This window comes from Salmonella sp. SJTUF14076, from assembly GCF_015534835.1.
Classification (GTDB): Bacteria; Pseudomonadota; Gammaproteobacteria; order Enterobacterales; family Enterobacteriaceae; genus Salmonella; species Salmonella enterica.
On sequence record NZ_CP064674.1, the window covers coordinates 2,010,819 to 2,126,161 of the forward strand.

The 115,343-nt window shown below is 51.7% G+C and carries 113 protein-coding genes, 10 pseudogenes and 1 riboswitch (1 of these 124 only partly in view); of the genes and pseudogenes, 69 read left to right on the forward strand and 54 right to left on the reverse strand.

All coding sequences use genetic code 11. The annotated features are described in order from the left end of the window. Positions 1-185: 185 nt before the first annotated feature. The 9 genes from tar to HU143_RS09800 all read left to right on the forward strand — a co-directional run bounded on the left by tar (position 186) and on the right by HU143_RS09800 (position 10,159). Positions 186-1,847 carry a methyl-accepting chemotaxis protein II gene (gene tar / locus HU143_RS09760; RefSeq protein WP_023200528.1) on the forward strand — a complete coding sequence of 554 codons (1,662 nt, stop codon included), beginning with the start codon at positions 186-188 and terminating at the stop codon, positions 1,845-1,847. Between the two features lie 153 nt (positions 1,848-2,000). Next, positions 2,001-2,867, forward strand: coding sequence for a protein-glutamate O-methyltransferase CheR (gene cheR, locus HU143_RS09765; protein ID WP_000204362.1), 867 nt, complete (start codon positions 2,001-2,003; stop codon positions 2,865-2,867). Further along, complete coding sequence (gene cheB / locus HU143_RS09770) at positions 2,864-3,913, forward strand: protein-glutamate methylesterase/protein glutamine deamidase (RefSeq protein WP_000036389.1); 1,050 nt, start codon at positions 2,864-2,866, stop codon at positions 3,911-3,913. The genes cheR and cheB overlap by 4 nt, the downstream gene beginning before the upstream one ends. A 17-nt stretch (positions 3,914-3,930) precedes the next feature. Continuing rightward, positions 3,931-4,320 (forward strand): chemotaxis response regulator CheY, encoded by a 390-nt coding sequence (gene cheY, locus HU143_RS09775; RefSeq protein ID WP_000763861.1) that lies wholly within the window; start codon positions 3,931-3,933, stop codon positions 4,318-4,320. A 10-nt stretch (positions 4,321-4,330) separates the two neighbouring features. Next, complete coding sequence (cheZ, locus tag HU143_RS09780; protein WP_000983585.1) at positions 4,331-4,975, forward strand: protein phosphatase CheZ; 645 nt, start codon at positions 4,331-4,333, stop codon at positions 4,973-4,975. Positions 4,976-5,168: 193 nt separating this feature from the next. Further along, on the forward strand, positions 5,169-6,320 hold the full coding sequence (flhB, locus tag HU143_RS09785) for a flagellar biosynthesis protein FlhB (protein WP_001748515.1): 1,152 nt from the start codon (positions 5,169-5,171) through the stop codon (positions 6,318-6,320). Further along, positions 6,313-8,391: a flagellar biosynthesis protein FlhA gene (gene flhA, locus HU143_RS09790; RefSeq protein WP_000002392.1), complete on the forward strand. Its 2,079-nt coding sequence runs from the start codon at positions 6,313-6,315 to the stop codon at positions 8,389-8,391. The genes flhB and flhA overlap by 8 nt, the downstream gene beginning before the upstream one ends. Continuing rightward, positions 8,391-8,783: a flagellar protein FlhE gene (gene flhE / locus HU143_RS09795; RefSeq protein ID WP_023227111.1), complete on the forward strand. Its 393-nt coding sequence runs from the start codon at positions 8,391-8,393 to the stop codon at positions 8,781-8,783. Before flhA ends, flhE begins: the two co-directional genes overlap by 1 nt. Positions 8,784-9,019: 236 nt before the next feature. Beyond that, positions 9,020-10,159, forward strand: coding sequence for a glycoside hydrolase family 88/105 protein (locus HU143_RS09800; RefSeq protein ID WP_000989896.1), 1,140 nt, complete (start codon positions 9,020-9,022; stop codon positions 10,157-10,159). A gap of 53 nt (positions 10,160-10,212) precedes the next feature. On the opposite strand, the gene mrdA is transcribed toward HU143_RS09800, so the two are convergent. Further along, a complete protein-coding gene (gene mrdA, locus HU143_RS09805; RefSeq protein ID WP_023227112.1) occupies positions 10,213-12,084 on the reverse strand; it encodes a penicillin-binding protein 2 in 1,872 nt (623 codons plus the stop codon). A 188-nt stretch (positions 12,085-12,272) separates the two neighbouring features. Then, a complete protein-coding gene (gene argS / locus HU143_RS09810; RefSeq protein ID WP_001025360.1) occupies positions 12,273-14,006 on the reverse strand; it encodes an arginine--tRNA ligase in 1,734 nt (577 codons plus the stop codon). A gap of 236 nt (positions 14,007-14,242) precedes the next feature. Here argS and HU143_RS09815 point away from each other — a divergent pair, with 236 nt between their 5' ends. Both HU143_RS09815 and cutC read left to right on the forward strand, forming a co-directional pair. After that, the gene (locus tag HU143_RS09815) at positions 14,243-14,812 is read left to right on the forward strand and encodes a VOC family protein (protein ID WP_000024796.1); all 570 of its coding nucleotides are present in this window, start codon (positions 14,243-14,245) and stop codon (positions 14,810-14,812) included. A gap of 19 nt (positions 14,813-14,831) precedes the next feature. Next, positions 14,832-15,578, forward strand: a complete 747-nt coding sequence (gene cutC / locus HU143_RS09820; RefSeq protein WP_001185770.1) for a copper homeostasis protein CutC — start codon at positions 14,832-14,834, stop codon at positions 15,576-15,578. A 235-nt stretch (positions 15,579-15,813) separates the two neighbouring features. Here cutC and cmoB read toward each other — a convergent pair whose 3' ends face one another. From cmoB to HU143_RS09845, 5 genes are read right to left on the reverse strand one after another with little or no spacing between them, the layout of a single operon-like run. Continuing rightward, entirely contained in the window at positions 15,814-16,785 is a 972-nt protein-coding gene (gene cmoB / locus HU143_RS09825; protein WP_000569026.1) for a tRNA 5-methoxyuridine(34)/uridine 5-oxyacetic acid(34) synthase CmoB, read from the reverse strand. Beyond that, the gene (gene cmoA / locus HU143_RS09830) at positions 16,782-17,525 is read right to left on the reverse strand and encodes a carboxy-S-adenosyl-L-methionine synthase CmoA (protein ID WP_000019609.1); all 744 of its coding nucleotides are present in this window, start codon (positions 17,523-17,525) and stop codon (positions 16,782-16,784) included. Before cmoA ends, cmoB begins: the two co-directional genes overlap by 4 nt. A 40-nt stretch (positions 17,526-17,565) precedes the next feature. Next, a complete protein-coding gene (locus HU143_RS09835) occupies positions 17,566-17,961 on the reverse strand; it encodes an MAPEG family protein (RefSeq protein ID WP_000252975.1) in 396 nt (131 codons plus the stop codon). 52 nt (positions 17,962-18,013) lie between these two features. Continuing rightward, entirely contained in the window at positions 18,014-18,832 is an 819-nt protein-coding gene (locus tag HU143_RS09840) for a DUF72 domain-containing protein (protein ID WP_023227113.1), read from the reverse strand. Next, entirely contained in the window at positions 18,829-19,395 is a 567-nt protein-coding gene (locus HU143_RS09845; protein WP_023227114.1) for a hydrolase, read from the reverse strand. Before HU143_RS09845 ends, HU143_RS09840 begins: the two co-directional genes overlap by 4 nt. Positions 19,396-19,719: 324 nt before the next feature. On the opposite strand from HU143_RS09845, the gene aspS reads away from it, so the two are divergent. From aspS to ruvC, 4 genes are all read left to right on the forward strand, one after another. After that, the gene (aspS, locus tag HU143_RS09850; RefSeq protein ID WP_001258633.1) at positions 19,720-21,492 is read left to right on the forward strand and encodes an aspartate--tRNA ligase; all 1,773 of its coding nucleotides are present in this window, start codon (positions 19,720-19,722) and stop codon (positions 21,490-21,492) included. A gap of 102 nt (positions 21,493-21,594) precedes the next feature. Next, positions 21,595-22,047, forward strand: coding sequence for a dihydroneopterin triphosphate diphosphatase (gene nudB, locus HU143_RS09855; RefSeq protein ID WP_000653694.1), 453 nt, complete (start codon positions 21,595-21,597; stop codon positions 22,045-22,047). A 29-nt stretch (positions 22,048-22,076) separates the two neighbouring features. Then, positions 22,077-22,817, forward strand: a complete 741-nt coding sequence (locus HU143_RS09860) for a YebC/PmpR family DNA-binding transcriptional regulator (protein ID WP_000907242.1) — start codon at positions 22,077-22,079, stop codon at positions 22,815-22,817. 36 nt (positions 22,818-22,853) lie between these two features. After that, the gene (ruvC, locus tag HU143_RS09865) at positions 22,854-23,375 is read left to right on the forward strand and encodes a crossover junction endodeoxyribonuclease RuvC (RefSeq protein WP_000022509.1); all 522 of its coding nucleotides are present in this window, start codon (positions 22,854-22,856) and stop codon (positions 23,373-23,375) included. 1 nt (position 23,376) lies between these two features. On the opposite strand, the gene HU143_RS09870 is transcribed toward ruvC, so the two are convergent. Beyond that, positions 23,377-23,976 carry a YebB family permuted papain-like enzyme gene (locus HU143_RS09870; RefSeq protein ID WP_023227115.1) on the reverse strand — a complete coding sequence of 200 codons (600 nt, stop codon included), beginning with the start codon at positions 23,974-23,976 and terminating at the stop codon, positions 23,377-23,379. Between the two features lie 625 nt (positions 23,977-24,601). Then, a complete protein-coding gene (locus HU143_RS09875; RefSeq protein WP_077909983.1) occupies positions 24,602-25,498 on the reverse strand; it encodes a DUF4034 domain-containing protein in 897 nt (298 codons plus the stop codon). Between the two features lie 419 nt (positions 25,499-25,917). Here HU143_RS09875 and ruvA point away from each other — a divergent pair, with 419 nt between their 5' ends. Next, positions 25,918-26,529 (forward strand): Holliday junction branch migration protein RuvA, encoded by a 612-nt coding sequence (gene ruvA, locus HU143_RS09880; RefSeq protein WP_000580335.1) that lies wholly within the window; start codon positions 25,918-25,920, stop codon positions 26,527-26,529. Positions 26,530-26,537: 8 nt separating this feature from the next. After that, positions 26,538-27,548, forward strand: a complete 1,011-nt coding sequence (ruvB, locus tag HU143_RS09885; protein ID WP_185191083.1) for a Holliday junction branch migration DNA helicase RuvB — start codon at positions 26,538-26,540, stop codon at positions 27,546-27,548. Between the two features lie 78 nt (positions 27,549-27,626). Here ruvB and znuB read toward each other — a convergent pair whose 3' ends face one another. Continuing rightward, entirely contained in the window at positions 27,627-28,412 is a 786-nt protein-coding gene (gene znuB, locus HU143_RS09890; protein ID WP_023227118.1) for a zinc ABC transporter permease subunit ZnuB, read from the reverse strand. Next, entirely contained in the window at positions 28,409-29,164 is a 756-nt protein-coding gene (gene znuC, locus HU143_RS09895; RefSeq protein WP_023227119.1) for a zinc ABC transporter ATP-binding protein ZnuC, read from the reverse strand. The genes znuB and znuC overlap by 4 nt, the downstream gene beginning before the upstream one ends. A gap of 78 nt (positions 29,165-29,242) precedes the next feature. On the opposite strand from znuC, the gene znuA reads away from it, so the two are divergent. From znuA to lpxM, 3 genes are all read left to right on the forward strand, one after another. After that, entirely contained in the window at positions 29,243-30,187 is a 945-nt protein-coding gene (gene znuA, locus HU143_RS09900; protein ID WP_000939597.1) for a zinc ABC transporter substrate-binding protein ZnuA, read from the forward strand. Positions 30,188-30,202: 15 nt separating this feature from the next. After that, positions 30,203-31,522, forward strand: a complete 1,320-nt coding sequence (gene mepM / locus HU143_RS09905) for a murein DD-endopeptidase MepM (RefSeq protein WP_001184028.1) — start codon at positions 30,203-30,205, stop codon at positions 31,520-31,522. Positions 31,523-31,638: 116 nt separating this feature from the next. Beyond that, positions 31,639-32,610, forward strand: coding sequence for a lauroyl-Kdo(2)-lipid IV(A) myristoyltransferase (lpxM, locus tag HU143_RS09910; RefSeq protein ID WP_000448401.1), 972 nt, complete (start codon positions 31,639-31,641; stop codon positions 32,608-32,610). Between the two features lie 72 nt (positions 32,611-32,682). Here the strand turns inward: lpxM and pyk are convergent, their stop codons facing one another. Both pyk and HU143_RS09920 read right to left on the reverse strand, forming a co-directional pair. After that, positions 32,683-34,125 (reverse strand): pyruvate kinase, encoded by a 1,443-nt coding sequence (pyk, locus tag HU143_RS09915; protein WP_000091156.1) that lies wholly within the window; start codon positions 34,123-34,125, stop codon positions 32,683-32,685. A gap of 123 nt (positions 34,126-34,248) precedes the next feature. Further along, entirely contained in the window at positions 34,249-35,118 is an 870-nt protein-coding gene (locus HU143_RS09920) for a MurR/RpiR family transcriptional regulator (RefSeq protein WP_020898861.1), read from the reverse strand. Positions 35,119-35,459: 341 nt separating this feature from the next. Between HU143_RS09920 and zwf the strand changes: the two genes are divergently transcribed. The 3 genes from zwf (at position 35,460) to kdgA (ending at position 39,660) form a co-directional block, all read left to right on the forward strand. After that, complete coding sequence (gene zwf / locus HU143_RS09925; RefSeq protein ID WP_000301711.1) at positions 35,460-36,935, forward strand: glucose-6-phosphate dehydrogenase; 1,476 nt, start codon at positions 35,460-35,462, stop codon at positions 36,933-36,935. 234 nt (positions 36,936-37,169) lie between these two features. After that, positions 37,170-38,981: a phosphogluconate dehydratase gene (edd, locus tag HU143_RS09930; RefSeq protein WP_001069113.1), complete on the forward strand. Its 1,812-nt coding sequence runs from the start codon at positions 37,170-37,172 to the stop codon at positions 38,979-38,981. Positions 38,982-39,018: 37 nt separating this feature from the next. Continuing rightward, positions 39,019-39,660, forward strand: a complete 642-nt coding sequence (kdgA, locus tag HU143_RS09935; RefSeq protein WP_000800497.1) for a bifunctional 4-hydroxy-2-oxoglutarate aldolase/2-dehydro-3-deoxy-phosphogluconate aldolase — start codon at positions 39,019-39,021, stop codon at positions 39,658-39,660. 99 nt (positions 39,661-39,759) lie between these two features. Here the strand turns inward: kdgA and purT are convergent, their stop codons facing one another. Beyond that, positions 39,760-40,938 carry a formate-dependent phosphoribosylglycinamide formyltransferase gene (gene purT / locus HU143_RS09940; protein ID WP_000173431.1) on the reverse strand — a complete coding sequence of 393 codons (1,179 nt, stop codon included), beginning with the start codon at positions 40,936-40,938 and terminating at the stop codon, positions 39,760-39,762. A gap of 130 nt (positions 40,939-41,068) precedes the next feature. Between purT and yebG the strand changes: the two genes are divergently transcribed. From yebG to ptrB, 4 genes are all read left to right on the forward strand, one after another. Next, positions 41,069-41,359 (forward strand): DNA damage-inducible protein YebG, encoded by a 291-nt coding sequence (gene yebG, locus HU143_RS09945; RefSeq protein WP_001579458.1) that lies wholly within the window; start codon positions 41,069-41,071, stop codon positions 41,357-41,359. Positions 41,360-41,426: 67 nt separating this feature from the next. Then, positions 41,427-41,780: a protein YebF gene (gene yebF, locus HU143_RS09950; RefSeq protein ID WP_001042123.1), complete on the forward strand. Its 354-nt coding sequence runs from the start codon at positions 41,427-41,429 to the stop codon at positions 41,778-41,780. A gap of 93 nt (positions 41,781-41,873) precedes the next feature. Next, the gene (locus HU143_RS09955; protein WP_000024709.1) at positions 41,874-42,533 is read left to right on the forward strand and encodes a tellurite resistance TerB family protein; all 660 of its coding nucleotides are present in this window, start codon (positions 41,874-41,876) and stop codon (positions 42,531-42,533) included. Between the two features lie 212 nt (positions 42,534-42,745). Beyond that, positions 42,746-44,797: an oligopeptidase B gene (gene ptrB, locus HU143_RS09960; RefSeq protein WP_000936990.1), complete on the forward strand. Its 2,052-nt coding sequence runs from the start codon at positions 42,746-42,748 to the stop codon at positions 44,795-44,797. A 34-nt stretch (positions 44,798-44,831) separates the two neighbouring features. On the opposite strand, the gene exoX is transcribed toward ptrB, so the two are convergent. From exoX to HU143_RS09975, 3 genes are all read right to left on the reverse strand, one after another. Continuing rightward, positions 44,832-45,530: an exodeoxyribonuclease X gene (gene exoX / locus HU143_RS09965; protein WP_000944282.1), complete on the reverse strand. Its 699-nt coding sequence runs from the start codon at positions 45,528-45,530 to the stop codon at positions 44,832-44,834. A 23-nt stretch (positions 45,531-45,553) separates the two neighbouring features. Then, the gene (locus tag HU143_RS09970) at positions 45,554-46,210 is read right to left on the reverse strand and encodes a carbon-nitrogen hydrolase family protein (protein WP_023227121.1); all 657 of its coding nucleotides are present in this window, start codon (positions 46,208-46,210) and stop codon (positions 45,554-45,556) included. Positions 46,211-46,317: 107 nt separating this feature from the next. Further along, on the reverse strand, positions 46,318-46,548 hold the full coding sequence (locus HU143_RS09975) for a DNA polymerase III subunit theta (RefSeq protein WP_000856224.1): 231 nt from the start codon (positions 46,546-46,548) through the stop codon (positions 46,318-46,320). 137 nt (positions 46,549-46,685) lie between these two features. Here HU143_RS09975 and yobA point away from each other — a divergent pair, with 137 nt between their 5' ends. Genes yobA through HU143_RS09990 form a run of 3 tightly spaced genes read left to right on the forward strand, consistent with a single transcriptional unit; the run spans position 46,686 to position 48,306 of the window. Further along, entirely contained in the window at positions 46,686-47,060 is a 375-nt protein-coding gene (yobA, locus tag HU143_RS09980; protein WP_000168393.1) for a CopC domain-containing protein YobA, read from the forward strand. Then, the gene (copD, locus tag HU143_RS09985) at positions 47,061-47,936 is read left to right on the forward strand and encodes a copper homeostasis membrane protein CopD (RefSeq protein WP_001579467.1); all 876 of its coding nucleotides are present in this window, start codon (positions 47,061-47,063) and stop codon (positions 47,934-47,936) included. It begins immediately after the preceding gene. Between the two features lie 16 nt (positions 47,937-47,952). After that, the gene (locus tag HU143_RS09990) at positions 47,953-48,306 is read left to right on the forward strand and encodes a YebY family protein (protein WP_000722368.1); all 354 of its coding nucleotides are present in this window, start codon (positions 47,953-47,955) and stop codon (positions 48,304-48,306) included. A gap of 363 nt (positions 48,307-48,669) precedes the next feature. On the opposite strand, the pseudogene HU143_RS09995 reads toward HU143_RS09990, so the two are convergent. Beyond that, positions 48,670-49,302: pseudogene (locus tag HU143_RS09995) on the reverse strand (tyrosine-type recombinase/integrase); the annotation flags it as partial. Between HU143_RS09995 and HU143_RS24755 the strand changes: the two are divergent. From HU143_RS24755 to HU143_RS10005, 5 pseudogenes are all read left to right on the forward strand, one after another. After that, a pseudogene (locus HU143_RS24755) lies at positions 49,301-49,588 on the forward strand (hypothetical protein); the annotation flags it as partial. The pseudogenes HU143_RS09995 and HU143_RS24755 sit on opposite strands and share 2 nt — an antisense overlap. Beyond that, positions 49,584-49,788: pseudogene (locus HU143_RS24505) on the forward strand (phage tail protein); the annotation flags it as partial. The pseudogenes HU143_RS24755 and HU143_RS24505, both read left to right, overlap by 5 nt. Before the next feature lie 92 nt (positions 49,789-49,880). Then, positions 49,881-50,123: pseudogene (locus HU143_RS24510) on the forward strand (DUF4376 domain-containing protein); the annotation flags it as partial. Positions 50,124-50,228: 105 nt separating this feature from the next. Then, positions 50,229-50,560 (forward strand): annotated as a pseudogene (locus HU143_RS24515) (DUF1353 domain-containing protein). Between the two features lie 48 nt (positions 50,561-50,608). Next, positions 50,609-50,718 (forward strand): annotated as a pseudogene (locus HU143_RS10005) (tail fiber assembly protein); the annotation flags it as partial. Between the two features lie 90 nt (positions 50,719-50,808). Here the strand turns inward: HU143_RS10005 and HU143_RS10010 are convergent. The 3 genes and pseudogenes from HU143_RS10010 to HU143_RS10015 all read right to left on the reverse strand — a co-directional run bounded on the left by HU143_RS10010 (position 50,809) and on the right by HU143_RS10015 (position 52,200). Continuing rightward, the gene (locus HU143_RS10010; protein WP_071787785.1) at positions 50,809-50,994 is read right to left on the reverse strand and encodes a PagK family vesicle-borne virulence factor; all 186 of its coding nucleotides are present in this window, start codon (positions 50,992-50,994) and stop codon (positions 50,809-50,811) included. 251 nt (positions 50,995-51,245) lie between these two features. Then, positions 51,246-51,413, reverse strand: a pseudogene (locus HU143_RS24520) (phage tail protein); the annotation flags it as partial. A gap of 16 nt (positions 51,414-51,429) precedes the next feature. Continuing rightward, positions 51,430-52,200: a transporter substrate-binding domain-containing protein gene (locus HU143_RS10015; protein WP_000758583.1), complete on the reverse strand. Its 771-nt coding sequence runs from the start codon at positions 52,198-52,200 to the stop codon at positions 51,430-51,432. A 475-nt stretch (positions 52,201-52,675) separates the two neighbouring features. On the opposite strand from HU143_RS10015, the pseudogene HU143_RS10020 reads away from it, so the two are divergent. Then, positions 52,676-52,818: pseudogene (locus HU143_RS10020) on the forward strand (helix-turn-helix domain-containing protein); the annotation flags it as partial. Between the two features lie 28 nt (positions 52,819-52,846). Here HU143_RS10020 and HU143_RS10025 read toward each other — a convergent pair. Further along, the gene (locus tag HU143_RS10025) at positions 52,847-53,647 is read right to left on the reverse strand and encodes a hypothetical protein (RefSeq protein WP_001536069.1); all 801 of its coding nucleotides are present in this window, start codon (positions 53,645-53,647) and stop codon (positions 52,847-52,849) included. A gap of 939 nt (positions 53,648-54,586) precedes the next feature. After that, positions 54,587-55,008 (reverse strand): annotated as a pseudogene (locus tag HU143_RS10030) (tyrosine-type recombinase/integrase); the annotation flags it as partial. A 69-nt stretch (positions 55,009-55,077) separates the two neighbouring features. Between HU143_RS10030 and HU143_RS10035 the strand changes: the two are divergent. Further along, positions 55,078-56,285: pseudogene (locus tag HU143_RS10035) on the forward strand (IS256 family transposase). A 145-nt stretch (positions 56,286-56,430) separates the two neighbouring features. Here the strand turns inward: HU143_RS10035 and HU143_RS10040 are convergent. Both HU143_RS10040 and HU143_RS10045 read right to left on the reverse strand, forming a co-directional pair. Then, the gene (locus tag HU143_RS10040; RefSeq protein ID WP_001576018.1) at positions 56,431-56,571 is read right to left on the reverse strand and encodes a hypothetical protein; all 141 of its coding nucleotides are present in this window, start codon (positions 56,569-56,571) and stop codon (positions 56,431-56,433) included. Between the two features lie 165 nt (positions 56,572-56,736). Next, the gene (locus HU143_RS10045; protein ID WP_077909973.1) at positions 56,737-57,006 is read right to left on the reverse strand and encodes a hypothetical protein; all 270 of its coding nucleotides are present in this window, start codon (positions 57,004-57,006) and stop codon (positions 56,737-56,739) included. Between the two features lie 369 nt (positions 57,007-57,375). On the opposite strand from HU143_RS10045, the gene HU143_RS10050 reads away from it, so the two are divergent. Next, positions 57,376-57,795 (forward strand): GNAT family N-acetyltransferase, encoded by a 420-nt coding sequence (locus HU143_RS10050; RefSeq protein ID WP_023226867.1) that lies wholly within the window; start codon positions 57,376-57,378, stop codon positions 57,793-57,795. A 386-nt stretch (positions 57,796-58,181) separates the two neighbouring features. On the opposite strand, the gene HU143_RS10055 is transcribed toward HU143_RS10050, so the two are convergent. After that, a complete protein-coding gene (locus HU143_RS10055) occupies positions 58,182-58,658 on the reverse strand; it encodes a hypothetical protein (RefSeq protein WP_023226866.1) in 477 nt (158 codons plus the stop codon). A gap of 327 nt (positions 58,659-58,985) precedes the next feature. Continuing rightward, a complete protein-coding gene (locus HU143_RS10060; protein ID WP_000422884.1) occupies positions 58,986-59,381 on the reverse strand; it encodes a DUF1398 domain-containing protein in 396 nt (131 codons plus the stop codon). Positions 59,382-60,064: 683 nt separating this feature from the next. Here HU143_RS10060 and sopE2 point away from each other — a divergent pair. From sopE2 to pphA, 3 genes are all read left to right on the forward strand, one after another. Beyond that, complete coding sequence (gene sopE2, locus HU143_RS10065; protein ID WP_023226865.1) at positions 60,065-60,787, forward strand: SPI-1 type III secretion system guanine nucleotide exchange factor SopE2; 723 nt, start codon at positions 60,065-60,067, stop codon at positions 60,785-60,787. Positions 60,788-61,071: 284 nt separating this feature from the next. Continuing rightward, entirely contained in the window at positions 61,072-61,236 is a 165-nt protein-coding gene (locus HU143_RS10070; protein ID WP_001134856.1) for a membrane protein, read from the forward strand. 222 nt (positions 61,237-61,458) lie between these two features. Then, complete coding sequence (pphA, locus tag HU143_RS10075; RefSeq protein ID WP_023226864.1) at positions 61,459-62,109, forward strand: protein-serine/threonine phosphatase; 651 nt, start codon at positions 61,459-61,461, stop codon at positions 62,107-62,109. Between the two features lie 18 nt (positions 62,110-62,127). Here pphA and HU143_RS10080 read toward each other — a convergent pair whose 3' ends face one another. From HU143_RS10080 to yebS, 5 genes are all read right to left on the reverse strand, one after another. Continuing rightward, positions 62,128-62,319, reverse strand: a complete 192-nt coding sequence (locus tag HU143_RS10080; protein WP_000457838.1) for a YebW family protein — start codon at positions 62,317-62,319, stop codon at positions 62,128-62,130. Between the two features lie 110 nt (positions 62,320-62,429). Next, complete coding sequence (locus HU143_RS10085) at positions 62,430-62,666, reverse strand: YebV family protein (RefSeq protein WP_024131108.1); 237 nt, start codon at positions 62,664-62,666, stop codon at positions 62,430-62,432. Positions 62,667-62,783: 117 nt separating this feature from the next. Further along, a complete protein-coding gene (gene rsmF, locus HU143_RS10090) occupies positions 62,784-64,223 on the reverse strand; it encodes a 16S rRNA (cytosine(1407)-C(5))-methyltransferase RsmF (RefSeq protein WP_051129280.1) in 1,440 nt (479 codons plus the stop codon). A 77-nt stretch (positions 64,224-64,300) separates the two neighbouring features. After that, positions 64,301-66,934, reverse strand: coding sequence for a PqiB family protein (locus HU143_RS10095; protein WP_001529852.1), 2,634 nt, complete (start codon positions 66,932-66,934; stop codon positions 64,301-64,303). Next, a complete protein-coding gene (gene yebS, locus HU143_RS10100; RefSeq protein WP_001207293.1) occupies positions 66,903-68,186 on the reverse strand; it encodes a membrane integrity lipid transport subunit YebS in 1,284 nt (427 codons plus the stop codon). The genes HU143_RS10095 and yebS overlap by 32 nt, the downstream gene beginning before the upstream one ends. Before the next feature lie 128 nt (positions 68,187-68,314). On the opposite strand from yebS, the gene HU143_RS10105 reads away from it, so the two are divergent. From HU143_RS10105 to htpX, 4 genes are all read left to right on the forward strand, one after another. Next, complete coding sequence (locus HU143_RS10105; protein WP_023226862.1) at positions 68,315-68,812, forward strand: GAF domain-containing protein; 498 nt, start codon at positions 68,315-68,317, stop codon at positions 68,810-68,812. 97 nt (positions 68,813-68,909) lie between these two features. After that, a complete protein-coding gene (gene proQ, locus HU143_RS10110) occupies positions 68,910-69,596 on the forward strand; it encodes an RNA chaperone ProQ (protein WP_000431401.1) in 687 nt (228 codons plus the stop codon). Positions 69,597-69,615: 19 nt separating this feature from the next. Beyond that, positions 69,616-71,664 carry a carboxy terminal-processing peptidase gene (gene prc / locus HU143_RS10115; protein ID WP_001091237.1) on the forward strand — a complete coding sequence of 683 codons (2,049 nt, stop codon included), beginning with the start codon at positions 69,616-69,618 and terminating at the stop codon, positions 71,662-71,664. Between the two features lie 193 nt (positions 71,665-71,857). Then, entirely contained in the window at positions 71,858-72,739 is an 882-nt protein-coding gene (gene htpX / locus HU143_RS10120) for a protease HtpX (RefSeq protein WP_000984498.1), read from the forward strand. A gap of 47 nt (positions 72,740-72,786) precedes the next feature. On the opposite strand, the gene HU143_RS10125 is transcribed toward htpX, so the two are convergent. Then, positions 72,787-74,160 (reverse strand): MFS transporter, encoded by a 1,374-nt coding sequence (locus HU143_RS10125; protein WP_000416139.1) that lies wholly within the window; start codon positions 74,158-74,160, stop codon positions 72,787-72,789. A gap of 175 nt (positions 74,161-74,335) precedes the next feature. Between HU143_RS10125 and kdgR the strand changes: the two genes are divergently transcribed. Next, positions 74,336-75,127: a DNA-binding transcriptional regulator KdgR gene (kdgR, locus tag HU143_RS10130; protein WP_001262195.1), complete on the forward strand. Its 792-nt coding sequence runs from the start codon at positions 74,336-74,338 to the stop codon at positions 75,125-75,127. A gap of 211 nt (positions 75,128-75,338) precedes the next feature. On the opposite strand, the gene yobH is transcribed toward kdgR, so the two are convergent. Further along, complete coding sequence (gene yobH / locus HU143_RS10135) at positions 75,339-75,578, reverse strand: invasion protein YobH (RefSeq protein ID WP_001236777.1); 240 nt, start codon at positions 75,576-75,578, stop codon at positions 75,339-75,341. 157 nt (positions 75,579-75,735) lie between these two features. On the opposite strand from yobH, the gene mgrB reads away from it, so the two are divergent. The 6 genes from mgrB to rlmA all read left to right on the forward strand — a co-directional run bounded on the left by mgrB (position 75,736) and on the right by rlmA (position 80,091). Next, entirely contained in the window at positions 75,736-75,879 is a 144-nt protein-coding gene (gene mgrB / locus HU143_RS10140; RefSeq protein WP_000714547.1) for a PhoP/PhoQ regulator MgrB, read from the forward strand. Positions 75,880-75,949: 70 nt separating this feature from the next. Further along, on the forward strand, positions 75,950-76,237 hold the full coding sequence (locus HU143_RS10145) for a YebO family protein (protein ID WP_001000660.1): 288 nt from the start codon (positions 75,950-75,952) through the stop codon (positions 76,235-76,237). A 648-nt stretch (positions 76,238-76,885) separates the two neighbouring features. Next, entirely contained in the window at positions 76,886-77,029 is a 144-nt protein-coding gene (locus HU143_RS10150; protein WP_001537930.1) for a DUF2627 domain-containing protein, read from the forward strand. Between the two features lie 12 nt (positions 77,030-77,041). Next, complete coding sequence (gene cspE / locus HU143_RS10155; RefSeq protein WP_001062678.1) at positions 77,042-77,251, forward strand: transcription antiterminator/RNA stability regulator CspE; 210 nt, start codon at positions 77,042-77,044, stop codon at positions 77,249-77,251. 219 nt (positions 77,252-77,470) lie between these two features. Next, complete coding sequence (gene ftsI / locus HU143_RS10160; RefSeq protein WP_000730322.1) at positions 77,471-79,216, forward strand: peptidoglycan glycosyltransferase FtsI; 1,746 nt, start codon at positions 77,471-77,473, stop codon at positions 79,214-79,216. 65 nt (positions 79,217-79,281) lie between these two features. Next, positions 79,282-80,091 carry a 23S rRNA (guanine(745)-N(1))-methyltransferase gene (rlmA, locus tag HU143_RS10165; RefSeq protein ID WP_000010923.1) on the forward strand — a complete coding sequence of 270 codons (810 nt, stop codon included), beginning with the start codon at positions 79,282-79,284 and terminating at the stop codon, positions 80,089-80,091. On the opposite strand, the gene mntP is transcribed toward rlmA, so the two are convergent. The 5 genes from mntP to manX all read right to left on the reverse strand — a co-directional run bounded on the left by mntP (position 80,088) and on the right by manX (position 84,266). Continuing rightward, on the reverse strand, positions 80,088-80,654 hold the full coding sequence (mntP, locus tag HU143_RS10170; RefSeq protein ID WP_001518359.1) for a manganese efflux pump MntP: 567 nt from the start codon (positions 80,652-80,654) through the stop codon (positions 80,088-80,090). The two genes, rlmA and mntP, sit on opposite strands and share 4 nt — an antisense overlap. Positions 80,655-80,765: 111 nt before the next feature. Further along, a riboswitch (yybP-ykoY riboswitch) is annotated at positions 80,766-80,867 on the reverse strand. Between the two features lie 196 nt (positions 80,868-81,063). Further along, positions 81,064-81,522: a DUF986 family protein gene (locus HU143_RS10175; RefSeq protein ID WP_000156280.1), complete on the reverse strand. Its 459-nt coding sequence runs from the start codon at positions 81,520-81,522 to the stop codon at positions 81,064-81,066. A gap of 58 nt (positions 81,523-81,580) precedes the next feature. Further along, positions 81,581-82,432 carry a PTS mannose transporter subunit IID gene (locus HU143_RS10180; RefSeq protein WP_001518647.1) on the reverse strand — a complete coding sequence of 284 codons (852 nt, stop codon included), beginning with the start codon at positions 82,430-82,432 and terminating at the stop codon, positions 81,581-81,583. Positions 82,433-82,444: 12 nt separating this feature from the next. Beyond that, positions 82,445-83,245 carry a PTS mannose transporter subunit IIC gene (gene manY, locus HU143_RS10185; protein WP_000406918.1) on the reverse strand — a complete coding sequence of 267 codons (801 nt, stop codon included), beginning with the start codon at positions 83,243-83,245 and terminating at the stop codon, positions 82,445-82,447. A gap of 52 nt (positions 83,246-83,297) precedes the next feature. Further along, complete coding sequence (manX, locus tag HU143_RS10190; protein ID WP_000150523.1) at positions 83,298-84,266, reverse strand: PTS mannose transporter subunit IIAB; 969 nt, start codon at positions 84,264-84,266, stop codon at positions 83,298-83,300. A 317-nt stretch (positions 84,267-84,583) separates the two neighbouring features. Here manX and HU143_RS24830 point away from each other — a divergent pair, with 317 nt between their 5' ends. Together HU143_RS24830 and yoaE are read left to right on the forward strand one after the other, a co-directional pair. Then, complete coding sequence (locus HU143_RS24830) at positions 84,584-84,751, forward strand: protein YoaL (RefSeq protein WP_370739650.1); 168 nt, start codon at positions 84,584-84,586, stop codon at positions 84,749-84,751. Next, on the forward strand, positions 84,739-86,298 hold the full coding sequence (gene yoaE, locus HU143_RS10195) for a CNNM family cation transport protein YoaE (protein WP_000421815.1): 1,560 nt from the start codon (positions 84,739-84,741) through the stop codon (positions 86,296-86,298). Before HU143_RS24830 ends, yoaE begins: the two co-directional genes overlap by 13 nt. Before the next feature lie 21 nt (positions 86,299-86,319). On the opposite strand, the gene HU143_RS10200 is transcribed toward yoaE, so the two are convergent. The 4 genes from HU143_RS10200 to pabB form a co-directional block, all read right to left on the reverse strand. Continuing rightward, positions 86,320-87,921: an EAL domain-containing protein gene (locus HU143_RS10200; RefSeq protein ID WP_023227142.1), complete on the reverse strand. Its 1,602-nt coding sequence runs from the start codon at positions 87,919-87,921 to the stop codon at positions 86,320-86,322. 137 nt (positions 87,922-88,058) lie between these two features. Then, complete coding sequence (gene sdaA, locus HU143_RS10205) at positions 88,059-89,423, reverse strand: L-serine ammonia-lyase (protein ID WP_000624276.1); 1,365 nt, start codon at positions 89,421-89,423, stop codon at positions 88,059-88,061. Positions 89,424-89,686: 263 nt separating this feature from the next. Beyond that, a complete protein-coding gene (locus tag HU143_RS10210; RefSeq protein ID WP_000381534.1) occupies positions 89,687-90,265 on the reverse strand; it encodes a CoA pyrophosphatase in 579 nt (192 codons plus the stop codon). Positions 90,266-90,268: 3 nt separating this feature from the next. Further along, positions 90,269-91,633 carry an aminodeoxychorismate synthase component 1 gene (gene pabB / locus HU143_RS10215; protein WP_072162124.1) on the reverse strand — a complete coding sequence of 455 codons (1,365 nt, stop codon included), beginning with the start codon at positions 91,631-91,633 and terminating at the stop codon, positions 90,269-90,271. A gap of 80 nt (positions 91,634-91,713) precedes the next feature. Here pabB and HU143_RS10220 point away from each other — a divergent pair, with 80 nt between their 5' ends. Next, on the forward strand, positions 91,714-91,893 hold the full coding sequence (locus HU143_RS10220) for a YoaH family protein (protein WP_000457328.1): 180 nt from the start codon (positions 91,714-91,716) through the stop codon (positions 91,891-91,893). Positions 91,894-91,898: 5 nt separating this feature from the next. Here HU143_RS10220 and HU143_RS10225 read toward each other — a convergent pair whose 3' ends face one another. Next, entirely contained in the window at positions 91,899-92,243 is a 345-nt protein-coding gene (locus tag HU143_RS10225) for a RidA family protein (protein WP_000029550.1), read from the reverse strand. 131 nt (positions 92,244-92,374) lie between these two features. Between HU143_RS10225 and HU143_RS10230 the strand changes: the two genes are divergently transcribed. The 5 genes from HU143_RS10230 to rnd all read left to right on the forward strand — a co-directional run bounded on the left by HU143_RS10230 (position 92,375) and on the right by rnd (position 98,781). After that, positions 92,375-94,285, forward strand: a complete 1,911-nt coding sequence (locus tag HU143_RS10230; protein ID WP_023227144.1) for an ATP-dependent DNA helicase — start codon at positions 92,375-92,377, stop codon at positions 94,283-94,285. Positions 94,286-94,342: 57 nt separating this feature from the next. Beyond that, positions 94,343-95,038 (forward strand): tRNA (adenosine(37)-N6)-threonylcarbamoyltransferase complex dimerization subunit type 1 TsaB, encoded by a 696-nt coding sequence (gene tsaB / locus HU143_RS10235; RefSeq protein WP_023227145.1) that lies wholly within the window; start codon positions 94,343-94,345, stop codon positions 95,036-95,038. Positions 95,039-95,109: 71 nt separating this feature from the next. Continuing rightward, entirely contained in the window at positions 95,110-95,691 is a 582-nt protein-coding gene (locus HU143_RS10240; RefSeq protein ID WP_000290594.1) for a Slp family lipoprotein, read from the forward strand. 204 nt (positions 95,692-95,895) lie between these two features. Further along, positions 95,896-97,581: a long-chain-fatty-acid--CoA ligase FadD gene (gene fadD / locus HU143_RS10245; protein WP_000758418.1), complete on the forward strand. Its 1,686-nt coding sequence runs from the start codon at positions 95,896-95,898 to the stop codon at positions 97,579-97,581. 72 nt (positions 97,582-97,653) lie between these two features. Next, on the forward strand, positions 97,654-98,781 hold the full coding sequence (rnd, locus tag HU143_RS10250; RefSeq protein ID WP_023227146.1) for a ribonuclease D: 1,128 nt from the start codon (positions 97,654-97,656) through the stop codon (positions 98,779-98,781). A gap of 120 nt (positions 98,782-98,901) precedes the next feature. On the opposite strand, the gene minE is transcribed toward rnd, so the two are convergent. From minE to minC, 3 genes are read right to left on the reverse strand one after another with little or no spacing between them, the layout of a single operon-like run. Continuing rightward, the gene (gene minE / locus HU143_RS10255; protein ID WP_001185666.1) at positions 98,902-99,168 is read right to left on the reverse strand and encodes a cell division topological specificity factor MinE; all 267 of its coding nucleotides are present in this window, start codon (positions 99,166-99,168) and stop codon (positions 98,902-98,904) included. A gap of 3 nt (positions 99,169-99,171) precedes the next feature. Continuing rightward, the gene (gene minD, locus HU143_RS10260; RefSeq protein ID WP_000101047.1) at positions 99,172-99,984 is read right to left on the reverse strand and encodes a septum site-determining protein MinD; all 813 of its coding nucleotides are present in this window, start codon (positions 99,982-99,984) and stop codon (positions 99,172-99,174) included. A 23-nt stretch (positions 99,985-100,007) separates the two neighbouring features. Continuing rightward, positions 100,008-100,715, reverse strand: a complete 708-nt coding sequence (gene minC, locus HU143_RS10265) for a septum site-determining protein MinC (protein ID WP_001579595.1) — start codon at positions 100,713-100,715, stop codon at positions 100,008-100,010. A 125-nt stretch (positions 100,716-100,840) separates the two neighbouring features. Here minC and HU143_RS10270 point away from each other — a divergent pair, with 125 nt between their 5' ends. The 5 genes from HU143_RS10270 to HU143_RS10290 all read left to right on the forward strand — a co-directional run bounded on the left by HU143_RS10270 (position 100,841) and on the right by HU143_RS10290 (position 103,236). Beyond that, on the forward strand, positions 100,841-101,134 hold the full coding sequence (locus HU143_RS10270; RefSeq protein ID WP_001525604.1) for a YcgL domain-containing protein: 294 nt from the start codon (positions 100,841-100,843) through the stop codon (positions 101,132-101,134). 49 nt (positions 101,135-101,183) lie between these two features. Continuing rightward, positions 101,184-101,843 carry a fumarylacetoacetate hydrolase family protein gene (locus HU143_RS10275; RefSeq protein WP_001519895.1) on the forward strand — a complete coding sequence of 220 codons (660 nt, stop codon included), beginning with the start codon at positions 101,184-101,186 and terminating at the stop codon, positions 101,841-101,843. A gap of 92 nt (positions 101,844-101,935) precedes the next feature. Beyond that, positions 101,936-102,382, forward strand: a complete 447-nt coding sequence (locus HU143_RS10280) for a YcgN family cysteine cluster protein (protein ID WP_001285703.1) — start codon at positions 101,936-101,938, stop codon at positions 102,380-102,382. Between the two features lie 351 nt (positions 102,383-102,733). Beyond that, positions 102,734-102,871, forward strand: coding sequence for a hypothetical protein (locus tag HU143_RS10285; RefSeq protein WP_001519337.1), 138 nt, complete (start codon positions 102,734-102,736; stop codon positions 102,869-102,871). 191 nt (positions 102,872-103,062) lie between these two features. Then, positions 103,063-103,236 carry a GnsA/GnsB family addiction module toxin gene (locus HU143_RS10290; protein WP_001083582.1) on the forward strand — a complete coding sequence of 58 codons (174 nt, stop codon included), beginning with the start codon at positions 103,063-103,065 and terminating at the stop codon, positions 103,234-103,236. 71 nt (positions 103,237-103,307) lie between these two features. Here HU143_RS10290 and HU143_RS10295 read toward each other — a convergent pair whose 3' ends face one another. The 3 genes from HU143_RS10295 to nhaB all read right to left on the reverse strand — a co-directional run bounded on the left by HU143_RS10295 (position 103,308) and on the right by nhaB (position 105,974). Then, the gene (locus HU143_RS10295; protein WP_000018967.1) at positions 103,308-103,649 is read right to left on the reverse strand and encodes a DUF1971 domain-containing protein; all 342 of its coding nucleotides are present in this window, start codon (positions 103,647-103,649) and stop codon (positions 103,308-103,310) included. A gap of 108 nt (positions 103,650-103,757) precedes the next feature. Continuing rightward, positions 103,758-104,288 (reverse strand): disulfide bond formation protein DsbB, encoded by a 531-nt coding sequence (gene dsbB, locus HU143_RS10300; RefSeq protein WP_000943475.1) that lies wholly within the window; start codon positions 104,286-104,288, stop codon positions 103,758-103,760. Between the two features lie 141 nt (positions 104,289-104,429). Continuing rightward, the gene (nhaB, locus tag HU143_RS10305; RefSeq protein ID WP_000406438.1) at positions 104,430-105,974 is read right to left on the reverse strand and encodes a Na(+)/H(+) antiporter NhaB; all 1,545 of its coding nucleotides are present in this window, start codon (positions 105,972-105,974) and stop codon (positions 104,430-104,432) included. A gap of 219 nt (positions 105,975-106,193) precedes the next feature. Here nhaB and fadR point away from each other — a divergent pair, with 219 nt between their 5' ends. Then, positions 106,194-106,913 (forward strand): fatty acid metabolism transcriptional regulator FadR, encoded by a 720-nt coding sequence (fadR, locus tag HU143_RS10310; protein ID WP_000234826.1) that lies wholly within the window; start codon positions 106,194-106,196, stop codon positions 106,911-106,913. Positions 106,914-106,959: 46 nt separating this feature from the next. On the opposite strand, the gene HU143_RS10315 is transcribed toward fadR, so the two are convergent. Beyond that, entirely contained in the window at positions 106,960-108,492 is a 1,533-nt protein-coding gene (locus HU143_RS10315; RefSeq protein ID WP_001240763.1) for a SpoVR family protein, read from the reverse strand. 322 nt (positions 108,493-108,814) lie between these two features. On the opposite strand from HU143_RS10315, the gene HU143_RS10320 reads away from it, so the two are divergent. Together HU143_RS10320 and dadX are read left to right on the forward strand one after the other, a co-directional pair. Beyond that, positions 108,815-110,113: a D-amino acid dehydrogenase gene (locus HU143_RS10320; RefSeq protein WP_001266935.1), complete on the forward strand. Its 1,299-nt coding sequence runs from the start codon at positions 108,815-108,817 to the stop codon at positions 110,111-110,113. A gap of 13 nt (positions 110,114-110,126) precedes the next feature. After that, positions 110,127-111,197 (forward strand): catabolic alanine racemase DadX, encoded by a 1,071-nt coding sequence (gene dadX / locus HU143_RS10325; RefSeq protein WP_000197909.1) that lies wholly within the window; start codon positions 110,127-110,129, stop codon positions 111,195-111,197. Positions 111,198-111,259: 62 nt separating this feature from the next. Here dadX and HU143_RS10330 read toward each other — a convergent pair whose 3' ends face one another. Together HU143_RS10330 and ldcA are read right to left on the reverse strand one after the other, a co-directional pair. Next, positions 111,260-112,993, reverse strand: coding sequence for a potassium/proton antiporter (locus HU143_RS10330; RefSeq protein WP_000338376.1), 1,734 nt, complete (start codon positions 112,991-112,993; stop codon positions 111,260-111,262). 96 nt (positions 112,994-113,089) lie between these two features. Further along, positions 113,090-114,004, reverse strand: coding sequence for a muramoyltetrapeptide carboxypeptidase (ldcA, locus tag HU143_RS10335; protein ID WP_023227608.1), 915 nt, complete (start codon positions 114,002-114,004; stop codon positions 113,090-113,092). A 170-nt stretch (positions 114,005-114,174) separates the two neighbouring features. Between ldcA and emtA the strand changes: the two genes are divergently transcribed. After that, the gene (emtA, locus tag HU143_RS10340) at positions 114,175-114,786 is read left to right on the forward strand and encodes a membrane-bound lytic murein transglycosylase EmtA (RefSeq protein ID WP_000776974.1); all 612 of its coding nucleotides are present in this window, start codon (positions 114,175-114,177) and stop codon (positions 114,784-114,786) included. A gap of 13 nt (positions 114,787-114,799) precedes the next feature. Here the strand turns inward: emtA and ycgR are convergent, their stop codons facing one another. Further along, positions 114,800-115,343: the 3' portion of a flagellar brake protein YcgR gene (gene ycgR / locus HU143_RS10345; protein ID WP_023227609.1), read on the reverse strand. 191 nt of this gene lie beyond the right edge of the window; only the last 544 of its 735 coding nucleotides appear in the window; its start codon lies off the right edge, out of view — the gene reads right to left on this strand; it ends in the stop codon at positions 114,800-114,802.

Here is a 115,343-nt window from a genome sequence, read left to right on the forward strand (position 1 = left end):
CCGCCAGCGGTGAGAGTGCCTGTTCATCGCCCGCGCCCAGCCCCTGCATTTTGCGCCGGCATCGCCGCTGCGACACTGTCATTGGCAATGTCGTCTTCCGGAACAGCGTATTTCCTTTTTGCAAAAGTAAAGTTATCACCGCAGGTGCCGATAACGTTGATAACTCGTTATCAGGAAGGTGCCTTATGTTTAACCGTATCCGCGTTGTCACAATGCTGATGATGGTGCTGGGGGTTTTCGCACTGCTACAGCTTGTTTCCGGTGGTTTGCTGTTTTCTTCATTACAGCATAACCAGCAAGGTTTTGTTATTTCTAACGAATTACGCCAGCAACAAAGCGAACTCACGTCGACATGGGACTTAATGCTGCAAACGCGCATTAACCTGAGCCGTTCCGCCGCACGCATGATGATGGACGCTTCTAACCAGCAGAGCAGCGCCAAAACGGATTTACTCCAGAATGCAAAAACGACCCTCGCACAGGCGGCGGCGCATTACGCCAATTTCAAAAACATGACGCCATTGCCAGCGATGGCGGAGGCCAGCGCGAACGTCGATGAAAAATATCAGCGCTATCAGGCCGCATTAGCCGAACTTATTCAGTTTCTGGACAATGGCAATATGGATGCCTACTTCGCCCAGCCAACCCAGGGAATGCAAAACGCGTTGGGCGAGGCGCTGGGCAATTACGCCCGGGTGAGCGAAAACCTGTACCGCCAGACATTTGATCAAAGCGCTCATGACTACCGTTTTGCGCAATGGCAACTGGGGGTTCTTGCGGTCGTGCTGGTGCTGATTTTGATGGTGGTTTGGTTCGGCATTCGTCATGCCCTGCTTAACCCATTAGCGCGAGTGATTACTCATATCCGTGAAATTGCCAGCGGCGATCTGACGAAAACGCTCACCGTCTCAGGACGTAATGAAATTGGCGAACTGGCGGGAACGGTTGAACATATGCAACGCTCGCTGATTGACACCGTGACGCAGGTTCGTGAAGGTTCGGATGCGATTTATTCCGGCACCAGTGAAATTGCCGCCGGTAATACCGACCTCTCTTCCCGTACCGAACAACAAGCCTCCGCTCTGGAGGAGACGGCGGCCAGCATGGAACAACTGACGGCCACCGTGAAGCAAAACGCCGATAACGCCCGTCAGGCTTCGCAACTGGCGCAAAGCGCCTCCGAGACCGCGCGTCATGGCGGCAAAGTGGTCGACGGCGTGGTAAACACCATGCACGAAATTGCCGACAGTTCGAAAAAAATCGCTGACATTATCAGCGTTATCGACGGTATTGCCTTCCAGACTAACATTCTGGCGCTGAACGCGGCGGTAGAAGCGGCGCGCGCGGGAGAGCAGGGACGCGGTTTTGCGGTCGTGGCAGGCGAGGTGCGTAATCTGGCCAGCCGCAGCGCCCAGGCGGCGAAAGAAATAAAAGCGTTGATTGAAGATTCCGTCTCGCGTGTCGATACCGGTTCTGTGCTGGTGGAAAGCGCCGGGGAAACCATGACTGACATCGTCAATGCCGTTACGCGCGTCACGGATATCATGGGCGAAATCGCCTCCGCCTCGGATGAGCAAAGCCGGGGTATCGATCAGGTCGCTTTGGCCGTTTCCGAAATGGACCGCGTAACGCAACAGAACGCTTCGCTGGTTCAGGAATCCGCAGCGGCCGCCGCCGCGCTGGAAGAGCAGGCCAGCCGTCTGACCCAGGCGGTATCGGCTTTCCGCTTGGCATCGCGACCGCTGGCGGTAAATAAGCCTGAGATGCGTTTATCAGTGGACGCTCAGTCCGGCAATACGCCGCGGCCCTTAGCCGCCGGGGATGATGCGAACTGGGAAACCTTCTGATCGACGTGCTCTGTCGGTTCTCGATTAATTTGCGAACCCGCCGATACCTTTCGTCTGGTTCGCATAGATAAAAGCAAAAAATGTGTAATACGGGAAGCATGGCGCTGCCGCAGGGCGCGCCCGTTGTACTTTGAATGTGATTAAGAAGGCGCTATGACATCATCTCTGCCCTCCGGGCAAACGTCAGTATTGTTACAGATGACACAGCGCCTCGCGCTGTCCGACGCGCATTTTCGTCGGATATGTCAATTAATCTACCAGCGCGCAGGGATCGTGCTGGCCGACCATAAGCGGGATATGGTTTATAACCGCCTGGTCCGTCGGCTGCGTGCCCTGGGACTGGATGATTTTGGCCGTTATCTCAGTATGCTGGAGGCTAATCAAAACAGCGCTGAGTGGCAGGCTTTTATCAACGCTCTGACTACCAACCTGACCGCTTTTTTTCGCGAGGCGCACCATTTTCCCATCCTTGCGGAACATGCGCGTCGCCGCCACGGCGAGTACCGCGTCTGGAGTGCGGCGGCATCGACAGGAGAAGAACCTTACAGTATCGCCATTACGCTGGCGGATGCGTTGGGGATGGCCCCCGGTCGCTGGAAAGTATTCGCCAGCGATATTGATACTGAAGTGCTGGAAAAAGCGAGAAGCGGTATTTATCGCCTCAGCGAACTGAAAACGTTATCGCCGCAGCAGCTACAACGTTACTTCATGCGCGGTACGGGGCCGCATGAAGGACTGGTGCGCGTGCGTCAGGAACTGGCCAATTATGTTGAATTTTCCTCCGTTAATTTGTTGGAAAAGCAGTACAACGTACCCGGTCCCTTTGACGCGATTTTTTGCCGTAACGTCATGATCTATTTTGATAAAACGACTCAGGAGGACATTCTGCGCCGTTTTGTTCCACTCCTTAAGCCTGACGGACTGTTGTTTGCCGGTCACTCAGAAAACTTTAGCAACCTCGTGCGCGAGTTTAGCCTGCGCGGACAGACGGTGTATGCGCTAAGTAAGGATAAAGCATGAGTAAAATCAGGGTATTGTCAGTTGATGATTCCGCGCTAATGCGCCAAATCATGACTGAAATTATTAATAGCCATAGCGATATGGAGATGGTGGCGACTGCGCCGGACCCGTTGGTCGCCAGGGATCTCATCAAAAAATTTAATCCGGACGTATTGACCCTGGACGTTGAGATGCCGCGTATGGACGGCCTCGATTTTCTGGAAAAACTGATGCGCCTGCGACCGATGCCGGTGGTGATGGTCTCTTCGCTGACCGGGAAAGGTTCTGAAGTGACGCTACGGGCGCTGGAGTTGGGGGCCATCGATTTTGTCACCAAACCGCAGCTTGGCATTCGTGAAGGTATGCTGGCGTATAGCGAGATGATCGCCGAAAAAGTGCGTACCGCCGCGCGGGCCCGCATCGCCGCACATAAACCGATGGCGGCCCCGGCAACCTTAAAAGCCGGTCCGCTGCTCAGTTCGGAAAAACTGATTGCTATCGGCGCTTCAACGGGCGGTACTGAAGCTATCCGACATGTGCTGCAACCGCTGCCGCTTTCCAGTCCGGCAGTGATTATTACGCAGCATATGCCGCCTGGCTTTACCCGCTCGTTTGCCGAGCGTCTGAATAAACTCTGTCAAATCAGCGTGAAGGAGGCGGAGGACGGCGAACGCGTATTGCCAGGTCATGCCTACATTGCGCCCGGCGACAAGCATATGGAGCTGGCGCGTAGTGGGGCGAATTATCAAATCAAAATTCATGATGGCCCGCCGGTAAACCGGCATCGGCCTTCCGTGGATGTGCTGTTTCATTCGGTGGCGAAACACGCGGGGCGCAACGCCGTAGGCGTCATTCTTACGGGGATGGGCAACGATGGCGCCGCTGGAATGTTAGCGATGTACCAGGCTGGCGCCTGGACCATTGCGCAAAACGAAGCAAGTTGTGTGGTGTTCGGCATGCCGCGCGAGGCCATCAATATGGGTGGCGTAAGCGAAGTGGTCGATCTTAGCCAGGTAAGCCAGCAGATGCTGGCGAAAATCAGTGCCGGACAGGCGATACGTATTTGAACCAGGAGTAGTATTTTATGGCGGATAAAGAGCTTAAATTTTTGGTTGTGGATGACTTTTCGACCATGCGTCGTATCGTGCGCAACCTCTTAAAAGAGCTTGGATTTAACAATGTGGAAGAGGCCGAAGACGGCGTCGATGCGCTGAACAAGCTCCAGGCGGGCGGCTTTGGTTTTATTATCTCCGACTGGAACATGCCGAATATGGATGGCCTGGAGCTGCTGAAAACCATTCGCGCCGATAGCGCCATGTCGGCGTTACCCGTGTTGATGGTCACGGCGGAAGCCAAAAAAGAGAATATTATCGCCGCCGCACAGGCTGGCGCCAGCGGTTATGTCGTAAAACCGTTCACCGCAGCGACTCTGGAAGAGAAGCTCAACAAAATCTTTGAGAAACTGGGCATGTGAGGATGCGATGATGATGCAACCATCTATCAAGCCTGCTGATGAAGGCTCAGCAGGAGACATCATTGCGCGCATCGGTAGTCTGACCCGAATGCTGCGCGACAGCCTGCGTGAACTGGGGCTGGACCAGGCGATTGCCGAAGCGGCGGAGGCGATCCCTGATGCGCGCGACCGTCTGGATTATGTCGTCCAGATGACGGCGCAGGCGGCGGAACGCGCGCTAAACAGTGTCGAAGCCTCGCAGCCGCATCAGGATGCGATGGAGAAAGAGGCGAAAGCGCTAACCCAACGTTGGGACGAGTGGTTTGACAATCCGATCGAGCTTGCCGACGCCCGTGAACTGGTGACGGATACGCGCCAGTTTCTCAGGGATGTCCCGGGCCATACCAGCTTTACTAACGCGCAACTGCTGGACATCATGATGGCGCAGGATTTCCAGGATCTGACGGGTCAGGTGATCAAACGCATGATGGACGTGATTCAGGAGATTGAGCGCCAGTTATTAATGGTACTGCTGGAAAACATCCCGGAACAGAGCGCACGACCAAAACGCGAGAACGAAAGCTTACTCAACGGCCCGCAGGTGGATACCTCGAAAGCTGGCGTCGTCGCCAGTCAGGATCAGGTGGACGACCTGCTGGACAGTCTTGGGTTTTAAGCTTTTTTGACCTGATGGCGCTGCGCTTATCGGGTTCGAATCCGTCAACCCGGCCGGATACGAGACTTTCTTATCGTATCCGGCTATCTCTATTAACGCCATAAACCCCGCCTTTTTTACCGCTTACTCTGCCCATTGGCGTAAAGCGGTTCTGGCATCATTCTCGCTTATCAATCTATCCAGGGTTTGCTGCGTGGCAGAAGAGAGCGACGACGACAAAACAGAAGCCCCCACACCCCACCGACTTGAAAAAGCGCGGGAAGAAGGGCAGATCCCCCGTTCCAGAGAACTGACCTCACTGCTGATATTGCTGGTGGGCGTTTGTATTATTTGGTTCGGCGGCGAGTCGTTAGCGCGGCAACTGGCGGGAATGCTCTCAGCAGGCCTGCACTTCGATCACCGTATGGTGAACGATCCTAACCTGATCCTGGGGCAGATAATTTTGCTGATTAAAGCGGCGATGATGGCGTTGCTACCGCTCATCGCGGGCGTGGTGCTGGTGGCGCTTATCTCGCCGGTTATGCTTGGCGGCCTGATTTTTAGCGGTAAGTCGCTACAGCCAAAATTTTCTAAATTAAACCCGCTGCCGGGAATTAAGCGCATGTTTTCGGCGCAGACCGGCGCGGAACTGCTAAAAGCGGTGTTGAAATCCACGCTGGTCGGCTGCGTTACCGGCTTTTATCTCTGGCATCACTGGCCGCAAATGATGCGCCTGATGGCGGAGTCGCCGATCGTCGCAATGGGGAATGCGCTGGATCTGGTTGGACTCTGCGCGTTACTGGTGGTACTGGGCGTGATTCCGATGGTGGGATTTGACGTGTTTTTCCAGATCTTTAGCCACCTGAAAAAATTACGCATGTCGCGGCAGGACATTCGCGACGAATTTAAAGAGAGCGAAGGCGATCCGCATGTTAAGGGCAAAATTCGCCAGATGCAACGCGCCGCCGCGCAGCGCCGCATGATGGAAGATGTGCCGAAAGCGGACGTCATTGTCACTAACCCGACGCACTATTCCGTGGCGCTGCAGTATGACGAAAACAAAATGAGCGCGCCGAAAGTGGTCGCGAAGGGGGCTGGATTAATAGCGCTGCGCATTCGCGAGATCGGCGCTGAACATCGGGTTCCCACTTTAGAAGCGCCGCCGCTGGCGCGGGCATTATATCGCCACGCCGAAATCGGCCAGCAAATTCCCGGGCAGTTATATGCTGCCGTTGCGGAAGTGTTGGCCTGGGTCTGGCAGCTTAAACGCTGGCGGCTTGCGGGCGGGCAACGTCCTCCACAACCTGAGAACCTTCCGGTGCCAGAAGCGCTGGATTTTATGAACGAGAAGACTACTGATGGCTAATCTGGTCGCGATGCTGCGCCTGCCCAGCAACCTGAAATCGACGCAATGGCAAATTCTTGCCGGGCCGATCCTCATTCTGCTGATTTTGTCGATGATGGTGCTGCCGCTGCCTGCTTTTATCCTCGACTTATTGTTTACCTTTAATATTGCGCTATCGATCATGGTGCTGCTGGTGGCGATGTTTACCCAGCGCACTCTGGATTTTGCCGCGTTTCCAACCATTCTGCTGTTTACCACGCTACTGCGTCTGGCGCTTAACGTTGCCTCAACGCGCATTATTTTGATGGAAGGGCATACCGGCGCGGCGGCGGCGGGAAAGGTGGTGGAGGCGTTCGGTCATTTCCTGGTCGGCGGTAACTTCGCGATCGGGATTGTGGTTTTTATCATCCTCGTCATTATCAACTTCATGGTCATCACCAAAGGCGCCGGACGTATTGCCGAAGTCGGCGCGCGCTTTGTGCTGGACGGTATGCCCGGTAAGCAAATGGCGATTGACGCCGATCTTAATGCCGGTCTGATTGGTGAAGACGAGGCCAAAAAACGGCGTTCGGAAGTCACTCAGGAAGCCGACTTCTACGGCTCGATGGACGGGGCAAGTAAATTTGTGCGCGGCGACGCCATCGCCGGTATTCTCATCATGGTCATTAACGTGGTCGGCGGGCTGCTGGTCGGCGTATTGCAGCACGGAATGAGCATGGGCAGCGCGGCGGAAAGCTACACCCTGCTGACCATTGGCGACGGCCTGGTCGCCCAGATCCCGGCGCTGGTTATCTCCACGGCGGCGGGCGTCATTGTGACCCGCGTCAGTACCGATCAGGATGTAGGCGAGCAGATGGTTGGCCAACTGTTCAGTAATCCAAGGGTGATGCTGCTGGCAGCGGCGGTGCTGGGGCTGCTTGGCATGGTGCCAGGAATGCCTAACCTGGTATTTTTACTTTTTACCGCCGCTTTGCTCGGCCTGGCATGGTGGCTGCGCGGGCGTGAAGAAAAAGCGCCAGAGGAGCCGCAGCCGGTAAAAATGCCGGAAAATAACTCGGTGGTCGAAGCCACCTGGAATGACGTACAGCTTGAGGATTCACTGGGAATGGAAGTGGGCTACCGCCTGATCCCGATGGTGGATTTTCAACAGGATGGCGAATTGCTCGGACGTATTCGCAGTATTCGTAAAAAATTCGCGCAGGATATGGGGTTCCTGCCGCCGGTGGTCCACATTCGCGACAATATGGATTTACAGCCTGCGCGCTACCGTATTTTGATGAAAGGGGTAGAGATCGGCAGCGGGGACGCCTATCCGGGACGCTGGCTGGCTATTAACCCCGGCACGGCGGCGGGAACGCTACCGGGCGAGAAAACCGTCGATCCAGCTTTTGGCCTTGATGCCATCTGGATTGAAAGCGCCCTGAAAGAGCAGGCGCAAATTCAGGGCTTTACCGTCGTGGAAGCCAGTACCGTTGTGGCGACGCACCTTAACCACTTGATTGGCCAATTCTCCGCCGAACTGTTTGGCCGCCAGGAAGCGCAGCAACTGTTGGATCGTGTCTCTCAGGAGATGCCTAAACTCACGGAAGATCTGGTCCCCGGCGTCGTGACCCTCACGACCTTACACAAAGTCCTGCAGAACTTACTGGCGGAAAAAGTCCCGATTCGCGATATGCGCACCATTCTGGAAACGCTGGCGGAACATGCGCCGTTACAAAGCGATCCGCATGAATTAACCGCCGTGGTACGCGTGGCATTAGGACGAGCGATTACGCAACAGTGGTTCCCCGGTAATGAAGAAGTGCAGGTGATTGGCCTGGATACCGCGCTGGAGCGTTTGCTGCTTCAGGCATTGCAGGGCGGCGGTGGACTTGAGCCTGGGTTGGCGGATCGCCTGCTGGCGCAGACGCAAGAAGCGCTTTCTCGCCAGGAAATGCTTGGCGCGCCGCCGGTATTACTGGTTAACCATGCGCTACGTCCATTATTGTCCCGCTTTTTGCGGCGCAGTTTACCGCAGCTGGTGGTGTTGTCGAACCTTGAGCTTTCCGATAACCGTCATATCCGCATGACGGCGACTATTGGAGGAAAATAATGCGTAAATGGCTGGCGTTGTTGCTCTTTCCCCTGACGGTTCAGGCCGCAGGCGAAGGCGCGTGGCAGGATAGCGGTATGGGTGTAACCTTAAATTACCGGGGTGTTTCCGCATCGTCTTCGCCATTGTCGGCGCGTCAGCCGGTTTCCGGTGTGATGACGCTGGTCGCCTGGCGTTATGAACTGAATGGCCCGACTCCCGCGGGCTTACGGGTACGGTTATGTTCCCAGTCCCGTTGCGTAGATCTCGATGGTCAGAGTGGCACGACCCACGGTTTTGCCCATGTTCCCGCAGTCGAGCCGCTCCGCTTTGTCTGGGAAGTCCCCGGCGGCGGCAGACTTATCCCGGCGTTAAAAGTGCGGAGCAATCAGGTGATTGTGAACTACCGCTAACCGTTCCTTTCTTTGCCAGGTAGCAGACCTGACTCTCTTTTTGAATAAATAGAAACACCGTTTTATAAAATGGTGAGGTAGGTTGCCGGACTCTTTGCGTTTTTGCCATTTACGCTCTGGCAATGGCAGAAACAAAAAGGTTTCCGCCCAGCTTAGCTTTTACTGTAGCGAATCGACTGCGTCCGCGGTAAAACTGCACGCAGCACTGAATTCGACATTACACAGAGGTTAAGCAAATGATGGTTTATCCAGTCAAACACAGTCCGCTATTGCGTCAGCCTGAGCATTTTATCGCCAGAGATGAACTAAAAGCCTTGATTCAAAAGGTGACGCATAACCTGGTCAATATTAAAGATGAGACGGGCGAATTTTTATTGCGACTGGACGACGGACGGGTGATCGATACTAAAGGCTGGGCCGGATGGGAGTGGACGCACGGCGTGGGCCTGTACGGAATGTATCACTATTATCAACAGACCGGCGACCAGACGATGCGTAAGATCATTGATGACTGGTTTGCCGATCGTTTTGCGGAAGGCGCGACGACGAAAAACGTTAATACGATGGCGCCGTTTTTAACGCTGGCATATCGCTATGAAGAGACGCGTAATCCAGCGTATTTACCGTGGCTGGAAACGTGGGCCGAATGGGCGATGAATGAGATGCCCCGTACCGATCACGGCGGAATGCAGCACATCACGCTGGCGGAGGAAAATCATCAGCAGATGTGGGACGACACGCTAATGATGACGGTGCTGCCGCTGGCGAAAATCGGCAAGCTGTTGAACCGGCCGGAATATGTGGAAGAAGCAACCTATCAGTTCCTGCTACACGTGCAGAATTTGATGGATAAAGAGACGGGGCTGTGGTTCCACGGCTGGAGCTATGACGGTCATCATAACTTCGCTAACGCTCGCTGGGCGCGCGGCAATAGTTGGCTGACCATTGTGATCCCGGATTTTCTTGAACTGCTGGACTTGCCGGAAAATAATGCCGTGCGCCGTTACCTGGTCCAGGTACTGAATGCGCAGATCGCCGCGCTGGCGAAATGTCAGGATGAAAGCGGTTTATGGCATACGTTGCTTGACGATCCGCACTCTTATCTTGAGGCGTCGGCGACGGCGGGTTTTGCCTACGGCATTCTTAAAGCGGTGCGCAAACGCTATGTCGAACGGCACTATGCGCAGGTGGCGGAAAAAGCTATTCGGGGGATAGTGAAACATATCTCGCCGGAAGGCGAACTGCTGCAAACGTCATTTGGCACTGGCATGGGCCACGATCTCGATTTTTACCGTCATATTCCGTTGACCTCTATGCCTTACGGGCAGGCGATGGCAATGCTGTGTTTGACGGAATATCTGCGTAACTATTTCTGATGTATGCGGATATTCCGGGCATATCCTTCTCTGATGGCGCTTTGCTTATTTGACTATGGCGCCTGATCCGGCTGTGTGGTATCAGCCTGTGGATCAAACAGGTGGTCAAGGATTTTTCGCATGATGGGTGCGGCGGTAACGCCGTCGCTTCCGCCGTTTTCCAGAATCAAGGCAATAGCGACCTTAGGGTTTTTATACGGTGCAAAAGCGGTATAAAACACATGATCGCGCAGGCGAATGGGGATCATTTTCGCGTTGTAGGTCTGATTTTCTTTCAGGCTAAACACCTGCGACGTGCCGCTTTTGGCCGCAATGCCGTAGGGCGCTGTGTGAAAGAACTTATAGCCCGTTCCGTTGGGTGCATTCGCCATGCCATACATCGCCTGACGCACCAGTCCCCAGTATGGCGACGCCGGATCGGCTATCTGTGCCGGTGTTCCTGAAGGACGATACGGAACCACCGTTTTGCCGCTCTCTTCATTGAGTAACAGGTGAGGGGCAATCACCTTACCGTTGTTGATGAGCGCCACCATCGCTTTTACCATCTGGATGGGGGTGGCAATCCAGTAGCCCTGGCCGATGCCGACAGAGATGGTATCGCCCTGATACCAGGCTTTTTTATGGACCCGCTGTTTCCATGCGCGGCTGGGAAGCAGCCCGTCATACTCTTCATTAAGGTCGATGCCCGTCGGTTTGCCATAGCCGAACTGAGACAACATCGTGTCGATACGGTCAATACCCATCATATAAGCGACCTGATAGAAAAAGGTATCCGCAGATTCCTCAATCGCTTTAGTGACATCCAGCATACCGTGTCCGGTTTTTTTCCAGTCCCGATAATGACGCTGCGTGCCGGGAAGCGTCCAGGTTGGCGCGCCAAAGAAGGTGGTTTGCGGCGTAATAATCCCGCATAACAGCGCGGACATCGCCATATAGGGTTTAACCGTTGACGCCGGGGGATAAAGCCCTTGCGTCACGCGGTTGATCAGCGGCAGATTTTTATCGTGCAGCAGTTTGCCGTAATCCTGATAGCTAATGCCTTTTACAAAGGGGTTCGGATCGTAGCTGGGCATAGATACCATCGCCAGCACTGAACCATCGTGCGGATCTTCAACCAGTACGGCAGCACGCTGCCCGGCCAGCAAACTTTCAATGTACTCTTGTAAATGGAGATCCAGCGTCAGGTGAATGTTCTTACCCGCGATGGGAGGAACGTCTTTCAGCAGGCGGACAATACGCCCGTGATTATCCACCTCGACCTCCTGATAACCGGTTTTGCCATGAAGATCGTTTTCGTAGTAACGCTCAATCCCCTGTTTACCGATGTTATGGTCCGCCGCGTAATTCTCTGCCAGCCCTTTTTTATCCAGCGCTTTAAGGTCGTTATCGTTTATCTTTGACACGTAACCGAGAACATGCGCCAGCTCCGCGCCGTAAGGATACTGCCGATCCTGATAGCTATTGATCGTGACGCCGTTGAAATGAAACTGATTGACCGCAAAGCGTGCGATTTCAACATCCGTTAGCGTGTTTTTGAGCACCACCGGACGATAGCGGCTACTGGATTTTAGCGCATGGCGAAAGTCGGCGATATCATCGGGGGAGAGATCAACAATAGGGGTGAGCTGTTTTAGCAGCGCATCCATATCGGCAATTTTATAGGGCGTAACCGCGATATCATACCAGGTTACGTTACGCACCAGCGGAATGCCGTTGCGATCGTAAATGATGCCGCGCGTGGGCGCGACGGGTAGCATCTTGATATCGTTCTCATTCGAACGGGTGGTGTAGTAGTGGTGCTGACGGATTTGCAAGTTATAGAGGTTGAAGATCAGGATACCAAAGCAGACAACCACTACACCAAACGCCACAATCACACGTCTCAGGAAGAGTTTCTCTTCCGCATCAAAGTCTTTAAAAGTCATTACCTGTACCTGAACAATCCGCCGCCTAATGATACGGGGCGGTCAGCGCCAGCACAGGTAAAAGATGTTCCATCTCTCTATAGAAATGTGTCATTCCTTGTGATTTGTTACAGATATACCGCTGTGGCAATAAAAAGGCCTGAGTCCGTTACCCGGAGTCAGGCCTGATGATGTTAACGACGGCGCGTTTACATGCGTTCTACGGTTTCGATACCCAACGTATCCAGACCCAGTTTCAGCGTCTTCGCCGTCAGCTGCGCCAGTTTTAGGCGGCTATTGCGAACCGCGTCATTCTCGGCGCTGAGAATAGGGCAGTGCTCGTAGAAGCCGGAGAACAGCCCGGCGACGTCATACAGATACGCGCACATGACGTGCGGCGTACCTTCACGCGCGACCACCGTCAGGGTTTCTTCAAACTGCAGCAGACGGGCAGCGAGCTGCGCTTCGCGATCTTCGCTAATGATAACCGGCGCGCTCGCCAGCGCCTGCTCGTCGATGTCCGCTTTACGGAAAACAGACAGCACACGCGTATAGGCATACTGCATATAAGGAGCGGTATTGCCTTCGAAAGCCAACATATTATCCCAGTCGAAGATATAGTCAGTGGTGCGGTTTTTTGACAGATCGGCGTATTTCACCGCGCCAATACCGACGGCGTTAGCCAGTTTTTCCAGCTCGTCAGCCGGCATATCCGGGTTCTTCTCCGCCACCAGACGACGCGCGCGCTCCAGCGCCTCATCCAGCAGGTCCGCCAGTTTCACCGTACCGCCCGCGCGAGTTTTAAACGGTTTACCATCTTTACCCAACATCATGCCGAACATGTGGTGTTCCAGCGGAACGGAATCCGGCACATAACCGGCTTTGCGCACAATGGTCCAGGCCTGCATCAGGTGCTGGTGCTGACGGGAGTCAATGTAGTAGAGCACGCGGTCGGCGTGCAGCGTTTCGTAACGGTATTTGGCGCAGGCGATATCGGTAGTGGTATACAGATAACCGCCATCTTTCTTCTGAATAATGACGCCCATCGGATCGCCTTCCTTGTTTTTAAACTCATCAAGGAAAACCACCGTTGCGCCTTCGCTTTCAACCGCCAGGCCTTTGGCTTTCAGATCGGCGACGATGCCCGGCAGCATCGGATTATACAGACTTTCGCCCATCACATCGTCACGCGTCAGAGTGACGTTCAGGCGATCATAGGTGATCTGGTTTTGCGTCATGGTGATATCAACCAGCTTACGCCACATCTCACGGAAATAGGTATCACCGCTCTGCAATTTGACGACGTAGTTACGCGCGCGCTCGGCAAACGCTTCATCTTCGTCATAATGCTTTTTCGCATCGCGGTAAAATCCTTCGAGATCCGCCAGCGCCATGTCGCCCGCGTTTTCCTGCTGCTGTTTTTCCAGCCAGGCGATAAGCATACCGAACTGGGTACCCCAGTCGCCGACGTGGTTAGCGCGAATAACATGATGGCCCAGAAACTCCAGCGTGCGTACTGCCGCATCGCCGATAATCGTGGAGCGTAGATGACCGACGTGCATCTCTTTCGCGACGTTGGGCGCGGAGTAGTCGACGACAATTGTCTGACGAGTCGGCTGAGAAACGCCCAGACGATCGGAGGCCAGCGCCTGTTGCACCTGTTCAGCGAGAAAAGCCGGTTCGAGGAAAATATTGATAAAGCCAGGGCCGGCGATTTCAACCTTGCTGGCGATGCCGCTGAGATCCAGATGAGTCAGCACCTGCTCTGCAAGTTGTCGGGGGGCCATACCCAGTTTTTTCGCAACTGCCATCATGCCGTTGGCCTGATAGTCGCCGAACTGAACTTTGGCTGACTGACGAACCTGGGGCTCGCAATCTGCAGGCGCGCCTGCAGCAATCATGGCCTGACTAACTTTTTCTGAGAGAAGAGCCTGAATATTCACCGGAATACCTTACGTTTATGAAGCGGGCTGTATTGCCCGCGCCAGTTTAAGAATTAGGGCGGGAGTATACTGCAAATGCCCGTTGGCGTCAGCATTGCGCGCGCGGCGCGTCGCCTGAAATATACGCAACAATAATCTGCATAAGCATTCAATAAACGCCCAATCAAATCAAAGGTTGGTTGCCGGGGCGCAACAGCGTAAATTAGCGGTTTTCACAGCAAGAAGAGCGTCCTGATATGGCGAACTGGCAACACATTGATGAACTGCATGATATTTCCGCAGATTTACCGCGATTCACTCTGGCGTTCAGAGAACTTTCCACTCGCCTTGGTCTGCAGATTAGCGCCCTTGAGGCCGATCACATTTCATTGCGCTGTCACCAGAATACGACGGCGGAGCGTTGGCGTCGCGGTTTTGAACAATGCGGCGAGCTACTGTCGGAAAATATCATCAACGGCAGGCCGATTTGTCTGTTTAAACTGCATGAACCGGTATGTGTGGAACACTGGCGGTTTTCTGTTATTGAATTACCGTGGCCGGGAGAAAAACGCTATCCACACGAAGGGTGGGAGCATATTGAAATCGTGCTGCCCGGCGAGCCGGAGACCTTGAACGCGAGGGCGCTGGCGTTGTTGTCGGATGAGGGGCTTAGTCAGCCGGGGATCGTGGTTAAAACCAGTTCGCCACAGGGCGAGCATGAACGTTTGCCAAACCCTACGCTGGCTGTGACCGATGGCCGCGTCACGGTAAAATTTCATCCATGGTCGATTGAAGCGATTGTCGCCAGCGAACAGGCGGCCCATTAACCTGCCGAGCGGAGTGAATATGGCGTTACTTGAGATCTGTTGTTACAGCATGGAATGCGCGCTCACCGCGCAGCGAAACGGCGCGGATCGTATCGAACTGTGCGCCGCGCCGAAAGAAGGGGGGCTTACGCCTTCTTTCGGCGTCTTACGCAGCGTACGCGAGCATATTACGATTCCCGTACATCCGATTATTCGTCCTCGCGGCGGGGATTTTTACTACACTGACGGCGAATTTGCCGCCATGCTGGAAGATATCCGCCTCGTCAGAGAGTTGGGGTTTCCCGGGCTGGTTACTGGCGTGTTGACCGTTGATGGGGATGTCGATATGTCGCGAATGGAAAAAATAATGGCGGCGGCCGGACCGCTGGCGGTGACATTCCACCGCGCCTTCGATATGTGCGCTAATCCCTTCAATGCGCTAAAGAATCTGGCTGACGCAGGCGTAGCAAGAGTACTGACTTCCGGACAAAAAGCCGATGCGGCGCAAGGTTTATCAATAATTATGGAACTTATTGCCCAGGGGGATGCTCCAACCATTATGGCTGGTGCGGGGGTTCGTGCAAATAACCTGCAGAATTTCCTCGATGCCGGAGTACGGGAAGTACACAGTTCCGCCGGAGTCTTACTGCCTTCGCCGATGCGCTATCGCAATCAGGGGTTATCGATGTCTGCCGATATTCAGGCGGACGAGTATTCTCGCTATAGAGTAGAGGGTGCGGCGGTCGCTGAAATGAAAGGAATCATTGTTCGCCATCAGGCCAAATGATTTTTACCGTTGCATCATGTCGCCCAATATGATGCTTGCTCGTACCAGGCCCCTGCCAATTCAACAGGGGCCTTTTTTTCTCCTTCATATTTCAAGCCGCAGCAGCGTTGGCCGCCTCGCGCACCCCGGTCACGTAGCTACCTACGTGACCGGGGATTTGCTGCGTTGCCGCCTTGCTGCAACTTGAACTATTTTGGAGAAACGGTGCTATACGTAACGGTCATTCGGTAATCCATCACGGTTTACGCGCAATCAGCACCGCGCGCTGCGGGGCGGGATAGCCTTCCACCGTCTTGCTGCGATCGTTCGGGTCGAGGAAATCGGCCAGCGACTCGGTAACCATCCATTCGGTACGGCGCTGCTCTTCGGTGGTAGTGACGCAGACATCGGCGATACGCACGTCAATAAAGCCGCATTTTTCCAGCCATTTTTTTAATGCCGGCGCGGAAGGAATAAAATAGACGTTACGCATCTGCGCGTAGCGGTCACCCGGCACCAGTACGGTATTTTCGTCGCCGTCGACGACCAGCGTTTCCAGTACCAGCTCACCCTCGTTGACCAACTGATCTTTTAACTGCCACAGATGTTCCAGCGGCGAGCGACGGTGATAAAGCACCCCCATCGAGAAGACGGTATCAAATGCTTTCAGCGCCGGGAGTTGTTCAATGCCCAACGGCAGCAGATGCGCGCGCTGATCGTTACCCAACAGTTTACGCACCGCCTCAAACTGGCAGAGGAAAAGCTGTGTAGGATCGATGCCGACCGCCAGATGTGCGCCCGCGCCAATCATCCGCCACAGGTGATAGCCGCTGCCGCAGCCGACATCAAGGATCGTCCGGCCGGTTAAATCTGACAGATGCGGCAGTACGCGATCCCACTTCCAGTCGGAGCGCCATTCGGTGTCAATATCTACGCCATAAAGCGAGAACGGGCCTTTACGCCACGGCATCAGATTACGCAGCAATGTATCAATACGCTTTAGCTGACCTTCGCTGAGCGGCGTTTCGCTTTCCGCCGTGACGCTGTGCAGTAAATCCAGCCGCCAGGGCGTAATTTCCGGTAAAAATTCTACCGCGTTCGACCACTGTTTAAACAAGCCATGCTGCTGCTCGCGTTGCCAGGCGGCAATCTGCGCGGGCAATGTTTCCAGCCAGTGGGAGAGATGATTTTTAGCAATGAGCTGATAAAAGTTACCAAACTCGATCATGCGGCAACTCCGGCTTTTAACGCGACAAGCGACCCGAAATTAAAGCACTGGAACCACAGTTCACTGTGTTCGAAACCCGCCTGACGCAGGCGCGCTTTATGTGTTTCCACCGAGTCGGTGAGCATCACGTTTTCCAGCATACTGCGCTTCTGGCTGATCTCCAGTTCGCTGTACCCATTAGCGCGTTTAAAATCGTGGTGCATGTTGAATAACAGCTCGCCCACTTTCGCGTCTTCAAAGCTAAATTTTTCCGACAGTACCAGCGCGCCGCCGGGATTCAACCCCAGGTAAATCTTATCCAGCAATGCCTGGCGTTCGGCAGGTTCAAGGAATTGCAGGGTAAAATTCAGCACCACCATCGAGGCGTTTTCAATAGTGATATCGCGGATATCGCCTTCAACGACTTCAACCGGCGTAGGCGCTTTATACGCATCAATATGACGGCGGCAGCGTTCAATCATGGCCGGGGAGTTATCGACGGCGATAATGCGACAATGCTCATGGCGGATATTACGCCGAACAGATAGCGTCGCGGCGCCCAGCGAGCAGCCCAGATCGTAGACCTGCGTGTTCGGCTGCACAAAGCGTTCAGCCAACATGCCGATCATGGAGATGATGTTGGAGTAGCCTGGTACCGAACGCTGAATCATGTCGGGGAAAACTTCGGCTACTCGTTCATCAAAAGTCCAGTCGCCGAGACGGGCGATAGGCGCAGAAAAAAGCGTGTCGCGGTGAGACATAACGTATACATCCGGGAAAAATAAAGGCGCATATTGTGCGCTAATACAGGGAGAAAACCAACTCCCAGGGCATATACCACAGGTTTGCCAGCACCATCAGCAACAATGCGCACCAGGTCGCGCTCATCCCCGCCCGCCGCCAGCGGAACAGGCGGTGGTGAAAACCGTAATAATGCATCAGCCGACCGGCGATTAAAATGATGCCGCAGATATGCACCATCCACGTTTCGGCGCCGTTCATTTCCATAAACAGCAGCAGCACCAGCGCGACAGGAATATATTCCACCGCGTTGCCATGAATACGGATGGCGCTTTGCAATTCGCTAAAACCGCCGTCGCCATAGGCGACACGGTACTGCATTCGCAAGCGAACGACATTAAAAGAGAACTTCATTAATAATAACGCACCCAAAACGGCATACAGCGCGCTTACCATACAAACTCCCTTTTAAAATGGCTGATGGCACTGTCTATGATAGGGGGCATTTTCAGAAAAGAGAAGATTGCTGTGGAATGGACGGAGCAGTGCCGATTTCCGGTAAGACGCTGCGTAAATCATGCCAAAGCGTATTCACCAGTTCCGGCGCCTGCGCGATATCCGGAGTATGTAAAAACAGAAAAGGCGTGGTGGTCTGCCGCCACTGCGGGAGTTTCTGCAACCAGGCGGCGAAAAACTCACGGTTTTGCGCCATATTATCGCTACCGATAAAACGCACCATCGGATGGCTGGCCGTCACGACCGCATGTACCGGGACTTTGGGTTTTTTTCGCTGCGCGTCGCGGACGGCTTCGCTGTGGGGATGGGCGGCATGTACCGGACGACTATCCAGGATCACGCGGTTTACGCCGCGCGCGTGTAACCCGCGATTGAGCCGCTGTTCATCCTCACCCTTGTCAAAAAAACACGGATGACGAACTTCTACGCCATAGGTAAACGTGGCGGGGAGCGCATCAAGAAACTGCCATAAGGCGGGGAGATCGCGCGGTCCAAAGGCGGCGGGCAACTGCAGCCAGTATTGGCCAATACGCGTTTCCAGCGGCGCCAGGCGGGTAAAAAACGCCTGTACCAGATCGTCGCAATGGCGCAGCGCGGCCTGGTGAGAAATGGTCGCGGGAAATTTAAAGCAAAAACGGAAATCGTCCGTAGTTTGCGCATACCAGCGATCGACAATTTCCGCTTTCGGCAGCGCGTAAAGCGTGGTGTTGCCCTCTACGCAATTAAAGTGGCGGGCATACTCTTCCAGACTGGTGATGCCGAGCCGCGCCCATTTCGGGTGCGACCATTGCGGCAGGCCAATGTACATCATAAGGCGTTTAAAATATCCTCTACGCTGCGTACCCGGCCAATGCGCGGGAAAATATGCGTCATACTGCTCTGATGCTGCTCACTGTTGGCGGCGCTACAGGCATCTTCGGCAATAATAAGGTTAAATCCTAACTCCCAGGCGTTACGCGCTGTGGATTCGACGCCGATATTGGTTGAGATTCCGCACAATATGATGGTGTCGATACCCCGGCGGCGAAGCTGTAATTCCAGGTCGGTGCCGTAAAACGCGCCCCACTGGCGTTTAGTCACTTCCAGATCGCTGTCCTTTTTACCCAATGCCGTAGGCCAGGTCCACCAGTTTTCCGGCAACGCGTGCGCAGGCGTTGCGGCATCCACGGGTTGTTTTAACGCTTCGGCATAATCATCAGACCATCCGACGCGTACCATAACCACGGGCGAGCCGTTGGCACGACACTTTTCCGCCAGCCGCGCGGCGCGGGCGACCACCTCATTTGCCGTATACGGGCCGCCGGCAAACGGAAGAATTCCTTCCTGTAAATCAATAACCACCAGGGCGGTTGTGGTCGCGTTGAGTTTCAGCATGATAATCACTCTCCTAAAAATAGCGGATTTCACTACACCTTAAGCGCGATTAAAGAGGAAAGCGGCGACAAATATTGTTAATTTTTGTGAGCATACGCAATACCCGCGTGAAAAACCCGGGTACAGTCAGTATGAACCAAGTGTCGATACCGCATGAAACGGGCAAGTTATCGCTCCCATGCTGGATTGACTCTTATCGTGCGGCAGAATTTCCAGTATAATAGCCGCCTTTTTTCATCCAGTTGTGACATACAGCTAAAGCTGCGACTTCGTCGCCTGCATGGCAGGCAACAATCCGCCTGCGGCTAAGTTAAGGGATATCTCATGCGTACAGAATATTGCGGACAGCTACGTCTGTCCCACGTGGGGCAGCAGGTGACTCTGTGTGGTTGGGTCAACCGTCGTCGTGATCTTGGCAGCCTGATCTTTATCGATATGCGCGACCGCGAAGGTATTGTGCAGGTGTTCTTCGATCCGGATCGTGCGGACGCGTTAAAGCTGGCCTCTGAACTGCGTAATGAGTTCTGCATTCAGGTTACGGGCACCGTGCGTGCGCGTGACGCGAAAAACGTCAATGCGGATATGGCGACCGGCGAAATTGAAGTGCTGGCGTCCTCTCTCACTATCATCAACCGCGCAGACTCACTGCCGCTTGACGCTAACCACGTTAATACCGAAGAGGCGCGTCTCAAGTACCGCTATCTGGATTTGCGTCGTCCGGAAATGGCGCAGCGCCTGAAAACCCGCGCCAAAATTACCAGCCTGGTGCGTCGTTTTATGGACGATCACGGTTTCCTTGATATTGAAACCCCGATGCTGACCAAAGCGACCCCGGAAGGCGCGCGCGATTACCTGGTACCGTCCCGCGTACACAAAGGTAAATTCTATGCGTTGCCGCAGTCGCCGCAGCTGTTCAAACAGCTCCTGATGATGTCCGGTTTCGACCGTTACTATCAGATAGTCAAATGCTTCCGTGATGAAGACTTACGTGCTGACCGTCAGCCGGAGTTTACTCAGATCGACGTCGAGACCTCCTTCATGACCGCGCCACAGGTGCGCGAAGTGATGGAAGCGCTGGTGCGCCATTTGTGGCTGGAAGTGAAAGGCGTGGATCTGGGGGATTTCCCGGTCATGACGTTTGCCGAAGCGGAACGTCGCTACGGTTCCGACAAGCCAGACCTGCGTAACCCGATGGAGCTGGTAGATGTCGCTGACCTGCTGAAATCGGTAGAGTTCGCGGTCTTCGCGGGCCCGGCTAACGATCCGAAAGGCCGCGTGGCAGCGCTGCGTGTGCCTGGCGGCGCACAGCTTAGCCGTAAGCAGATCGACGATTACGGTAACTTTGTTAAGATCTACGGCGCGAAAGGACTGGCATATATCAAAGTTAACGAGCGCGCGAAAGGTCTGGACGGGATTAACAGTCCGGTGGCCAAGTTCCTGACCGCCGACATCGTCGAGGCTATCCTTGAACGTACCGGCGCGCAGGACGGCGACATGATCTTCTTCGGCGCAGATAACAAAAAAGTGGTTGCCGATGCGCTGGGCGCGCTGCGTCTGAAACTGGGCAAAGACCTGAGCCTGACCGACGAAGACAAATGGGCGCCGCTGTGGGTGATTGACTTCCCGATGTTCGAAGACGACGGCGAAGGCGGTCTGACCGCGATGCACCATCCGTTCACCGCCCCGCGTGACATGACGGCGTCTGAACTGAAAACTGCCCCGGAAGAAGCCGTCGCTAACGCTTACGATATGGTGATTAACGGCTATGAAGTGGGTGGCGGTTCGGTGCGTATTCACAATGGTGAAATGCAGCAAACCGTATTTGGTATTCTCGGTATCAATGAGCAGGAGCAGCGCGAGAAGTTCGGCTTCCTGTTGGATGCGTTGAAATACGGTACGCCGCCGCACGCGGGCCTGGCGTTTGGTCTGGACCGTCTGACCATGCTGTTGACCGGCACCGACAATATTCGTGATGTTATCGCCTTCCCGAAAACGACCGCCGCCGCGTGTCTGATGACTGAAGCGCCGAGTTTCGCCAACCAGGCAGCGTTGACGGAGTTGGGGATTCAGGTTGTGAAGAAAGCCGAGAATAACTGATATGAACAATGTACACGACATCATTCGCGTGATATCGCGGCGGCCCGCAAGGGGGAGTCTCATCAATGCGCGGCGTCACCCAACAGCCAACAACGAGGTCGCGTGAAGGATAAAGTGTACAAGCGCCCCGTTTCGGTCCTGGTGGTTATTTTCGCGCAGGATACGAAACGGGTGCTAATGTTGCAGCGACGCGACGACCCGGATTTTTGGCAGTCAGTGACTGGCAGCATAGAAGAAGGGGAGACCGCGTTGCAGGCCGCCGTGCGTGAAGTCAAAGAGGAGGTCACGATTGATGTTGCGGCAGAGCAACTGACCTTAGTCGACTGCCAACGTACGGTGGAGTTTGAAATTTTTTCACATTTACGTCATCGCTATGCGCCGGGCGTCATGCACAATACAGAATTCTGGTTCTGCCTTGCGTTACCGCATGAGCGGCAGGTGATATTCACTGAACATCTGACGTACCAGTGGCTTGATGCGCCTGACGCGGCGGCGCTTACCAAGTCCTGGAGTAACCGGCAAGCGATTGAAGAGTTTGTCATTAACGTCGCCTGAAAAGGCGCGCTTTTTTTGAGGAAATATTTATGGCAGGTCATAGTAAATGGGCCAACACCAGACATCGTAAAGCTGCGCAAGATGCCAAGCGCGGTAAAATCTTCACTAAAATTATTCGTGAACTGGTAACGGCAGCTAAATTGGGCGGCGGCGATCCGGATGCCAACCCGCGTCTGCGCGCGGCTGTAGATAAAGCGCTGGCCAACAACATGACCCGCGACACTCTGAACCGTGCCATCGCTCGCGGTGTGGGTGGTGATGAAGACTCGAACATGGAAACCATCATCTATGAAGGTTATGGTCCTGGCGGCACGGCCATTATGATTGAGTGTTTGAGTGACAACCGTAACCGTACCGTAGCGGAAGTGCGTCATGCTTTCAGCAAGTGCGGCGGTAATCTGGGTACCGATGGCTCAGTGGCGTACCTGTTCAGTAAGAAAGGGGTCATCTCCTTTGAGAAAGGCGATGAAGACACCATCATGGAAGCCGCTCTGGAAGCTGGCGCGGAAGATGTTGTGACCTATGATGATGGCGCGATTGATGTTTACACTGCCTGGGAAGAGATGGGCAAAGTGCGTGACGCGCTGGAAGCGGCGGGTCTGAAAGCGGACAGCGCCGAAGTGTCCATGATCCCGTCAACCAAAGCGGATATGGATGCGGAAACCGCGCCGAAACTGCTACGTCTGATCGATATGCTGGAAGACTGTGACGATGTTCAGGAAGTCTACCATAACGGTGAGATCTCTGATGAGGTGGCGGCGACCCTGTAATGGTGCTGTTAAACGCCGGCGGGCAGGGGGGATAGCGTGTCGATTATTCTCGGTATTGACCCCGGCTCGCGCATTACCGGTTATGGCGTTATCCGCCAGGTAGGCAGACAACTGACCTATCTGGGCAGCGGATGTATTCGCACCAAAGTCGATGATTTGCCGTCTCGTTTGAAGCTCATATACGCAGGCGTGACGGAAATCATCACGCAGTTCCAGCCGGACTATTTTGCTATCGAACAGGTGTTTATGGCGAAGAACGCCGATTCAGCCCTCAAGCTGGGACAGGCGCGCGGCGTCGCGATTGTCGCCGCGGTCAATCAGGAACTGCCCGTGTTTGAATACGCGGCGCGTCAGGTGAAGCAAACCGTCGTCGGTATTGGTAGCGCGGAGAAAAGCCAGGTTCAGCATATGGTGCGCACGTTGCTCAAACTGCCCGCTAACCCGCAGGCCGATGCCGCGGATGCGCTGGCTATCGCCATTACGCATTGCCACGTCAGCCAGAACGCGATGCAAATGAGCGAGAGCCGACTCAATCTGGCGCGGGGAAGGTTGCGCTAAATTATTCTCCCTCAGCCTCGCGTTGAGGGTTTTCAATTCCACAGGCGCTAATTAATTCTAAATTGGGATGTTGCCACAGGCTGGCGGGCGTCACCGTCTTACGATCCCACGGGATTGAACCTAAAAACCAGAACTTCCAGAAGGTGAGTTTCGCATCAGGATTGCTGTGAAGTAATTCTTCGAATGTCTCAATATCGCCTACCGGAATACACAATGCTTCTTTATAGATATCAAACACAAATTTCGAGCAGAACTGGCGTGACGACTCATATTTAAACCCCGTGTGATAAAACTTATTCAGCCGGGCGGGAACCTGCTCCATGATGGCGAGTTTCTGCTCGACCGTCAGGCCGCCGCGCAGACGGCGAACGGCGTAACGTTGTCCGGCTGAACGTTGCATAAACAGTGACAGCGTGGTGACGGTTGAGAGGGGGACGCGACTTTCCGCCACCAGATAGTCATCACCATTATGACCAATAATAATCCCAACATGGTTGCTCCAGCACTGTGAAGCGGTGGATATCTGGCCGAAAAGCGCGGCACCTATACAGGTAAAGACGATATCCCCGGTTTCATATTGGACAGGATAATGTTTTTTCATGTTCACGTTCCATTATTACCTAAAATAATATCCTTTATTTTACGCTATTGGATAATTAGCATTATACTCACATAATGACAAGATATTATTATCAATAAATATCCATCATGAATATTATAATTTACGGTGATAATGTTTTTACCTCTTTCCAGAGGTGAAAGTGAAAGGGAAGATAGACGAACGCAGGGAATAAGTGGACTGTCCTTTCCATATTATATAATTGTTTGTATCGCCATATATTTTTTTGAGTCTATGTTATTGTCTGGTTGTGTTTCTCTTCATGCTTATTGTTTTTGTTTTTAATAGGCATGTGAGGTGTGATCTGGCAAGAGTGGTTGGCGCAAATATTTGGCTGACTCTGCGTTATATTAAGCGCCAGGGGGAACAGGAGGCGAAAGTGCAAAAGGTTAGGTTGCAATGCAAAAAATATCGAGTTTGTACTGTTCATCAATCGCTGATTATTATTCTTGTAAAGGGTAAGGAAGTGATTAACAACGGTACCGTTTATCTCGTTCATGGTCCAGAGGTTGAAGGACATTTCCCATTAAACCACCTCTGCATATAACGGCTGAGGCGGCTTAATTCAATTAATGCTGTGCATTAAACTGTGATGGTAATCTGGCAATTATTGGAAGGACTGCTGGCATTCCCGATAATTTAACCCTTGTGGCCAGGTATCCCGCTCCGTTTCCCCTTGAATCATTTTATCTGCTTTCACAAAGGAGTCTTTATCGCGGGCAATGCAGGAAGTTATCAGAATATTATTAAGCGTGCGGGTTGATGGGAACTGTTTGTAGCGATCTCTCCAACCTTGCAGCATATCGTCCCAGGAGACAATCTGACGTTTATTCAGTAAAGCCATTAATTCAGGTTGGTAATGGATTGCATTATTCCAGATATAAGCGTAGTAAGAAAGTCCCGATTGATCTTTGTTTTTTTCTGCGGCCATTCTGGCGATTTTTTCGACTTCTTCCGGAGAACCACCCCATTTAGGCAAACGAGCGACCATGGCCTCGATATAAATATTTTGATAGGCGGGATATTTTTTGCTGGCTTCTTCCAAAGTGCTATAGAGCAGCTCTTTATCCTCAAGATTGCGTGCGACCATTTCCATTTCCTGATACCAGGTCACATCTTTGTCGGCAATATCTTTGTTCTTTAACAGATACTCTTTTTCCTGAATCATCAGCTTATTATATTTCGGCCATATATCAGAGTCCACCGTGCTGGCCGCACCTTCACCGCGTAAATTCACGGCTTTAGCATCAAAAACCATTGCTTGAAGCAGCCTTGCACCCGTGGATTTGGGGTTTGCTTTAAGCCACTCTTTTGCCACGCCAGAAATACCATTGTCGGAAACATCTACTGAAAAAAGATTATAGATCCCTCCCCATGCGATAACCAGTTTATGAGTTCCGCCGCTGGTTGTCGGGAATCCGGTATTGTATTCCTGAAACATAGCGTCCAGTTTGTCCCACTTTTGGCTGACAGTATAGGCGATAGCTTGTTGCTCAATGGCCATTCTTTCCCGTGTTTCCGTGAGGCTATTAGCTGATGCCAGTGCAGGAATAGCCATTAATGCGCCTATGACAATATTTTTCAATAACATTGAATTTCTGTCCTGAATGATTAAATAACAAGATGATTAAAAATGTTTATAAAGGATGTGCTTTCACCGGAGGAAATTCAAGCTATAGTGATAATGCATATCTGGACTTTTTATTTATTATTCTTACAGAAAATGTTATTGAATTATATTTATTATAGACACTTATTATATCTCCACATCATGGGGCGCGGCGGCACCCGGTGGTATTGCGCGACCGATTCGAAGGGAAGGCCATTGAGATAGGCGAATAACGTGTTTTTCATCTGGATAAACATCCAGTCTTTTTTTATGATAGTGCATTATCTTTTCAGCCCTTTACGCAGGAGCGTCATGTGATAGGCAGACTCAGAGGCATTATTCTCGAAAAACAACCCCCGATCGTGCTGCTGGAGACAGGGGGCGTAGGCTATGAAGTACATATGCCTATGACCTGCTTTTACGAGCTGCCGGAGGCCGGGCAGGAGGCAATCGTCTTCACCCACTTTGTGGTGCGTGAAGATGCGCAGTTGTTGTACGGATTCAACAATAAGCAAGAGCGCACGCTGTTTAAAGAGCTAATTAAAACGAATGGCGTCGGGCCTAAGCTGGCGCTGGCGATCCTCTCCGGCATGTCGGCGCAGCAGTTTGTGAATGCGGTTGAGCGCGAAGAGCTTGGCGCACTGGTGAAGCTGCCGGGTATCGGCAAGAAAACTGCCGAACGATTGATTGTTGAAATGAAAGACCGCTTTAAAGGGCTACATGGCGATCTCTTTACGCCAGCGGTCGATCTGGTATTGACATCGCCGGCCAGCCCAACCTCGGAAGATGCAGAACAAGAAGCAGTTGCTGCGCTGGTGGCGCTGGGTTATAAACCGCAAGAAGCCAGTCGGATGGTAAGCAAGATCGCCCGTCCGGATGCAAGCAGTGAAACACTGATTCGCGACGCGTTACGCGCCGCGTTATGAGGTAAAGGATGATAGAAGCAGATCGCCTGATTTCAGCAGGCGCCACGATCGCAGAAGACGTCGCCGATCGCGCCATTCGCCCAAAGTTATTGGCGGAATATGTCGGCCAACCGCAGGTGCGCTCCCAGATGGAGATCTTTATTCAGGCGGCAAAACGGCGTGGCGACGCATTAGATCACTTGCTGATTTTCGGCCCGCCAGGGTTAGGTAAAACGACTCTGGCGAATATCGTTGCCAATGAAATGAGCGTCAATCTCCGTACCACGTCCGGCCCGGTGCTGGAAAAAGCAGGCGATCTGGCGGCTATGCTCACCAATCTTGAACCGCATGATGTGCTGTTTATTGATGAGATTCACCGGCTTTCACCGGTGGTGGAAGAGGTACTCTATCCGGCGATGGAAGATTACCAGTTGGATATTATGATTGGCGAAGGGCCTGCCGCACGTTCAATTAAGATCGATCTGCCGCCGTTTACGCTCATTGGCGCGACGACGCGAGCAGGTTCGCTGACCTCGCCGCTACGTGACCGTTTTGGTATTGTGCAGCGCCTGGAGTTCTACCAGGTGCCCGATCTGCAGCACATCGTCGGGCGCAGCGCAAGGCACATGGGGCTTGAGATGAGCGATGACGGCGCGCTGGAAGTGGCGCGTCGGGCGCGCGGTACGCCGCGTATAGCCAACCGTCTGCTCAGACGTGTGCGTGATTTCGCTGAGGTGAAGCATGACGGGGCTATTTCAGCGGAAATTGCCGCGCAGGCGCTGGATATGCTGAACGTCGATGCGGAAGGGTTTGACTATATGGATCGCAAGCTGCTGCTGGCGGTTATTGATAAATTCTTCGGTGGTCCGGTGGGACTGGATAACCTGGCGGCGGCGATTGGCGAAGAGCGTGAAACCATTGAGGATGTGCTGGAGCCGTATCTGATTCAGCAAGGCTTTTTGCAGCGCACGCCGCGTGGGCGTATGGCAACGGTGCGCGCCTGGAACCATTTCGGGATCACGCCGCCAGAGATGCCTTAACGCCTGAAGTCGCTGCGTTCATCAGGCCTGGGCGATTTTGTAGGCCCGGTAAGCGCAGCGCCACCGGGCAACACACGCTTAGCTTGCCTGCTTTTTCATCATACTGAAGATAAACAGCAGCGCGGCACACAACACTACGGATGGCCCTGCCGGGGTATCATAAAAGGCTGAGAAGGTCAGTCCACCTGTAACCGCTATCATACCCACACCAACGGCGACGCCCGCCATCTGCTCCGGCGTACGGGCAAAGCGACGCGCGGTTGCGGCGGGGATAATCAGTAGCGACGTAATGATCAGCGCTCCGACAAACTTCATCGCTACGCCAATGGTTAACGCCGTTACCAGCATCAATAGCAGCTTCACGCGCTGTAACTTCACGCCATCGACAAAGGCAAGATCTGGGCTGATAGTCATTGACAGCAAGTTGCGCCACTGCCAGAAGAGAATGGCCAGCACAATAACGACCCCAATAGCGATCGAGATAAGATCTTCCGGCGTCACGGCCAGCAAATCGCCAAACAGATAAGCCATTAAATCAACGCGGACGTTGGACATCAGGCTGACCACGACCAGTCCTAAAGACAAGGCGCTGTGTGCCATAATGCCCAGTAAGGTATCAATCGCGAGGTGAGGGCGTTTCTCCAGCCATACCAGACCGGAGGCCAGCAGCAGCGTAACGGCGATTACCGCATAAAAGGGGTTAACGTCCAGCAACAGGCCAAACGCCACGCCCAGAAGCGACGCGTGAGCCAGCGTATCGCCAAAATAGGACATCCGACGCCAGACCACAAATGAGCCCAACGGACCAGCAGCGCAGGCCAGCATCATCCCGGCCAGCCAGCCGGGCAGTAATAATTCAATCATGAGTGACCATTTCCCCGGCGCAGTACAATACGACCCTGTAAATCGTGGCGATGATTATGATGATGGCGATAAATCCCTAATTGCTCCGCGCCACGCGGGCCAAACATAGAAATAAATTCCGGATGCATAGACACCACTTCCGGCGCGCCGGAACAGCAAATATGATGGTTCAGGCATAACACTTCATCCGTCTTTGCCATGACCAGATGTAGGTCATGTGACACCATCAGCACGGCGCAATCGAGTTCACGGCGCAGCTGATCGATAAGGTCGTATAACGCGACCTGGCCGTTGACATCCACGCCTTGCGTCGGCTCATCAAGTACCAGCAACTGCGGCCTGTTAAGCAGAGCACGGGCCAGCAGTACGCGCTGTGTCTCACCGCCGGAGAGTTTTTGCATGGGCGCGTCAATCAAATGTCCGGCCTGAACGCGTTTAAGCGCCGGGAGAATATCCGTTTTTTGCGTGCAGGGACGTAAACGTAAAAATCGGTTTACCGTCAGCGGAAGCGTGGTATCGAGATAGAGCTTTTGCGGGACATAGCCGATACGGAGTTGCCCGTTGCGCTTGATCACCCCATCATCAGGGGCTACCAGTCCTAAAACCACGCGTACAAGCGTTGACTTCCCCGCGCCGTTAGGGCCGAGAAGCGTTAAAATTTTTCCGGGGCTCAATTCAAGCGACACGTCAGAGAGGACGCGGCGTTGACCAAATGAGACCGAGACGTTTTCCAGTGAAACTAAACTTGTCATGTTAATTTTAGGCTTGCAGAAGTGATAGAATGTTATAATATCACATTTCACACATTCATTACGATGATTAGTCGCATTATGTTACAGAAAAATACGCTTCTTTTCGCAGCATTATCCGCCGCGCTTTGGGGGAGTGCAACCCAGGCTGCCGACGCCGCCGTTGTCGCTTCGCTTAAACCGCTTGGGTTTATCGCTTCCGCCATTGCTGATGGCGTTACGGATACACAAGTATTACTTCCGGATGGGGCTTCCGAGCATGATTATTCATTGCGTCCATCAGACGTAAAACGCTTACAGGGCGCGGACTTAGTCGTCTGGGTTGGCCCGGAAATGGAAGCCTTTATGGAGAAGTCGGTCAGGAATATTCCTGATAATAAGCAGGTTACCATTGCGCAACTTGCCGATGTAAAACCGTTACTCATGAAGGGCGCGGATGATGATGAGGATGAACATGCGCATACGGGCGCCGATGAGGAAAAAGGTGACGTACATCACCATCACGGCGAATATAACATGCATCTTTGGCTCTCCCCAGAGATAGCGCGGGCTACAGCGGTTGCAATCCATGAAAAATTAGTGGAACTTATGCCGCAAAGTCGAGCTAAACTCGACGCCAACCTGAAGGATTTTGAGGCACAATTAGCCGCAACCGATAAACAGGTCGGTAACGAGCTCGCGCCGCTCAAGGGGAAAGGGTATTTCGTTTTTCATGACGCCTACGGTTACTACGAAAAACACTACGGACTCACCCCGCTCGGTCACTTTACCGTGAACCCTGAGATACAACCTGGCGCGCAGCGTTTACATGAAATAAGAACACAGTTGGTTGAGCAAAAAGCAACCTGCGTTTTTGCTGAGCCACAATTCAGGCCAGCGGTCGTGGAAGCCGTGGCGAGAGGGACATCCGTTCGAATGGGAACACTGGACCCCCTCGGGACGAACATTAAACTGGGTAAAACAAGCTATTCAGCGTTTTTAAGCCAATTAGCCAACCAGTATGCGAGCTGCCTGAAAGGAGATTAACGAGGAAGTGAATACGTGCAACAGATAGCCCGCTCTGTCGCCCTGGCATTTAATAATCTGCCCCGACCCCACCGCGTTATGCTGGGGTCACTTACCGTTCTGACACTGGCCGTCGCCGTATGGCGGCCCTATGTTTACCACCCAGAATCCGCGCCAATCGTTAAAACTATTGAACTGGAGAAAAGCGAGATTCGTTCCCTCTTACCGGAGGCCAGCGAACCCATCGATCAGGCCGCGCAGGAAGATGAAGCTATTCCTCAGGATGAGCTGGACGATAAAACCGCAGGCGAAGTCGGCGTCCATGAATACGTCGTCTCCACAGGCGATACGTTAAGCAGCATTCTGAATCAGTACGGCATCGATATGAGCGATATTAGCCGACTTGCCGCTTCTGATAAGGAGCTGCGCAATCTGAAAATTGGCCAACAGCTTTCCTGGACACTGACCGCCGATGGCGATTTACAGCGTCTGACATGGGAAGTCTCCCGCCGTGAAACGCGTACCTACGATCGCACTGCCAACGGTTTTAAAATGAGCAGTGAAATGCAGCAGGGGGACTGGGTCAACAGTCTGCTGAAAGGTACGGTAGGGGGTAGCTTTGTCGCCAGCGCGAAAGAGGCCGGTTTAACCAGCAGCGAAATCAGCGCAGTGATAAAAGCCATGCAGTGGCAGATGGATTTTCGCAAGCTGAAAAAGGGCGATGAATTTTCGGTTCTGATGTCGCGCGAGATGCTGGATGGCAAGCGTGAACAGAGTCAGTTGTTGGGCGTGCGGATGCGTTCCGATGGTAAAGATTACTACGCCATTCGCGCCGCTGACGGTAAATTCTATGACCGTAACGGTGTTGGCCTGGCGAAAGGCTTTTTACGCTTCCCGACCGCCAAACAGTTCCGCATCTCCTCCAACTTCAATCCGCGCCGTCTGAACCCGGTTACTGGACGCGTTGCGCCGCATCGTGGCGTTGACTTTGCGATGCCGCAGGGTACGCCGGTGCTGTCGGTGGGGGATGGCGAGGTCGTGGTCGCTAAACGTAGCGGCGCTGCCGGTTACTACATTGCGATTCGTCATGGACGCACCTACACCACACGTTACATGCACTTGCGTAAGCTGCTGGTGAAACCGGGGCAAAAAGTGAAACGTGGCGATCGTATTGCGCTTTCTGGTAACACCGGGCGTTCCACAGGGCCGCATCTGCATTATGAGGTATGGATCAACCAGCAAGCCGTTAATCCTCTAACAGCAAAATTGCCGCGCACGGAAGGTCTGACGGGGTCAGATCGTCGTGAATACCTGGCACAGGTGAAAGAGGTTCTGCCGCAACTGCGCTTCGATTAACAAATGCGCTGACAGAGCCGGTACGCGATGTGTGCCGGCTTTTTTGTTTTGTGTGAGACGCAGACGTCGCTACACTATTCACAATTCCTTTTCGCGTCAGCAGACCCTGGAAAAGCATGGAAACCAAAAAAAATAATAGTGAGTATATCCCTGAATTCGAAAAATCCTTTCGCTATCCGCAGTATTGGGGCGCCTGGTTGGGCGCTGCGGCAATGGCGGGGATCGCACTAACACCGGCATCATTCCGCGACCCTTTGCTGGCGACGCTGGGGCGTTTTGCCGGACGGCTGGGGAAGAGTTCTCGTCGCCGGGCGCTAATTAATCTGTCGTTGTGCTTTCCGCAGCGTAGCGAAGCTGAGCGCGAAGCGATTGTCGATGAGATGTTCGCCACCGCGCCACAGGCAATGGCGATGATGGCTGAGTTGGCGATGCGCGGTCCGAAAAAAATTCAACAGCGTGTTGACTGGGAAGGTCTGGAAATCATTGAGGAGATGCGTCGTAACGACGAAAAAGTCATTTTTCTCGTACCGCATGGCTGGGGCGTCGACATTCCAGCCATGCTGATGGCCTCTCAGGGGCAAAAAATGGCGGCGATGTTTCATAATCAGGGTAATCCGGTTTTTGACTATATCTGGAACACAGTGCGTCGGCGTTTCGGCGGACGTTTGCATGCGCGTAATGACGGGATTAAACCCTTTATTCAGTCTGTTCGTCAGGGCTACTGGGGTTACTACCTGCCGGACCAGGATCACGGCCCGGAGCATAGTGAATTCGTTGATTTCTTTGCGACATACAAAGCGACGCTGCCTGCAATTGGTCGGCTGATGAAAGTGTGCCGCGCACGCGTGATACCGCTTTTCCCGGTGTATAATGGTAAAACGCATCGCCTGACTATCCAGATTCGCCCGCCAATGGACGATCTGCTCACGGCTGACGACCACACTATCGCCAGACGGATGAACGAAGAGGTCGAAATTTTTGTCGGCCCGCATCCGGAACAGTACACCTGGATCCTGAAGCTGCTCAAAACCCGCAAGCCAGGCGAGATTCAGCCGTATAAGCGTAAAGATCTTTATCCCATCAAATAAATAAAGCCTCTCGTAAGAGAGGCTTTATGCTGACAAACCCTGTACTACCTGATGAACAGGTGTGGGGGAGTTTTACTCAACGGTCAAAATACGCGTGGTATTGGTTGAGCCGACGGTGCTCATGACATCGCCCTGAGTCACGATAACCAGGTCACCGGAAACCAGATACCCTTTATCGCGCAGCAGATTAACAGCTTCATGCGCCGCGACAACGCCATCAGCCGCGCTATCAAAATGCACCGGCGTTACTCCGCGGTAGAGCGCGGTCAGGTTCAGCGTGCGTTCATGGCGCGACATGGCGAAAATCGGCAGGCCGGAGCTGATACGGGAAGTCATTAGCGCGGTACGACCGGATTCCGTCATGGTGATGATCGCGGTAACGCCTTTCAGATGGTTTGCCGCATACATCGCAGACATGGCAATAGCTTCTTCAACGTTGTCGAACTGCACGTCGAGACGGTGTTTAGACACATTGATGCTGGGGATTTTTTCTGCGCCCAGGCAGACGCGCGCCATTGCGGCAACGGTTTCAGAAGGATACTGACCGGCTGCGGTTTCGGCAGACAGCATAACTGCATCCGTGCCATCCAGGACGGCGTTCGCCACGTCCATCACTTCCGCGCGGGTCGGCATCGGGTTGGTGATCATCGACTCCATCATCTGCGTTGCGGTGATGACTGCACGGTTTAGCTGACGCGCACGGCGAATCAGCGCCTTCTGGATACCAACCAGCTCCGGATCGCCGATTTCAACGCCCAGGTCGCCACGTGCGACCATCACAACGTCAGAGGCCAGAATGATATCGTCCATGGCGTTTTGGTCGCATACCGCTTCGGCGCGTTCGACCTTAGCCACAATTTTCGCGTCGCAGCCGGCGTCGCGCGCCAGGCGGCGTGCATAGTTCAGATCTTCGCCGCAGCGCGGGAAGGAGACGGCCAGATAGTCAACACCTATCAGCGCAGCGGTTTGAATATCGGCTTTGTCTTTTTCGGTCAGCGCTTCAGCAGAAAGCCCGCCGCCGAGCTTGTTAATGCCTTTATTGTTAGACAGCGGGCCGCCGACGGTGACCTCGGTAAAGACTTTCATGCCCTGGACTTCAAGCACTTTCAACTGCACTCGACCATCGTCAAGCAGCAGGATATCGCCAGGAACGACGTCTGCCGGCAACCCTTTGTAATCAATGCCGACTTTTTCTTTGTCGCCTTCGCCTTTACCCAGGTTAGCGTCTAACAGAAATTTGTCCCCGATGTTGAGGAACACTTTGCCTTCTTTAAAAGTGGAAACGCGAATTTTTGGCCCTTGCAGGTCGCCTAAAATAGCCACATGACGCCCCAGTTTGGCGGCAATCTCACGGACTTTATCAGCACGCATTTTATGATCTTCCGGCGAGCCGTGAGAGAAGTTCATACGTACGACGTTTGCGCCCGCGGCGATAACCTTCTCAAGGTTGTTATCGCGGTCAGTTGCCGGGCCTAACGTGGTAACGATTTTGGTTCTGCGAAGCCTTCTGGACATGTAATACTCCGTTGACTAAAACAACTTGGTGTTGCGTGAACATTGATCCGGTCGTTCTGAAACCTTAACGGTATAAAATGAACGTCCCCGGATGACGAAAAGGGTAGAACATTGTTATTGCTTTTAGCGGTCATCACTCTTGATGAGTAATTCTTTATCAAAACGCGATTCCTTGAGCGCTTCCTTGACACGCTTCAAGTTATCTCTGAATTTTGCCCCGCGACGCAAAGTAAATCCCGTTGCCAGCACATCTATCACGGTCAGCTGAGCAAGTCGAGAGACCATGGGCATATAAATGTCTGTATCTTCCGGTACGTCGAGGGTAATGGCTAGCGTGGCTTCGCGCGCCAGCGGCGTTCCAGCGGAGGTCAGGGCGATCACCATCGCATCGTTTTCCCGCGCCAACTGCGCCAGTTCCACCAGACTCTTGGTTCTGCCAGTATGCGAAATGAGCACGACGACGTCATCATCGTTACAATTCATACAGCTCATCCGTTGCAGCACGATATCGTCGGAGTAAATCACCGGCACATTGAAGCGAAAAAACTTATTCATGGCGTCATGCGCGACCGCGGCGGAGGAACCAAGACCAAAAAAGGCGATTTTTTTTGCCTGGGTCAGTAAATCGACGGCGCGGTTGACGGCCGATTTATCCAGCGACTGACGAACATGGTCGAGACTGGCCATGGCGGACTCGAAGATTTTTCCTGTATAGGCCTCAACGCTGTCATCTTCATCCACATTGCGATTAACATAGGGGGTGCCATTTGCCAGACTTTGCGCCAGATGCAGTTTAAAATCAGGAAAGCCGCGGGTATTCATGCTGCGACAGAAACGGTTCACCGTTGGCTCGCTAACGTTAGCTTCCTGGGCCAGCATGGCAATGCTTAAGTGAATCGATCTGCCGGGGGCGGCCAGAATAACATCGGCGACTTTTCGTTCAGATTTGCTTAAATGTTCCAGTTGAGACTGGACTTTTTCCAGCATATTCATGATTAGCAAGGCTCATGGGTATTAGCGATTTCAATGATGCGCGAAACCGAGCGCGTTTTGTTAGATATTACTCCTGGCGGCTGTCAAAGGGGGCAAAATGGCTAAAAAAGGTGTCGTTTTTTTTCATTACATGACCGACGTCGGATTTTAAGTTCCAGCTTGTGTGGAAAAGCGACAATTTTATTAGGCGTTTTGCCGATTATATTGCCAATCAAACGCCGGTTCACCTATGAAAAGGCGTTTACGGTTTCCGTAATCTCGTAAAAGCAGTACAGTGCTGTGTAATAAAATTACAACGATATCCTGGCTAAAGTACCAGGAGATTAACTGAGGAGAATGACATGGCGGTAACGCAAACAGCCCAGGCATGTGACCTGGTCATTTTCGGCGCGAAAGGCGACCTGGCGCGCCGGAAACTGCTGCCTTCCCTGTATCAGCTTGAGAAAGCCGGCCAGATCCATCCGGATACCCGGATCATTGGGGTGGGGCGCGCGGACTGGGATAAAGAAGCTTATACCCACGTCGTGCGTGAGGCGCTGGAAACCTTCATGAAGGAAAAAATTGATGAAGGCTTGTGGGATACGCTGAGCGGCCGTCTGGATTTTTGTAATCTTGACGTTAACGATACGCCTGCGTTTAGTCGCCTGGGCGATATGCTGGATCAAAAAAACCGCACCACCATTAACTATTTTGCGATGCCGCCCAGCACGTTTGGCGCTATTTGCAAAGGGTTAGGGGAGGCTAAACTCAACGCCAAACCGGCGCGTGTCGTGATGGAGAAACCGTTGGGTACTTCGCTGGCGACCTCGCGTGAGATTAACGATCGGGTCGGCGAATACTTTGAAGAGTGCCAGGTATATCGTATCGACCACTATCTGGGCAAAGAAACGGTTCTCAACCTGCTGGCGCTGCGTTTTGCCAACTCGTTATTCGTTAATAACTGGGATAACCGCACTATCGATCACGTTGAGATTACCGTAGCGGAAGAGGTGGGGATTGAAGGGCGCTGGGGATACTTTGACCAGGCCGGTCAGATGCGCGATATGATCCAGAACCACTTGCTGCAAATTCTCTGCATGATTGCCATGTCACCGCCGTCTGACCTGAGCGCCGACAGTATTCGCGATGAAAAAGTCAAAGTGTTGAAATCGTTGCGCCGTATTGATCGCTCCAACGTGCGTGAAAAAACGGTTCGTGGTCAATACACCGCGGGCTTTGCGCAGGGTCAAAAGGTGCCGGGCTATCTGGAAGAAGAGGGCGCGAATAAAAGCAGCAACACCGAAACTTTCGTCGCGATCCGCGTCGACATCGATAACTGGCGTTGGGCGGGCGTGCCATTCTATCTGCGCACCGGCAAGCGTCTGCCAACTAAGTGCTCTGAAGTCGTGGTTTATTTCAAGACGCCTGAACTGAATCTCTTTAAAGAGTCCTGGCAAGACCTGCCGCAGAACAAATTGACGATTCGCCTGCAGCCGGATGAAGGCGTAGATATTCAGGTACTTAACAAAGTACCGGGGCTGGATCATAAGCATAATCTGCAAATCACGAAGCTTGATCTGAGCTACTCCGAGACCTTTAATCAGACGCACCTGGCGGATGCATATGAGCGCCTGCTGCTGGAAACGATGCGTGGCATTCAGGCGCTGTTTGTCCGCCGTGACGAAGTGGAAGAAGCCTGGAAGTGGGTGGACTCCATTACCGAAGCATGGGCGATGGACAACGACGCGCCGAAGCCGTATCAGGCGGGCACCTGGGGACCGGTAGCGTCCGTGGCGATGATTACCCGTGACGGTCGTTCGTGGAATGAGTTTGAGTAAATTTACCACTCACTCTTAGGTGGTATTTTACCGGTAACATGATCTAACACAGATTGTAGAATCATTTTTGCACTTTTAAGCCTCGTGTGGATTCACCTGCGAGGCTTTTTTTATTACACTGCCTGAAACGATTTTGCCCCATTATCACCGGACATCATGTATTTCACTGTCTTTCCACATTGATGAAACGCATGGTAAACCCGGTAGCCGGACAGATAAATTTCAGGAGCCTCTATGAATCCTAATTTGTTACGCGTAACACAACGTATTGTCGAACGCTCGCAGCAGACCCGAGAAGCCTATCTTGCCCGCATTGAGCAGGCAAAAACCGCCACGGTCCACCGATCTCAACTGGCCTGCGGCAACCTGGCGCATGGCTTCGCCGCCTGTCAGCCAGAGGACAAAGCCTCGCTGAAAAGTATGTTGCGCAATAATATCGCCATCATTACCTCCTACAATGACATGCTCTCTGCGCATCAACCGTATGAACATTATCCGCAGATTATTCGTCAGGCCCTGCATTCCGTGAATGCGGTAGGTCAGGTCGCAGGCGGCGTACCGGCAATGTGCGATGGCGTTACACAAGGGCAGGATGGCATGGAGTTGTCATTACTCAGCCGCGAAGTGATAGCGATGTCGGCAGCAGTAGGCCTCTCTCACAATATGTTTGACGGCGCGTTATTCCTCGGCGTATGCGACAAAATCGTTCCGGGGCTGGCGATGGCCGCGCTCTCTTTTGGTCATTTACCCGCGATTTTTGTTCCGTCAGGCCCGATGGCGAGCGGCCTGCCGAATAAAGAAAAAGTCCGTATTCGTCAGCTATATGCGGAAGGAAAAGTAGACAGAATGGCGCTGCTGGAGTCGGAAGCCGCCTCTTACCATGCGCCGGGCACCTGTACATTTTACGGCACCGCCAACACCAACCAGATGGTGGTGGAGTTTATGGGAATGCAGTTGCCGGGTTCTTCGTTTGTGCATCCGGATGCGCCGCTGCGCGAGGCATTGACTGCCGCTGCCGCACGTCAGGTAACACGTCTTACCGGCAACGGCAATACGTGGATGCCGCTCGGTAAAATGATCGACGAAAAAGTCGTGGTGAACGGCATTGTCGCGCTGCTGGCTACCGGCGGCTCCACCAACCACACCATGCATCTGGTTGCAATGGCGCGCGCGGCGGGAATTCTGATCAACTGGGATGACTTCTCGGATTTGTCGGAAGTGGTTCCGTTGATGGCGCGCCTGTACCCGAACGGTCCGGCGGACATTAACCACTTCCAGGCGGCGGGCGGCGTACCGGTATTGATGCGTGAGCTGCTCAATGCCGGATTGCTGCACGAAGACGTTAATACTGTCGCAGGCTTCGGCCTGAAACGCTATACACTGGAGCCCTGGCTCAACAACGGCGAGCTGGACTGGCGTGAAGGCGCGGAAAGGTCACTGGATAACGATGTCATTGCCTCTTTTGATAAGCCGTTCTCTCCTCACGGCGGTACCAAGGTGCTAAGCGGTAATCTGGGGCGCGCAGTAATGAAGACGTCTGCGGTACCGGTTGAAAACCAGATCATTGAAGCGCCTGCCATGGTATTTGAAAGTCAGCATGATGTGCTGCCTGCGTTTGACGCGGGTCTGCTTGATCGGGATTGTGTCGTTGTCGTGCGTCATCAGGGACCAAAAGCGAATGGAATGCCAGAATTACATAAACTCATGCCGCCACTTGGTGTATTATTGGACCGCCGTTTCAAAATCGCGTTAGTTACTGATGGACGACTTTCAGGCGCTTCGGGTAAAGTGCCTTCAGCTATCCACGTAACGCCGGAAGCCTACGATGGCGGCTTACTGGCAAAAGTGCGCGATGGCGACATCATTCGCGTGAATGGGCAGACAGGTGAGTTAACTCTGCTGGTCGACGAGGCGGAACTTGCCGCTCGTCAGCCTCATATTCCGGACCTGAGCGCGTCGCGCGTCGGAACGGGGCGTGAGTTGTTTGGCGCGCTGCGCGAAAAGCTGTCGGGTGCGGAGCAGGGCGCAACCTGTATCACTTTTTAAGATGACACACTAGTAATCAGGCGAGAGAAGAATTCCGATGAAAAACTGGAAAACAAGTGCAGAAGCAATCCTGACCACCGGCCCGGTTGTCCCGGTCATTGTAGTCAATAAACTGGAGCACGCGGTGCCGATGGCTAAAGCGCTGGTGGCCGGGGGTGTTCGCGTTCTGGAGGTGACTTTACGTACGGCCTGCGCGATGGATGCTATTCGCGCTATCGCTAAAGAAGTGCCGGAAGCGATTGTCGGCGCCGGAACCGTTCTCAATCCGCAGCAGTTGGCGGAGGTGACGGAAGCGGGCGCGCAGTTTGCGATTAGCCCGGGACTGACTGAGCCACTGCTGAAAGCCGCGACGGCAGGCACTATCCCATTGATTCCCGGTATTAGCACCGTTTCTGAACTGATGTTGGGCATGGACTATGGTCTGAAAGAGTTCAAATTCTTCCCGGCGGAAGCGAATGGCGGCACTAAAGCGTTGCAGGCGATTGCCGGCCCGTTCTCTCAGGTACGTTTCTGCCCAACCGGCGGCATCTCTCCGGCAAACTATCGTGACTATCTGGCGCTGAAAAGCGTGTTGTGCATCGGCGGTTCCTGGCTGGTGCCGGCCGACGCGCTGGAAGCGGGTGATTACGATCGCATCACCAAACTGGCGCGCGAAGCGGTAGAAGGCGCGAAGCAGTAAGCCGTTAAATGCCCGATGGCGCTTGCTTATCGGGCTTACGAGTGGCGATCAGGCAGGTCTGATAAAAATGCGCTAACGTCGCCATCAGGCGATGGCGCATTAGCCTTTTACCGTCACGCGGCTGACGGCCTTTTTCGCTCTTATCACCGCTTCTTCAACGTTTTCACCTGTCGCTAACGCTACACCAAGACGACGGGTGCCGTCGATCTCAGGCTTACCAAACAGCCGTACCTGCACTCCGGCTCCTACCGCCGCGTGTACATTATCAAACGTCACATTTTGACTGGTAAGCTGCGGCAGAATCACGGCCGAGGCAGCGGGACCATACTGGCGAATAGCGCCTACGGGCATTCCCAGAAAGGCGCGCACATGCAGCGCAAACTCAGAAAGATCCTGAGAAATCAACGTGACCATTCCGGTATCGTGCGGGCGAGGGGAGACTTCGCTGAAAATGACTTCATCGCCACAGACGAAGAGTTCAACGCCGAACAGTCCATGACCGCCTAACGCCAGTACCACATGGCGGGCAATCTCTTGCGCCCGCTTCAGCGCCAGTTCGCTCATTTGCTGTGGCTGCCAGGATTCGCGATAGTCGCCATCTTGCTGACGATGACCGACCGGCGCGCAGAAATGCACGCCATCGACGGCGCTAACGGTGAGCAGCGTAATTTCAAAATCAAATTTAACCACGCCTTCCACAATCACGCGACCCGCGCCAGCGCGTCCGCCTTGTTGAGCATACTCCCATGCCTGCGCGAGCTGTTCGGCCGAGCGGATAAAGCTCTGGCCTTTGCCGGAAGAGCTCATGACCGGTTTGACGATGCAAGGAAAACCCACTGCGGCTACCGCATCATGAAAACTGGCCTCACTGTCGGCAAAGCGATACGTCGATGTCGGCAGACCTAATTCTTCTGCGGCCAGGCGACGGATCCCTTCGCGGTTCATCGTGAGCTGCGTTGCACGAGCGCAAGGCACGACATTCAGCCCTTCGCCCTCCAGCTCGCGCAGCGTATCGGTGGCGATCGCTTCTATTTCCGGCACGATATAATGCGGTTTTTCCTCTGTAATCACATGACGTAGCGCCTCGCCGTCCAGCATATTAATGACGTGTGAACGGTGAGCCACATGCATGGCGGGCGCATCAGGATAGCGATCGACGGCGATAACCTCGATCCCCAGGCGTTGGCATTCAATCGCCACCTCTTTTCCCAATTCACCTGCCCCTAATAACATCACCCGCGTTGCTGCCGGACGCAGCGCAGTGCCTAATAGCGTCATATTTCTGTCCCCTTATTTACCTGCGCGCAGTATATACGAAAACGTTTGCGTATGTCTTTTCGAATAGATTGCTTTTCTTGCTGCCTTGCAATATACTGTATATAAACACAGGTAAATAAGGGGCTGCAAAATGGCGGTTGAAGTTAAATACGTAGTCATTCGCGAGGGTGAGGAGAAGATGTCATTTACCAGTAAAAAGGAAGCCGACGCCTGGGACAAAATGCTCGATACTGCCGATCTTCTTGATACCTGGCTTGGGCAGTCGCCAGTCGTGCTGGAAGATGGGCAGCGCGAAGCGTTGTCGCTGTGGCTGGCGGAACATAAAGAGGTGTTAAGCACTATCCTCAAAACCGGTAAGTTGCCTTCTCCGCAGGCGGTTGAAAAGGACGCCGCGAGTAAAACGAAAAAGCAAGCCGCCTGAACCCGTACTTGCGCTCCCGGCGTTTTGTACCATGCTTTTCCTGAATCATTGTGCTAAGGAGAAAAGTATGAATAAAAGAGGAGCGTTGTTGAGCCTGCTGTTGTTATCCGCCAGCGTATCGGCATTTGCGGCATCCACCGAGAGTAAATCGGTTAAGTTTCCGCAGTGCGAAGGGCTGGATGCCGCGGGGATTGCGGCAAGCGTGAAGCGCGACTACCAGCAAAATCGTATCGTGCGGTGGGCAGACGACCAAAAAAAGGTCGGGCAGGCTGACCCGGTCGCGTGGGTTAATGTGCAGGACGTTGTGGGTCAAAATGATAAATGGACAGTTCCGCTAACCGTTCGCGGTAAAAGCGCCGATATTCATTATCAGGTCATCGTTGATTGCAAAGCCGGCAAGGCGGAATATAAGCCCCGCTAGCAGCGTAATTTGCGCTTCTTTTGCCGGAACAGACAATTCCTGACATCCCCTCAGGTACGCTTGACCATTATTGGTCTGTATTTGAGGGGTACTATGGCTAACTGGTTGAACCAATTACAATCACTTCTTGGGCAAAAAGGCGCTTCTGCATCGCCTTCCGGTGAACAGGGGTTAAATAAACTGCTGGTTCCCGGCGCGCTGGGCGGTCTGGCTGGACTGTTGGTCGCCAATAAGTCTTCGCGCAAATTATTAACCAAATACGGTACTGGCGCTTTGCTGGTGGGCGGCGGCGCGGTGGCGGGTTCCGTATTGTGGAATAAGTACAAAGATAAAGTACGAGCTGCGCATCAGGGGGAGCCGCAATTCGGCAGCCAAAGTACGCCGCTGGATGTTCGCACTGAGCGACTGATCCTGGCGCTGGTTTTTGCTGCAAAAAGCGATGGGCATATTGATGCCAAAGAACGCGCGGCGATTGAGCACCAACTGCGAGAATCAGGTGTGGAAGAGCAAGGGCGTGTGTTTATCGAGAAAGCTATTGAGCAGCCGCTTGATCCACAACGTCTGGCACAGGGCGTTCGTAATGAAGAAGAAGCCCTGGAACTCTACTTCCTGAGCTGCGCCGCCATTGATATTGACCACTTTATGGAACGTAGCTATCTGAATGCGTTAGGAGACGCACTAAAAATTCCTCAGGAGGTTCGGGACGGTATCGAGCAGGACTTGCAGCAGCAAAAACAGGCGCTACCAGGCTGATAACCTGCCATTAAGTAACATGTTTCGCTTGCATCATGCGTGTCTTTTGCCACCCTTATAGGATGGATAGTTTACGTCATTCATGTTGCAGGATAGCGGCGAAGCAGTGACATCTCAGGCGCTTACCGAGGTGAGCGACCGGGACTACCATGCTACGCCGCTGTGTTTGCCGCGTGATATATAACAAATATTAACGCAAAAGAAAAAACGACATGTTGCCAAAAGCCAATCGAATTCCCTATGCCATGACCGTACATGGCGATACGCGCATTGATAATTATTACTGGCTGCGAGATGACACTCGCTCGCAGCCGGAAGTCCTTGATTACCTGCATCAGGAAAATGAGTATGGCCGGAAGGTCATGTCCTCTCAGCAGGCGTTACAGGACCGCATTCTAAAAGAAATTATCGATCGCATCCCGCCCAGAGAAGTTTCCGCTCCGTATGTGAAAAATGGCTATCGCTACCGTTATATCTATGAACCCGGCTGCGAATATGCCATCTATCAACGACAATCGGCGTTAAGCGAAGAGTGGGATGTGTGGGAAACCTTGCTCGATGCGAACCAGCGGGCCGCGCACAGCGAATTTTATACGCTCGGCGGGCTTGCCATTACGCCGGATAATACCATCATGGCGCTGGCGGAAGATTATTTATCCCGTCGTCAGTATGGGCTGCGTTTTCGTAACCTCGAAAGCGGTAACTGGTATCCGGAACTGCTGGATAACGTTGCGCCTGAATTTGTCTGGGCCAATGATTCCCTGACCCTTTACTATGTGCGTAAGCATAAGAAGACGCTGCTGCCCTATCAGGTTTGGCGGCACACGATTGGCACTCCGTCATCGCAAGATGAACTGGTATATGAAGAGAAAGACGATACCTTTTATGTCAGCCTGCATAAAACCACTTCGCAGCATTATGTGGTGATTCATCTTGCCAGCGCCACCACTAGCGAAGTGCTATTACTTGACGCGGAACTGGCCGATGCCGAGCCGTTTTCATTTTTACCGCGCCGCAAAGACCATGAATATAGTCTCGATCACTATCAACATAAGTTTTACCTGCGTTCTAACCGGAACGGTAAAAACTTTGGGTTGTACCGTACCCGCGTGCGCAATGAAAACGCCTGGGAAGAACTGATCCCTCCGCGCGAGCATATTATGCTGGAAGGGTTTACCCTGTTTACCGACTGGTTAGTGGTCGAAGAGCGTCAACGGGGGCTTACCAGCCTGCGGCAAATTAACCGTAAAACCCGTGAAGTGATAGGCATCGCCTTTGACGATCCGGCTTACGTGACGTGGCTTGCCTATAATCCCGAACCTGAGACCTCCCGGCTGCGTTACGGCTATTCTTCAATGACGACGCCAGATACCTTGTTTGAACTGGATATGGATACCGGAGAACGACGGGTACTTAAACAGACGGAAGTGCCTGGGTTTGATTCTGGCTGTTATCAGAGCGAACACCTGTGGATCACCGCACGCGACGGCGTCGAAGTGCCGGTATCGCTGGTTTATCATCAGAAGTATTTTCGTAAAGGGCAAAATCCGCTTCTGGTTTACGGTTACGGATCTTACGGTTCCAGTATTGACGCCGACTTCAGCAGCAGCCGACTGAGCTTGCTGGATCGTGGCTTTGTTTACGCAATCGTACACGTTCGCGGCGGCGGTGAGCTGGGGCAGCAGTGGTATGAAGATGGCAAATTCCTCAAAAAGCGGAATACTTTTAATGACTATCTTGATGCCTGCGATGCCTTATTAAAACTGGGTTACGGTTCACCGTCGCTGTGTTATGGGATGGGCGGGAGCGCGGGCGGAATGCTAATGGGCGTCGCTATCAACGAACGCCCCGAGCTTTTCCACGGCGTTATTGCCCAGGTGCCCTTTGTTGATGTATTAACCACGATGCTGGATGAGTCGATCCCATTAACGACAGGGGAGTTTGAAGAGTGGGGGAACCCGCAGGATATTGAGTATTATGACTATATGAAAAGCTATAGTCCTTATGACAATGTCAAAGCGCAGGACTATCCGCACCTGCTGGTGACGACAGGATTGCACGATTCTCAGGTGCAATACTGGGAACCGGCGAAGTGGGTGGCAAAATTACGCGAGCTAAAAACGGACCAACGTCTGCTGCTGTTATGTACGGATATGGACTCCGGGCACGGTGGTAAGTCGGGGCGGTTTAAATCCTACGAAGGCGTCGCGCTGGAGTTCGCCTTTTTAATCGGCCTGGCGCAGGGAACCTTACATAGCGCATAGACGCGCGCCCGCAATGGCTTGTGAGCGTCGCGGGTTATTGTGGTGTTCCATTGCTGCGTTGCTCGCCAGCCTGAACATCTTCCAGGTAGTGTTTAAGCGTCAGGCGAAGTTCCGGGCTCATATTATCAAGGTTATTAAAAAGCCAGCGTAAATAGCCCGGATCGCGTTTTGCGACTTCAGATACCGCCTTACCGCGGTATTTACCGAACGGGAAAGTGGTTAACAGCGCAGGACGGCCCGTGATATTGACCATTTCTTCCGCGGTCCAGCCGGTGGTTCGCATAATATCAATCAGCAAGGCGGCGGTGATATAGCAATCATAAAGCGCCCGGTGATGATGCAGCCCCGGCGGCGTTTGTACGCTTAGTTTGCGCGATTTATAGAGCGCCATATTGCTGTATTTTATTCCCGGCCACAGGCGTCGCGACAACTTCATGGTACAGATCCACTCACCCGGCAATTCAGGTAATACGCGTCTGTCGAAACTGGCATTGTGAGCGACATACCACTCACTACCGTAATAAAGCGGTATGACATCTTCAATCCACGGCTTATCGGCGACCATGGCTTCGGTAATACGGTGTATCGCCATCGCCTGCGGCGTAATAGGGCGATCGGGGCGTATCAGGTGACTCATGGGATTGACAATGTTGCCATCAATGACATCTACAGAGGCTATCTCTACGATCCCGCCCTGCAGCCCGCAGGTTTCCGTGTCTATAATCCGCAACATGATTCATTCCTCACCCAAAGATCTTAGCGTAATGGAATGATATCGCCTTGCCAACCCTCGGTTGTGCGCAGACCCGTCAGTAATAGCGAACCGCAATCGGCACGAACAATAAGTTGCCCGCTTTCATCCCACAGCGCGCTACTGCCACAGGCATTGGCCATCAGTACGGCCAGCGCATATTTATGCGAAAAACGTTGTAAGCGTGAGGTAGAAGCATGGAGTTCAGGCTCGTTAAGACATTGACTGGTTGTGAATAACGTAAATGAGGGGTCTATATCACCACCTTCTGGCTGCTCATCCACCACGTTGATAGCGCTTCGCTGCCTGGCAATACAGGCGCCATGACTTTTGTGAAACATGAGCGGCGACGTTAGCCATGGGGCAAAAATAGCGATGCCTTTTACGAAGCGGCAGTTATGCTCAACAGGCATACCCACAATGATAGTCATATGGTGGGTATCGGCCGCATGAGTGAGCGGCTGTAAAAGCGCCTCGTCAGGCGGGGCGGGCAATGATTTATTTTTTTCGTCGCAGCCTAATAGCGACAGTGACGGAAAGACCAGCAGTTCGCACTGTTGACGAGCCGCAAGCTCAATATATTCCAGATGGTGGGCAACATGCTCCACCGGCGAGGCGTTCAGGGGCGCATACTGCGCAGCAGCAATTTTCCAGGAGGACATAATGACTTCCTTTTCATAGTCTCTACAGCCATTCTAAAAAGCATAGATTAAGAATCGCCTTATAATGTAGTCGTCTGCATGTAAGGAAGTGTAACGTTATATAATTTTTATTTAACTTTGGGTTCGTAAGGGAGTCGGGATAGTGATACGGAAGCCAGACGATGGGCAATCAGCCGCTCGCGAAACCAGGCGCGTAGATGCTCTGGCTGCTCACGTTCGACCGCCTCCGCGACAACTGGCATATTGTAGCGCTCTTTAAATGCCACCCCGGCTGCCGCCAGGTCCACATTGACTTTATCCATTTCCGCTTGTTCAAGCTGAGCCAGATTTGTTTTCATACGTGTCTCCTTTTTTGTTGCCGCCAGAAGGTACTAAGAGTCCGCGGTAATGGCAAGATGGAAATGATGATCCTCGACTCATTGATTGTTGAAGGTTATTCTTTGTAACGTAGGTATAACAAAAAGGAATAGTGAATATGGCTTCTTCTGCACCATCGCGACGTTTAGCTTTACTGCTGCTGGCATCGACATTTGCGACGCCAGCGGCCTGGGCACATGCGCACCTGACGCATCAGTATCCAGCGGCGAATGCTGCCGTTACGGCCTCGCCACAGGCGCTGACCCTGAACTTTTCTGAAGGGATTGAGCCAGGGTTCAGCGGCGCAACCATTACTGGCCCTCAGCAAGAGCTCATCAAAACGCGCCCGGCAAAGCGAAATGAACAGGATAAAACGCAGTTGATTATCCCGCTTGAGCAGCCGTTAAAATCTGGCGCTTACACGGTAGACTGGCACGTTGTGTCGGTGGATGGACATAAAACAAAAGGGAAATACACCTTCAGCGTGAAATAAATGATGCTGACATTCGTCTGGATAACTCTCCGATTTATTCATTTTGCTAGTTTGATGCTGGTCTACGGCTGCGCGCTTTACGGTGCCTGGCTGGCACCCGCATCAATTCGTCGTTTAATGACGCGTCGATTTTTACATCTGCAACGACATGCCGCCGCCTGGAGCGTTATCAGCGCGGCTTTTATGCTGGCGATTCAGGGTGGACTGATGGGCGGCGGCTGGCCCGATGTTTTTTCCGTCTCGGTGTGGAGCGCGGTACTGCAAACCCGCTTTGGCGCGGTCTGGATATGGCAAATTATCCTCGCGCTGGTCACGCTGGCGGTGGTAGTCATTGCGCCGGTAAAAATGCAACGACGGCTTCTTATTCTCACCGTTGCTCAGTTTATCCTGCTGGCAGGCGTTGGACATGCGACGATGCGCGACGGTGTAGTGGGAACATTACAGCAGATTAACCATGCTCTGCATTTACTCTGTGCCGCAGCCTGGTTTGGTGGGCTGTTGCCAGTGGTTTATTGTATGCGCATGGCTCAGGGACGCTGGCGTCAACATGCTATTAGCGCCATGATGCGTTTTTCTCGTTATGGTCACTTTTTTGTGGCGGGCGTATTGCTCACAGGCATTGGCAACACGCTATTTATCACGGGATTTACCGCTATCTGGCAGACCACCTATGGACAGTTGCTTTTGTTAAAATGTGCGCTGGTCGTGCTTATGGTAGCAATTGCGCTGACGAATCGGTATGTTCTCGTACCACGTATGCGACAGGAAAATCCCCGGACTGACCTATGGTTTGTCAGGATGACGCAAATTGAATGGGGAGTTGGAGGCATAGTTCTGGCGATCGTCAGCCTGTTTGCAACCCTCGAACCTTTCTGATGGACTGGCATAACGAATGAAAAAAATACTCCTTCCGGCGCTTCTGCTGGCCACTTCGGGCGTAGCGTTGGCGGCGCCGCAGGTGATTACCGTAAGTCGTTTTGAAGTAGGAAAAGACAAGTGGGCGTTTAATCGGGAAGAGGTCATGTTGACCTGTCGGCCTGGCCAGGCGCTCTATGTGATCAACCCCAGTACGCTGGTGCAGTATCCCTTGAATGCCATTGCCGAACAGCAAGTAGCGGAGGGTAAAACGCGCGCTCAGCCTATTGCCGTCATTCAAATCGATAACCCGGCGAAGCCCGGTGAGAAAATGAGTCTGGCGCCGTTTATCGAACGTGCGCAAAAGCTTTGTGATCCATCCAATAGCTGACTGATTTTTAATAAAAAACCGTAAACCTTCACGAAAAGGCTTACGGTTTTTTTATCTCTGATAACAGACAAAACGCCAGGTTTTTTCAATCACCTTCGTCGCAAACTGGAAAACCTGGCGTCGTCATCTATTCTTAAAGGGCAAGGCGATTTAGCCTGCATTAATGCCAACTTTTAGCGCACGGCTCTCTCCCAAGAGCCATTTCCCTGGACCGAATACAGGAATCGTATTCGGTCTCTTTTTATTTAGATTATAAATCAATGGGTTATGTGTTTCCCCTCGAAATTTCCTCGAATTTCTGTATTCCGGTCTTTTTGGTTATATCACATCCAAATCCAGTTTAACATTTCTTTTACAACAAAATCAGAGCATCACGTAAGCTTTATTATCGCGTTCATCGAGATAGAGTTTCGTGGTGTTCTCTGAGGTGTGGCCCAGTAGTTTTTGAGCGAATTCCTCGCCGAGTTCGTCTTTGTATAGCCGCCCGGGCAGGCTACGGATCTCGTGAAATGTCGGTGGGTTATCACTAAATTTAGCGCCTGAAATTTTTCTGGCTTTTACAAATTTCTTTGTCAGCCCATCTGGGTGAATATTCCCGGTCGGGCTATTTTTCCTGATTCCGGCACTGATCATGAAATCGGTTCTGCTTACCAGTCGGCAGCGATCGATAACCGTTCCCGGACGTAACCCTGGCGCCTGAAGTGTCAGGGAGAGGGGAATGGCTATTTTCATTCCGGTTTTAATCTGAGTTACGTATAAGCGGTTGTCAAAAACATCACTAAATTTCATATTTACGATATCCTCCCTACGTTGACCAGTAACCAGCGCGAGATCCATCGCAAGAGGAAACCACACAGGCAGATGTTCTGCCGCCGTCCGCGTGGCGTTATAGGTTTCCAGTTGCAGGCGTTCCCTGGCAACCTTAATTTCAGGTGCTCGGGTTGGCTCAACCGGATTCGTTGTTATTCTTCCTTCCACAATTGCCTCACGAAAATCATTCATCGGTAACCGTAAACCGGATGAGTTGCTAAATGCTGTGGAGCGGTATTTCAGGGAGAAGGCCATCACAGCCAGTGTTAACGACCAGACCACAGGGATTATCACCGGTACCGGAGATGATCCGGAACTGAGTTCGTTGTATCTGGACTGTTCACTGTTACCGCAGACACAAAATATCCAGGAGCATTACCGTATCGTCGCGTAGGTCTGGAGTGCCGGTGAAGGCAGTAATGTTTCAGTAATGGTGACAGGCACTGCCGGACTGGATATTGCCGACGGTAGCGCCACATACCGGATTACCGTCAAACTGTACCGATATTGCCCCTCCTGATATTCCGGCCAGTCATATTGCTGTATTTGACCCTGAAACCGAAACGTGGAGTCTAAACGAAGACCATCACGGCGAAACAGTGTACGACACGCAAACCAGCAACCCGATTTATATTTCAAAACCCGGCCCGTTACCGGAGAACACCACCACACAGGCCCCCACATCACCAATAGATAAATTTGAAAACGGTCAGTGGGTGGCTGACCTTGCGACCGCACTCGGTCAGAAATACGCTGAGATTAATGTGTGGCCTAATGCACAGGAAAACGGTAACTATCCGTTCACACTGAATGATCACCACTGGGACTGCGGTAAAGCGTCGCAGGACCGACTGTCGCCAGTAACGGCGGTGGCAAAACAGGGAACGCTACCACCAGGATTCTTCTGGACGGATGCAGATAACATCGATGTGCCAATGAGCGCAGACGAACTGATTAAACTCGAAGCCGCTATGCAACGAAACATGGTACTGGTGGGTTTTAAAATCCACGAACGCCAGCGGCAGATGAAGGACGAAGTGAACAGTCTCACCAACGCACGGGCTGTACTGGGTTACGTGTTGGCTGGCCGGAAAACCGTTAAGGAATGTATTATGAGCTGCTTCACAACCCCGGCCATTCTTGAAATGCCTGGCCACTACCTTTGGCGTGTACATGAATCTTTTGAATTTTACCTCAGCGACGACAACAGCGACGTAATCAGCGTACCAGCCGGATTTGTAACTGATCTCGCCACCGTGCCATGCATCTTCTGGTCAGTCATGCCGCCAGACGGCAAATACGCTAAAGCGGCAATAATCCACGACTACCTTTACGACAATGCGCTGCGCACGAAAAAAGAAGCCAATTTGATATTCCTGGACGGAATGCCGTGCTTGGCGCGCCGAAGTGGAAACGGATTGAGATGTATCTGGCGGTCAGGTGATTTGGCAGGGGAATGTATGGGAAAGAACGTAAATACTGTGAATGATTTGCCACAGATGACGAGATTAAACGGCTGGAAGCATGGGAACTCTACAGCGTAATGGTAAACAGGGTGGATACATCTGCCTCTCCTGGCCGGATAAACCAGCCAGTCTGTAGTCGTTACTGTGGTACTTTAATTATCCATGTATCACAAATTACTTGTTTACACGGTAATTAATCACCCAGGTTAATAAAAGGTTGTTTCGTTTACCAGCATATTTTACCCTCTGGTAGTTCTGGGATTGATATACCTGCCGGCCAGATTTTACACCACGGAAAGGAAATGCCCGGGAATCCTTTATTATCGCTTTCAGTGGCCATTGCAGATGAAGAAAATGTTATGGCTGATATAGCAAAAACCAGCGCTAACAATACACTGTTAAATTTATTCATAATATTATCCACATAGTTGAGAGTTATGCTGCCTTCTTAACTTTTACCGCAATCCTTTACCAGGATAAAGCAGAGGCGAAAATTTTTCTTGTCTGTCTACTGATTGTTAAGCAAGTATTTACTTTGAAATGGAATAATAAGTGTAGTAATTTTATTCTCTACAGAAAATTTACTTGTATCTGAATGAACTCGTGTAGATACCAGAACCAAATTAACGCCTAAAAAACTGCAAGTTAGTAGTATTACTGTGGTCATGCAGACCATCTGATTACTGTGAAGGTGGCCTCATCTGAAACGCCTGTTAAATCCAGCGTTTTAAGCTTCCTGATATAAGCCATCCATTTAGCCTGGCTGGCTTTATCGTCGTCACATCTTTCACCCCGCGCCAGTTCTGTTCGTCAGTCGGCAATGGTGCTTGTCAAAATTTTGTGGCGGCTACTCTGGATTTATCTGCCACTTTCTGGCAAGTATGATTCTGTTTTCATCAGATAACCAGCTATTTACAGCATCAAGAAGATACTGATTATCCTTCGCCATCATATAGACTTTATTACCGGCAGTGTCGGGGAGGATACTCCTGGTTGATACGCAGAAGACGCCTGGCTCTTTGTTCTGGTAATAAGTACCTTCGAGCAAGTCGGTAAACATGACATCAGCGCTGCGTTCACGAATCCTCTGCAGAGTGGCATCATTATCTTTTTCGCGAATAACATCTGCATACCTGATATGCTTGTCAACATAGTCCAGATTTGTACCACCTGGATTAACAACAATCCGCACGCCCTTACGGTCAATATCTTCAAGAGATTTGAAGTCATTAATCCTGTTACATTGCGTCAGCGCTATTTTCCCATTTTTAAGTACCGGAGAAGAAAGTGCGAACTGTTTTCTTCTGCCGGGAGTTTCTGTAATCCCTCCCATTGCAATATCAAATTTGTCTGCTGCCAGGTCAGTTGACAGTGTAGGCCAACTGCTAGGTACAAACAGGATATTCAGGTGCAGAGCTTTGCCCAGTGAATATGCCATATCAATATCAAAACCGATTAATTTATTTTGTTTGTTGTGAAATGCGAGGGGAGCATAGTCACCAGGCACCCCCACACGTAACTCTTTGCTTTCTTTAATCTCCTGCCAGGGTTTTGCCATCGCGGAATGAATACCTGAAAGTGACAACAAGATAACAAACATAAAATATACTTTTTTCATTACTCTTACCCTAATGTTTGATCAGTAGACACAGATGAGATTGTCTTCTCTCCATTGCACCGGTAACCTTTACTGGGCAGGGAATCCAATAATAGTGGTATATTAAACGGGAGATCCTCTCGCCACGATATACTATCCGCTATGAAGACCTGCTTCGGGTTAAGTGACAGCTTCAATTAAATTTTCACCCTGATTTTTCACATTTCTGATGTGATGGATTACCGCAGTCACGTTGTTTGCAAGAGCGTGCCTTGGTAGGCTGACTGCTGTTTAGTCAGAACTGACTGTAATCGTGTTTATAGGTCGTACAGTTCACTATTGTGATGTAACGTCGTATGTTGATCAGCAGATCGTATGCTGACGATTTCAAAAGTACATAATTAAGTACATTTTTATATGTCAATTTTGTTTAATTCTATTTAATTCAGTTAGTTGAGTTTTTGTTTTCGTAATCGTTATTAAATAATAATCACAGGAACAATGGGCGCAGCCGGGCGCCTCATTAGGGCCGGAGTACCGTGACAGCAGGTAGCGATTATTTATGATGTTGGCGTTTCGACGTTGTACAGAAAATTTCCGGCGAGTAACATGCCTTTGATGCCATTCATGGGAAAATAACACTCCTTTAATCAGCCATAAGAGTTAATTATATAAACTTAAATGGATTGGTTAATTGAATTTCATCAAGATTAACTCTATATAAAAGATTTATTGTCTTTGTTATGGCGTCTATATATTCTGCGCTATTCATTATAGCAGTGTATTTATCGTATGCTTCGAAGCAATGATTTTCATTAATATATTCACTGCTATTGTTTTTATAAATTTCATATGACTCTTCCTTTTTGAAAATGCGCGCATCCAGCCAAGGGTCAAGTATATATTCCGATATTCCTTTTGAATCAGTAAAAGTCAAAAAAACAACCACATGATTCCCTCCTGACGCGCTATTATACATAAGGGATGTACTTATTCTGGCATCAAATACATTATTTTTCGAAAATCCTATTCCGGTTAGTCTTTGTGGTATATATTTTGCAATAATCGCACCTAAAATTAGCGACATATCAGCACAGTTCCCTGTGTTATATTTTATTGAATCAATGGAAGAATATATTAGACTCAGAGATATTGGGTTTTCTGGTCTTTCAGCCATAGCTCTGTCAAAAGAGTTTGCTTTTATAGTTTGCAGAAATTTCTTGTGATGTTCTCTTTGTAAATTAAGAGCGTCGTATTTTTCCTGCGTATCAATTTTAAGCCTGTCAATTTGCATTGCATCATAACTGTCCGATTTCTTTATTATTGTTCTGACAAAAACGGTACATTCTGAAGCAGCATTAATAATACAGGAGGATAAATCAACTGAAGTACTCTGTTGGTTGTTACAGGCGCTCACTCCAGTTGTGTCGAATTTTTCTGTAGCTACATGTCCAACATTTATAATCAATTACATTTCCCTGTATTCAAAATTAAGCGATATTCTTATGTCACGACAACCTAACAGGGACTGACTACAAAGATCTTTAAAGAAACGTTCATTATTGTATCTATTGATGAACTCCCTTCAGATTTAGAGGTTGTGCCCATGGTCGAAAAGCTCCTCTACGCTCATATACTTAACTTATCGGGGACATGGTAGGTTAGGATGTGAAAACACAGGGACAGTTACTGTCACTGCGAAGGCAGCAATAAGGAGGCCTATCCTGTACGAACTGTGGAAAACTATATCTTGTTCACGATCACCTGCATCGTTGACGATGCGCGATCCTGGAGGTTTGACGACTGCCCGGTATGATCGGTGCCGCAGCCACGTCGTATGCAGGAACGGACTGCGGCAAACTGGCGATCGTTCGATAGTGCGAATATTGAATGGTTGCCAGTCGCGGCGGATTCTACTGGTTAAGAATGGCTAATCAATGTGTTTAATCTGAAACCAGGCATCTGTTCAACTTTTCGTGATCGCTTTTGTTGGCATCACTATTAAGCCTTCGTCTACATGGGCATTTGGCATCGGGAGGCCACCAGTGGAAGAGGTCGAGTGATATATTGGGCAGTGAGTTTGATTGGTCGGGGGATTTATACGCAAAATGGTTCGAAATATGTCCGAATTAAAACGTAAAAAGTGATAACTAATTGAATCTATTAGAATCAAAAATAACGTATTCTAATCGTTAAAATCACTTAATTAATATGTAACATTATGAATTTAAAGAGAAATATCAATGGTTGCCGTAAGCGGGAATCGTATTTGGTCTCTTTTTTTCTTATAAAACAGTTGCTTATGATCAATAATCCGAAATTTCCGAAATTTTCCAGAATTTCTGTATTCCGGGCTTTTTCGTTATATCAGATCCAAATCCAGTTTAACATTTCTTTTACAGCAAAATCAGAGCATCACGTAAGCTTTATTATCGCGTTCATCGAGATAGAGTTTCGTGGTGTTCTCGGAAGTATGTCCCAGGAGTTTCTGAGCAAACCCTTCCCCGTAAGCATCTTTATACAGTCGTCCGGATAAGCTGCGGATCTCGTGAAATGTCGGTGGGTTATCACTAAATTTATTCCGGTAAATTTTCGTGCCGCAACAAATTTTTTAGTCAGGCTGTCAGGATGAATACTCCCGTTCGGGCGGTTTTTGCGTATGCCAGCGCTGATAAGGTATTCGCTACGGCTTACCAGGCGGCAACGATCAATCACCGTACTGAGGCGTAAACCCATGGAAGGAGGGGTGAGCGAAAGTGGCAGAGCGATTTTCATCTCGGTCTTGATTGGCTTAACGTACAGTCGCTCATCAATAATGTGACTGAACTGAGACTGTAATTAAAATTGTGTAATTGCCTGTTTTTGATATGTTCACTCCAGTAACGGAGACAGGCAATTATGGACGAAAAGAAACTCAAATTCCTTGCGGCTGAACTGGCTAAAGGCCTTAAAACCGAAGCCGACCTCAATCCGTTTTCCCGTATGCTGACGAAATTAATCGTCGAAACGGCGCTCAATGCGTAGCTGACTGACCACCCCGGGTATGAGAAAAACGCCCCCAAAACAGGCTCAAACACCCGTAATGGCTACTCGTCCAAAACGGTGTTGTGCGATGACGGCGAGATAGAACTCAACACACCGCGTGACCGTGAAAACACCTTCGAACCACAGCTGCTTAAGAAGCACCAGACGCGCATTACGCAGATGGACAGCCAAATTTTATCCCTCTACGCCAAAGGCATGACTACCCGCGAAATCGTCGCCACCTTCAAAGAGATGTACGACGCCAATGTGTCACCTTCGCTGATATCTAAAGTCACCGACGCCGTAAAAGAGCAGGTCACTGAGAGGCAAAACCGGCAACTGGATGCGCTGTACCCCATTGTTTATATGGACTGCGTTGTCGTCAAAGTCCGTCAGAATGGCAGCGTAATCAACAAAGCCGTCTTCCTGGCACTGGGTATCAACACCGAACGCCAGAAAGAGTTACTGGGTATGTGGCTGGCCGAAAATGAATGCGAAAAGTTCTGGCTAAGCGTGCTGACGGAGCTGAAAACCCGGGGCCTTCAGGACATCCTGATTGCCTGTGTGGATGGTCTGAAGGGCTTCCCGGATGCGATAAATAGCGTCTTCCCGCAAACCCATATTCAGCTGTGCAGTATCCATATGATGCGTAACAGCCTGAAATACGTAGCCTGGAAAGACTACAAAGCCGTCACCAGCGGCCGGAAGATGGTCTATCAGGCCCCGACCGAAGATGCGGTACTGATGGCGATAGATGCGTTCGCGAAAGTCCGGGACGATAAATATCCGCAAATCAGCAAAAGCTGGCGTGCGCACCGGGAAAACCTCAATACGCTCTTCAGTTATCCGCCGGATATCCGCAAGGCCATCTACACGACAAACGCAATCGAATCCTTGAACAGCGTGATCCGTGCCGCGATTAAGAAACGCAAGGTGTTCCCGACGGATGACTCAGTACGAAAAGTTATTTATCTGGCGATCAAGGATGCGTCAAAAAATGGAGTATGCCGATCCAGAACTGGCGGCTGGCGATGAGCCGTTTTATTATCGGGTTCGGTGACCGCCTGAGCGATCACCTTTAATAACTGGGCAGTTACACAGAATTACTGACAGGCTCATTCTTTTGTGTTGCGCATCTCTGTTTCTATTGTTTTAGATAGCCATAAGAGCTCCGTTGCTGAGAGTTTTAGTCGTGGGGTTCTTTCTTCTGTACCGGGTGGTCGCATTTCAAAACTGCAGGAACATCTGCTGAATACTGTATACTCCTGTATTTTGCATGTTGTTGAGATCAGTGTGCAATTCCTCGGTACTGGCTTGTTCTGTATAGGTCTGGAGATTTCTGGGTAGTGTCCTTGTGGACCTGAACATATGTTTTTGATTGAAAATGGCATCGTGTTTTATCCTTTACGCTGTGAAATGTTGTTTTGTGCCCTTCCGTTGTGATTGGTGATGTGACGGGATCGTCCATGCACCCTTCCTTTTATTGACGGCGTATCAGTCCATTGATGCCATGCTCGCTTAATTTGTCCAGCATCAGCAAGCCGTCGTTTTCTTTCTGCTGCAATTCAAGCAACTTAAACCGTATTTCGTTAAGTAAAGGTTTAATAACTCCGCGCTTGCGAACCACCTTTCTGATAACGTCTTTTTCGAAGTATAAACGGCAGAAGTGATTTTCATAATTCGCATACACTCTTCACCCAGCGCTGGCAAATCTTCAACGCTGAAAGGCTGGGGAGAAGGGCGTCCAGTTGCTGCACGGAGAGCGAACCATACGCCCTGATTCCACGCGTTATCAAACTTCATATCGTGGTTATCATCCAGACAAGGCGCTTGAGGTTGCTCATATGTTTTGGGGAAAGAGGTTCGGCGGTGGGTACTGGATATCCTGGATCGGGAAGTGGGTTCCACTGGTGCCAAATACAGGTGGTTGGTAAACCGGGTGGATACCTCAAATCCTGACAGGCCAGAGCACCAGCCTGATAAAATCGTATTACTGATTTCTAACCAGTGGCACATTAATTGTACCAGCTCAGACTCCAACTGACAGTCTGCTTTAAGCGAGTAGCGGACGTGACCTGCCCCCAGGAGTAAAAACAAACTTTCTATTGATACATTTAATTAACTTATTTATAACGTTATATTCCAAATACAAACTTGTTCAATTGGGCATGTATGGACATTCAAATCACACATCAAGTTACTGAATTTGATAAAGAAGAACTATTAACCGGATTAAGAAGCTACAATGCTCAGTTCGTCGATTTTAGTAAAAATGGGCAGCTTGGGGTCTACTGCAGAAACGAAAGCGGCGAAATGGTAGGCGGATTAATTGCTGACAGAAAAGGTCCGTGGCTTTGCATCGACTATCTTTGGGTAAGTGAATCTGCAAGGAGCCGCGGTCTGGGGAGTCAACTTATGGAGATGGCCGAAAAAGAAGGTTTGCGGAAAGGCTGTGTTCATGGACTTGTAGATACCTTTAGCTTCCAGGCTCTCCCTTTTTATGAAAAACAGGGTTATATACTTCAAATGTCGCTACCGGACTTTCCTAAAGTAGGTTCGCAAAGGCATTATTTAATTAAGCCTGGTTTATAGCTTTGCTGCATTTGAATACCTTGGCTTTATGAAAGCTGCAATCAGGTAGCTTTAAAATATATCGTATTGTTGGCCTGTACACACCATGATCAGCGTCCGCTTCTGGCACAGGGCGGACAGTCAGATTAGGTTTGGCGCTGTGCCATAGATATGTCAGCTCACATTTGAGCTAATACCCCCTGGCACGGCTAGAGGTACTCAGACAGCCGCTTGTAGGCGGCATGGTACGGATACAAAAACATATTGCGCTGTTATATAAACTGTAAACTGGGCTGTGCGTATAATGCAAATCTTTCACTCAGAGAAACCTGCTGACAGCGTTAGTACTCCATTAATTAATTTTGTACTAAATCTCTGTGGTATGGCACAGGCGTTTAGAAGACAGTTCAATTGCGATCTGCTGGCTGGGATTTCGTCGCGCTACTCAAAAATGCGCAGATTTTTTCACCCGCCGTCAATGGCTCAATGGGCGTTTTTCCGAGGGCGGTCTCAGTCATGACGATGGCAGGACCAATAAGCATGGACCATACTTCGCTCGCGTCTTGCTCAAGCGATGTGAAGGCAAGGAACAGTGTTTTATCTGAAGGAAAGCGGTGCTGAGTATTAAAAAGTTTCAGCCAGGCGCGGGACTGCCGATCGGCCTGTGCTGATTGCGTGCCGAAGCGGAGTACTCTTTTTAGTATGGCGATACCCACAATGCCTGGCCCCAGAATAAAGGGACTCCCGACGTTTATGGTGACGCCGACCCCGAGAAAAACGAGGGCGAATGACAGCACGTTATCTACTCTTCTGGTAAGAGTACTGTATAGTTTTTCCAGAGAGTACCGGTAAAGAATTTGATAACTGATTTCATCCTTGCTCATACATCTCCAGATGGTTTTTCGATTACGCTCCGGTATGCTCCCGGAATCCTGACAGATTCTGCAATTATGCCACACTTCCTGGAGGGTATTAATTAGATAGAATATAAATAGCAGGCAAATATTTTGAGCTTTTAGTCGATATCGCTTTGAATATCATTTCTCCTGATCCAGGAGATGCTGTTGTCGAGCATCGTGTCAAACGTTGCTGCGTCGGTCGGACTGCACAGGATAACTCTTGTAGTCAGACTCTCATCATGGTCTCAAATGGATAACCCGCAGTCGTAACACGCCGAATGTCACGACTGACGCTATTATTACCCTGGCTTGTTAAAGCGGCATGACCACATTTTCTATATATAATAATTGGTTGTCTTTCGACCAGTATTGTCGAGTTTTTTTGTTTAATTCCACAATCCATTTAAAAACGCCTGCCGTTGCCAGATCGGTACAGTATTTTTCATAGGAATGCTCGCCCGAAAAGTGTTTAGCTGAAGTCAATTTTATTAATTGCGTATTTGGTGTTGAATTGACTTTAATCAGCTTTCTATTGCTTTTAATAGAAATGAAGTGGCCTGCATGAGTGATAATTTTCACATTGCCGGTAGCAACAAAATAGATGTAATAAGCGATATTATTATATTCCAGATCGATTAGAAATGCGTTGAAATTTGCATCCTTCCTGACGCGCTCGAAAAAGTGGTTAAGCATAAGCTGTAATTCCATTTGTTAACCTATTGTAAGTTATAATGTTATATGTTGTGTTAGAGTATTGTTGCTTAAAAGCAGCCATACAAAGATGTTACCTAAAAGCAATAATAATCGCCTGGTATCATATAGTTTACGTTATGATTGGAATAGTGTTGCAATTGTTACTGATTATTTCTCGTAGCGCGTTTTTTTGACCACTAATAGATGCGTCAATCCATTTCATTTGTAGTTTTTCTGAACGCCATGAAAAGTCATAATATATAAAAATCAGTTAATTAATTGATGTTTAGATAAGGATTACAGTGACGGAGAGGTTTGGCGTGGCGACTTTATAGGTTTTGAAAAAGCGGCTAACTCGCTGGCAGGATAATTGGTAGCCAGCCTGCGAATGGGGGCAAAATCGTAACAACATCAGCATAAATAATAATATTCATGAATGTTTTATGTGACGCAGCAGTTGAATTGAAGTGATGTTTTACCTGTTCAGGGTTGTCCCGATAAAAATGTTCCTCGATAAAAGTCGATCACCTTGCGCCGAAAAAAAACAGGCTAAGTGACAGAAGAACAAAATCCATCAGGAAAATAAAATTTATAAATATCAATGAGTAAAAATGGTTGTGGAGAAGGTGGCTATTTTTTGAAAGCAAGAAATATAGACAAAGTGTAGCTATGCATAGTTATCTAAAAGGAGAACTACCGTGACTAACATAACACTATCCACCCAGCACTACAGAATCCATAGAAGTGACGTTGAACCAGTAAAAGAAAAAACAACGGAGAAGGACATTTTTGCAAAAAGTATTACTGCCGTTAGAAATAGCTTTATCAGCCTGTCGACGAGTCTGTCAGATCGTTTTAGCCTGCATCAACAAACAGACATACCGACTACCTATTTTCATCGTGGGAGCGCCTCTGAGGGTAGGGCAGTATTAACCAGTAAAACTGTTAAAGATTTTATGCTGCAAAAGCTCAATAGCCTGGATATCAAAGGTAATGCGAGTAAAGATCCGGCCTATGCTCGTCAGACATGCGAAGCCATATTATCAGCCGTGTACAGTAATAATAAAGATCACTGTTGTAAATTACTCATCAGTAAAGGGGTCAGTATTACCCCCTTTCTGAAAGAGATAGGAGAGGCTGCGCAGAATGCGGGGCTACCTGGGGAGATAAAAAACGGCGTATTTACTCCAGGTGGGGCAGGGGCGAATCCTTTTGTCGTCCCCCTCATTGCTGCAGCGAGCATTAAATATCCGCATATGTTTATAAATCATAATCAGCAAGTGTCTTTTAAAGCGTATGCTGAGAAAATCGTTATGAAAGAGGTTACGCCGCTGTTTAATAAGGGGACGATGCCGACGCCACAACAATTTCAGTTAACTATAGAAAATATTGCGAATAAGCATCTTCAGAATGCCTCCTGAAGATAGCAAACACAATACCGCTATTAACCGTATGAATTAATAGCAGATTTTCTGAAACTATATATTCATTTTTATGGCGACGCTTTTAACAAAACGTCGTCATATTTATTTTAATATAAAAATCAAATGGATACGCTTAAAACTTAAAATAATTGTTATTACTCTAAATGCCGGTATAACCAGACAGCTTTTTTTGAAACGCTGCGTGTTGTTAAGTCTATGATACCCGCGCACGGATGATGTCTCGATAAGGATTAATGGTCTGTTAACTGTCAGGAGAGGTTATGCCACCTTTAAAAAAAATTGTGCTGCGCCTGTTTGTGGGGGCGATGGTCGCCACGGTAACGACACCTGCATTGGCGCTGGTTTGCCTTGAGGATCACTCCGCTAAAGAGTGTGCTATATCGTGTGCTGAGGCGATGTGGTTTATGTTTCCGATATGTTTTTAAGGAGGGAGAATATTGAACGCGAACAGGTGATAGTGAGTAGCTCGCTGCGCCAGGGGATAACGCTCCCTGGCGCAGTCAGTTATATTTTATTGCGATGATAACAAAGCATTTACTCGCTACTGATGAAATTCGCTATTTACAACAGAGCACGTTTACTAAGCAAGAAAATCTGCACACGCTATCCTTTTATATCTGTCCTGGATAATGAACGGCAGGAAAAATATGATGCGGCCTGAAGAGATTTATCAGCGAATAGAGGCAAAGAATTGGCGGCATGTCTGGGTGGTCGGCGATATTCACGGCTGTTTTTCAATGTTAATGAAAAGGTTACGTGAGTGTCGATTTGATCCGCAACAAGACTTGTTAGTTTCTGTGGGCGATATCATTGATAGAGGCCCGGACAGCCTGGGTTGCCTGGCTTTACTGCGTGAGTCCTGGATGACGGCGGTTCGCGGCAATCATGAACAAATGGCGCTGGATGCGCGGGCCTCATCGCAGTCGACGCTGTGGTTGATGAATGGTGGCGACTGGTTTACCCGCCTGACGGCTGAACACGCTGCGCAAGCTGAAGCGCTTTTTATCCTTTGTCAGCGGCTGCCCTGGATACTGGAAGTTCGCTGCCGCCATAGCACGCATGTGATCGCTCATGCTGATTACCCCGCGTCAACCTATCAATGGCAAAAAAAGGTCGACTTACATCAGGTTCTCTGGAGCCGCGAACGGCTCATAAATAAGCGCGGCGGGATTAGCGGTGCCGATCATTTTTGGTTTGGCCATACGCCGTTGCGTCGGCGCATGGATTTCGCCAACGTACACTATATTGATACGGGCGCGGTATTTGGCGGGCAATTGACGTTAGCGCGGATACAATAGCGGTATCAGCGACCAGGGTTAAAAATCGCTATATTGCTGCGCAGGTCGCCAGAAGCCGTCGATAAAATCCTCTACCGGAAAACAGCCGCCATGGCGAATCCGTTGATCGTCCATCGAATAAAGACACTGCTGCTCGGTATCGTAGATGTCCACGACAATATCCTCGCATCCTCCATCCAGGTAACATACAAAAAGTACCAGCGCGAACATTACATCCTCAATGTTAACTACTTTACACGATAGTGTAGGAGAGGTTAGCGCAGGGGGGAAATGAGAAAATGAAGAATAAATAACCCGCCTGGCGACGGGTTCTTTTTGAGTCAGGCAAGACGCATGACCCAGGCATCAGATTTAGGATCGTAATGAGTACGGAACAAAACGGAATGTTCCCCGTTGAGAATGGCGGGAACGCTGGTTTCGGCATCCCAGGCATCCAGTTGCATACATAAATCCGGATCGGATTTACAGGGGATAGTTAACGTTCGCTCCCCCGGCGATTCGCCATGTAATTCGGCATCGTCGATTTCAAAAGCGCCAATGCGCACACTGGTTTTCATCATCGTGCTCTCCGTTAATACGCTAATTGTGGTACGACCAGTTTAGTCGTCCATTTTTCAGCGTAGTCAACGTACGCAAAAGCGCCAGTCAAAAAGTGCGGTTTTTTTGTGCGCCTTTTAGCTATTACCAGTAAAGAGTTTGCCATCCCGCACCAGTTCACGCGGGTAACTGTTCTTTATTCTTGAGCCGATACGTTTTGCCAGACCAAGCGGCTGACGCTGGAACGTCACCAGGACATCATCAGCGGCAGGGGGGGTTTGCGGATAAATATCCCGACCGCGATACCACTCCTCCGCCTCTTGCGCAGAGAGTTCGAACGCGTGAGCATGAGTCGGGCAGGCAAGGGCTATCGTCGCCTCATGTTGCCAGCGATAGCCTTTATTATGACTTTCGGCCAGCTTAATGCCGAGCCGGGAAAAACGGACTTTTCCGATCAGTGATTCAATCTCTGCCGGGAACAGCCAGACCTCTTTTTCACGCTGCCAAAGATGGAGATTTTCATCCCATAACAGTCCGACGGCGTTGGCCGCCTGGGTAACGTGTAATGCTTCGCGGCCTTTGAGGGGGGTAAAAGGAAACGCCCCCACTTTATACCCCGGCGCGGGCATGGCTGGAAGGGATGACATTTTACGCAGACGTGCGACGAAGAATCCTTCGCAGTCGTAAATTTGCGGGAAGACGTGCAGGAAGCCTTCCGGGGTGAGGGCGCGGTCAGCGTCAGGAAACAGATCACCCAGCGGCAAAAATTCAACGGCGTCGGCGTAGGTCTCTTGCAGCCAGAGGCAGACCGCTTCGTTTTCCTGGCGATTTAACGTGCAGGTGGAGTAGACCAGCGTGCCGCCGGGTCGTAAAGCATGAAAAGCGCTGTCGAGCAGTTCCCGCTGTGTAGCCGCGATATCCAGATTGCTTTCTGGCGACCAGTTTTTTAGCGCATCAGGATCTTTACGTACTACGCCTTCGCCAGAGCAGGGCGCATCCAGCAGGATAGCGTCAAACATCTCCGGTAACGCAGCGCCAAATACGCGGCCATCGAAATGCGTCAGTGCGGTATTGGCGATTCCACATCGGCTGATATTAGCGTGCAGAACTTTGACTCGGCTGGCCGAAAATTCGTTGGCCAGAATGGCGCCGCGGTTCCCCATGCGGGCAGCGATCTGCGTGGTTTTGGAGCCAGGCGCCGCTGCCATATCCATGACCCGCTGCGGATGATTATCATCGGCGAACAGGGCCGCGACCGGCAGCATCGAACTGGCCTCCTGAATGTAAAACAGGCCGCTTAAATGCTCAGAGGTACTGCCAAGCGGCAATGCCTCTTCATCATCGCGCTCGATCCAGAATCCTTCATGACACCACGGAATTGGCGTGAGCGACCAGCCGTAGGGCGCGATTAGGGCAAGGAAATCAGCCACGGATATTTTAAGCGTATTGATGCGTATACTGCGGCGCAACGGGCGTTGGCAGGCCGAAATAAATTCATCAAAAGAGAGCGTGGAAGGCATTGCTTCACGCATTTGCGTCAGAAAAGCGTCAGGAAAATAGACAGCGTGTTGAGCCACAGGTGTATCGCCGGCAAAAAAACAGGCGCGCAGTGTAGCATAAAACGCTCCGGCGCGAGTACGCCGGAGCCGGGTGTTTAACGTGGCAGAGCGGTGCCCCATTCACGCCACTCTTTCGGTTCGCTCTCTTGTAACAGGAAATGCTTACCGGCTTGCGCTTTTGGCGCCAGAGGCGTACCTGGTGGAGTAGCGAAGGCGATACCGCCACGGATGAACTGATTAAATGTCCCCGTTTTCACCACGCCGCCTGTCAGACCAAAGTCGAGACTATAGCCGGAGGCAAGCCAGAATACGGAGTTATTACGCACCAGATATTGGTAACGCTTACTGATACGCAAGGTGATCATCACGCGATCGGAGAGCGACCCCAGGGACATTCCGGTGACGGTTCCCACTTCGATACCGCGGAACAGGACGGGTGTACCAATATTAAGCGAGCCTGCTTCTGGCGCCTCCACGACGATGCTTAACCCATCCAGATAGCGTGAGTCGGTAATCGTGGCTTCCTGCAGTTCAAAGTCGCGCCGCGCCGCGCCGCGTCCTGGCTCAACGTTAATATAGGGCTGGAGAATCGTATCCAGATGCTCGACGCCCGCCGCGGAAATTTGTGGCGTAATAACGGAAAAACGTGTCCCGGCGCGAGCAAATGTTTGCACGTACTCCGGATAAAGTACGGCTTTTGCCTGCACTTCATTACGTGCGGTGATCAATTCCAGCGTCTGGATCTGGCCGATATCAATACCGAGGTAACGAATGGGCATCCCCTCCGCCAATTTTCCGGCGTCGAACGCGTGCAGCGTAATTTGTCCGCCTACCGCGCGGGCGGAAGTTTCTGAAGCATAAAGAATGCGTTTATCGCCTTTGCGCCGACTGGCGCTGGCGCCGCTCAGGTTATCAAAACTAATGGCCCCTTTCAGCGCGCGGGAGAGTGGCGAGGCCTGTACCGTTAGGCCGCTGCCGTTAAGTTGCACCTTCGCGCCGCCTTCCGCCCAGAACACGCTATTGCTGGTTAACAGGTGGCGATATTCCGGCTTAATATGCAGGTCGATGTCAAAGGTATTGGCGCGTGGGCGAACGGTGATGACTTCGCCTACTTCAAATTTTCGATACAGCACGACGGAACCTGCCTGGACATCCGGCAACGTTTCGGCCGTCAGCGTCAGGGTGGTAGTCGGTAAGTCACTGAGGCTATTTTCCAGCGCTTTTTCCAGGTTAGCATAGAGCGGGTAGGTGGATTTCATCTTCCCGCTCGTACCGGGTAAAATGCGAATTCCGCCGTCAATCCACTCGCTGGCGCTGGCGCCGAGGAACTCTACGCCGTCAAGGCCGACTTTGACATCCACCCGGCTGTTGACCACGAATTTACTGTCGCCCTGTACCAAATCCCGGTGCTGCGGTTCAATCGCGACGGTGAATGACACGCCTTTACTGGATAAGTTGCGCTCAATGACCTGGCCAATTTTTACGCCATGTAAAATTAACGGCTGGCCCGGTTCGATGCCGTAACTTTCCGGGGCCGTCAGCGTCAGGGTTAAGGCATTCGCCTCATGCAGCAGGGCTTTTTCACCCGGCACCACCACAAATTCACTGCGCGGTTCGCCGTCGCCCGGCACCAGCTCGAAGGTTTTTCCGGTTAACAACGAACTGATATTCGCGTCACTTAGCGACAGTTTGGGATTGCGCAACTCAATGCGCGTATTTTCCCGCATCAGCGGAACAACGCTGGGGTCGACGGTCATCTCTCCGGTGACTTTACCGCCAGGGTTGAGCGTCAGTTTCGAAAGCTCACCCACCTCCAGTCCCTGGTACATGAGCGGCGTAGATTCCGCCTTCAGACCGTCTCCACTGGGCAGCTCAAGTTTAACGATTACCCCTCGTTGGCTGTGGGCTAAATCTTTATATAAGCCGAACGTGTCATCCTGGGCGGCGGGTTTGGAATTGTCCGGCGAGTCAAACGCAATCGCGCCATTGACCAGGGCCGCGAGGCTCTCCAGTTTCACCTTCGCGCCGCTCAGGCTTAGATCGGCGTCAATGCCGGAGACATTCCAGAAACGGCTGCCTTTTTTCACCAGATCGGTAAACCGTCGCTCAATCAGAACGTCAATCGTTACGCCTTGTTTGTTAGGGTTAATCGAATAGTCATACACCCGTCCGACAGGGATTTTACGGAAATAGACCAGTGAACCGCTATTAAGCGAACCGAGATCCGGCGCATTGAGATGAATCATCAGATCGCCGTTGCTAAGCCGGTATTTAGGCTGTGTATCCAGGGCGACGAAATGATCTCTGGGCTTGCCTTTACCTGGCATCATACCGATGTAATTCCCGCCGACCAACGCATCCAGGCCGGAAACGCCCGCCAGCGAGGCTTTGGGCGTCACCAGCCAGAATTGCGTCTCTTCGCGCAACGCATCTTCCATATCTGATTTGATACTGACGCGAACTTCAATTTTGCGCAGATCTTTGCTCAGACTGACATCTTCCACGGTGCCGACTTCTACTCCCTGATAACGCACGGGAGTACGGCCCGGTACGATACCGTCCGCCGACATAAAATCGATAGTCACGCTATTGCCGCGATCCTGGTAGCTATCCCATACTAGCCACCCTGCGATCATTAGCGCGATAAGCGGTAGCAGCCAGAAAGGTGAAATACGGCGTTTGGTTTTAATTTGCGCTTCAGTCTTCGAAGCGGGCGTTTCCTGACTCATGTGCATCCCAAAGTAAGCGGCTATCCAGCCATTCCACTGCAAGAATAGTCAAAATTACCGCTGCGCCGAAATAAAACGCAGCCGGTCCCATAGTAAAAGCCAGAATCTGATCGCGATTAATCAGAGACATGGTTAACGAGATAACGAAAAGATCCAGCATCGACCAACGGCCTATCCATGTCACCAGACGCAGCAACAGAATTCGCGTCCGCAGTCCCTGTTCGCATTTAAAATGGATACTCAACAGTAGCGTAAACATCACAATGACTTTGGTAAACGGCACCAAAATACTGGCGATAAAAACGACGGCGGCGACGGCGATATTGCTGCTGGCAAGCGACATGATGCCCGACAGGATAGTATCTTCCTGACGCCCGCCATTAATGTAGATTACCGAGATAGGCAGCAGGTTTGCCGGCAGCAAAAAAACAATAGACGCCAGCAAGGCCGCCCAACACTTCTGTATGCTCTGTTTTCTACGTAACCGTAGCGGAATATGACAACGCGGGCAGCGTCCTTTCGCATCCGGATAGCCGCTAAAGTGGCAGCCAAGACAGACGCGCAATCTTTCGTCCGCGCGTTGAGCAGGGCGCTGCGGATAAAATCGTTCCCATAGTTGCTCCACATTCAAATGAATCATAGTCAGAATGCTAAGAACCACCAACGAGACGAACGCTAAAAGCCCGATGCCCGGCTGCAGAAAGGCATAGTCCTGCACTTTGATAGAGGCAACGCCAATACCGACCAGATAGATGTCCAGCATCACCCACTCTTTCAGTTTTTCCAACATTAGCAGGACTGGACGCAGATTCATGCCGAGAAGGCTGCCAAACCACAGATAAGCAATTGAAAAAACCAGAATAAGCGGCGCGCCCACCACGCAAAAGAGCACCATTGCGGCGGTTAACGGATCGCCCTGTTGCGTCATTTGCCAGATGCCGTGCATCACATTGGCATCAATGCGTACGCCCAAAAGGTAGATATGGAGTAGCGGTTCGCTCCAGGCAAACGGCATCAATAGCAGCATGGTTACCGCCATCGCGGTCAGCCGCGTCAGCGACCAGTCGCGCCCATCGCGAATTTTGGCCTGGCAACGAGGACAATAAGCGCTTTGATGAGCGCTCATCTCCGGCAAGCTGAACAGCATGTCGCATTCAGGGCAGCGCTGGTAGTGGCTGCGCGGCAGCGCTTCGCTAATTGACCTGATCGTTAGCTTTTTTGTTGGCGTGACGTGTGAGGTGTTCAGAGCCATGTATCGTGAATCAAAGTGTTAGAATAATGTAATCTTAACTCATGACAGGAATAATCTTGAGCAAGAACGCATTTAATGCTTATTTTAATAGCCTGTGTTTAGGAGTAAGACCACGAAGTGATTATATAATGAGCAAAACAGAACTATACGCGGCGTTAAACCGCGATTTTCAGTCGTTAATGGCAGGTGAAACCAGCTTTCTGGCTACGCTGGCGAATACCAGCGCGCTACTGTTCGAACGCCTTACCGAGGTGAACTGGGCAGGATTTTATCTCCTCGAAGGCGATACGCTGGTATTGGGGCCGTTTCAGGGGCGAATCGCCTGCGTGCGGATTCCGGTTGGTCGCGGCGTGTGCGGCGCAGCGGTAGCGCAGAATAAGGTTCAACGTATTGATGATGTTCATGCGTTTGACGGCCATATTGCCTGTGATGCCACCAGCAACGCCGAAATTGTGCTGCCTGTCACGGTTGGCGAACGGATTATCGGCGTGCTGGATATAGATAGCACGGCGTTTGGCCGTTTTACCGAAGAAGATGAACACGGCCTGCGTACGCTGGTCGCACAGCTTGAAACCGTGCTTGCAACGACGGATTACAAAAAATTCTTTGCGAGCGTCGCAGGATAATCAACGGATAACGTAGCAATTACTGATGGCGTCATTATAATGACGCCTGTTCATGCCTGCTGCTTGTTGGCTACGTCCGTTGTAATCAGGAAATTTCATGGAAAATCAACCTAAGTTGAATAGCAGTAAAGAAGTTATCGCGTTTCTGGCCGAGCGTTTTCCTCACTGTTTTAGTGCGGAAGGCGAAGCTCGCCCGCTGAAAATTGGTATTTTTCAGGATCTGGTAGAGCGAGTTGGGGGCGAAATGAACCTCAGCAAAACGCAACTTCGTTCCGCTTTACGTCTTTATACTTCAAGCTGGCGTTACCTGTACGGCGTTAAGCCGGGCGCAACGCGCGTCGACCTTGATGGCAATCCGTGTGGCGAGCTGGAAGAACAGCATGTCGAACATGCGCGTAAGCAGCTTGAAGAAGCCAAAGCCCGTGTTCAGGCGCAGCGCGCAGAGCAGCAAGCGAAAAAACGCGAAGCTGCCGCGGCGGCTGGCGAAAAAGAAGACGCGCCGCGACGCGAGCGTAAACCTCGCCCGGTAGCGCGTCGTAAAGAAGGCGCTGAACGTAAACCTCGCGCTGATAAACCGACGACGAAAGCGCCGCGTGCGCCTCGCGAAGAGAAGCACACGCCGGTTTCTGATATTTCAGTATTGACCGTAGGGCAGTCCCTCAAGGTGAAAGCGGGTAATAATGCGATGGATGCCACCGTATTAGAAATCACCAAAGATGGTGTCCGTGTACAGCTGAATTCGGGTATGTCTTTGATTGTACGCGCAGAACACCTGGTGTTCTGAAACGGAGGCCAGGCCTGGCATGAACACTTTTTTTAGGCTTACCGCGTTAGCTGGCCTGCTTGCATTAGCAGGCCAGTCCTTCGCCGTGGAAGATATTACGCGTGCCGATCAAATTCCCGTACTAAAGGAAGAGACGCAACATGCGACGGTGAGCGAGCGCGTAACGTCGCGTTTTACCCGCTCCCACTATCGCCAGTTCGATCTGGATGAGGCATTTTCGGCAAAGATTTTTGATCGCTATCTGAATCTTCTCGACTATAGCCACAACGTTTTGTTGGCGAGCGATGTCGAGCAGTTTGCGAAAAAGAAAACCGTGTTGGGCGATGAGCTGCGCACGGGTAAGCTGGATGTTTTTTACGATCTTTATAACCTGGCGCAAAAGCGCCGGTTTGAACGTTACCAGTACGCGCTAAAAGTGCTGGAACGGCCAATGGATTTCACCGGAAACGATACGTTTAACCTGGACCGCAGTAAAGCGCCCTGGCCGAAAGATGAGGCTGAGCTAAATGCGCTGTGGGATGGTAAAGTGAAATTCGATGAGCTCAGTCTGAAACTCACCGGCAAGAGCGACAAAGAAATTCGCGAAACGCTGACGCGTCGCTACAAATTCGCTATTCGTCGCCTGGCGCAGACCAACAGTGAAGATGTGTTCTCGCTGGCGATGACCGCTTTTGCGCGTGAAATCGACCCGCATACGAATTATCTTTCTCCCCGCAATACCGAGCAGTTTAATACCGAAATGAGCCTGTCTCTGGAAGGTATCGGCGCGGTGCTGCAAATGGATGACGATTATACTGTCATTAACTCATTGGTTGCCGGTGGCCCGGCAGCGAAGAGCAAGTCGATTAGCGTCGGCGATCGTATCGTCGGCGTAGGGCAGGCCGGAAAACCGATGGTCGACGTCATTGGCTGGCGTCTTGACGATGTGGTGGCGCTGATCAAAGGGCCAAAAGGCAGCAAGGTTCGACTGGAAATACTGCCGGCTGGCAAGGGGACGAAAACGCGTATTATCACGCTGACGCGTGAACGGATTCGTCTTGAAGATCGCGCGGTTAAAATGTCGGTGAAAACCGTCGGCAAGGAAAAAGTTGGCGTACTGGATATTCCAGGCTTCTATGTTGGCTTGACCGATGATGTCAAAGTTCAGCTTCAGAAGCTGGAAAAACAGAACGTTAACAGCATCGTTATCGATCTGCGTTCAAACGGCGGTGGGGCGCTGACGGAAGCCGTTTCGCTTTCCGGTCTGTTTATCCCTTCTGGTCCGATAGTTCAGGTGCGCGACAATAACGGCAAAGTGCGTGAGGATAGCGACACCGACGGCGTGGTCTACTACAAAGGCCCGCTGGTGGTGCTGGTCGATCGTTTCAGTGCCTCGGCATCGGAAATCTTCGCTGCCGCGATGCAGGATTATGGCCGCGCGCTGATTGTCGGTGAGCCGACCTTCGGTAAAGGTACGGTACAGCAATATCGTTCGCTAAACCGAATTTACGATCAGATGCTTCGCCCGGAATGGCCTGCGCTGGGTTCGGTGCAGTACACCATTCAGAAGTTTTACCGTGTCAACGGCGGTAGTACGCAGCGTAAAGGGGTCACGCCGGATATCATCATGCCGACTGGCAATGAAGAGACGGAAACCGGAGAAAAATTTGAAGATAACGCCTTGCCGTGGGATAGCATTGATGCGGCGAAATACGTGAAATCGGACGATTTGGCCCCGTTTGGCCCGGAATTATTGAAAGAACACAACGCGCGTATCGCCAAAGATCCTGAGTTCCAGTACATCATGAAGGATATCGCACGTTTCAATGCCATGAAGGATAAGCGCAACATCGTCTCTCTGAATTATGCGCAGCGTGAGAAAGAGAACAATGAAGAAGACGCTCTGCGTCTGGCGCGTATTAACGATCGGTTTAAACGTGAGGGTAAACCGTTGCTGAAGAAACTGGACGATCTGCCAAAGGATTACCAGGAGCCGGACCCGTACCTTGATGAAACGGTGAAGATTGCTCTGGACCTGGCGCATCTTGAAAAAGAAAAACCAGCGGAGCAGGCGGCAGCCAATAAGTAACGCTAAACAGGCACAAAAAATTGTGCCTGTTTTTTTTTAACAAGCGCAGAAGTCGTCAGGATAATGCTACAAAATGTAAAGTTGTGTTTTTCTCGTGACTTACCGCCTGGTGATGCTTGAAAATAGCCATAAGACCCATACGATGTGGGTAATCGCATAGTGCGCTTTGTTAAATTGAGGTTAAAAGAAAATTATGATGCGAATCGCGCTCTTCCTGCTGACGAACCTGGCCGTGATGGTCGTTTTCGGGCTGGTTCTGAGCCTGACAGGGATACAGTCGAGCAGCGTGCAAGGCTTGCTGATCATGGCGCTGCTGTTTGGTTTTGGCGGTTCTTTTATTTCATTGCTGATGTCCAAATGGATGGCGTTAAAATCCGTAGGAGGGGAAGTTATTGAACAGCCTCGCAATGAAAGAGAACGCTGGTTGATGAACACCGTAGCAACGCAAGCGCGCCAGGCCGGTATCGCCATGCCGCAGGTTGCTATCTACCATGCGCCGGACATTAACGCGTTTGCGACGGGCGCACGCCGTGACGCCTCATTGGTCGCTGTGAGCACCGGTCTATTGCAAAACATGAGCCCTGACGAAGCGGAAGCCGTCATTGCGCATGAAATCAGCCATATTGCCAATGGCGATATGGTGACGATGACGTTGATTCAGGGGGTGGTTAACACCTTCGTTATCTTTATTTCGCGCATTATCGCGCAAATTGCTGCTGGTTTTCTGGGCGGCAACCGCGATGAAGGCGAAGGAAGTAACGGTAATCCGCTAATCTATTTCGCCGTTGCGACGGTGCTGGAACTGGTCTTCGGTATTCTGGCGAGCATCATCACCATGTGGTTCTCCCGTTACCGTGAGTTTCATGCCGATGCGGGATCGGCGAAGCTGGTTGGCCGTGAAAAAATGATTGCCGCGTTGCAGCGCCTGAAAACCAGCTACGAGCCGCAAGAAGCGACTAGCATGATGGCGTTTTGTATTAACGGTAAATCGAAATCGTTAAGCGAGCTATTTATGACGCACCCACCGCTGGATAAACGCATTGAAGCGCTGCGTAGCGGTGAGTACCTGAAATAATAAGCCCACTGGCAAGTATGAAAAGCGCGTCGAATGACGCGCTTTTTTTACGCCTGAACGCGTGGTTGCGTAATACGTAAACCGCTCACCACCGCCGCGAGAGTCGCCAGGATCGCCGCCGCGAGCAGCGAAAGATGCGTACCGCTATCGCCAAACTGGTTCAACATCAGCGCTACCAGCGCGGCGCCAGTACTTTGGCCTAACAGTCGCGCCGTGCCCAGCATCCCGCTGGCGCCACCGCTGCGCTCACGCGGCGCGGAAGTGATAATGGTGTGATTATTCGGCGACTGGAACAGGCCAAACCCTGCGCCGCAAAGGATCATCGGCCAGATAATATTCAGATCGGAGGGGGAGGCTGGCAACATGACCAGCGCAAACAACCCGGCTGCCATTATCACCATTCCCAGCGCCCCCAGCAAACCGGCATGAAGACGTTCTATCAGGTATCCCGCCAGCGGCGCCATCACCATCGTTGCCAGTGGCCAGGGCGTCAATAACAGGCCGGTTTCTACTTCGCTACGGCCCAGCACGGTTTGCAGATAAAAAGGTAGCGAGACCATGGCTAACATTTGCGCGCAGAACGAGCAAATTGACGTGCCGATCGAGAGTGAAAAAAGCGGAATGCGTAACAAGTCGATGGGTAACAAAGGGACGGGCAAAGAAAGCTGGCGGCGCACGAAGAAAAACCCGACCACGACCAGAACGAGCAGCTCTGCGCCAATCAACGTTAGCGACTGTCCCTGGGCAAATCCGCTCAATGCGGTAATCAGCAGGCCAAATGTGAGCGCATTCATTACCGCGCTCGGTAAGTCAAAGCGCGGCTTAGTGTCATGGGCGATGTTTGCTGGTAAAAAGCGTATGGCCAGAATTAACGCGATGATACCTAACGGGACATTAATCAGAAACAGCCATTTCCATGATGAGATGGACAAAATCGCTGCGGCGATCGTCGGACCCGCGGCGGAAGAGACTGCGACGATAAAAGAGTTAATTCCCATGCCTCGTCCCAGATGACGCTGGGGGTAGATAAGACGAATCAGCGCCGTGTTTACGCTCATTAGCGCCGCGCCGCCAAATCCCTGCGCGATGCGCGCCAGCGTCAGCATCTGCAGCGAGTCTGAAAGCGCGCAAAACAATGATGAAAGCAGAAATACCACTAAACCACATTTGTAGATCCGGCGATAACCAAACATGTCGCCTAAAAAAGACAGGGAAAGCAGTGAGACGACAATGGCGATTTGGTACGCATTGACAATCCAGATAGAGCTGGCAGGGGAGGCATGTAAATCAGTCGCAATGGTTGGCAGTGCGACATTAGCGATTGCGCCATCCAGAACCGCCATCGAAATACCGATAATAATCGTCAGGATAGCGCCGTATCTCTGCGGGAGGGGCAGGCCATCGGCCCGTGTTTTTTCCATAAGTATTTTGTAATAAGGGGAATTATGAGCTGAATAATAATGTTAGCATTAATACTGAGTTGTTATGTCGTAGATTTGTAACGAAGTAAGCAAAGATGGATTGCGGGCGACCTGGCGTGAAATTATAATAAAAACTCGTTCTGAATTTTATAAAACGCTCGTAATGAGGTGATAAATGGCAAACGCAGATCTGGATAAGCAGCCTGATTCTGTATCTTCTGTGCTGAAAGTTTTCGGCATTCTGCAGGCGCTGGGTGAAGAGCGTGAAATAGGGATTACCGAGCTATCGCAGCGCGTCATGATGTCGAAAAGCACCGTTTATCGCTTTTTGCAAACCATGAAAACGCTGGGCTACGTGGCTCAGGAGGGGGAGTCTGAAAAATACTCTCTGACGCTAAAGCTGTTTGAGCTGGGCGCACGAGCTTTGCAAAATGTTGATCTCATCCGCAGTGCGGACATTCAGATGCGCGAACTGTCTCGTCTGACAAAAGAAACTATCCATCTTGGCGCGCTGGATGAAGACAGCATTGTCTATATCCATAAAATTGACTCTATGTACAATCTGCGGATGTACTCACGTATTGGGCGTCGTAATCCGCTGTACAGTACGGCCATCGGTAAAGTGCTTCTGGCCTGGCGCGACCGTGATGAGGTTAAGCAGATTCTCGACGGCGTAGAGTATAAGCAAAGCACTGGACGCACGATTACCAGCACTGAAGCGTTGCTGCCGCTGTTGGATGAAGTGCGTGCGCAAGGCTACGGTGAAGATAACGAAGAACAGGAAGAAGGGTTACGTTGTATCGGCGTACCGGTATTTGACCGTTTTGGCGTAGTCATCGCAGGGTTAAGCATTTCGTTCCCGACGCTGCGTTTTTCAGAAGAACGCCTACAGGAATATGTGGCTATGTTACACGCCGCCGCGCGTAAAATTTCTGAACAAATGGGTTACAACGATTATCCCTTCTAAGCAACGTTATTAGCATGACGTTAAAAAAAAGCAGCTACGAAAAATGTAGCTGCTTTTTTTATAACATCGGGTGGGATGAAATCGTAAAAGTAGATAATATCTGTCGGCTTATTTAACGGTTATTAAAATATTATTTAACAGTACTTATGAACAACAGCCAATATAGGGGAATTATTGGTGATAGTTTCACTGTGAAATTATTTATTGCCGCTTAGCCATTATCCACCACGGTGGCGATTTTTCTGAAAATGGGACAGTCGGAAAAGCCAATAATGCCGCTGTTGGTATGGAGATATTGCGCCGTGCTGGTGCCGCGTGCGGTCAGGTAATGGCACTGTAAACCCAGCCCCGCAGCGTTCACTTTACTTCCCACCAGGATGCCATAGCCGCTCATCAGCAGGCCTATCCACACCAGGGCAAACAATACAATTGCGCGAATGATCAAACGCATTACTACCTCTTTTCTTTTTTAGTTAGAATAAGAGTAGCGTGTACATTGATTGAAACAAGTGAATCATTCCTAAAAACATATAATGCCGCTACAGTTACTCCTGGTTTAAGTAACTCATGATAATTTAGCGACATAAGATGTAAGATCGGAGAGTGGAGTGAAAAAATTTCGATGGGTCGTTCTCGGCATCGTGGTGGTAGTATGCCTGTTGCTGTGGGCGCAGGTGTTTAATATCATGTGCGATCAGGATGTACAATTTTTCAGCGGTATTTGCGCCATCAATAAATTTATTCCCTGGTAAACGTTTTACACCAGAGATTTCCTTCCCGTGTAGCAGTGGTAGAATGACGTCTCTACATTGAGGTGGTGAAATGAACGACGTTTTAAACTCTGGTGCGTTTTCTCTTGCATCTTTAATAGTATCAATGGTGGTTCTGGTGGTGGGGCTGGCGCTCTGGTTCTTTGTCAACCGGGCAAGTTCCCGTGCCAACGAGCAGATAGAATTGCTCGAAGCGTTATTGGATCAACAGAAGCGGCAAAACGCGTTGTTACGTCGCCTTTGCGAAGCAAACGAACCAGAAAAAGAAGCGGAACCCGCAACAGCGGCAAGCGAACCAAAAGAGGATGAGGACATCATTCGTCTGGTTGCAGAACGATAATGCTTACCGGGGCGCAAATGGCGCCAGTGCCATACGCCCCATTTCCCCGTCGGATCTCTCCGCGTTGCCGTTTGCAACTGATACTACAGCATCAACACCTTACATAATATATGGCTTTATATGCAACATAGTTTTATATGTATAACAAATGGACATATGGCATTTTTGTGATACCGCTCATTCTCTATTAAAAGCGAAACGTTTCTCTCTCTTTATGGATTGTCATTGTTTGTTCATTATTTTAAGGCATTCTGTAAAGACGCAGAACATCACAAAAAGCGGTGTCGAAAATCGCTTTTCTTTTCTATTATTTTGATTAAAAGGTGTTTTTTATCATTGTGACAATTTATGCATAACTCAGCATAAAAAGTGATATGAAAAATACAGCTTTTAAATGTGATTTGATGCACTGGAAGAAGCGAAGTTATTGAGCTATGGTAGAAAAATGGCTTTTCAGCAGTGACGTTGTCAGGAGTCCGTCAGCGCGTGAGGATATATCTTTCGCAATTTTGTTGCATAAACGTGCTGTCAATTTGTGAAGGTTCTCGTAATTTGTGCGACGGATCGAGACACGTTTAAAAATGGCTTGCCATAATTAACGTTGTATGTGATAACAGGCTTTGGGTTAAACGAGGTACAGTTCTGTTTATGTGTGGCATTTTCAGTAAAGAAGTCCTGAGTAAACACGTTGACGTTGAATACCGCTTCTCTGCCGAACCTTATATTAGTGCCTCAAGCAGTAATGTCTCAGTTTTATCTATGTTATGCCTACGGGCAAAGAAAACACTCTAAGGAATTTTGCAAATGGCAAAGATTAAAGGTCAAGTTAAGTGGTTCAACGAATCCAAAGGTTTTGGCTTCATTACTCCGGCTGACGGCAGCAAAGATGTGTTCGTACACTTCTCCGCTATCCAGGGCAATGGTTTCAAAACTCTGGCTGAAGGCCAGAACGTTGAGTTCGAAATTCAGGACGGCCAGAAAGGTCCGGCTGCTGTTAACGTAACAGCTATCTGATCGACACCACTGATTTGATGCGTTTGTCGCGTCAGCCTCAGATATAAAGCCTCGCTAAAAGCGGGGCTTTTTAATTCAATATCCTTCAAAATGTGTCTGGATGCGCTCTCGTTAGCGATTTGTTGCAAAGGCGCGATGTTATTAGCATTGTTTTTTCTGGTTTTTCCGGCCGTTTCCCGTTAAATCAATCACCTGAAAAATGATTCGGCTGGAGATCAGGTGAAAAAGAAAAGCGACGGCGATACCCGTAATTTTACGCCCATACGTTTTGCACTACTTTGCACTGCCATTCTGCTCAGTATGGCATTGTTGTTAGGGCGGGTGGCATGGCTGCAAATTGTTACGCCGTCGAAACTGGTGAAACAAGAAGATATGCGCTCGCTTCGTGAAGTGACCACGGCCTCTCCACGCGGCATGATCACCGACAGAGAAGGGCGACCCTTAGCGGTGAGCGTTCCGGTTAATGCTGTCTGGGCCGATCCGAAGACTATCATAAGCAAAGGCGGCGTTGGCTACAATGAGCGCTGGCAGGCGCTGGCCAGCGCCCTACATCTGTCGCTCAGTACGCTTGCGGAACGGGTAAACAGTAACCCGGCAGGCCGTTTTATCTACCTCGCGCGCCAGGTTTCACCCCAGCAAGCCGAATGGATAGATAAATTAAATCTACCGGGTATTAACCTGCGGGAAGAGTCGCGCCGTTTTTACCCTGCCGGACACGTAGCGGCCAATTTGATCGGCTTTACCAATATCGACGGGCAGGGAATAGAAGGTATTGAAAAGAGCTTTAACGCGCAACTGACGGGAAAACCGGGCTCCCGATTGGTGCGTAAAGATAAATTTGGTCACGTTATTGAGAACATTACGGAAGTGAATCCGGTTCCTGCTCATGAACTTCAGCTTAGCATTGATGAACGTCTGCAAACGGTTACCGAAGATGCGCTGGATAACGCCGTCATCTGGAACAAAGCGGAATCCGGCGCTGCCGTATTGATTAACATCCCAACGGGTGAAATTCTCTCGATGGCGAGCTACCCGGATTTCAACCCGAACAACCGTGAAGGCGCGCAGTTGGACGATTTTCGTAACCGCGCGATTAGCGACACCTTCGAACCCGGTTCTACTGTGAAGCCATTGGTCATTATGACTGCGTTACAGCAGGGCATCGTGCAGCCGGACAGCGTTATCGATACCCATCCTTTTACTCTCGATGGACACCGTATCCGCGACGTCGGTTACTATCCGGAACTGACATTAACCGGCATTTTGCAAAAATCCAGCGATACCGGCGTTTCTCACCTTTCTCTGGCGATGCCGGTGCAGAAATTAATGGATACTTATAAAAGCTTTGGTTTCGGCGTGCCTACCGGACTGGGTCTCACCGGAGAGAGCAGCGGGTTATTACCGAAACGCCGTTACTGGAGTGATTTAGATCGCGCTACCTTCGCTTTTGGCTATGGATTAATGGTGACGCCGCTGCAACTGGCGCATGTTTATGCCACGATTGGCAGCTTTGGTATCTACCGTCCGTTATCGATCACCAAAGTTGATCCGCCCGTGATCGGCACGCGGGTAATGCCGGAAGAACTGGTGCACGAGGTGGAACATATGATGGAGAGCGTCGCGTTGCCTGGCGGCGGCGGAACAAAAGCCGCAGTAAGAGACTACCGTATTGCGGTCAAAACCGGGACGGCGAAAAAAATTGGCGATGATGGTAAATACGTCGATAAGTATGTGGCATATACCGCAGGCGTCGCGCCGGCAAGTAACCCCAGATTTGCGCTGGTGGTGGTGATTAATAATCCGCAAAACGGGGCTTATTATGGCGGCGCGGTATCTGCGCCCGTATTCAGCCAGATCATGGGCGATGTGCTGCGGCTGGAAAATGTTGAGCCAGACGGTATGCCAGCCGATTCAGATCACCTTCTGGTGATGCATGGCAGCCACGTTGCGGTTCCGGGCTCGTAAAGGATTTTCCCGGGGCGCAATTCGCGTTACACTTGCGCCCTTTAGCGCCCCAGTCCGGAGTTGTCATGTCGTTTACCTGTCCGCTTTGCCATCAGCCGCTTACGCAGATTAATAACAGCGTTATATGCCCACAGCGCCATCAGTTTGATGTGGCGAAAGAGGGCTACATCAATCTGCTGCCGGTACAGCATAAACGTTCGCGCGATCCGGGCGACAGCGCCGAAATGATGCAGGCGAGGAGAGCGTTTCTTGATGCGGGCCATTATCAGCCGCTGCGCGATGCGGTGATTAACCTGTTGCGCGAGCGGCTGGATCAGTCGGCCACGGCGATTCTGGATATCGGCTGCGGCGAGGGGTATTACACTCATGCTTTTGCCGAGGCGTTGCCGGGAGTCACCACGTTTGGACTGGACGTTGCTAAAACGGCGATCAAAGCGGCGGCGAAGCGCTATTCGCAGGTGAAGTTTTGTGTGGCGTCAAGCCATCGACTGCCCTTTGCCGATGCGTCAATGGATGCGGTGATCAGAATCTACGCCCCGTGTAAGGCGCAGGAATTGGCGCGTGTGGTGAAACCTGGTGGTTGGGTCGTTACCGCCACGCCGGGGCCGCATCATCTGATGGAACTAAAAGGGCTCATTTATGATGAGGTGCGTTTACATGCGCCGTATACCGAGCAGCTCGACGGATTCACATTGCAGCAGAGTACCCGCCTTGCTTATCACATGCAGCTCACCGCCGAAGCGGCTGTAGCACTGTTGCAAATGACGCCATTTGCCTGGCGCGCCAGGCCAGACGTGTGGGAACAACTGGCCGCCAGCGCCGGACTTAGCTGCCAGACGGATTTCAACCTTCATCTCTGGCAGCGTAACCGTTAACCGTGAAAATGCGTCCAGAGGATCTGGACGCCAATTCCTATCAGTACGACCCCGCCGAGAATTTCAGCACGCTTACCCAGCATTGGGCCGATAAAGCGACCGATCATCATTCCGAGGGTGGACATGATAAGCGTGGCGCAACCGATAGCTAATGCGGTAGCGATGATGTTTACCTGCAAAAACGCCAGACCGACGCCAACCGCCATCGCATCGAGGCTGGTCGCGATAGCCGTCGTGACTAATAGCCAAAAGCTGTGGCGGCGTAACGGTGTTTCATCTTCATCACTACCGCCGCGGATACCTTCGATGATCATGCGTCCGCCCAGAAAGATCAGCAGAACAAAGGCTATCCAGTGGTTCCATTCCAGAACGAATTTACTCGCCAATATCCCCAGCCCCCAGCCGATTAACGGGGTCAGCGTTTCAACCGCGCCAAAGATAAGGCCGGTACGCAACGCTTCTGAGAATTTGGGTTTATGTAGGGTGGCGCCTTTGCCAATTGATGCCGCGAAAGCATCCATCGACATGCCGAAAGCGAGAAGAACAGTAGCAGTAAAGTGCATGACAACGTCCTGACCGGGGTATCCATTAAACACATCACTGCCCCCAGCAAACATGCATGTCGCCATTCTGTGACGAAATACACAGCAGTTGATGCGCCTATGGTCTCGCCTGACCAGCGGCGGCTGGTCCGTACGCGCCACGTTTTGCAACGAGTATGTTGACGCGTACATTTCCGGAGTCTGGAAATCGGCTACTCCCCAATTGACGGCGCAACATTAACATATTTTTAGAATATAAAACAACAGCGATAAAATATTATTTGCCTTCTAATTGAAAACGATTTTCATTTAGATTTATTCATCAATAAAACGTTAAATTAAATAACAATTGGTCAATAGAAAATATAGCCTTAGCTATATTATGATTCGAAATAAAATTCGAAAAACATAGTTGAGGCTATATCTTAGATTATTGATTTTCAATAAGAAGTTTATATATTTTTTCCAGATCGTCGATATTGCGTACACGGATAAGCAAGCGTCGTTGTTCTAATTGCATCACCAGTACGCCGTCTTCCGATAAATTCATCTCTTTAATACGGTTATATTCTATCCAGACATTGGCGAAGAAAAAGCCACGTTGTTTAAAGATGATCCGTGGCGTGCGGATCCAGAATATATAAAACCCCATTAACGCCAGCGCGCTTAATAACCATGTGGTCATCTGCGCTCCGTGGCTGGTTACGTTGTTATAAATAAGGATGGCGACCAGCCCAACGAAGATAACGCTGTCTACGCGACCGCGGCGGAGCAGGGCTATAGAAAGCAGAGTGGGGCCATTGCGACGGGGCATGATGAACTGATCGTAGAGAGCGTAAGCCAATAATGCGGCAATAAAGAGAATCAGCACCAGGTCCGTGATAGTCATTTATCCTCCAGAGAAATAAAAAAACGGGGCCGTTTGGCCCCGGTAGTGTACAACAGCCTTACTGGCCCAGCAGTCCTACGGAGTAGCCGGCGATACCAATGACGAAGAAGCCCACGATAATCCACAGCGGGTTAACTTTCTTACGCAGCAACCACATACAGGCAAAGGTCAACAGTAGCGGAACCAGACCCGGCATCAGCTGGTCGAGAATGGTTTGCACGGTGGTAACGCGGGTCTGACCATCCTGACCGGTGATGGTGGAGACCACCAGCGGGATATTCACGTGCGTCCACTTGTTAACCAATGCCCCCATGACAAACAGGCCGAGGATTGACGCCCCCTCAGTCAGTTTTTGCAGGAAGCCGCCGCCCATATCTTTAACGATATCGACGCCTTTGCGGTAGCCATAAGCCACGCCATAATAACGGGTCGCCAGACGCACCAGGTTAAACAGGATGAAAAACAGCAGCGGACCAAGCAGGCTGCCGCTCATTGCAATACCTGCGCCCAGCGCCGCGAATACCGGACGGACGGTACCCCAGAAGATAGGGTCGCCGACGCCTGCCAGCGGTCCCATCAGACCGACTTTGATACCGTTGATAGCACCATCGTCAATCTCTGCGCCGTTCGCACGCTTTTCTTCCATTGCCAGGGTCACGCCCAGTACCGGCGCCGCAACGTAAGGATGGGTGTTAAAGAACTCCAGGTGACGTTTAATCGCCTGTTTACGCGCGTCATTATTCTCCGGATACAGGCGACGAATCGCCGGCACCATAGAGAAGCAGAAGCCCAGCGCTTGCATACGTTCGAAGTTCCATGACCCCTGGAACAGGTTAGAACGAAGAAATACGCCGCGAATATCGCTCGGAGTGAGTTTTTTCTCGGTGGTAGTTTTAGTCATATCAACCATTTCGCTCACCTGTTAGTCCAGTTCGTTATCGAGATCGTTATTGCCAGCAGCCGCTGCAGGCGCGCCCGCTACACGGTTGTATTTCGGGCTCAGCTGGATGTAAAGAATAGCCATCACTGCGCCGATGACACCCAGTGCGACCAGGTTGAAGTTTGTGAAAGCCGCGGTGACGAAACCGAGGTAGAAGAACGGCATCAGGTAGCCTGCGCGCATCATGTTGATAACCATCGCATAACCAACCACGACGATCATGCCGCCGGCGATGTTCAGACCGCCTGTGACGACTTCAGGAATCGCATTCAGCATCCCCTGTACTTCGCTGGTGCCTACAGAGATGGCAACGATAACCGCCGGGATAGCGATACGCATTGCCTGCAGGAACAGAGAAGAAACGTGCAGCCAGGAGAGCGCCGTCAGGTTGCCGTTTTCAGCCGCCTTGTCCGCCGCGTGCTGGAATGCCACGGTGATGGTACGAACGATAATGGTCAGTACCTGGCCTGCCGCCGCCAGCGGAATCGCCAGCGCGATACCGGCGCCAATGCTTTGATGCCCGGCGATGACCAGAACGGTAGAGATGATGGACGCCAGTGCGGCATCAGGCGCAACGGCAGCACCGATGTTCATCCAGCCCAGAGCGATCATTTCCAGAGTACCGCCGATGATAATACCGGTTTTCATGTCCCCCAGAACGGCGCCGATTAAGGTACAGGCGATCAGCGGACGGTGGAACTGAAATTCATCAAGTACCGACTCCATACCCGCGATACATGCGACGATGAACACCAGCACAATCTGAAGAGTGGTAATCTCCATTGTACTTCTCCTATTGCTATCTTAAGTGTGAAAGCTAATTAAATGCCGGCGGTTATTTCGCCACTTTGGCAATTAAATCCATCATTTTCAGTTTCGGATCGGTGGAAACTTTACGCACCTCAAGCTCGATGCCGCGCTCGTTGAGCTTTTTAAAGGCTTCGATATCCTTTTCATCGACGGAAACGGCGTTGTTCACCTGCGTTTTACCTTGACGATAGGCCATACCGCCAATGTTCACGGAGGTGACTTTCACGCCGCCCTCAACGATGCGCTCGACGTCGGTAGGATTGGTAAACAGAAGCATCACGCGTTCGCCAGCGTATTTCGGGTTATTGTAGACGCGAATCATCTTCGCGACGTCAACCACATGCGCCGTAACGCCTGGCGGCGCAACTTGCGTCAGCAGCGTTTTACGTACGGTATCAGCCGCCACTTCATCGCTCACAACAATAATACGGCTGACATTGGTCTCTTTGGTCCAGCGGGTAGCGACCTGACCGTGAATGAGACGGTCATCAATACGGGCAAGCCCGATAACCATATAATCATTCGGGCCCATCGGTTTTGCCGGCGTGGCCGCTTTTGGCGCGGCGGCGACTGGCGCTGGCGCGGCTTTTTCTACCGGTTTCGCTTTCAGCGCTTTTACGCCTTCACGACCGGTTTCTACCGCCAGTGCGACCAGCTCGTCAAAGCTCGGATCGTCGTCACGAGCCATAAACGTTTCGACCAGCATCGGGATGTTGACGCCGGCAATAACTTCATAGCGCTCTTTATCGACGACAATGCGGCTGGCAGCATTAAACGGACTGCCTCCCCATGTATCAACGAGAAATAGCACGCCTTTACTGGTATCGAGTTTAGCCAACTGAGCGTTGTACTTTTCGATCAGCGTTTCGGCATTTTCGCCTGGAACGAAATCGATCCAGCCGACGTTTTCCTGCTCGCCTAACAGCATTTCGGCTGTTTTAAGTAACTGCTCTGCAGCCCAACCATGTGTGCCTATAACAATAGCAATGGTCACTTGCTACCTCCTTTATTATTGTCAACACATCAACTTGACAGATGTATTTTTTGAATCGCCGTCCGCAAGCGAATCGATTCAGATGAGGGTTACAACGAAAAACGCATGATTTTCGTGAATTATTTTAGATATCGAAAAAAATATTTTGTGTGATGGAGATCCGTAATTTTGTTTTCGATAATGAGAAATTTCGAAGTGTAAAATATCCTGGTTACATCTCTTTGCAAAGGAAGGTAAATCTTTGCCAAAAACCAGTTGTCTCTGTTATGTTTAGCTTCCGTTTAATTAGAATGGGGTATAGGGCAGCAGCCCGTTGTATGGATCGTCACCGACGTCATTTCACTCTTTGGCCGTTTTGCGCCTGTCAATCTGGCATATCTTGCCATAGCCTTACTTTGTTTATTGCGTTACCGCCTGCATCCTTTGAGATGTTGTGGGCGCCGTTTAGTCATTCCTTAAGCAGGAGCTTGTCATGGAATTATTAATGGATCCCTCAATTTGGGTGGGTTTACTCACGCTCGTCGTCCTGGAAATTGTCCTGGGTATCGATAACCTGGTCTTTATCGCGATCCTCGCCGATAAATTGCCGCCAAAGCAGCGTGACAAAGCGCGTCTTATCGGGCTCTCGCTGGCGCTGATTATGCGTCTGGCGCTGCTGTCCATTATTTCGTGGCTGGTGACCTTAACAAAGCCGCTCTTTACCGTCTGGGATTTTACCTTCTCCGGCCGTGATTTAATTATGCTGCTGGGCGGTATATTCCTGCTGTTTAAAGCGACCACCGAGCTGCATGAACGTCTGGAAAACCGCGAGCATGACACCGGACACGGTAAAGGCTATGCGAGCTTCTGGGTGGTAGTCACGCAGATTGTCATCCTGGATGCGGTCTTCTCGCTGGACGCCGTGATTACGGCGGTAGGTATGGTAAACCATCTGCCGGTTATGATGGCGGCGGTGGTGATTGCGATGGCGGTGATGCTACTGGCGTCAAAACCGCTGACCCGTTTTGTCAACCAGCATCCGACGGTGGTGGTGCTCTGTCTGAGTTTCCTGCTGATGATCGGCTTGAGCCTGGTGGCGGAAGGGTTTGGTTTCCATATTCCGAAAGGCTACTTGTACGCGGCAATTGGTTTCTCGATAGTTATCGAGGTGTTTAACCAGATTGCGCGCCGCAACTTTATTCGTCATCAGTCCACGTTGCCGCTGCGCGCGCGTACTGCGGACGCTATCCTGCGTCTGATGGGCGGTAAACGCCAGGCGAGTACGCAACATGAGACGGATAGCCCGGCCGCGATATCGGTGTCGGAAGGCGCCTTCGCCGAAGAAGAACGCTACATGATTAACGGCGTACTGACTCTGGCGTCGCGCTCCCTGCGCGGCATTATGACGCCGCGAGGCGAAATTAGTTGGGTGGATGCGAATCTCAGCGTAGCTGAAATCCGTCAGCAGTTACTCTCTTCTCCGCATAGCCTGTTCCCGGTATGTCGGGGCGAGCTGGATGAAATTATCGGTATCGTTCGGGCGAAAGAGTTGCTGGTGGCGCTGGAAGAGGGCGCGGACGTTGCGGCTATCGCCGCGTCTTCTCCGGCGATAGTGGTGCCGGAAACGCTTGATCCTATCAATCTGTTAGGCGTTTTGCGTCGCGCGCGCGGCAGTTTCGTTATCGTCACGAACGAGTTCGGCGTGGTGCAGGGGCTGGTTACGCCGCTGGATGTGCTGGAAGCGATTGCCGGTGAGTTCCCGGATGCCGATGAAACGCCGGAAATCGTTGCCGATGCCGAGGGCTGGATAGTGAAGGGTGGCACCGATCTCCATGCGCTACAGCAGGCGCTGGAAGTTGACCATCTGGTGAACGAAGAGGGCGATATTGCGACGGTCGCGGGGTTAGTGATCGCCGCTAATGGCCATATTCCTCGTGTAGGCGATGTCATTGATGTTCCGCCACTGCGGATCACCATTGTCGAGGCCAACGACTATCGTGTCGATCTGGTTCGAATTGTTAAAGAACAGCCTGCCCACGACGAAGAGGAATAACGTCACACGCAGGAATCAAGTCTATAGATGCGGCATCGCGGACATAATCTGTCCGTTATGCCGGGCGGGCGGCGGCGCGCTGCCCGCCAGCCACTGTGGAAATTCGCTAATGGGCATCGGCTTCGCATAGAGATAGCCCTGTAACATTTGCACGCCATGCTGGCGCAAATGCTGTGCCTGCATCTGGTTTTCGACCCCTTCCGCCACCAGTTCAATATTCAGTCTTTGCCCCAGCGCGATAATAATATCGGTCACCGTTGAATTGACCGCATCGGTACCGATGGCGGCGGTGAAGGATTTATCGATTTTCAAAATATCCGGCCGCAGTTTTTCCAGCCAGGAGAGCGAGCTGTTTCCTGTGCCAAAATCATCGATGGCTAACTTCACGCCTTTACGATGCAGCTCGCGCATCAGGCGGTAATCAACGTCAAGCAACGCGTCGCGTTCCGTGAGCTCCAGCACCAGTTGCTGAACAGGTTCCGCACTAAACCAGTACTGATTAAGATCCTTGAGAAGCACGCCGTGTCGGAAATGGCTTGCCGCTACATTGATGCCGATATGAAACTGATGGTTGATGGGGAAGTAGTGCCGCTGCCGAATGGTTTCCGCAATCACATAGCGGGTCAGCGGCGCTATCAGGTTATGTTCCTCGGCGATAGGAATAAAAACATCCGGTGAGATCCAGCCCTGGCGCGGGTTGTTCCAGCGTAACAGGATCTCAACGCCGGTACATTGCTGCGTGCGGGCATTAAGCAACGGCTGACAAAATAGCTCAAACTCCCGTTCGGCAAGGGCCAGATTAATTTCCCAGGAAAAGCTCATTCTGCTGGCCGTTGCCAGCCAGGCGATATAACCGATCAACAGGCTAAGCAATACGGCCAGCGGTAACTGCGTCGGGAGATGTTTGAACGCCAGTACGCCTGCCGACGGCCCGCTGACGCTGATAGTAAAAGGGAAATGTCGCGATGAAAGCTGGTAACGCTCTTCATCTTTTTTTAATTCCGGAAGAGTATCGACCACGCCCCGACCATATAACAGGTGCCGTTTGCCGACCGTCAGGCTGGCGCTGGTAATTTGCGGCTGCTGAGGCTCAAGTAGCATAGTCGCCAGCAAGTCAATATTCACAATTTCCATCACGCCATCCTGGCCATCGGCAGAGGCGGGATACCACTGAATGAGGATCGGGCTTCCCTTGAGTAACGATTGGTCCGTGGAAAGTAGCAGCAGATCGCCAGCTGCGGGAAGATCGGGCTGAAGCTGGCGTATGGGAGTGTTACGGGCGCCAAAAATGCTTGAGCAGTAGAGAATTCCCTCTTTTACCAGCCCGATAGAACGAATGGTTTGCAGGCGGGCGGCTTGCTTACGCAACGGCAAATGCGCGGTCGCGCACGGAAGCTCAAGTAAGGGTAGCAGTATGTTTCGTCCGACCAGGAGAGGATGCAGCACATTATCCAGCGCATCAACGGCATGATTCGCGAATGCAACCGTGCGATGGTGATTTAAGTTCCGCTCCGAAATAAATCGGATGCTCAGCGTAAGAATGAGCGTGACCAGTGCACAAATCGTGCAAACAATGAAACGATTACGGCGATAATGATTGATGATCCGTTGTGCTGTTTGCATGCGGGCCGCCCAATAAGCGTTGGCGACAAAAGCCAACCGCGACACAGCAAGTGTAGTGGGGAAACGTGGAGTCGACGAGGAAGAGATAAAAATTTCGCCCATCCGTAGCAGATGGGCGAAGGGAGGGGAAACGGCGTTTAATCACACTGGACTTTAATAGCCAGCCCGCCGCGCGACGTTTCACGGTATTTGGCGTTCATGTCTTTTCCGGTCTCGTACATCGTTTCGATGACTTTATCCAACGAGACGCGCGGCGCGCTGGTTCGACGCATGGCCATACGCGCAGCGTTAATCGCTTTAACCGAAGCAATGGCGTTACGCTCGATACACGGCACCTGCACCTGACCGGCAACCGGGTCGCAGGTCAGCCCCAGGTTATGCTCCATGCCGATTTCAGCGGCAACGCAAACCTGTTCCGGGCTGGCGCCCAACAGTTCAGCAAGGCCTGCCGCCGCCATCGAACAGGCGACCCCGACTTCGCCCTGGCAGCCGACTTCCGCGCCGGAAATAGACGCGTTCATCTTATACAGCGCGCCAATAGCGCCTGCCGCCAGGAAGTAGCGGGTGTAAATATCCGGGCTGACAGACTCAATAAAATGGTCGTAGTAAGCCAGTACCGCAGGAACGATACCGCACGCGCCGTTGGTTGGCGCCGTCACGACGCGGCCGCCTGCGGCGTTCTCTTCGTTCACCGCCAGAGCAAACATGTTCACCCAGTCAATGACGTTCATCGGATCGTTGGAAAGCTTATCGCTGGAAACCAGCATACGACGCAGCGCAGAGGCGCGACGCGGTACGCGCAGCGGCCCCGGCAGCACGCCTTCGGTATTCATACCACGATCAATACAGGCCTGCATGGTCTGCCAGACGTGACCGAAATACTCTTCAATCTCTTTCTTGCTATGCAGCGCCAGTTCGTTTTGCATCACCATGCCGGAGAGTGAAAGGCCGGTACTGTTGCAATACTCCAGCATTTCTTTCGCCGATTTAAACGGATAAGGTACAGTAACCTCATTCGTCGCTTCCTGGCCGAAATGCTCTTCATCAACGATAAAGCCGCCGCCGATGGAATAGTACGTCTTGCTATAAATGACCGTGTCGTCATGCCAGGCGTGGATCTGCATCCCGTTTTCATGCAGCGGCAAATTGCCGTTGTGAAAACGCATTCCGTCATCTTTCGGGAAGTCGACTTCGTGACGTCCCTGGGCCAGTAACAGACGCTCGCGCGTTTCGACGTCGCGAATAAAACCGGGGATACTATCAATATCCACGGTAGCGGGTTCATTACCCGCCAGACCCATAATAATGGCGATATCGGTATGGTGACCTTTCCCCGTCAGCGACAGCGAGCCGTAGACATCGACAGCGACGCGGGTAACGTTATCCAGTAATCCTTTTTCGACCAGGTCATCGACGAACTGTTTACCGGCCTTCATCGGGCCAACAGTGTGGGAAGAGGAGGGACCAATCCCTACCTTAAACATGTCGAATAGGCTAATCACGATAATACTCCTGACAGGGCAACCGGGGCTTCCGGTTACGATGTTATAACTGCGCATAGTGTAAGAGGGAACGCTGGCATCAGCTTAACTATTCACATGAATTAAACTAATGAATAACCGCGTTTTTACTAATATTGCGACAGTAATCTCAAGTCGTGTCTTGCGCGCGTAAAGTTAAGTATATACACGTTGCCCTTCAGGCTGCCTCTTTGGGGGAGGCGATTGTTACCGCCTTGAGGCAACGTGAATGGCGTTGTGTACAGTCAGGGCTTTACGCCGATTTGCAGCGCCAGCTCACGAAGAATATTTGCGGTCATGCCCCAGACGAAATAATGCTCATACCAGGAGAGCCATACGCGGTGCGAATTGCCGCGACGGTAAACATCAAGCGGATGATATCGACCCAGTTGCAACGCTTGCGCCAGCGGCATTTCAAACACCGCAGACACTTCGTCTTCACTGGCGCGCCAGGGGAGGTTTGGCGGAATAATGCCGACCACCGGGGTGACCTGAAAACCGGTCACGCTGTCTACCGGCGGTAAAACGCCAATCACTTCCACGGCTTGCGGCGGGATGGCGACTTCCTCCTGCGCTTCGCGAAGCGCTGCGGCGATAAGCGAAGCATCGGTACTGTCCACGGCCCCGCCGGGAAAGGCGACCTGTCCGGCGTGTTTGCGCAAATGAATAGCCCGCTGGGTCAATAGCAGCCCCGGCTGGGGGCGGCGAACCACAGGGATCAGTACGGCGGCCTGACGTTGATTCAACGTTTCATGGGGCATCTGCGGGCGCAAAAGCTGAAAGCGCGATAAGAAATGATCGAGCGTCAGACGGCTGGTATCCACGTATTAGTTCTCCAGTGGGTGCAGGATACGATTAACTTTATCAAAAGTTTCCTGATATTCCGCATCTTCCTTGCTATCGGCCACGATACCGCCGCCGGCTGAGCAATAGAGTTGGCCCTGCGTTGCTGTGACGGTGCGGATAGTAATACTGGTATCCATCTTGCCGCAGAAACTCAGATAACCGATGCTACCGCACCAGGCGTTGCGTCGCTGCGGCTCCAGTTCGTCGATAATTTCCATCGCCCGCACTTTAGGCGCGCCGGTAATGGAGCCGCCGGGGAAAGCCGCGCGCAGCAGGTCGGTGGCATGAAGCGAGTCCGGTAAACGGGCGGTAATGGTGCTAACCAGATGGTGAACGGCAGGAAATGGTTCGACGACGAACAGTTCCGGCACTTTCACCGAACCCGGCACGGCGACCCGGCCAATGTCGTTACGCATCAAATCGACGATCATCAAATTTTCAGCGCGATCTTTCATTGAGTTGGCCAGTTTCTGCGCCTGCTGACGATCCGCCTGCGGATCGTTAAGCCGTGGAAGCGTACCTTTGATCGGGCGCGTCTGAATATGACCATTCTCCAGTTGGATAAAACGCTCGGGAGAAAGGCTCAATATGGCGCCGTCATGTAAACGAAGAAAGGCGCTGAACGGGGCGCGATTTGCGCGGTTAAGGTGTTCGAAAGCCTGCCACTCATCACCCTCGTAGCTCGCCTGAAAACGCTGGGAAAGATTGACCTGATAGCAGTCCCCGCTGTGCAGCCAGGCCTGCACCTGACGAAACTTCTCGCCATACTCGCAACGCGTCATATTGGATTGCCAGGCCGAGGTAAGCCTGAAGGGCGTGCGGGTCGGCGCGCGCTGGCTGGTGAGCCAGCGATATCGGGCGTCTGCATCGTGATAGCTTATCAGCGATACTACCTGTTTATGGTGATCGACAATCAGCGCCCAGTCGTAAAGGCCAATCGCCATATCGGGTAAAGCGATATCGCGCGCGGCAGTATCGGGCAGAATTTCGAAACGCCGCCCTAAATCATAACCAAACAGACCCAGCGCGCCGCCCTGAAAGGGTAAGTCAGGGTCAGGCTGAGGATGAAAAGGCAGCGCCTCCAGTTGAGTCTGCAAAACGTGTAACGGATCGTCGAGAGTGACGGTAGTCGTGCGCGCAGTACATACCGTGGTTTCCTGCGCGCGCGTGGTCAGCGTGGTGACAGGATCGGCGACCAGAATATCAAAACGGTTATAGGGATGAATAGCATCACCTGAATGCAGCAGCATCGCCCAGGGCAAATGGTTTACGGGCGCAAAATAGTGTTCAGCGGCGTCCGGACGCCAGGGTAAGGTGATAACAGTGGGAGATAACGTCTTCATCATTCCTGACTCGTTACAACACTACTGGCTTACCGCCGGGTAGCGTGAAATAATTAGCGCTAACAATTTAGCAGGAGTTAATCATGTTTGCAGGTTTACCTTCACTCAGTCATGAACAACAGCAAAAAGCCGTAGAACGTATCCAGGAATTGATGTCGCAAGGTATGAGCAGCGGAGAAGCGATTGCCCAGGTGGCGGGCGAACTTCGCGCCAACCATACCGGCGAACGGATAGTGGCGCGTTTTGAGGATGAAGACGAATAACCGGCTTATACCGCCGCGACAATCTTAATCTCAACTTTATATTTCGGATTCATTAACCCGGCCTGTACGGTACAGCGTACCGGCGCATGGCCTGCGACGACCCACGCATCCCACGCCTTATTCATGGCGGCAAAATCCGCTTTATCGCTCAGGAAAATAGTGGCATCCAGAATACGTGACTTACTGGAGCCCTGTTTTTCCAGCACCGCATCAATTTGCGCCAGAGTATTCGCCGTTTGCTCAAAAGCATCGGCGTCCAGGTTTTCCGGCACGCCGGTATACCACAGCGTATTATTGTAGATCACCACGTCTGACCAACGATCTTCGGCATCAATACGCACGATAGACATTACTTATTCCTCATTTGCTTTCCATTTGAATGGCTCAAGACTGCCACAATGTGGCGCCGCCGTCACCTCTGTAACTGGCGTAAGCCTTTCTACCCTGACATAATCCCCTGTGCAAATTAACAGGGGGCAGTGTGACGGACGATTTTGCAGCAGATGGCCAACTGGCCAAATCGATAACCGGCTTTAAACCGCGCGAACCACAGCGACAAATGGCGGTTGCCGTGACACAAGCGATTGAAAATGCGCAGCCTTTGGTTGTTGAAGCCGGCACCGGAACCGGGAAGACCTATGCTTACCTCGCTCCGGCGTTGCGCGCCGGGAAAAAAGTCATTATTTCGACCGGGTCGAAAGCGTTGCAGGATCAACTCTACAGCCGCGATCTGCCGACGGTAGCAAAAGCGTTGGCGTTTACCGGTAAGACGGCCCTGTTGAAAGGACGTTCAAACTACCTCTGCCTGGAGCGGCTGGAACAACAAGCGCTGGCGGGCGGCGATTTACCGGTACAAACATTAAGCGATGTGATATTGCTGCGCTCCTGGTCAAATCAGACGCGGGATGGCGATATCAGCACCTGCGTCAGCGTGGCGGAAGATTCCCAGGCCTGGCCGCTGGTCACCAGTACCAACGACAACTGCCTTGGCAGCGATTGCCCGCTCTACAAAGAGTGCTTTGTGGTGAAAGCGCGTAAAAAGGCGATGGACGCGGATGTGGTGATTGTAAACCACCACCTTTTTCTTGCGGATATGGTGGTTAAAGAGAGCGGGTTTGGCGAACTTATCCCTCAGGCTGAAGTAATGATCTTCGATGAAGCCCACCAACTGCCTGACATCGCCAGCCAGTATTTCGGACAATCGCTCTCCAGCCGTCAGTTGCTGGATTTAGCAAAAGACATCACCATCGCCTACCGGACGGAACTGAAAGACACTCAACAGTTGCAAAAATGCGCCGATCGCCTTGCCCAGAGCGCCCAGGATTTTCGTCTGCAACTGGGGGAGCCCGGCTACCGGGGAAATTTGCGTGAACTGTTAGCCGACTCACGTATCCAACGGGCATTTTTACTGCTGGATGATACGCTGGAGCTTTGTTACGACGTGGCGAAACTGTCGCTGGGCCGTTCGGCGCTGCTGGATGCGGCTTTTGAACGCGCCACGCTATACCGTTCACGGCTGAAACGCTTAAAAGAGATCAATCAGCCGGGATACAGCTACTGGTATGAGTGCACCTCGCGCCATTTCACTCTGGCGCTGACGCCGCTCACCGTGGCGGACAAATTCAAAGAGGTGATGGAACAGAAGCCCGGTAGCTGGATTTTTACCTCGGCCACGTTATCGGTAAATGATGATCTTCACCACTTTACCGCCCGTCTGGGAATTGAACAGGCAGAATCCATGCTACTGCCCAGCCCATTCGACTATACGCGCCAGGCGTTACTCTGCGTACCGCGTAACCTACCGCAAACCAACCAGCCCGGCGCGGCGCGACAGTTGGCGGCTATGCTCAGGCCGATTATCGAAGCCAATAACGGGCGATGTTTTATGCTGTGCACCTCACACGCCATGATGCGCGAGCTGGCGGAGCAGTTTCGCGCCACCATGACGCTGCCGGTATTGTTGCAAGGGGAAACCAGTAAAGGCCAACTGTTACAGCAATTTGTTAGCGCCGGCAACGCGCTGCTCGTCGCCACCAGCAGCTTCTGGGAAGGGGTGGACGTGCGCGGCGATACGTTATCGTTGGTGATTATCGACAAATTGCCGTTTACCTCCCCGGACGACCCGCTGTTAAAAGCGCGAATGGAAGACTGTCGTTTGCGCGGCGGCGATCCGTTTGATGAGGTTCAACTGCCCGACGCGGTGATTACGCTGAAGCAGGGAGTAGGGCGGCTGATTCGCGATGCGGACGATCGCGGGGTGTTGGTGATTTGTGATAACCGGCTGGTGATGCGGCCCTATGGCGCCACGTTTCTCGCCAGCCTGCCTCCTGCGCCGCGCACGCGTGATATCGCCCGTGCCGTTCGCTTTCTTGCGATTCCATCCGCCGAGTAATTTGTTACGGAGTATGGTAAGATGCGCGCTATTTTATTGATCTAAGCACGAAACCTCATGCGAATTCTGGCTATCGATACCGCCACAGAGGCCTGTTCTGTCGCCCTGTGGAACAACGGTACTATCAATGCTCACTTTGAGCTTTGTCCACGAGAACACACTCAACGTATCCTGCCCATGGTGCAGGAGATTCTGGCCGCCAGCGGCGTCTCGCTCAATGAGGTAGATGCGCTGGCGTTTGGGCGCGGTCCGGGCAGCTTTACCGGCGTGCGTATCGGCATTGGTATTGCGCAAGGGCTGGCGTTAGGGGCAAATCTGCCGATGATCGGTGTTTCGACGCTTGCCACGATGGCGCAGGGCGCGTGGCGTAAAACCGGCGCGACCCGCGTACTCGCCGCGATTGACGCGCGGATGGGCGAAGTGTACTGGGCGGAATACCAGCGTGATGCGCAGGGCGTCTGGCAGGGCGAAGAGACGGAAGCGGTGCTGAAACCGGAACGGGTCGGCGAGCGGTTGAAACAGCTTTCCGGCGAGTGGGCGACCGTAGGAACGGGTTGGTCCGCGTGGCCCGATCTGGCGAAGGAGTGCGGCCTGACGCTTCATGATGGGGAGGTGTCGCTCCCGGCAGCGGAAGATATGTTGCCCATCGCCAGTCAAAAGCTGGCGGCAGGAGAGACCGTTGCCGTGGAACATGCCGAGCCGGTTTATTTGCGTAACGAAGTGGCGTGGAAGAAACTTCCCGGCAAAGAATGACTCTCACTACTATTACCCCCCATACTTTATGCTGTGGGGTGGAATAGAGGTCGAGAAAAAGGAGTCGCATCATGGCGGTTCAAAAAAGGTTAATAAAAGGGGCGCTGGCGTGCGCTTTTGCGCTTATGCTGAGCGGTTGCGTGACTATCCCGGATGCCATTAAAGGTTCGAGTCCGACGCCACAGCAGGATTTGGTGCGGGTGATGAATGCGCCACAGCTCTATATCGGGCAAGAGGCGCGTTTCGGCGGCAAAGTTGTGGCGGTGCAAAATCAGCAGGGAAAAACCCGGCTTGAAATCGCGACCGTACCGCTTGATAGCGGCGCGCGTCCTGTTCTGGGCGAAGCCTCGCGCGGCAGAATTTTTGCCGATGTGAACGGTTTTCTGGACCCGGTGGACTTCCGTGGCCAGTTAGTTACCGTTGTTGGCCCGATAACCGGCACGGTTGACGGTAAAATCGGCAATACGCCGTATAAATTTATGCTGATGCAGGCTACCGGTTATAAACGCTGGCATCTTGTTCAGCAGGTCGTCATGCCTCCACAGCCGATCGATCCGTGGTTTTACGGCGGACGCGCCTGGCCTTATGGCTATGGCGGTTGGGGGTGGTATAACCCTGGACCCGCAGAGGTTCAGACGATAGTAACAGAGTAACTCTTTGTTTTATCAATAAAAGAAACAGCGGCTGGTCCGCTGTTTCTGCATTCATAGAGACATAATAAAAATAAATAGTGACGCGCTTCGCAACCTTTCAGTTGCGTAATTAATAAACTGGTACGCTGAGTTAATATAATGTTAACGACTTGTTTATTAACTGGGGTTGTGATGACGACGAACACTCATTTTAGAGGTGATGCATTGAAGAAGGTTTGGCTTAACCGTTATCCTGCTGATGTTCCGGCGGAGATCAACCCTGACCGTTATCAATCCCTGGTTGAACTGTTTGAACATGCGGCGACGCGCTATGCCGATCAGCCTGCGTTCGTCAATATGGGGGAGGTAATGACCTTCCGTAAATTAGAAGAACGTAGTCGGGCATTTGCGGCTTATTTACAACAAGGGCTGGGACTCAAAAAAGGCGACCGTGTGGCGCTGATGATGCCAAACCTGTTGCAGTATCCCGTCGCGCTATTTGGTATTTTACGCGCTGGCATGATTGTGGTGAACGTTAACCCGCTTTACACGCCGCGCGAACTTGAGCATCAGCTTAACGATAGCGGCGCGGCGGCAATCATTATTGTTTCTAACTTTGCCCATACGCTGGAAAAAGTGGTCGAGAAAACGTCGGTACAGCACGTTATTCTGACGCGGATGGGCGACCAGCTTTCAACCGCCAAAGGTACGGTTGTTAACTTTGTCGTGAAATACATCAAGCGTCTGGTGCCAAAATACCACTTGCCAGATGCGATCTCGTTTCGCAGCGCGCTACAGCATGGCTACCGTATGCAGTATGTAAAACCCGAGGTTGTCGCTGAAGATCTGGCTTTCCTGCAATATACCGGCGGTACGACGGGCGTGGCGAAAGGCGCGATGTTGACCCACCGCAATATGCTGGCGAATCTGGAGCAGGTGAAAGCGACCTATGGGCCGCTGCTGCACCCGGGGAAAGAGCTGGTAGTGACCGCGCTGCCGCTGTATCACATTTTTGCCTTAACCATGAACTGTCTGCTTTTTATCGAGCTGGGTGGGCAAAACCTGCTGATTACCAATCCGCGTGATATCCCCGGCCTGGTCAAGGAGCTGGCGAAATATCCATTTACGGCGATGACCGGCGTTAATACGCTATTCAACGCCCTGCTCAATAATAAAGAGTTTCAACAGCTGGATTTTTCTTCGCTGCATCTGTCAGCCGGCGGCGGGATGCCGGTGCAAAACGTCGTTGCGGAACGTTGGGTAAAGCTGACCGGGCAATACCTGCTGGAAGGCTACGGGCTGACCGAGTGCGCCCCGCTGGTGAGCGTCAACCCGCATGATATTGATTATCACAGCGGCAGTATCGGCCTGCCTGTACCGTCAACAGAAGCCAAACTGGTGGATGACGATGATAACGAAGTCGCGCCGGGTGAGGCCGGAGAGCTTTGCGTGAAAGGCCCTCAGGTTATGCTGGGATACTGGCAGCGTCCTGACGCGACGGATGAAATCATTAAAGATGGTTGGCTGCATACGGGCGATATTGCGGTTATGGATGAAGACGGCTTTCTGCGGATTGTCGATCGTAAGAAAGATATGATTCTGGTTTCTGGTTTCAACGTTTATCCAAACGAAATTGAAGATGTGGTGATGCAGCATTCTGGCGTGCAGGAAGTCGCGGCGGTTGGCGTGCCTTCCGGTAGTAGCGGCGAAGCGGTGAAGCTTTTTGTGGTTAAGAAAGATCCGGCATTGACTGACGATGCGTTGATCACCTTCTGCCGTCGCCATCTGACCGGATATAAGGTGCCCAAACAGGTAGAGTTTCGCGAGGAATTACCAAAATCTAACGTTGGGAAAATTTTACGACGAGAACTGCGTGACGAAGCCCGTGGCAAAGTAGACAATAAAGCCTGAGCGTTAAGTCAGCTAACGAGAGACGCCGGTTAAGCCGGCGTTTTTTTTGGCGCGAACCAAAGAGAACACGATTTGAATTACCAAATGATTGAAACGGACGATGCGCTGGCGAGCCTGTGTGAAGCTGTCCGAGCATGTCCGGCTATTGCTTTAGATACGGAATTTGTCCGTACCCGCACCTATTACCCGCAGTTAGGATTGATCCAGTTATTTGACGGGGCAAATGTCGCCCTGATCGATCCGCTCGGCATCAGCGACTGGTCGCCGTTAAAAGCGGTGCTGCGCGATACGGGAATCACCAAATTTCTGCACGCGGGTAGCGAAGATCTGGAAGTATTTCTTAATGCGTTTGGCGAACTGCCGGAACCTCTGATTGATACGCAAATTCTGGCGGCGTTTTGCGGGCGTCCGCTGTCGTGGGGTTTTGCGTCGATGGTAGAAGAGTATACGGGCGTGGCGCTGGACAAAAGCGAGTCTCGTACCGACTGGTTAGCCCGGCCTTTAAGTGAACGTCAGTGTGAATACGCGGCGGCGGATGTCTGGTATCTGTTACCGATCGCCAAAAAGCTGATGATTGAAACTGAAGCCGCAGGATGGCTGCCTGCCGCGCTTGATGAGTGTCGGTTGATGCAGCAGCGCCGTCAGGAGATTCAGGCGCCGGAAGAGGCATGGCGGGATATCACTAATGCCTGGCAACTGCGTACCCGCCAGTTAGCCTGTCTGCAACTTTTAGCTGACTGGCGGCTACGTAAGGCGCGTGAGCGCGATATGGCGGTGAACTTTGTTGTGCGTGAAGAAAACCTGTGGGCGGTCGCGCGTTATATGCCGGGCAGTCTCGGTGAGCTGGATAGCCTGGGGCTTTCCGGCAGCGAGATTCGTTTTCACGGCAAGACGTTGATATCGCTGGTGGCGAAAGCACAGGCGTTACCGGAAGAGGCATTGCCGGAACCCCTGTTGAATCTGATGGACATGCCGGGCTATCGCAAAGCGTTTAAGGCCATCAAAGCGCTGGTGGCGGAGGTGAGCGCGTCGCATCACGTCAGCGGCGAGCTACTGGCATCGCGTCGGCAGATTAATCAGTTGCTCAACTGGCACTGGAAATTAAAACCGCAAAATGGGCACCCGGAATTGATTTCCGGCTGGCGCGCCGAACTGATGGCGGAGAAGTTAACTCTTCTGTTGCAGGAGTATCCGCGTTAACGGCGGTAATTGCCGGGAAAACGGCCAGTGAAATAAATGTCCGTATTCGGAATAATGTAAAAAAATAAAAAAGGCAGATTCTTCTGCCTTTTTAATCCAGGAATTTTCCCATAAAAGAGCTTATTTTGACTCTTCGGCTTCCGGCAGCGTTACGTTAAGTTCAAGGATGGAGATATCACCATCTTTTTGCTCAAGCTGGACGGTAACCATTTCCGGATCGATTTGTACGTATTTACAAATGACCTCAAGAATATCTTTACGTAACTGCGGTAAATAATGCGGTTCGGCATCGCTACGGCGACGTTCCGCGACAATGATTTGCAACCGCTCTTTTGCAATATTAGCGGTACTCTTTTTCCGCGAGAGAAAAAAATCCAGTAATGCCATAATTTATCCTCCGAACAGGCGTTTGAGGAAACCTTTCTTCTCTTCTTCAATGAAGCGGAAAGGACGTTCTTCTCCCAACAGACGATCTACGGTATCTGCATAGGCTTTACCCGCATCCGCAGTGGCGTCAAGAATCACCGGTTCACCCTGGTTAGATGCGCGTAGTACGGATTGATCTTCCGGGATCACCCCGACGAGTTTAATACGCAGAATCTCCAGTACATCTTCCATGCTGAGCATGTCGCCTTTATTGACGCGGCCTGGATTGTAGCGCGTCAACAGGAGATGTTCTTTAATCGGTTCTTCGCCATTTTCTGCGCGACGAGATTTCGATGCCAGAATACCCAGAATACGGTCCGAGTCACGGACAGAAGAGACTTCCGGGTTGGTCGTAATGATCGCTTCATCGGCAAAATAGAGCGCCATCAGCGCCCCGGTTTCGATACCCGCCGGCGAGTCGCAAACGATGAACTCAAAGTCCATCGCTTTCAGTGAGTCCAGTACCTTAGCGACGCCTTCGCGCGTTAGCGCGTCTTTATCCCGGGTCTGCGACGCCGGAAGAATGAAGAGATTTTCAGTACGCTTATCTTTGATCAGCGCCTGATTCAGTGTCGCATCGCCCTGAATGACGTTTACAAAATCGTAAACGACACGACGTTCGCACCCCATAATCAGATCGAGGTTACGCAGTCCGATATCAAAATCAATGACGACAGTTTTCTTTCCCTTCTGGGCCAAACCTGTAGCGATGGCCGCGCTGGAGGTGGTCTTGCCAACGCCCCCTTTACCCGAAGTAACAACAATAATGCGTGCCATAAAAATTCCTTGTTAAAAAGGGATCAATTCAACGGTTGAACTGTCAAAGCGTTGTCTGCTAAACGCAGGCGCGCCGCTTTGCCATAAAATTCTGCCGGGATTTTATCACTCAGCCAGTAAACACCTGCGATAGAGACCAGTTCTGCCGTCAGATGGGTACAAAAAATTTGCGCTTCCCGATCGCCGCTCGCTCCTGCCAGCGCGCGACCTCTCATCATGCCATAGACATGGATATTGCCGTCAGCGATAAGCTCTGCGCCAGCGCTGACGTGACTTGTAACAATCAGATCACATTGTGGAGCATAAATGCGCTGACCGGAACGAACCGGAACATCAATTAATCGCGTTTTTGTGATGGGATTAGCGTTTTGCGGCGGTTCGCTGGGCGTTACCGGCTCAACGGGCGCAGGTCGAACCGCTTTCTCTTTACCTTCAGTCAGTAAAGGAAGACCCATCCGATCGATTTCTACTTTCAGGCTGGCGTCTTTACAGCCGCTCACGCCGATAATGCGTAAGCCGGTTGAGGTCACGATCTTATGCAGTTCCGGCCAGTTTACCGGGCTTTCAAGACCGCTAACGTTAATAACGACAGGGGCGTGTTTTAAAAACGCAGGAGCCTGCGCTATTTTGTCTTCTAACGCCTGACGAATAACCTCTGGTTCCGCTTCATGCAAATGAACCACTGATAAGGTGAAGCTACTGCCTTTAAGCTCGATTGGCGTGTTTGACATCCTGGCCTTACTCAATTTGCTATTTATCATCTCCGATACGGAGTGATATTCCGAAGTCCAGAAGGCATGTTATAGTCAGTATTATATTGAGGCAAGTCACCATCCCGTTAATTCAGAGTAAAAGTATGTTTTGTGTGATCTATAGAAGTAGCAAGCGCGATCAAACCTATTTGTATGTCGAAAAAAAAGACGATTTTTCGCGGGTGCCTGAAGCATTGATGAAAGGATTCGGTCAGCCGCAGTTAGCGATGATGCTGCCGCTTGATGGACGTAAAAAATTAGTCAATGCCGAGCTCGAAAAAGTAAAACAGGCGTTAAGCGAGCAGGGCTATTATTTACAATTGCCGCCGCCGCCGGAAGATTTGCTGAAACAACATCTTTCTTCGGTGGGACAAAATACGTCGCCCGCTGACCGTTAAACGGTATTCGGCGCCGCGCCTGAATTCCATCATGATCTTAGGGGAAAATATGTATCAACATCGTAACTGGCAAGGCGCCTTGCTTGATTACCCGGTAAGTAAAGTGGTCTGCGTGGGCAGTAATTACGCAAATCACATCAAGGAGATGGGCAGCGCGACGCCGGAAGAACCCGTGCTTTTTATCAAGCCGGAAACCGCATTGTGTGATATTCGCCAGCCGCTGGCGATTCCGGCGGATATGGGCGCTGTTCATCATGAAGTTGAGCTTGCCGTGCTGATTGGCGCAACGCTCCGCCAGGCGACCGAAGATCATGTACGTAAAGCGATAGCCGGTTATGGCGTGGCGCTTGATTTAACCCTGCGCGATATTCAAGGGAAAATGAAAAAGGCCGGACAGCCCTGGGAAAAAGCCAAAGGTTTTGATAACGCATGTCCGATTTCAGGCTTCATCCCTGTCGCGGCCTTCTGCGGCGATCCGCAAAATACGGTTATCGGACTTAACGTTAATGGCGAGGTTCGCCAGCAAGGGTCGACCGCGGATATGATTCATCCTATTGTGCCCCTTATCGCCTATATGAGCCGCTATTTTACGCTCAAAGCCGGGGACGTGGTGCTAACCGGCACGCCGGCAGGCGTGGGGCCATTATTAAGCGGCGATGAGCTGGACATTCGTTTTAATGGCGAAACGTTGTCTACCCGCGTTCTGTAAAATCTGCTTGCCGCCTTCAGCGGCGGTAAAACTTGCATCTGCAGGCCAGACTGGTTATAAGGTGCAGCTTTAGTGCAATGGCGGATACTTTAATGAGCGATACACCTTTCTGGCAACGTAAAACCCTGGATGAAATGACCGATGCCGAGTGGGAGTCGCTGTGCGATGGCTGCGGTCAATGCTGCCTGCATAAGCTGATGGATGAAGATACAGATGAAATTTACTTCACCAACGTGGCGTGCAGGCAATTAAATATCAAAACGTGCCAGTGCCGCCATTATGAGCGCCGTTTTGAATTTGAACCCGACTGTATCAAACTCACTCGCGAAAACTTGCCAGACTTTGAATGGTTGCCGATGACCTGCGCCTACCGTTTGTTGGCGGAAGGTAAGCCCTTGCCGACGTGGCATCCGCTGCTGACTGGATCGAAAGCCGCTATGCATGGCGAGCGAATTTCTGTCCGTCATATCGCGGTTAAAGAATCTGAAGTACGGGACTGGCAGGATCATATTTTAAATAAACCGTCGTGGGCAGAATAAGTCTTCGGCAAAACGGCTGATTGTTTACAATTCTTTAATTTACGCCGGGCGGCCCCTGAAACCAGGAATTGCGTGCAAATTCCGTCACCTGGCGTTATCACCGCCTTCTATTCCTCCCTCACGCGCCTTGTCGCTGCGCTCGCGCACGTATGGCGGCGACTCTATACTTTCAAAGCAGTATATCGCTGCCTATCCTGAGGAGTTACCCCATGAATAACCAACCGTTGCGCGTTTCAAAGGATCAGCCCAGGAAGCCTGATAAGACACCCGAAGACGAAGGAAAAAATCCAAAGAAAAACCAAAAGTAGTGCTGTAGGGTATCTTTAATAACTATGGTTCGTTGGAGGCTTTATGTCTGAACGTCCTGATTTAGTCGATCCATTACCAGAGGATGAGCCGCTTCCTGGTGAAAATATTCCGGATACGCCAGAGGGAGACGATCCTCTCGACCCGGATACCCAGAATGAGGTTGAAGATCCTCGTAGATAGCGTCTTGTGCTATTAACCAACCGCCTGATGCTGCTTCTGTGCCAGGCGGTTTTTTACATCTTCTAAAGCGAAACATCCTGATAATCCTCAGAAAGATAGCCTATAATTTTTTGTACGTTAAAATAGTAGCGCGTCCATGACGACACTGTCTTATTGCGCTTAGCCGTTTGCGAGTTCAAAGGAGGAAATCAATGAACAGCGAAGAGTTGACACATAAAGCAGAAGAGGAAATCGCGGCACTCATTAGCAAAAAGGTCGCCGAACTACGGAAGAAAACCGGGCAAGAGGTTTCCGAAATAGAGTTCGCGCCGCGAGAAACGATGAAAGGGCTTGAGGGATACCACGTTAAAATTAAACTACTCTAGCGTTTAATTAGCGCCATTAATCACCTGGCTACTGGGCGGGACGCCGCCCAGTAGTGACTGGTTTACCGATGTCAGGCTTTTTTCTGTTGATACATTTCCTCGCCCTGATGGTCTTCTTCTACCCAAAAATGAATGTTGAACCGCGCATCATCGCTCAGCTCTACCCGATGCCAGTATTGCGGCGGACTGGTGGCGAATTGCCCGGCATTAATCACCACTTTCACTTCTGGTTCTGTCGCGGTTTCATTCGCAAAGCCATAGTAGGTCACGGTGCCTTCCATCACGCAGAGTTGTCCGAAAACGCCTGCCGCTGTGTTGTGATGAGAGAGCAGTGCCGCCGGAACATTCTCTTTGGTGAAAAAGGGGGTAGAGCGTTTAACTTTCCAGTTTGCCGGGATGCGTAAGTGGGACATAAGACATCTCCCTGATGTGGTGATTAAAAGATGTATTTAATATACACCTTTTAATCACTGGCAAACAACGCTTCGGGCAAAAAAAACGCTCCCGAAGGAGCGTGTGTATCAACGACCGAACAGGTCGCGTTTTTTAGGCTTAAATGCCTGGGCTATGACGACGGCTATCGCCACCACAAGGTAAGCGGCAAAGATCCCCAACAGCCATTGCGGCATCTCCAGCGTTAAAAACGACCACTGGCGTTCGGCGCAATCACCGGATGCCACAAACACCTGTGGCAGCCATTTACCCAACGGCAACCAGTCTGGAAAGCGCGCCATAAAGTCACAGGTCATGAACGGCGAGGGATGCAACTGAATCATCGTATGTTCATACGCCAGTTGTAGACCCCGCCAGGCGCTGTAAATCCAGATAACCATTGCCACGTATCGCAGCGGCGTTTTCGGCGCTATTGCGCCGACCAGACCCGCGCCCATCACGCCAAACAGGGCGCAACGTTCGTAAATACATAGCACGCAAGGTTTAAGTAACATGACGTGCTGGAACCACAGCGCCACCATTTCCAGCGCCAGGGCGGTAAACGCCATCAGTAACCATGCGCCCCGACCCCGTGAGCACTGGTTTAAAAATCGCAACATAATAATTTCCCTGCAACATGCGTAGAGACCGCAGTGTAAACCAATTCAATTCGTGCGCCACTAGCGGGAAATGAAATAATGTGTAATTGGATAATTATCAGGCAAAAATCGGAGCCGGGCGGTGTATTGCCCGGCCAAACGTTACGAAAGCGTTGCTAACCATCCTGCCTGAGTCATCCATTCGGTGGCCGGCGCAAGAGTGAATTCGACGCACAGTAGCCCTATCAGGGTCAGTACGATAGTGTACGGTAACGCCATCCAGACCATACGGCCATAGGAGAGACGGATTAACGGCGCCAGCGCGGAGGTCAGCAGGAATAAGAATGCCGCCTGACCATTTGGCGTCGCTACCGATGGCAGGTTAGTACCGGTATTGATGGCCACAGCTAGCAGCTCAAACTGTTTTAAGCTGATTGCGCCGTTTTCCATTGCCGCCTTCGCTTCGTTGATATAAATGGTGCCGACAAAGACGTTATCTGAGATGGAAGACAACAGGCCGTTAAAGAGATAGAACAGCGTTAGCTGCGCGTGTTCAGAGGCTTGCAAGACGAACTGAATAATCGGCGCGAAAAGATGTTGATCGATAATAACCGCCACAATGGAGAAGAAAACGGTTAACAGCGCAGTAAACGGCAGCGACTCGGTAAACGCTTTGCCGATGGCGTGTTCATCGGTGACACCCGTTAACGCGGTGGCCAGAATAATGACCGACAGACCAATCAGTCCCACCTCCGCGAGATGGAGGGCGAGGGCGGTAACCAGCCAGACGCCAATAACCGCCTGGACTATTAGTTTAATTTTATCCTGGCGGGTGCGCTTCTTACGGCTTTGATCGTCGAATTGCTGCAAGACGTCGCGGACTTTTTCGGGCAACGTTTCGCCATAGCCAAACCAGCGCATTTTCTCGACCAGCATACAGGTTAACAGTCCACATACCAGTACCGGGACGGTGACAGGCGACATCCGCAAAAAGAAGTCGCCGAAATGCCAGCCAGCCGCTTTAGCGATGATCAGGTTTTGCGGCTCCCCGACCATGGTCATGACGCCGCCCAGCGCCGTCCCCACGCCTGCATGCATCATCAGACTACGCAAGAATCCGCGGAATTGCTCCAGCACCGTTTTGTAATGCGGATCGATATGGCTGTCGTCCAGCATATCGTTCTCTTCGCCGCGCGATGAGGCCACACGATGGTAAATCCCGTAAAAACCGACGGCGACGCTGATCACCACCGCAACGACGGTAAGCGCGTCAAGGAAAGCCGACAAGAATGCGGCGGCGACGCAAAAGGCCAGCGACAGAACCATCTTCGAGCGGATACTGAGTAACAGACGGGTAAAAATAAACAGCAATAACTGCTTCATAAAGTAGATGCCTGCAACCATAAACATCAGCAGCAGCAAGACTTCCAGGTTGGCGGCAACCTCTTCACGTACATGGGCGGCGCTGGTCATACCGATGATAACGGCTTCAATGGCCAGTAACCCGCCGGGCAGCAGGGGGTAACACTTTAACGCCATCGCCAGAGTGAAGATAAACTCTGCCACCAGCAGCCAACCGGCAATAAAGGGATTAGCTAAGAAAATGAATGGGTTAACAATTAAAAAGACAAGTAGTGCCAGTTTGTACCAGTCGGGCGACTGGCCTAAAAAGTTGCGCCACATGGCGCGACCCCATGAGATCTCCATGAAATTTTTCCTTACCTAGAAAAATGAAATAGCGTTTTTATGTTTAAACACAGAGAGTAGCGAGCGCGACGAATGCAAGCAAGTCCTTAACGATATTGGCAGGCGATATCAGAAATGGTGCCTTGATCCCCTTTTTCTTCATTGCGTCCGCTATCAGGTGTTACGCCCGTCTGGTATGATGAGTACAACTATGTTTTGCTGTGTAATGGAAATCTCACTATGGTCATTAAGGCGCAGAGCCCGGCGGGTTTCGCGGAAGAGTATATTATTGAAAGTATCTGGAATAACCGCTTTCCTCCTGGCACGATCTTACCGGCAGAACGAGAACTCTCCGAACTGATCGGCGTGACGCGCACGACATTACGCGAGGTGTTACAGCGGCTGGCGCGAGATGGCTGGCTGACCATTCAGCATGGCAAACCGACAAAGGTTAATAATTTTTGGGAAACGTCAGGGCTGAATATCCTTGAAACGCTGGCCCGCCTTGATCATGAAAGCGTTCCGCAACTGATCGACAATTTGTTGTCGGTGCGTACCAATATTTCTACTATCTTTATTCGTACCGCATTGCGTCAACACCCGGATAAGGCGCAGGAAGTGCTGGCCACTGCCCACGAAGTGGCCGACCATGCCGATGCATTCGCCGATCTGGACTATAACATCTTTCGTGGTCTGGCATTTGCCTCCGGCAATCCTATTTACGGCTTGATCCTGAACGGCATGAAAGGGTTATACACCCGCATTGGTCGCCACTATTTCGCCAATCCGGAAGCGCGCAGTCTGGCACTGGGTTTCTATCATAAATTATCGTCGTTATGCGAGCAGGGCGCGCACGACCAGGTGTATGAAACGGTGCGGCGTTATGGGCATGACAGCGGCGAGATTTGGCATCGGATGCAGAAAAATCTGCCCGGCGATTTAGCGATTCAGGGACGATAATCCCGCGATGCCCGGTAGACGCAAACACTACCGGGCAGCATCTCGATTACAGCGTGTTCATGCGCGGCGGACAACGCTCCAGCAGTTCTACGCTGCCATCCTCATTTTGTTGCTCCAGCATCACATCAAAGCCCCATAACCGATGCACATGTTTCAGCACCTCTTTGCGGCCTTTATCCAGCGGCGCGCGGTTATGCGGGATATAACGCAACGTCAGCGATCTGTCGCCGCGTAAATCCACATTCCAGACCTGAATATTCGGCTCCAGGTTGCTCAGGTTATACTGTGACGACAGTTTTGATCGAATCTCCCGATAACCTTCTTCGTTATGAATGGCGGAGATCTCCAGATAATTATGCCTGTCATCATCAAGTACCGTGAAGAAACGGAAATCACGCATCACTTTTGGCGACAGGAACTGACTGATAAAGCTTTCATCTTTAAAATCGCGCATGGCGAAGTGCAGCGTTTCCAGCCAGTCGGAACCGGCAATATCCGGAAACCAGTATTTATCTTCATCCGTGGGCGACTGACAAATACGTTTGATATCCTGGAACATGGCAAAGCCGAGCGCATAGGGGTTAATTCCGCTATACCAGGGGCTATTATAGGGCGGCTGAAATACGACATTGGTATGGCTGTGTAAAAACTCCAGCATAAAGCGTTCCGTCACTTTGCCTTCATCATACAGATGGTTCAGGATGGTGTAGTGCCAGAAGGTCGCCCAGCCCTCGTTCATGACCTGCGTCTGTTTCTGCGGATAAAAATACTGGCTGACTTTACGCACGATGCGCAGAATTTCGCGCTGCCACGGCTCGAGCAACGGGGCGTTTTTCTCCATAAAATAGAGCAGGTTTTCCTGCGGTTCAGCGGGAAAGCGGCGTGCTTCGGCGACAGTTTTTTCTTCCTCGCGTTTTGGCAGCGTGCGCCACAGCATATTCACCTGGCTTTGTAGATACTCTTCCCGGCTTTTTTGTCGCGCTTTCTCTTCCTGCAACGAGATTTTCTGCGGGCGCTTATAGCGATCGACGCCGTAATTCATCAGCGCGTGGCAGGAGTCGAGCAGTTTTTCTACTTCATCCACTCCGTAGCGTTCTTCACAGCGGGTAATGTAATTTCGGGCGAAAATCAGGTAGTCGACGATAGAGCTGGCATCCGTCCAGCTCCGGAAGAGATAATTATTTTTAAAAAAGGAGTTGTGGCCGTAACAGGCGTGCGCCATGACCAGCGCCTGCATGGTGATGGTGTTCTCTTCCATCAGGTAGGCAATGCAGGGATTAGAGTTGATCACAATTTCATAAGCCAGTCCTTGTTGACCATGCTTATACAGACGTTCCGTCTCAATGAACTTTTTGCCAAACGACCAGTGCGGATAGTTGATCGGCATCCCGACGCTGGAGTAGGCGTCCATCATCTGTTCGGAAGTGATGACTTCAATTTGGTGCGGGTAAGTATCCAGTTGGTAAAGTTTCGCCACGCGGTCTATCTCTGCCAGATAGACATCCAGCAGATCAAATGTCCAGTCGGGTCCATCGCTCAAACGTGTGGTGTCCTTGTTCATGGAATCAATCATTGCCATTCGCGCACCCTCATTGTTGGCGACGCTCTCTGTATGGAGCGCCTCCTTTCAAGGATAGAACACCATGTTAAAAAACGACTTGATCGTGAAAACTTTTCTTTGCGATTTCCTCCACATTGAACGGCAAAAAAACGGGTATTGGCATCATTTTATGCTGTATAGCCATGCCGCGTAGCAGGAGATCCCAAACCAGTGGGATCGCTTGTCTTTAGGGTATATGTGAAGCACGTCACCATAAAAAAGTCATATGTTGAATAATATTTTCATCTGGGTTATCAAGATGTAATCAGAAGATTGTTCTTTTACTATTAACGGAGTGGCTATGCGAGTTGTCATCCTGGGGAGTGGCGTAGTTGGCGTGACCAGCGCCTGGTACTTGAGTCAGGCGGGGCATGATGTCACCGTCATCGATCGCGAATCCGGCCCGGCGCAAGAAACCAGCGCGGCGAATGCCGGACAAATTTCACCGGGATATGCGGCGCCCTGGGCGGCCCCTGGCGTACCGCTGAAGGCGATAAAATGGATGTTCCAGCGCCATGCGCCGCTGGCGGTGCGTCTGGATGGCACCCCGTTTCAACTGAAGTGGATGTGGCAAATGCTGCGTAACTGCGATACCCGGCATTATATGGAAAATAAAGGCCGCATGGTGCGTCTGGCGGAATATAGTCGCGACTGCCTGAAAACGCTACGCGCCGCGACCGGTATCGAATATGAAGGCCGCCAGGGGGGAACGCTGCAACTCTTTCGCACCGCGCAACAGTATGAGAACGCCACCCGTGATATCGCCGTGCTGGAAGATGCCGGGGTGCCGTATCAGCTCCTGGAAGCCAGCCGACTGGCGGAAGTTGAACCCGCTCTGGCTGAGGTTGCGCATAAATTAACCGGCGGGCTGCGCTTACCGAATGATGAAACCGGGGACTGTCAGCTCTTTACCCAGCGTCTGGCGCGCATGGCGGAGCAGGCGGGCGTAACCTTTCGCTTTAATACTCCCGTGGAAAAATTACTGTACGAAAATGATCAGATTTACGGCGTGAAATGCGCCGATGAGATCATTAAAGCAGATGCGTATGTCATGGCGTTTGGATCGTATTCGACGGCGATGCTTAAAGGCATTGTTGATATCCCGGTGTATCCGCTGAAAGGCTATTCATTAACCATCCCAATCGTCGAGCCAGACGGCGCGCCGGTATCGACGATTCTTGATGAAACCTACAAAATCGCTATTACGCGTTTTGATAAGCGTATTCGCGTGGGAGGAATGGCGGAAATCGTGGGCTTTAATACCGACTTACTGCAACCACGCCGCGAGACGCTGGAGATGGTTGTGCGCGATCTCTTTCCGCGCGGCGGTCATATTGAGCAGGCCACATTCTGGACCGGCCTGCGCCCCATGACGCCGGACGGCACGCCGGTAGTAGGACGTACCCGTTATAAAAATCTGTGGCTTAATACTGGACATGGCACCTTAGGCTGGACGATGGCCTGCGGTTCAGGCCAGTTGTTAAGCGATATCTTGTCGGGTCGTACGCCAGCGATACCCTACGACGATCTGAGCGTGGCGCGATACCGTTCCGATTTTACGCCCACCCGCCCGCAACGTTTGCATAGCGCGCATAACTGATAAAGGAAGTGAAATGACCCGCCCTATACAGGCCAGCCTTGATTTACAGGTAATGAAACAAAATTTGGCTATTGTGCGCCGGGCGGCCCCAGAGGCGCGCGTCTGGTCGGTAGTGAAAGCCAACGCCTACGGCCACGGTATTGAACGCGTCTGGAGCGCGCTGGGCGCTACAGATGGTTTCGCTATGCTCAACCTTGAAGAGGCGATTACCCTGCGTGAGCGCGGGTGGAAAGGGCCGATATTGATGCTGGAAGGGTTTTTCCATGCGCAAGACCTGGAGGCGTATGACACTTATCGGCTGACCACCTGCATCCACAGTAACTGGCAGTTGAAAGCGCTGCAAAATGCGCGGCTTAACGCGCCGCTGGATATCTATGTCAAAGTCAACAGCGGCATGAACCGACTCGGTTTTCAGCCTGAGCGGGCGCAGACCGTCTGGCAGCAATTGCGGGCAATGCGCAATGTCGGTGAAATGACCCTGATGTCACATTTTGCTCAGGCCGATCATCCGGAAGGTATCGGGGAGGCGATGAGGCGTATTGCGCTGGCGACAGAAGGCCTGCAGTGTTCATACTCGTTATCAAATTCGGCAGCGACGCTGTGGCATCCCCAGGCGCATTATGACTGGGTCAGGCCGGGCATTATTTTGTACGGCGCGTCGCCGTCAGGACAGTGGCGGGATATTGCCGATACCGGACTAAAACCCGTGATGACGCTGAGTAGCGAAATTATTGGCGTGCAGACGCTGAGCGCGGGTGAAAGGGTAGGCTATGGCGGAGGGTATTCTGTGACTCAGGAACAACGCATTGGCATCGTCGCGGCGGGTTATGCCGATGGCTATCCACGCCATGCGCCGACCGGGACGCCTGTGCTGGTGGACGGTATCCGTACCAGAACAGTAGGCACCGTTTCAATGGATATGCTGGCGGTAGATTTGACCCCGTGTCCGCAGGCGGGAATCGGCACGCCGGTTGAATTATGGGGCAAAGAAATTAAGGTCGATGATGTCGCCTCTGCGGCAGGCACGCTGGGCTATGAGCTACTGTGCGCCGTAGCGCCGCGCGTGCCGTTTGTGACAACGTAACATAATTCAGGCTAAGGCGTCGACCGGTCCACCTGGGGGCGGGTCGACGTTGTCCGACGACCTTATTCTGCTTCGTCTTCGGCGACGCGTACCCCAATCTTGCGTACCACGTTATCTTCTTTTTCAGCTACCGTCCAAATCATGCCGCCAAACTCCACCTGATCGCCGACGACCGGCGCAGCGCCCAGCAGTTGCTGTATGATTTCACCGAGGGTTTGTTGTTTATCCCGGTATTCCGTTCCTTCTTCCAGCCCGTAGATAAGCGCCACGTCGGCGAATTTCGCATTCGCTTCGAGGATAAAATCGCCAAAGAAACGCTGATCTAACGAAACCGGCGGCGACTGGCTAAACAATTTGCCCAGCGCTGGCAGATCGCGCTCCCGGCCAATCACGCAGAGTACGTCGCCTTCCTGCAGACGAGTACTACCCGTGGGGTGAAACAGTTCATTATTGCGAAATAGCGCGGCAATGCGGGTTTCGTTCGGCATATGCAGGTCGCGCAACGCCGCGCCGACGCACCATTTGTCGGCGCTCAACTGATAGATGAATTGTTCCCACGGATTATCAGGATGGATGTCAAGCCCCACGCGCGATACTGGCCAGCCAACCGGAGGCACGACCACTTTGGCTCTTTTCGCCGCCCATGACAGCGATGTTCCCTGCAGGAGCAGCGACACCAGTACCACAAAGAAAGCGACATTAAAGAACAGGCGAGCGTTTTCAAGCCCGGCCATCATCGGGAAAACGGCGAGAATAATCGGCACCGCGCCGCGCAGTCCGACCCAACTGATGAAAATGCGCTCCCGAAGATTGAAGCCGCGAAATGGCAGCAGGCCGGTAAACACCGACAGTGGGCGGGCGAAGAAAATCATCCAGATAGAGAGAATAAGCGCAGGGACGGCAATCGGCCACAGATCGGAAGGCGTCACCAACAGCCCCAGGACCAGGAACATCGCGATCTGCGCCAGCCAGGCCAGTCCGTCAAAGTTTTGCAGGATGCCGTAACGGTTGCGAATTGGGCGGTTTCCTAACAGGAATCCGCACAGATAGACCGCGAGAATGCCGCTGCCTTCAAGCGCGGTCGTCAAGGCAAAAATCAGAATACCGCCACTGAGCGCCAGCATCGGATACAGGCCGCTGGGCAGAGAAATACGGTTGATCATCTGCTGTAGCAGGTAACCGCCGCCCAGGCCAAAAACAATACCGAGACCGAACTGCTGGATAATATGGACGGCAAACATCCAGTCCAGGCCGGTTTCATGCTTCTGGATCATCTCAATTAATGTAATGGTCAGAAAAACGGCCATCGGGTCGTTACTTCCCGATTCGATCTCCAGCGTGGAGCCTACACGTTCGTTTAGCCCTTTGCCGCCAAGCAGAGAAAAGACCGCTGCGGCGTCAGTGGAACCGACTATCGCGCCGATAAGCAGACCTTCGATAAGATCCAGATGAAACAGCCAGGCGGCCATCATACCTGTTAACCCCGACGTGATCAGCACGCCGAGCGTCGCCAGCGACAGCGCGGGGCCCAGCGCTACCCGAAAAGAGCTGGCCTGGGTGCGCATGCCGCCATCGAGTAAAATAATCGCCAGCGCCAGGTTACTGACCATATAAGCGAAAGGATAATTATCGAAAGGAATACCGCCAATGCCATCCACACCCGCTAACATCCCAATAGCGAGGAAAATGACCAGAATCGGGATACCCAGTCGCGATGAGAATGAACTTAACAGGATACTGCTGGTTACAAGGATGGAACCTAAAATAAATAGACTAATAATTGTTGCAGCATCCAACGTTTTATATCTCCTGACTCACACGGCTTCGTATTATTTAACATTAACATAATAACGGCCAGGGCAGCGTTTTACTTAGCCTGTCGGGGACTTTTTTTACAATTGCAGCGTAGGATGTCCAGATAAAGTGAGTTGAGTCCCCTGGCGCGTATTTTTAAGCGTCGCGTTTGCCCCGATAGGGAGCGTCACCGTACGCTGTTCATGCCCGAAGTCGAGACCGGTAATCAGCGGAACGGACAGACGGGAACGTAAAAACGCGTAGACGCTCTCCAGAGAATAGCCGGCGTCATACTCGTTGGGCGCCGCGCCGCTAAAGCTGCCGAGAACGATGGCGCTCTGACGGTTTAGAATTCCGGCGTACTCCAGTTGCAAAAGCATACGCTCCACCCGGAAAGGATGCTCATTGACATCTTCCAGCACTAAAATTCCTTTATCGATAGTCGGCATCCAGGGCGTACCGATAAGGGAAATCAACATCGCCAGATTTCCGCCCCATAAGGTGCCTTGTACGTCGCACTGAGGGCCGTCGCCTTGCCACTCTACGGTAAATTGCGCCTTGCGTAGCGCCAGCCAGAAATGTTGCTCGGTGAACGTATTCAGCGTTTCGGCGCCAAAATTTGCCGCCAGCATAGGACCGCTAAAGGTGATGACATTGGCCTGCGCCAGGAGTCCAGTCTGAATCGCCGTAAAATCGCTATGACCGCAAATCAGTAAGGGATCGCGCTGTTGCCGGGAGGCGAGAGCCTGCCAGTCGATACGATCCAGCAAGCGGCTGGCGCCATAGCCGCCGCGAACCGGCATGACGATCGTATCCGGCGAAGTTAGCGAGGCCAGCGAATTAACATCGGCCAGCCGTTCCGCGTCCGTACCGGCAAAACGCTGATAGCGGCGACGAATCACCTCGTCATTCTCCACCTGATGACCCGCGTCAGTCAGGCGCTGAACGCCGCGTAACGCGGCCTGTTGGTTAATACAGTAGCCCGAGGGGGCGATTAAATGAAACAGAGACATGGTAATTCCTTGCTGACAATAGAATGCAAATGTATATCATGCCGCATATATTAGGCGATGTCCCTCGTTGTGCGACGTTTCTGGATGCGCACCAGGGAGGCAACCTAAGTACCTGGCCGGGGCGGTATGACCTCTTCGGCAGATAAGTTACGGCTATAAGGATAGATGACGTGAAATTAAGATGGTTTGCTTTTTTGGTAGTAATACTGGCTGGCTGTAGCTCAAAACAGGATTACAGGAATCCGCCGTGGAATGCCGAAGTGCCTGTAAAGCGTGCGATGCAGTGGATGCCCATCAGTGAAAAAGCCGGGGCGGCATGGGGGGTTGATCCGCATTTAATCACCGCGATTATCGCCATTGAATCCGGCGGCAACCCTAACGCGGTCAGTAAATCCAATGCGATTGGCCTGATGCAGTTAAAGGCGTCGACCTCCGGGCGCGACGTTTACCGTCGTATGGGCTGGCGTGGCGAACCGACCACCAGCGAGCTGAAAAACCCTGAGCGTAACATCTCAATGGGCGCGGCGTATCTGAGCATTCTGGAAAATGGGCCGCTGGCCGGCATCAAAGATCCGCAGGTGATGCAATATGCGCTGGTCGTCTCTTATGCTAACGGCGCAGGCGCGTTATTGCGTACTTTTTCATCCGACAGGAAGAAGGCGATAGAAAAAATTAACGATCTGGATGCGGACGAGTTTTTTGAACATGTTGTTGATAATCATCCCGCGCCGCAGGCGCCGCGCTATATCTGGAAGCTTCAGCAGGCGCTGGACGCCATGTAGTTTAGCGTGAAGATTATTCTCGCACTTTATTCGCTCTTTCTCGGGCCTCGCGCTCAAGCGAAAAAATAATCCGCTGCAACTCCCGCTCCACCGCCGGGCTAACGTTAAGGAAACGAAAGCTCAGGCGGGGAGTGGTGATCGTTTCATTTTTCCCATCAATCACCTTACGCTCGCTGATGGAGATAAGCTGGGCGTCAACGTGAAAAATCCCCCATTGCCCCATGTTCAGTTCAACCTGCGAAAAGCGTGCGCCTTCGATTAGTCCGTCGGGGATGGCGGATTCCAGTAGCGCGCCCATGCCGCCCAGGGAAAGATCAAACAGGCGAAAACGTAACGTACGGGTGTCCGGTAGCGTGGTGACGCCGTAATAAGGCGGATACAGCGGCGCGCCAATGCGAAAATACTCCCGGCGCTGGACAAACCACAGTGATGACGGCAGGGGCGTGATAAAGGCCGGCAGCCGCTGATATTCACCTGTAACAAGTTGCGGCAACGTGAACTCGACTTTTGCGCCTTGTGTTTCTGCGATAATGGCTACCTGCCCGGCGCGTAATACG

Coding starts and splice junctions, on each gene's coding strand:
- HU143_RS10060 (WP_000422884.1), bottom strand. CDS start 59,381: ATGGAATTACAGCTTATGCTTAACCACTTTTTCGAGCGCGTCAGGAAG.
- fadR (WP_000234826.1), top strand. CDS start 106,194: ATGGTCATTAAGGCGCAGAGCCCGGCGGGTTTCGCGGAAGAGTATATT.
- HU143_RS10055 (WP_023226866.1), bottom strand. CDS start 58,658: ATGAGCAAGGATGAAATCAGTTATCAAATTCTTTACCGGTACTCTCTG.
- exoX (WP_000944282.1), bottom strand. CDS start 45,530: ATGTTGCGGATTATAGACACGGAAACCTGCGGGCTGCAGGGCGGGATC.
- HU143_RS10080 (WP_000457838.1), bottom strand. CDS start 62,319: ATGTTCGCGCTGGTACTTTTTGTATGTTACCTGGATGGAGGATGCGAG.
- cheB (WP_000036389.1), top strand. CDS start 2,864: ATGAGTAAAATCAGGGTATTGTCAGTTGATGATTCCGCGCTAATGCGC.
- pphA (WP_023226864.1), top strand. CDS start 61,459: ATGATGCGGCCTGAAGAGATTTATCAGCGAATAGAGGCAAAGAATTGG.
- minC (WP_001579595.1), bottom strand. CDS start 100,715: ATGTCAAACACGCCAATCGAGCTTAAAGGCAGTAGCTTCACCTTATCA.
- HU143_RS10015 (WP_000758583.1), bottom strand. CDS start 52,200: ATGAAAAAAGTATATTTTATGTTTGTTATCTTGTTGTCACTTTCAGGT.
- HU143_RS24830 (WP_370739650.1), top strand. CDS start 84,584: ATGGATCGTCACCGACGTCATTTCACTCTTTGGCCGTTTTGCGCCTGT.
- flhA (WP_000002392.1), top strand. CDS start 6,313: ATGGCTAATCTGGTCGCGATGCTGCGCCTGCCCAGCAACCTGAAATCG.
- HU143_RS09920 (WP_020898861.1), bottom strand. CDS start 35,118: ATGAATATGCTGGAAAAAGTCCAGTCTCAACTGGAACATTTAAGCAAA.
- cheY (WP_000763861.1), top strand. CDS start 3,931: ATGGCGGATAAAGAGCTTAAATTTTTGGTTGTGGATGACTTTTCGACC.
- HU143_RS10200 (WP_023227142.1), bottom strand. CDS start 87,921: ATGCAAACAGCACAACGGATCATCAATCATTATCGCCGTAATCGTTTC.
- HU143_RS10320 (WP_001266935.1), top strand. CDS start 108,815: ATGCGAGTTGTCATCCTGGGGAGTGGCGTAGTTGGCGTGACCAGCGCC.
- HU143_RS10220 (WP_000457328.1), top strand. CDS start 91,714: ATGTTTGCAGGTTTACCTTCACTCAGTCATGAACAACAGCAAAAAGCC.
- HU143_RS10180 (WP_001518647.1), bottom strand. CDS start 82,432: ATGGTTGATATGACTAAAACTACCACCGAGAAAAAACTCACTCCGAGC.
- HU143_RS09800 (WP_000989896.1), top strand. CDS start 9,020: ATGATGGTTTATCCAGTCAAACACAGTCCGCTATTGCGTCAGCCTGAG.
- HU143_RS10040 (WP_001576018.1), bottom strand. CDS start 56,571: ATGTTCAGGTCCACAAGGACACTACCCAGAAATCTCCAGACCTATACA.
- HU143_RS10070 (WP_001134856.1), top strand. CDS start 61,072: ATGCCACCTTTAAAAAAAATTGTGCTGCGCCTGTTTGTGGGGGCGATG.
- mntP (WP_001518359.1), bottom strand. CDS start 80,654: ATGCACTTTACTGCTACTGTTCTTCTCGCTTTCGGCATGTCGATGGAT.
- dadX (WP_000197909.1), top strand. CDS start 110,127: ATGACCCGCCCTATACAGGCCAGCCTTGATTTACAGGTAATGAAACAA.
- HU143_RS09840 (WP_023227113.1), bottom strand. CDS start 18,832: ATGATGTACATTGGCCTGCCGCAATGGTCGCACCCGAAATGGGCGCGG.
- tar (WP_023200528.1), top strand. CDS start 186: ATGTTTAACCGTATCCGCGTTGTCACAATGCTGATGATGGTGCTGGGG.
- HU143_RS09860 (WP_000907242.1), top strand. CDS start 22,077: ATGGCAGGTCATAGTAAATGGGCCAACACCAGACATCGTAAAGCTGCG.
- HU143_RS10290 (WP_001083582.1), top strand. CDS start 103,063: ATGAACAGCGAAGAGTTGACACATAAAGCAGAAGAGGAAATCGCGGCA.
- HU143_RS10045 (WP_077909973.1), bottom strand. CDS start 57,006: ATGAAGTTTGATAACGCGTGGAATCAGGGCGTATGGTTCGCTCTCCGT.
- HU143_RS10085 (WP_024131108.1), bottom strand. CDS start 62,666: ATGAAAACCAGTGTGCGCATTGGCGCTTTTGAAATCGACGATGCCGAA.
- HU143_RS10270 (WP_001525604.1), top strand. CDS start 100,841: ATGTTTTGTGTGATCTATAGAAGTAGCAAGCGCGATCAAACCTATTTG.
- HU143_RS09835 (WP_000252975.1), bottom strand. CDS start 17,961: ATGGTAAGCGCGCTGTATGCCGTTTTGGGTGCGTTATTATTAATGAAG.
- HU143_RS10295 (WP_000018967.1), bottom strand. CDS start 103,649: ATGTCCCACTTACGCATCCCGGCAAACTGGAAAGTTAAACGCTCTACC.
- nhaB (WP_000406438.1), bottom strand. CDS start 105,974: ATGGAGATCTCATGGGGTCGCGCCATGTGGCGCAACTTTTTAGGCCAG.
- HU143_RS09845 (WP_023227114.1), bottom strand. CDS start 19,395: ATGCTGAAACTCAACGCGACCACAACCGCCCTGGTGGTTATTGATTTA.
- HU143_RS09875 (WP_077909983.1), bottom strand. CDS start 25,498: ATGGCCATTGAGCAACAAGCTATCGCCTATACTGTCAGCCAAAAGTGG.
- edd (WP_001069113.1), top strand. CDS start 37,170: ATGAATCCTAATTTGTTACGCGTAACACAACGTATTGTCGAACGCTCG.
- rlmA (WP_000010923.1), top strand. CDS start 79,282: ATGTCGTTTACCTGTCCGCTTTGCCATCAGCCGCTTACGCAGATTAAT.
- HU143_RS09970 (WP_023227121.1), bottom strand. CDS start 46,210: ATGTCCTCCTGGAAAATTGCTGCTGCGCAGTATGCGCCCCTGAACGCC.
- ldcA (WP_023227608.1), bottom strand. CDS start 114,004: ATGTCTCTGTTTCATTTAATCGCCCCCTCGGGCTACTGTATTAACCAA.
- yebS (WP_001207293.1), bottom strand. CDS start 68,186: ATGGCTCTGAACACCTCACACGTCACGCCAACAAAAAAGCTAACGATC.
- yobH (WP_001236777.1), bottom strand. CDS start 75,578: ATGCGTTTGATCATTCGCGCAATTGTATTGTTTGCCCTGGTGTGGATA.
- HU143_RS10010 (WP_071787785.1), bottom strand. CDS start 50,994: ATGAATAAATTTAACAGTGTATTGTTAGCGCTGGTTTTTGCTATATCA.
- HU143_RS09990 (WP_000722368.1), top strand. CDS start 47,953: ATGAAAAAAATACTCCTTCCGGCGCTTCTGCTGGCCACTTCGGGCGTA.
- HU143_RS10175 (WP_000156280.1), bottom strand. CDS start 81,522: ATGACTATCACGGACCTGGTGCTGATTCTCTTTATTGCCGCATTATTG.
- kdgA (WP_000800497.1), top strand. CDS start 39,019: ATGAAAAACTGGAAAACAAGTGCAGAAGCAATCCTGACCACCGGCCCG.
- HU143_RS10315 (WP_001240763.1), bottom strand. CDS start 108,492: ATGGCAATGATTGATTCCATGAACAAGGACACCACACGTTTGAGCGAT.
- cheR (WP_000204362.1), top strand. CDS start 2,001: ATGACATCATCTCTGCCCTCCGGGCAAACGTCAGTATTGTTACAGATG.
- minD (WP_000101047.1), bottom strand. CDS start 99,984: ATGGCACGCATTATTGTTGTTACTTCGGGTAAAGGGGGCGTTGGCAAG.
- HU143_RS09870 (WP_023227115.1), bottom strand. CDS start 23,976: ATGAAAAAACATTATCCTGTCCAATATGAAACCGGGGATATCGTCTTT.
- tsaB (WP_023227145.1), top strand. CDS start 94,343: ATGCGAATTCTGGCTATCGATACCGCCACAGAGGCCTGTTCTGTCGCC.
- manY (WP_000406918.1), bottom strand. CDS start 83,245: ATGGAGATTACCACTCTTCAGATTGTGCTGGTGTTCATCGTCGCATGT.
- HU143_RS10280 (WP_001285703.1), top strand. CDS start 101,936: ATGAGCGATACACCTTTCTGGCAACGTAAAACCCTGGATGAAATGACC.
- HU143_RS10125 (WP_000416139.1), bottom strand. CDS start 74,160: ATGGAAAAAACACGGGCCGATGGCCTGCCCCTCCCGCAGAGATACGGC.
- HU143_RS10275 (WP_001519895.1), top strand. CDS start 101,184: ATGTATCAACATCGTAACTGGCAAGGCGCCTTGCTTGATTACCCGGTA.
- HU143_RS10095 (WP_001529852.1), bottom strand. CDS start 66,934: ATGAGTCAGGAAACGCCCGCTTCGAAGACTGAAGCGCAAATTAAAACC.
- HU143_RS10150 (WP_001537930.1), top strand. CDS start 76,886: ATGTGTGGCATTTTCAGTAAAGAAGTCCTGAGTAAACACGTTGACGTT.
- cheZ (WP_000983585.1), top strand. CDS start 4,331: ATGATGCAACCATCTATCAAGCCTGCTGATGAAGGCTCAGCAGGAGAC.
- copD (WP_001579467.1), top strand. CDS start 47,061: ATGATGCTGACATTCGTCTGGATAACTCTCCGATTTATTCATTTTGCT.
- znuA (WP_000939597.1), top strand. CDS start 29,243: ATGTTACAGAAAAATACGCTTCTTTTCGCAGCATTATCCGCCGCGCTT.
- cmoB (WP_000569026.1), bottom strand. CDS start 16,785: ATGATCGAGTTTGGTAACTTTTATCAGCTCATTGCTAAAAATCATCTC.
- ptrB (WP_000936990.1), top strand. CDS start 42,746: ATGTTGCCAAAAGCCAATCGAATTCCCTATGCCATGACCGTACATGGC.
- purT (WP_000173431.1), bottom strand. CDS start 40,938: ATGACGCTATTAGGCACTGCGCTGCGTCCGGCAGCAACGCGGGTGATG.
- yebF (WP_001042123.1), top strand. CDS start 41,427: ATGAATAAAAGAGGAGCGTTGTTGAGCCTGCTGTTGTTATCCGCCAGC.
- prc (WP_001091237.1), top strand. CDS start 69,616: ATGAACACTTTTTTTAGGCTTACCGCGTTAGCTGGCCTGCTTGCATTA.
- flhE (WP_023227111.1), top strand. CDS start 8,391: ATGCGTAAATGGCTGGCGTTGTTGCTCTTTCCCCTGACGGTTCAGGCC.
- zwf (WP_000301711.1), top strand. CDS start 35,460: ATGGCGGTAACGCAAACAGCCCAGGCATGTGACCTGGTCATTTTCGGC.
- mrdA (WP_023227112.1), bottom strand. CDS start 12,084: ATGACTTTTAAAGACTTTGATGCGGAAGAGAAACTCTTCCTGAGACGT.
- pabB (WP_072162124.1), bottom strand. CDS start 91,633: ATGATGAAGACGTTATCTCCCACTGTTATCACCTTACCCTGGCGTCCG.
- HU143_RS09975 (WP_000856224.1), bottom strand. CDS start 46,548: ATGAAAACAAATCTGGCTCAGCTTGAACAAGCGGAAATGGATAAAGTC.
- ruvB (WP_185191083.1), top strand. CDS start 26,538: ATGATAGAAGCAGATCGCCTGATTTCAGCAGGCGCCACGATCGCAGAA.
- HU143_RS09815 (WP_000024796.1), top strand. CDS start 14,243: ATGGCGAACTGGCAACACATTGATGAACTGCATGATATTTCCGCAGAT.
- htpX (WP_000984498.1), top strand. CDS start 71,858: ATGATGCGAATCGCGCTCTTCCTGCTGACGAACCTGGCCGTGATGGTC.
- cmoA (WP_000019609.1), bottom strand. CDS start 17,525: ATGTCTCACCGCGACACGCTTTTTTCTGCGCCTATCGCCCGTCTCGGC.
- pyk (WP_000091156.1), bottom strand. CDS start 34,125: ATGTCCAGAAGGCTTCGCAGAACCAAAATCGTTACCACGTTAGGCCCG.
- HU143_RS10145 (WP_001000660.1), top strand. CDS start 75,950: ATGAACGACGTTTTAAACTCTGGTGCGTTTTCTCTTGCATCTTTAATA.
- proQ (WP_000431401.1), top strand. CDS start 68,910: ATGGAAAATCAACCTAAGTTGAATAGCAGTAAAGAAGTTATCGCGTTT.
- cspE (WP_001062678.1), top strand. CDS start 77,042: ATGGCAAAGATTAAAGGTCAAGTTAAGTGGTTCAACGAATCCAAAGGT.
- znuC (WP_023227119.1), bottom strand. CDS start 29,164: ATGACAAGTTTAGTTTCACTGGAAAACGTCTCGGTCTCATTTGGTCAA.
- yobA (WP_000168393.1), top strand. CDS start 46,686: ATGGCTTCTTCTGCACCATCGCGACGTTTAGCTTTACTGCTGCTGGCA.
- HU143_RS10240 (WP_000290594.1), top strand. CDS start 95,110: ATGGCGGTTCAAAAAAGGTTAATAAAAGGGGCGCTGGCGTGCGCTTTT.
- znuB (WP_023227118.1), bottom strand. CDS start 28,412: ATGATTGAATTATTACTGCCCGGCTGGCTGGCCGGGATGATGCTGGCC.
- HU143_RS10105 (WP_023226862.1), top strand. CDS start 68,315: ATGAGCAAAACAGAACTATACGCGGCGTTAAACCGCGATTTTCAGTCG.
- HU143_RS09955 (WP_000024709.1), top strand. CDS start 41,874: ATGGCTAACTGGTTGAACCAATTACAATCACTTCTTGGGCAAAAAGGC.
- dsbB (WP_000943475.1), bottom strand. CDS start 104,288: ATGTTGCGATTTTTAAACCAGTGCTCACGGGGTCGGGGCGCATGGTTA.
- aspS (WP_001258633.1), top strand. CDS start 19,720: ATGCGTACAGAATATTGCGGACAGCTACGTCTGTCCCACGTGGGGCAG.
- HU143_RS10285 (WP_001519337.1), top strand. CDS start 102,734: ATGTCTGAACGTCCTGATTTAGTCGATCCATTACCAGAGGATGAGCCG.
- HU143_RS10225 (WP_000029550.1), bottom strand. CDS start 92,243: ATGTCTATCGTGCGTATTGATGCCGAAGATCGTTGGTCAGACGTGGTG.
- kdgR (WP_001262195.1), top strand. CDS start 74,336: ATGGCAAACGCAGATCTGGATAAGCAGCCTGATTCTGTATCTTCTGTG.
- HU143_RS10050 (WP_023226867.1), top strand. CDS start 57,376: ATGGACATTCAAATCACACATCAAGTTACTGAATTTGATAAAGAAGAA.
- minE (WP_001185666.1), bottom strand. CDS start 99,168: ATGGCATTACTGGATTTTTTTCTCTCGCGGAAAAAGAGTACCGCTAAT.
- cutC (WP_001185770.1), top strand. CDS start 14,832: ATGGCGTTACTTGAGATCTGTTGTTACAGCATGGAATGCGCGCTCACC.
- yebG (WP_001579458.1), top strand. CDS start 41,069: ATGGCGGTTGAAGTTAAATACGTAGTCATTCGCGAGGGTGAGGAGAAG.
- yoaE (WP_000421815.1), top strand. CDS start 84,739: ATGGAATTATTAATGGATCCCTCAATTTGGGTGGGTTTACTCACGCTC.
- lpxM (WP_000448401.1), top strand. CDS start 31,639: ATGGAAACCAAAAAAAATAATAGTGAGTATATCCCTGAATTCGAAAAA.